We start from the raw sequence: 113,487 nt of genomic DNA, 5'->3' as shown, positions 1-113,487 counted from the left end.
CGGGCTTCTGCCTCGCGCAAAGCCGCTTCCGCCCGCTTGAATACAGACTCCTGTGAGCGCACCCGATCATCAAGGTCGACCGGCTCCATCTCGCCGAGCACCTGTCCGGCCTTGACCTGGTCGCCTACATGCACCTCCAGGCGTTTGACGCGCCCGGCAAACGTCGGCCCGATCTTGTAGGTGTAGCGCGCCTCCACCGTGCCGATGCCGAACAGCGCCGGTGTGATAGCCCGTGATTCCACGCTTGCCACCGTCACAGCGACCGGGGCGAGCGGCCCTGATCGCAGACCGACATAAATAAAAAGCACCAGCAAAGGAATGATGACGGCAAGCAGTGCCAGGGTGCGGCCTTGCAAGGGTAACTTTTTCATTGCGCACTCCTTATGCCACGCCGATAAATTGCAAAGACGCGCGGCGCATCGCGGTGCATACGTCCCACATCACCCGCCAACAGCGATTGCATGACCAAGCCCTGGATCGTGCCAATGAACAGCGTTGCCGCCGCCTCGTTGTCAAGCGAGGGAGACAACTCGCCGCTGGCCTTGCCTTTCTCGATGAGACGATGCAAACGTTCGCCGTAGCGCTGAATCAAGGTTTGCACCATGCGCTTGGCCGGTGTCGATTCGGCACGCTGAAGCTCACCAAACATCATTCTTGGCACGCCTGGGTGCTCAGCTACGAATTCGATATGACTCATGAACATCGCCTCCATGGCTGCCAAGGGCGACTCGATTCCTTGTGCGGATCGATCGATTCTGGCTAATAGGCGCTCTGCTACCCACTCCATGACCGCCTGCCAAATGGCTTCCTTGTTCGGGAAGTGCCGAAACAGCGCACCCTGGGTCAAGTTCATGTGTTTAGCGATAGCCGCAGTGGTTATCTCGCTTGGGTTTTGTGAACCGGCAAGCGCCACGACGGACTCGACAGTTACGGCACGACGTTCATCGGCCGGCAGATGCTTTGGATGGGTGTCCACGAGCACTCCTTGTAAGATAGTAATTGATTACCATCTTACCACAAGAGGCAACTCAAACAAGAGAAAACCCGACGTACTCGTCAATATCTAGAGTCTGCAATGGGCTTAACGTGCTTTATTTTCCGTTTTCTGAGACGTCCCCCCTATACGCCACAGAAAGAGTCCCCGAAGTTCTGATTACCGGCCTATCACCAAAAATCTTCCACCAAATCTCCGTACACGCCGCAATACGCATCTGCTTGCGGCATTTTTCTTGTCTACGCCCCTGCTTGCAATCTTGCCTTTTCTCCTTGGATTGTGCCGATAACGGTCTTTGACCGGCACTGATCCGACACCGAACCTCGCATATGCGGCACGTCTTCGTGCTTGCGATGTGCAGGAGAAATTCGGAGGTCAGGATGCAGGGAACCAGTGTGTTGTTTGGCCAGGTGTTGACGGTGTTCGGCATCGTCATTGCCGGCGTGTGGGGCGCCACGCAGTGGACGGCGGCTGCACTGGGCTATCAGCTACGCCTGGGCACGCCCTGGTTCGACTTCTTCGGTACGCCCGTCTACCACCCGTGGCGCCTATTCGAGTGGTGGTTCTTCTTCGATGCCTACGCGCCGAAGGTCTTCGACATCGGCGGCGCCATCGCGGGCGGCAGCGGCCTGGTGGCCGTGGTGGTCGCCATCGGTATGTCGATCTGGCGCTCACGGCAATCGAAGTTGGTCACAACCTATGGTTCCGCGCGCTGGGCCGATACCAAGGAAATCCACAAGGCCGGGTTGACCGGCCCGACTGGTGTCTTTCTCGGCCTGCACGACGGTCAGTACCTGCGCCATGAAGGCCCCGAACACGTCCTGACTTTCGCGCCCACGCGCTCGGGCAAGGGCGTGGGCCTGGTGGTGCCGACGCTGCTGTCATGGCCGGCCTCCGCCGTCATCCACGACATCAAGGGCGAGAACTGGGCCATCACCGCAGGCTGGCGCTCGCGCTTCTCGCACTGCCTGCTGTTCAACCCGACCGATCCGAAGTCAGCCGCATACAACCCTCTCCTAGAAGTCCGGCGCGGCGCGCATGAAGTGCGCGACGTGCAGAACATCGCCGACATCCTGGTCGATCCCGAAGGCGCGTTGGAGAAGCGCAACCACTGGGAGAAGACTTCGCACGCGCTGCTGGTCGGAGCCATCTTGCATGTGCTCTATGCGAGCGAAGACAAGACGCTGCGCGGCGTCGCCAATTTTCTTTCCGATCCGGCGTGCCCGTTCGAAGTGACGTTGCACCAGATGATGAGCACGCGGCATTTGGGTGATGCCACGCATCCTGTGGTCGCATCGGCCGCGCGCGAAGTGCTCAACAAGAGCGAAAACGAGCGCTCGGGCGTGCTGTCCACGGCCATGAGTTTTCTAGGCCTGTACCGCGACCCCACAGTGGCCGAAGTGACTTCGCGCTGCGACTGGCGCATTGCCGACCTGATTTCTTCTGAGCATCCGGTGTCGCTGTACCTGGTGGTGCCGCCTTCGGACATCAGCCGCACCAAGCCGCTGATTCGCCTGATATTGAACCAGATCGGGCGACGGCTTACCGAATCGCTGGACGGCAGCGATGGCGTGGAACGCAAACACAAGCTGCTGTTGATGCTCGACGAGTTCCCGGCGCTCGGGCGTCTCGACTTCTTCGAATCGGCTCTGGCCTTCATGGCCGGCTATGGCCTGCGTGCCTTCCTGATTTCGCAGTCGCTGAACCAGATCGACAAGGCCTACGGCCAGAACCATTCGATTCTGGACAACTGCCATGTGCGTGTGACCTTCGCCACCAATGACGAACGCACCGCCAAACGCATCTCCGAGACGCTGGGCACCGCCACCGAGCTGCGCGCACAGCGCAACTATGCCGGCCACCGGCTCGCGCCATGGCTGGGCCACCTGATGGTGTCGCGCCAGGAGACGGCAAGGCCTTTGCTGACGCCGGGCGAAGTGATGCAACTGCCCTCCGATGAGTCGGTGGTGATGGTGTCCGGGCATGCCCCGATCAAGGCCAAGAAGTTGCGCTACTACGCGGACGCCAATTTCAAGCGGCGGGTGTTGCCACCGCCCGTGCTCTCACTGGGCGGATACCCCGATGTCCCACCGGCACGCGCAGACGACTGGAGTGCATTGACTGTCCCTGCCATGCCGGCCGCTTCTGCGACAGCTGGTCTGGGTGGGGCGGCCGATGACGGTGGCCCGCGCCAACAGCCGGAGCTGTCCGAAGTCGCCACCTACAGCCCTGAAGCCGAACAGCCCAGCAGCGACCTGTCGCTGCTCGATGACGACGATTTTTCGCTTTCCCTCCCGAGCCAGCTTGATCCCACGCTACAGCGCAGGGCCCGGCTGGCATCCCTCGACCCTGACGACGGAATCGATCTATGAGCCCCAACCACTCCAGCTATCGCCTGAATCTCTTCATCCAACCCGACCACGCCAAGCGCCTGGACGAGCTGGCCGCCAAGAAAGGCGTGTCCAAGTCCTCCATCGTCGCGGCAGCACTGGCCTCCTGGCTGTCGCCGGACGCGGGTGACCAGCGCGAGGCAGCGATGGCCAAACGACTGGATCGGCTGTCGCGCCAGTTCGAGCGACTGGAGCGCGACCAGAACATCCAAATCGAAACACTGGCGCTGTTCGTTCGCTACTTCCTCACCGTGAGCACGCCGGTGCCGGAAGCCCATCAGGAAGCAGCCAAGGCCCAGGGCAAGGCACGCTTTGAGCAGTTCATCGAACAGCTCGGCCGCCATCTGCTGCGCGGGCGTAGCCTAGTGAGGGACGTGGTCGAGGAGATCCAACCTGATGCCGCACGGTTGGCGGAAGCCGCCCTTCAGGAGGACGGCTCATGAGCACAGTCCCGAAGTTGCCTCCGGAATCACCACCCGAACTGCCACGCTCGTCCGCTGCGACTTCTCTGGACCGGCGCATCCGCATGCTGCGCACCGCCATGGGACCGCTGATTGCCGCCGCGCTCGATGACCCGGACGTGGTGGAGATCATGCTCAACCCGGACGGTTGCCTATGGGTCGACCGACTTTCGTCGGGCCGATCGCCGATGGGTGTGTCACTGTCCGAGGCCGATGGCGAACGCATCATCCGCCTGGTCGCCGCCCACGTCGGCACAGAAGTCCATCGTGGCCAGCCGCTGCTGACCGCTGAGTTGCCCGAGACCGGCGAGCGCTTCGAGGGCATCCTGCCGCCCGCCGCACCGGGGCCAGCCTTCGCGCTACGCAAGCGCGCCGTGAGCATCATTGGCCTGGATCGCTATGTCGCCGATGGCATCCTGGCCGAGGAGCAGGCCGAGTTCCTGCGCCGCGCGGTGCGCGAGCGGCAGAACATCGTCATCGCCGGTGGTACCAGCACCGGCAAGACCACGCTGGCCAATGCGCTGCTGGCCGAGATCGCCGCCACGGGCGACCGCGTTCTGGTGCTTGAAGACACGGTAGAGCTTCAGTGCGCCGCCCGCGATCACGTATCGCTGCGCACGCGGTCTGGCGTGGTGTCGATGGCGGAGCTGGTGCGCGCCACGATGCGCCTGCGCCCGGATCGCGTGATCGTCGGCGAGGTGCGCGGCGGCGAAGCGCTGGACCTCATCAAGGTCTGGGGCACCGGGCACCCAGGTGGCATCGCCACCATCCACGCCAGTTCTGCCCATGGTGCCTTGCTACGCCTGGAACAACTGATTCTGGAAGTCGCCTTGACCCCGCCACGCGCCCTGATCGCCGAGGCGGTGAACGTCATCGTCTTTATCGCAGGGCGCGGCCGTGCCCGCCACGTCCAGACCATCGCCCGCGTCATCGGCTTCGACGGTCACGGTTACCAGCTCGACGACGCCCTGGCACAGCCAATCCCTCTGCGGCCACCGCTGCTTCCACCTCTTTCGCTTCTTTCCTCAACCTCCACTGGAGAACTGCCATGACGCACGCCGCTTTTTCAACTTTCCGTCTTTCTGTAAATCCGCATCTGCGGCCGGCGTTGCACGTTGCCGTGCTCGCCGCACTGATGCTGAGCCTGGCATTGCCGGCATATGCCGCCGGCTCCAGCATGCCCTGGGAAGGGCCGCTGACCTCCATCCTGGAATCGATCCAGGGGCCTGTGGCCCGGATCGTGGCGGTGATCATCATCATTTCCACCGGGCTGGCACTGGCCTTCGGTGACACGTCGGGTGGCTTTCGCAAGCTGATCCAGATCGTCTTCGGCCTGTCCATCGCGTTCGCCGCATCTTCATTCTTCCTGTCGTTCTTCAGCTTCGCCGGTGGGGCCGTCGTATGAGCGCGGGAACCGATGACCGCAGCGAGTTCGCACCGGGCTTCGAGGTGCCGCTGCATCGCTCGCTCACCGAACCGATTCTGCTGGGCGGCGCGCCGCGCACCGTGGCGATTGCCAACGGCACGCTGGCCGCGGCCGTCGGGCTGGGCCTGCAACTGTGGATTCCCGGCCTGGTGCTCTGGATCGTCGGCCACTCGCTGGCGGTCTGGGGCGCACGGCTCGATCCGCAGTTCATGGCCGTGTTCGCGCGGCACATCAAACACCGCGTACTGCTAGACGTGTAAGGACCTTGCCATGATGAATCTCGCGGAATACCGCAAACGGCCTGCGCTGCTGGCCGACTGGTTGCCCTGGGCTGGGTTGGTCGCGCCGGGCGTCGTACTGAACAAGGATGGATCGTTCCAGCGCACGGCACGCTTTCGGGGGCCGGACCTGGACAGCGCCACGCAGGGCGAACTGATCTCCACATCGGCACGGCTCAACAACGCATTACGCCGGTTGGGGTCGGGCTGGGCCTTGTTTGTTGAAGCTGAGCGGCGCGCCGCCGCTGGCTATCCCCAATCCAACTTCCCCGAGCCGCTGTCGTGGCTGGTGGACGAGGAACGGCGTGCGGCCTTTGAAGAGGACGCCAGCCACTTCGAGAGCAGTTATCACCTGACGCTGGTGTACCTGCCTGCCGAGGAATCCCGCGCCCGCGCCGCGAAGCTGCTGTATGAGAACACGCCACAGGGCGGCGTGGACTGGCGCGAGCGGCTGGAGACCTTCATGTCGGAGACGGATCGCTTCTTCGACCTGCTTGATGGCGTGATGCCCGAGATCGTATGGCTGGATGACAGCCAGACGCTCACCTACCTGCATGCGACCATTTCCACACGCCGCTATCGCGTTGGCGTGCCGGAGCATCCCTTCCATATCGACGCCTTGCTGGCGGACTCCGCGCTGGTGGGCGGCCTCGCGCCCATGCTGGGCGACCAGCACCTGCGCGTGGCATCGGTGCGGGGCTTTCCAACTTCGACCTGGCCGGGCTTGTTGGATGACTTGAACCGCCTGGGTTTCGCCTACCGATGGTCCACCCGCTTTCTGTGCATGGACAAGGCGGAATCTGAGAAGGAGCTGGGGCGCCTGCGCCGCCAATGGTTCGCCAAGCGCAAGAACGTCGTGGCCTTGCTGCGCGAAACCATCTTCCAGCAGGAAAGTCCACTGGTTGATACGGACGCCTCCAACAAATCGGCCGATGCCGATGCCGCCCTGCAGGAACTGGGCAGCGATCAGGTGGCCTTTGGCTATGTCACGGCGACCGTGACGGTGCTTGATCCTGATGCAGGCGCAGCCGACGAGAAGCTGCGCCGTGTGGAACGCGTCATCCAGGGCCGAGGGTTTGTCACCATCCCGGAAACCCTCAATGCCGTGGATGCGTGGCTGTCGTCGATCCCCGGCAACGCTTACGCCAACGTCCGGCAGCCCATCATCTCGACGCTGAATCTTGCGCACCTGATGCCGGTGTCGGCGGTGTGGGCCGGGCCGGAGAAGAACGCGCACCTTGATGGCCCGCCGCTGATCGTGACACGCACCGACGGCGCCACGCCATTCCGGCTGGTGACGCACATCGGCGACGTGGGCCATACCTTGGTAGTCGGCCCCACCGGAATGGGTAAGTCGGTCTTGCTTGCGATGCTGGCGATGCAGTTCCGCCGCTATGCAGGTTCGCGCATCTTCGTCTTCGACATGGGGCGCTCGATGCGCGCCACCATCCTGGGAATGGGTGGCGAACAGTATGACCTGGGGACCGATGGCGGCATTGCATTCCAGCCGCTGGCACGCATCGATCAGGAGCGCTACCGCGCCTGGGCGGCCGAATGGTTGGAAGGCCGCTTGCTGCATGAAGGTGTGACGGTCGGCCCCGACGAGAAGGCCGCGATCTGGTCAGCGCTGGGGAGTCTGGCCGGAGCGCCCGTAGAGGAGCGGACGTTGACCGGCTTGTCCGTGCTGTTGCAGAGCAACGCCCTGCGGCAGGCCTTTGCGCCCTATGTGCTGGGCGGCGCTCACGGCAAGTTGCTGGATGCCGATAGCGACCGCCTAGGTTCCGGATCTGCGCAGTGTTTCGAGATGGAAGAACTGATGCACAGCAAGGCTGCGGTATTGGCCGTTCTGGGCTACCTGTTCGCCCGCTTCGTCGAACGTTTCGACGGTGCGCCGACCTTGCTGATCCTTGACGAGGCCTGGCTGTTCCTCGATGACCCGGTGTTTGCCGCGCGCATCCGCCAGTGGCTCAAGACCCTGCGCAAGAAGAATGTCAGCGTGATCTTCGCCACGCAGTCGCTGGCCGACATCCAGAACTCGTCCATCGCCCCGGCCATCGTGGAAAGTTGCGCCAGCCGCATCTTCCTGCCGAATCCGCAGGCGACCGAACCGCAGATTCGCACGATCTACGAAGGCTTCGGCTTGAACCGCCGCCAGATCGACATCGTGGCCGAGGCGGTTCCCAAACGCGACTACTACTACCAGTCACGGCTGGGCAACCGCCTGTTCGACTTGGATCTGGGGCCGGTGGCGCTGGCCTTTGCCGGTGCCTCGTCGCCGCAGGACCAGCGTGACATTGACCGCGTGTTGCTTGATGCCGGCGTGCCCGGCTTTGCCGGGGCTTGGCTGCGCCATCGCGGCCTCGACTGGGCCGCCGATCTGCTGCCCGAAGTTCCCAGCCTCTCGCCTTTGGCTGGGTCCGTCCTTTTTCACCCCCCACAGGAGAACCAACCATGAAGATGCATGTGCTTTCCATATCACTGGCCACCGTGTTATCTGCATCGTTGTTGGCTGTGCAGCCCGCATCCGCGCTGACCGTGTTCGACCCATCCAACTTCGTGCAGAACACGCTGACCGCTGTTCGCACCCTGGAGCAGATCAACAACCAGATCAAGCAGCTTCAGAATCAGGCGCAATCCTTGATGAATCAGGCCAAGAACCTGACGGGCCTGGACTTCAGCGCGTTGAATGAACTGCGCGCGGCGTTGTCCGCCACGAACCAGCTGATCCAGCAGGCCCAAGGGTTGGCTTTCAACGTCTCGCAGATGGAAGCCGAATTCCAGCGGCTCTATCCCGATGCGTATACAGCCGCGATCTCTGGCACGCAGATGGCGACCGATGCACGTTCGCGCTGGCGCAATTCGCTGGAAGCGCTGCGCACGGCCACCAAGGTGCAGTCACAGGCGGTGCAGAACTTCACTGCCGACGAAAAGGCGCTCACCGATCTGGTGAACCGCAGCCAGTCTGCCGTGGGTGCCTTGCAGGCCACGCAGGCAACCAACCAACTGTTGGCGCTGCAGGCGCGGCAATCGATCCAGGCGCAGCAACTCCAGATCACGCAGGACCGCGCCAGCGCGCTCGAACAGGCGCGTGTCATTGCCGTGCAGGAGCGTGCCCGCGAAGTGCGGCGGCGCTTCATGGGCACCGGCACGCCGTACACGCCGCATGCCGTCGATTTCTACAGTCACTGAGGGAGACGCCATGAACGACGTCACGGTCATCGACCGCTTCCTCAACGTCTTCTCGACCTACATCGATTCCGGTTTTGGATTGCTGGGCAGTGAAGTCGCCTTCCTGACCGCCACGCTGGTGGTGATCGACATGACGCTGGCTGGCCTGTTCTGGGCCATGAACCATGCATCGGGTCAGGGCGACGACATCATGGGCAAGCTCATCAAGAAGGTGCTGTATGTCGGTGCCTTCGCCTACATCATTGGCAACTTCAATATGCTGGCGGGGATCGTGTTTCGGTCTTTCGCCGGATTGGGGCTGGTGGCGTCGGGCTCGACCATCACGCAAGCGGAGTTCCTGCAACCGGGCAGGTTGGCCAAGGTGGGCATCGATGCCGGCGCACCGATCCTGAAGCAGATCGGCGACATGGCCGGCTTCCCCGAGGTGTTCGTGAACCTCGACCCCATCGTGGTGATGTTCCTGGCGTGGCTGGTGGTGGTGATGAGCTTCTTCGTCCTGGCGATCCAGCTCTTCATCACGCTGATCGAGTTCAAGCTGACCACGCTCGCCGGCTTCGTGCTGGTGCCGTTCGCACTCTGGAACAAAACTTCGTTCCTGGCGGAGAAAGTCTTGGGCAACGTGGTGTCGTCGGGCATCAAGGTGCTGGTACTTGCGGTGATCGTTGGCATTGGCACCGGCTTGTTCGCCGAGTTCCAGGTAACGCCCGATGAACCGTCCATCGACCATGCTCTGGTGGTGATGCTGGCATCGCTCACGCTGTTGGCGCTGGGGATCTTCGGTCCGGGTGTTGCCACCGGGCTGGTATCCGGTGCGCCGCAGCTGGGGGCGGGTGCAGCCGCTGGCACGGCCTTGGCTGTGGCCGGAACCGCCGTTGCGGTGGGCGCAGCGGCTACCGGCGTTGGCAGTGCCGTCGCGGCCGGTGCGCGCATGGCGCCAGCCGCCGCCAAGATGGCTGCGAGCGGTGCCCGCGCCGCATCTTCCACGGCCAGCAGCGCGAAGTCGGCGTTCCAGGCCGGGTCCGCTAATGCAGGTGGCGGCATCAAAGGCGCGGCCGCTGGCCTGGGCAACGTCGCCAAGACGGGCGCGCAGTCAGTCGGGCAGAAGGTGGCCGCTGGCGCCCAGTCGATGAAGGCGCGGGCCGCCGCTGCGATCAAGCCTGACGCCCCAGCGCCAGGTGCTGGTCCCAGTTCTGGCGTGGGCGGCGCTGCCAGCGGTTCGACCCCACAAGGCGCTGCCAACGATGCACCGACTAACGCCGAACAACCTGGATGGGCCAAGCGTCTGCATCGCAAGCAGCAGATCAGCCAGGCCGCGTCGACCGTCGCCCACACGCTGCGCGGTGGAGACGGCGGTGGTTCCGGCTCTGCGCCCAGCCTGCGCGACCCCTCGAATTCCTAAGGAGAAGACTTCATGCGATTCAAACGACCCCAGGTGCGCTATGCGGACACGCCGCAGCCCGCCACACCGTACCAATCCGCCGAACAAGTCTGGGACGACCGTATCGGTTCGTCTCGCGTGCAAGCCAAGAACTGGCGACTGATGGCCTTCGGTTGCTTGGTGCTGGCCATCTTGATGGCTGGCGGCCTGGTCTGGCGCTCGGCGCAGTCCATCGTGACGCCTTTTGTGGTGGAGGTGGACAGTGGGGGACAGGTGCGCGCTGTCGGTGAAGCGACCGCGCCGTACAGGCCCAGCGATGCACAGACAGCGCACCACCTGGGACGCTTCGTCACCCTGGTGCGCTCGCTCTCCATTGACCCCGTCGTCGTGCGGCAGAACTGGCTCGATGCCTACGGCTACACCACCGACCGAGGCGCGGCCGTGCTCAACGACTACGCGCGGGTGAACGATCCCTTTGCCCGCATCGGCAAGGAATCGGTGACGGTGCAGATCACCAGCATCGTGCGCGCCAGCGATGCGTCGTTCAACGTGCGCTGGACGGAGCGCCGCTATGTCAACGGCGCCGCAGCGGGTCTGGAGCGATGGACGGCGGTGGTTTCCATCGTCCTGCAAGCACCACGCACCGAAGAAAAGCTGCGCCGTAACCCGCTGGGCATCTACGTCAATGGACTGTCGTGGAGCCGTGAACTCGAATCTTCCGAAGGAGCCAAGCCATGAAACCGTCTTTGCACATTTCCGTATGGGTGTCCCTGCTTGCTGCCCTCGCGGGCTGCGCCACGCAGGGCAAGCCACCACCGACCATCCCCCTGGACGAGCCGGTCGCGGCACAGGTGCTGCCCGAGTTACCCAAGCCCATCGAGTTGGTGGCCGTGCCCGAACCCTTGCCACTGCCCGAGCAGATGAAGCCGTTACCGATGCTGGCCGAAGAGAAGGCCGTTCCCGAATCACCCGATGAGAAGGTGCGCGTCTCACGCGCCAATCAAGAAGCCCGCATGGCGCCGACCCGCGAGGGCTACGTCAATGCGATTCAGGTCTGGCCGTTTACGGACGGCGCGCTGTACCAGGTCTATGCCAGTCCGGGACGTGTGACGGTCGTATCGCTGCAACCCGGCGAGGAACTGGTGACGGTAGCCGCAGGCGATACCGTGCGCTGGATCGTGGGCGACACGTCCAGCGGCACGGGTGCCGATCTGCGTGTGAGCGTGTTGGTCAAGCCCACACGCAGTAATCTCAAGACCAATCTGGTCATCACCACCAGTCGGCGCACCTATCTGATTGAACTGACCTCGACCGAGAAGACGTGGATGGCTTCCGTGTCCTGGGACTACCCAAAGGACCGCATGCTGGCCTTGCAGCGCCAGGCGCAGGCCGCGCAGACGGCGGCACCGGTCGATGCCGGGCTGTCGCTGGAGAAGATCCGCTTCCGATACGGCATCAGCGGCAGCAATCCACCGTGGAAGCCGTTGCGCGCCTTCGATGATGGCGAGAAGGTCTACATCCAGTTCCCCGGCGGCATTGCCCAAGGCGAGTTGCCGCCACTGTTCGTGATTGGTGCGCAGGGTGACGGCCAGCTCGTGAACTACCGCTTCCGATCGCCGTACTACATCGTGGACCGGCTGTTCGGTGCTGCCGAACTGCGCCTGGGGGCAGATAAGGGCGACGTGGTGCGCATCGAGCGCACCGATGGCCGGAGGAACTGATCATGCGCAAGGACACAACTGCCGATACACCGGCGCCGGATGTGCCGCCCAAAGTGGCCCCCGAGGACGTGGCGTTGCGTGCGCAGCCACGTGCGGTCACGCGATTGAACCGACGCATGCTGGCCGCACTCGTCGGCGGTCTGTCGGTTTCCGTGCTGGGTGCGCTAATGTGGTCGCTGCAACCGCAGCGGCGAAACGCGAGCGAATCCACCGAGCTGTATAACGTCGATCGCGTGTCGCGCTCCGAAGGGCTCGAACAATTGCCGAGCGACTATTCCAAGCTGCTGTCAGCGGTGCCACAGTTGGGTGCCCCACTGCCGGGCGACCTTGGAGGCCCGATCCACAAAGTCGAGCAGCAGGCACAGGGGTACGGCTACCAGCAGCCGGGGCATGACCCCGCCGAAGCCGAACGGCTGGCACGCTTGAAGGAAGCCGAGGAGGCGGCGGCTTCGTCGGTGTTCTTCCGCTCAGGTGGGGCGAAGGTGGCCGCAGCAGCATCGGCGCAGGCTGCGCCTGCTGCTAGTCTGGCTCCGAATGCGGCCTTCGATCCGATGGCCTCAGGCCCGGCCTCGACGGCCGCACAGCCTGCCGACCCTACGGCCGTGCAGAACCGGCAAGACCAGAAAGAGGCGTTTCTGTCCAAAGCCAGTTCTACACAAACGCGCAATTCCGGTTCCCTGCAATTGCCCGCTTCACCGTATCAGGTGATGGCCGGCACGGTGATCGCGGCCGCATTGGTCACAGGCATCAAATCCGATCTACCAGGCGATGTCATCGCCACCGTGACGGAGCCGATCTACGACACGGCCACTGGCAAGTTCCTGCTGATCCCGCAAGGTGCGCGCCTCATGGGTAAGTACAACAGCCAGGTCAGTTACGGCCAAAGCCGCACGCAGGTGGTGTGGAGCCGGGTGATCCTGCCGGACACATCCTCGTTCCAGCTCGACAACCTGGTGGGAGCAGACCCAGCCGGCTATGCCGGGCTGGAGGATGGGGTCGATTGGCATTGGGATCGCGTCCTTGCCGGCGCAGCGATGAGCACTTTGCTGGGTATCAGCGCTGAACTCGCTGCCCCGGAAAACCGTCAGGATGGGAATCGCGTGGTCATTACCGGGCGCGATGGCTTGCAGGATTCGGTGAATCAGATCGGGCAGGAGATGACCCGACGCAACATGAATCTCCAGCCGACGCTGACGAGTCGCCCCGGCCTGCCGGTGCGCGTCATCGTCAATCGGGATCTGGTGCTGCGGCCGTATCAGCCACTGTTCTTCGTCAAGGGGGCATCGCGATGAGCGCGAACAAGCTGCGTCTCGGGCCATTGCCGAAGACCGAGACTCTCAAACTGACCTTCGCCTGTTCGGCGAGCTTGAAGGTGGAACTCGACCGCTATGCCGCACTTCATGCGCAGACCTACGGCGAGGCGGTAGATGCTGTGGCGTTGGTTCCGCACATGCTGGAGGCGTTCATGGAACGGGATCGGGGGTTCAAGCGATTGCACAAAGCCCGATCCGTCGTCGCGCCGGCAGACTCTTCCGATCATCTTCGCCGCAGTACGCCCACGTGAGTTTTCAGCAAAGACCTTCTGAGGCAATCTGAGGACATGGTTACTTTCTCAGGATTCGCCATGTCACTCACGTCCCCCACCGGCCATCGCGACACGCTTCACATGCCTATGGCGTCTCCCGCATTTTTTCGTATGGTTGACGTGATACGCATCACGGCGTTGAGCCGCGCCACCTTGTATCGGCGAATCGCCGAAGGCAAGTTCCCGCCGCCCGTTCACCTCGGAGGACGCGCATGCGGCTGGGCGCCAGCCGCGCTGCAAGCCTGGATCGACGATCCCGAAGGTTATGTGGTTGCCGGACCGACCAGGCATCTCGGGTCGGCTCAGATGGGCGGCAGGCCCTGATACACCACCTTGCTATGGCTGGCGATCAATAATAACTTCGATTTGCACGATAACACCAACGATGTTATCGTGCGATCATTGAGTTATGATTCCCAATTGTCGTGCCCGCACTTGCCACCAGCGCTCTGAACTACCTGCATGAAACGCTCGGCATCTCCACGTCGAGACATGAGCCGTGGGCGGGCCTGGAGAGGCTGCCCTACTTTTTACGTGACGCCTTCGATTTCTGGCAATTGGACATCCTTGGCCACAATGTCTTGCTGGCCCTGGAGCGTAATCCAGACAAGCCGTCCATTGGCGATATCCGCAATCGCTTGGACAAGTTGAGGTCGGTAGCGGGACAGCCTGTAGTCTATGTGACGCAAGCACTCGCCTCATACGAGCGCAAACGCCTAATCGAGCAAAAAGTGCCGTTCGTTGTTCCTGGCAACCAACTCTATCTGCCCGATCTGGGGCTGGACCTGCGCGAATACTTCCGCCAGCGCCCCAGCTCGGCAGACACCCCGCTCAGCCCTTCGGCCCAGGCCATGTTGACCACCGCCTTGCTGCGCCCTCACTGGGCGGCCGAATGGCATCCTGCAGAGACCGCCACCACTCTGGGCTACACACCGATGACGCTCTCGCGCGCCGTGCGGGAACTGGTGGCGGCAGGACTCGCACAGGCCCACAAAGCCGGCCGGTCCCAGTACCTGGAGATGACCTACTCTGCACGCGAGACTTGGGAGCAAGCACTCCCCCTGCTGCGCAGTCCCGTGCAGCGCACCGTCTGGACATCCACGCAGACGCGGAAAGAGCTGCCGGTGCGCGTGGCTGGCCTGAGCGCTCTTGCGCGCATCTCGATGCTCACGGAACCCAGATCGCCTGTATTCGCCGTGAACCGCAGCGCATGGCAGGTACTGAAAGCAGATATCGTCGAACTGCCCGAAGCCATGCCAGGCGCATGCGAATGGCAATTGTGGAACTACGCCCCGACGCTACAGCCGGGCAGCGACATGGTGGACCCCCTCTCGCTCATGCTGAGCTTGCGAGGCAGCACCGATGAACGTGTCCAAAGCGCACTGGATGAACTGAAGGAGCAATTGCCATGGTGAAGGGACTTGATGTTTTTCGGGCATGGTTTGCCGACTACCCGGACCAATACATCCTGATCGGCGGCACTGCGGCCACCTTGGCAATGGAGGAGGCAGGGCTGGACTTCCGCGCCACCAAGGACCTTGACGTCGTGCTGCATGTGGAAGCGCTGACGCCTGCATTCGGTGCATCCTTCTGGAGGTTTATCGAAGCGGGCGGCTATGAGATCCGGCAGGCCAGCGACACAGGCAGGCCGGCCTTCTACCGTTTTCAGAAGCCGACCGACAACAGCTTTCCAGTCATGGTCGAACTGTTCTCCCGTGCGCCCGGCAGCCTGCGGCCCATCGAGAGCGGACAGCTCACGCCAATCCCTTTCGACGCAGCAGTTTCAAGCCTGTCGGCTATCTTGCTCGATGACGCCTACTACGCATTCATCGTGGGCGGCCGCCGCGAGATCGATGGCTTGCCCTGGGTTGGCGAAGATCGCCTGATCCCGTTGAAAGCCATTGCCTGGCTGGACCTGAGCGCACGCCGGGAACAAGGCGAACAGGTGGATGCCAGGAGCATCCGCAAGCATGCCAACGATGTCCTGCGACTTTCACAATTACTCGCCCCTGCAACGCGCATCCCACTCGAAGCGAAAATCGCCGATGACATGCGAAGATTTTTGGATGCTGCGGTAGCCGACGACTCTCTCGACCCCAAGGCCCTGGGGCTCGGCCGGGCACCCCTCGCCGATTTTCTGGACCGGATCGCACAGGCCTATGGACTCCAGGATGGAGAGGCTCCGTAATTCGGCTTGATGGTCGCCAGTGCAGATTGCCCGCGATTCATTACCCAAAGGGGTTTAAGAGATTTCATTTGGGGGCCTCTTTGGGGGCCTTAAAAGAATCCAAAAAATATTAATTCTTTAAAATCAAGAGGATAAATCACCAATGAAAATTGCCACCTGGAACGTAAACTCCCTTACTGCTCGCCTCCAACACGTTCTCGATTGGCTCACCGCCAACCCCGTCGATGTGCTTGCCCTGCAGGAATTGAAACTTACGGACGACAAATTCCCCTTTGATGCGTTGCGGGAGATCGGCTACGAAGCCGCCGCCTTCGGGCAAAAGACCTACAACGGCGTGGCCCTGCTCTCTCGCTCACCCGTGGCAGATGTGGTGCGCAACATTGAGGGCTTTGCGGATGAATCCGCTCGCGTCATTGCCGGCACCGTAGACACTCCTGGTGGCCCCTTGAGAGTGGTCAACGGATATTTTGTCAACGGGCAGGAGCCAGGCTCCGAGAAATTTGAATACAAACTCAACTGGCTGCGTGGTCTGCAAAACTGGTTGCGCACTGAGCTGGCTGCTCACCCACGCTTGGTGCTCCTGGGAGATTTCAACATCACTCCCGAGGACCGCGATAGCTATGACCCCGTGGGCTTGGCTGAAACCATACACCACACTACGGTGGAGCGAGATCATTTCAAGGCGCTGCTGGGCCTTGGATTGCACGATGCCTTCCGCATGTTCGATCAGCCTGAGAAGAGCTTTTCATGGTGGGATTACCGCATGCTCGGTTATCAGAAAAACCGGGGCTTGCGCATTGACCATATCCTCGTCAGTGCCCCCCTCATACCGCAAGTCAAATCTTGCAGTATCGACCGCGTTCCACGTAAGTGGCCCAAGCCGAGCGATCACGCTCCGGTGACTGTAGAACTAGCCTAAAACACTGAATTTTTCCGCTGCGGAGAACCTCATGCTCCGACGTCAGATAGAAAAACAACGACAACGAGGGGGAGTGATGCGATGGACGCGCAATTACTGCATCAGTTCAGTGGCACGGTAGAAGCTATTCACGCTGCGGCGCTTCGGCCCGATGCCTGGACTAACGCCATCCAGGCAATCGCATCGATTCAGAAGGCACGCCGCGCTATGGTGTTCACACCTTCGACGGCACCCCAAGACGGTGGCTTCGTGATGACGTATGAGATTCCTGAGCCTCTGATCGCCGAATGGGGCTTGCGTTATCTGGAGCACGACGTCTGGACCGCATCGGCATACAGGCGCAACCTGGTTGCAGATGGCTCTGTGCTGCAGGGATCAGATCTGGTGGCGACCGATGAATTCGCCCAATCCGTGTTCTACCGCGAATTTCTCTCGAAGCAAGACATTTGGCACATGTGTACGGGAGTGATCTTTGATGGCCAGACTCCACGCCTACCCACAACCGTTTGTGCGGTGTATCGCAGCCGACAGGACCCTGACTTCGATGCCACAGACCGCATGGTTCTAGGCCTGCTCACGCGCCATTTGTCGCAGGCGCTGGGCACCATGCTGAAACTGCGAGACGCTCAGTTTCGCCTATCTACAAGTTTACAAGCCCTGGACAGGCTGCAAACCGCTGTATTGCTGCTTGCAAGGCGTGGTCATGTGCTGTTTGCAAACAGAAATGCGCTGGACTTGCTCAAGCGCAACAGAGGCTTGTCATTGCGTGCGGGCAACTCTCTGCAAGATGGATTGGGCTGGCTGCAGGCCGATAACGCCAACACGCAGAACGATCTCAAAGAGTCTATTCAAGCTGCGCTCGCCAACGACCCGTTACAACCGGGACATTTCTCCAAGGGGCTGCGGGCTCCTTGTCCGGGTACGCAAGATGAGTTGATCGTGCAGATATCTCCAGTTGCGGAACCAGATCCACTTTGGGGGCAGATGCAACCAGGCGCGCTGGTGTTCATCACCGATCAGCAGGCAGATCCTTTGCTTGATGAAGCGCTCTTGCAACGCCTGTACAAGATCAGCACGGCGGAATGCCGAGTGGCACAGGAATTGCTACGCGGGCAGACCCTGCAGGAAACGGCCAGCAAACTCGAACTGACAGAAAACACTGTTAAAACGCACCTGCAGCGTTTGTTCGCCAAGACCAATACCCATCGTCAGCCGCAACTCATACGCTTGCTCCTGGGCATGACTCGTACCCACTGAAACGTTCTTGGAACGTATGCATTAACGAACACACGTTCTGTATCGCTCTACCGGGTGGGGCCCAACCAGTGAGGAGTTGCAAGTTTTCTGAACGCTCAGTATCCAGTGCTGTCACCAGCCTCCAAGGTGCGTACTTCCGGCCATACCCGCGCCGCCGCATCGAGGAACACACGGATGAGAGGATCGTTGCGGCGGCTAGCCAGATGCGCGGCGCAGAGCGAGTATTGAGATTTCACCGGAAGCGGAGAAACCGCCAGCCGACCGGCCGCCTCCCCTTCTACGGCATGTTCTCGTCGAACGAGCGTGACTCCGGCACCCCGCTCAACCAATGCGCGGGCAGAGGTGGCGTTGTCAAAGCCAATAACCGTGTTGAGCGTCAGCCCCTTCGCACCAAACAGTTCCTGCAGCACCGCCGAGTAGGCCATTCCGCTATCCGCCGGAGCGATCCAGGGCAGATCAGCCAGTGCCTCCCAACTAGCGGATTCGAGCTGTTCCTTCCAGCTCACTGGCCCTACGATACTGAAGTGCACACGCGTCAACTCATGGTAGACCAGCGCGGTATCAGTCGGGCGATCCAGCAATACGCCAATATCGAGCTCCCCGTTTTTGAGGCCCTGGCGCGTACTTGAAGAAGGACGCACCCGCAGGTCCACCTTCACCAACTGGTGCTGCGAGCGCAATTCAGACACCACTTCTCCCAACCTGTTGGCTGATAGATCGCTGCTGCTTCCCACCATCAAAGTGCCCTGAATCTTGCCTTTCAGCTCGCTTGCAAATGATGAGAACAGCACCGCCTCATTGAGCAGGAGCTTGGCTTTGCGCACCAGCGTTTCACCGGCCTGGGTAAGTTCCAGGCTTCTGTTGGTACGCACGAACAGCTGGGTATCCAGATGCTCCTCAATCGCGCGCACGTGGGAACTGGCAGCGGACAAGCTGATGTGCAGGCGCTCGGCAGCGCGGGTGAGATGCTGCTCCTCCGCCACGGCAACGAAGGTACGAAGCTGAACAAGATCAATCAACACGGTGTTGGCTCCATTATTTGCAGCACTTTCAACTCACAAAACTAAGCGACCCTGGGCGGCGCCCATTTTCGCCTCTAGCGGCCCTTGGCGTGGCCCTTATTTCCAAGGGTAAACCCATATGCGATCCGAGCCTTCACGAGACATGAAGACGGTGTCCTGAAAAACGCCATGGACACAACCCCGCTTCCATTCCTAGACTTGCGTCACTTATCCATTCAAGGCGCATTCCATGCACGCAGCGACGACAGAAGACTACGCGGTAACCCTAAGCCGGTTCGCCACTCAACTGTCGCTGGAATCTCTCCCCCCTGAGGCCGTGCTTGCCGCCAAGGCCAACGTTTTCGATACCTTGGCTTGTGCCGCTGCAGGGTCCAGCGCAGCTGGCATCTCGGAACTTCATGGCCTGGCTACCCAATGGGGTGGCGCGCCCCAAGCCAGCATTCTGGTCTTTGGAGACAAGGTACCCGCTCATCAGGCGGCCTGGGTTAATGGTGCCATGGCGCATGCGCGTGACTATGACGACACGCATGACGCGGCCGTACTGCACGCAGGCGTTTCGGTGGTGCCAGCCGCGCTGGCAGCCGCCGAACTGGCTGGCGGCGTGTCTGGTGCGGATTTCCTGGCCGGAGTGGCGGCCGGCCTTGAAACCATCTGCCGAATCGGCGTGGCTACCCAGATAGGCATCATCGAGAGTGGCTACATGTACACCTCGCTGTTCGGTCATTTCGGTGCCACGATTGCGGCCGGGCGGGTGCTCGGTCTGAACGAAACCCAAATGATCAATGCCCTGGGCATAGGTTACTCCCAGGTCGCAGGCAATCACCAGGTTACCCGGGACGCCGCCCTCACCAAACGTATGCAGCCGGGCTTTGCCGCCATGGCAGCGTTGATCTCGGTGCAGATGGCTCGAGTTGGCATTCGCGGCGCTCAAAGGACTTTTGAAGGAGAAGATGGCTTTCTGCGCGTCTACCTGCATGACCGCTGCGACCGCGCTGTGCTGAGGGAGGGCTTGGGCGAGCGTTTTGAGTTCACCCAGCTCAGCTATAAGCCCTTCCCCTGCTGCCGCTTCAACCATCCGGCTATCAGTGTCGCACTCAAGCTGCGCGAAACCATTGGCCAGCGGATCGATCGTATCCGCGCAATTCGCGTGGGGTTGAACCACCAGGCCTATCAAGCCGTTTGTACGCCGGTAGAGGTTCGCAAGGCACCAAAAACCATCGTGCAAGCACAGTTCAGCATTCCTTACACGATAGCCACAGCCCTCATAGACGGCCGTGTAGGTATGGATCATTTTGCAGACGCATCTCTGGTTCGAGAAGATTTGCTCGCACTTGCAGGAAAGGTTGAGGCGTCCGTCGATGGAGAAATCGAACGTCAGGCGGGCCGAAACATTTCGCCCGTGCAGGTAGAAATTGAAATGGACGACGGCACCATCCACCGCGAGCGAGTCGACGTGCCATTGGGCCATCCCGACGCCCCCATGTCAGAGGATGACTTCAACAACAAAGCCAGCGATTGCATGCGCGCTTCCATTCGGCCGCTGGGGGCCGATGCAGTCGCCCGGTTGCGTGCACTGACCAATCAACTTGAAAAGCAGACCGACGCTCGTGAGCTGCTAAAGGCTTTGAGCCCAGTCACATGACGGTTCACCAGCGCGAAATCTCGACCTAAATAACTATTTCCAGGAGACAAAATGAGCGATTTCAAGAACATCAGCCGCCGCACCATGCTCGCTGCAGGCGCAAGCGCTTTGCTTCCTCTCCAAGCCAATGCGCAAGCAGCCTGGCCAACCAGACCCATCAAGCTGGTGGTTCCTTTCACGCCAGGCGGCAGCAATGACATCCTGTCACGCGTGCTGGGGGCCAAGCTGAGTACCCGCCTGGGACACGCGGTGGTTATCGAGAACAAAGGAGGTGGCGGCGGCACCTTGGGCACGGACTTCGTGGCCAAGTCCGCAGCCGATGGCTACACCCTGTTGTTCGCATCCACGTCAGTCACTACCAATGCGGCGAGTGGGAAAAAGTTGCCGTATGACCTGTTCAAGGATCTGCAGCCCATTGGCCTTCTGGGTGCGACCCCATTCGTGATTGTGGTCGGCAACCAGGTCAAGGCGAATACGCTGGCTGAGTTCCTCGCCCTGGCGCGTGCAACGCCCAAAGCGGTGAACTACGGCACAGCCGGCATTGGCGGCATTAACCACCTGGGAACCGAGTTGTTCGCCTCCGCCGCGAAGATCGAGATGACCCACGTACCCTACAAAGGCATTGGACACGCATTTACCGATCTGATGGGTGGCTCCTTGCAGATGACCTTACCCACCTTGGCATCGGTGTTGCCGCACATTCGCGGCGGCAAGATGCGTGCTCTGGCCATTACCAGCGCAGCGCGCTCGCCGTTGGCCCCTGAGATTCCAACTGCAGCCGAAGCGGGTCTTGCTGATTTTCAACTCGAAGCGTGGTATGGCCTCCTGGGCCCGGCCAATATGCCGGCTGCCGTGGTCAGCAAGCTCAACACTGAGCTTAACTGGGCGTTGACGCAACCAGACATTAAAGAAGCCATGGCGCGGGAAGCTGCCACGACCACCCCTGGAACGCCCGAACAGTTCACCAGCCTCATGAAGTCCGAAGTGAACCGCTGGAGCAAGCTGATCACAGAAAAGAACATCCAGATCGACTGAAGGAACCATCCAGAGGGCTTGTCTCCGGACCGCCGGCCTGACCTCGGAACCATTGACTGAATACGCAATGAAGCAGATTTCTCTCACACAACTGCGGTTTTCCGAGATCCTGGCACCGGGCGATGTCATCGCCTGGCCTCAAGGTCCTGGCGAACCACTGGCGTTGACCGAGCGGTTGGTGGAACAACGCGCAGAACTGAACCGCCCAGTGCTTCAGTTTGGTCTGACCCAGTCATCCACATTGCGGCCTGAGCTTGCGGAGCACTTTGATTTTCGGGCACTCAACGGCGCAGGCACCAGCCGCAGAGTGACCGCGTTGGCGGACATCATTCCCTGCCAGATCAGCACGATGCCCGCTTTGCTTCGAAGCGGTCAACTCCGGGTGGATGTGGCCCTCATTCAGGTGCGCCCGCTCCCCAACGGTGGCTACACAACGGGGGTGATCGCTGATTTCACTCAGGCCATGATCGAGCGCGCCCGTGTGGTCATTGCACTGCTCAATCCCTCACTGCCCTTGATGGGTGGCGACGCTTGCGTAGATGAATCCGATATCGACTGGCTGGTAGATGGAGATACCCGCATCATCGATATGCCAGACCCTGCACCTTCGGCCGTGGAACTGGAGGTGGCCGCACGTGTCGCTGCGCTCATACCTGACCGTGCCACGATTCAGCTTGGCATAGGCACCCTGCCTGCGGCTGTGGCGAAGTACCTGATTCATCACCAGGCGCTTGGCGTGCATTCCGGAGTCGTCTCTGATGTGCTGGTCGACCTTGTTGAGCAAGGCATCGTGACCAATGCCTACAAGGGTATTGATGTGGGACGCACGGTAAGTGGCGGCCTCTTCGGCACGCAGCGCCTGCGTGACTTCGCTCAGCAAAGCAAACTTGTGGAGCTGTGCAACGCAGGCTACACACACCAAATCAGCACAGCCCAATCTCTCTCAGCATTTCACTCAATCAACTCGGTCATCGAGATGGATCTCTCGGGCCAAGCCAACGCGGAAATCGCCGGCGGCCGTTACCTGGGCGCCATAGGTGGATTGGTGGACTTCGTGCGCGCCGGGACGGTATCGCCTGGTGGGCATTCGATTCTTGCTTTTCCATCGACAACGCCAGACGGCAAGAACTCCCGCATCGTGGCATCGCTGGGCGACCGGCCGGTCACTGTGCCTCGTGTCGAAGTAGATGTCATCGTGACTGAACACGGCGTCGCTCATCTGCGTGGCTGCTCGCTTGCAGAGCGTGCCAAACGACTGCTGGCGATTTCGCACCCGGATCACCAGGAATCTTTGGAGCGATCTTTACGGACCTCCGCCAAAGCAACCAGCCCCGACTGAAAAACCCTCTTCTCTCGCCTTTTCAACCAAAGCCTCTTATGAACCCCGTCAAACTCAAGCTTTCCCCCGAGCAACGTGCCCTGGTTGGTGCCGTACGCGATCTGTCACTCTCCAAAGACTTTCGTGGCAATTCCATCAAGTACATGGATGGCACCTATCCCTGGGAAAACCTGGATGCTCTGGCAGAAATCGGCGTCCTCGGCATGTCTGTCCCCGAGGAATACGGCGGCTCCAACTTACCCGTGTTCGACACAGCCCTGGTTCTTGAGGAAGTAGCCAAAGGCTGCTATGTCACCGCCATGGCGCTGATGGGCATGCTTGGCGTTCAAGTTCGTGTGATTTCGACTTACGCACCTGAATCGATGAAACAGGACATTCTTCCCAAGGTGGCCTCTGGCAAGGTCCACCTTGCGGTGTGCATGACCGAACCGCATGCGGGCACGGATGTGCCCAACTACAAGACCAATACGGTTATCAAAGATACACACGCTGTAGTCAATGGGGTGAAGACCCTCATCAGCCGTGCCAATGAGGCGGAGTGGTTCGTAGTGTTCACGCGTATCAACGGCTCACCCGGCCGGCACGGCATTGGCTGCGTACTGGTCAACCGCAATACCCCCGGATTCGAAGTTACTGCGCGTTATCACACCATGGGTGGTGAGTACCTGGCAGAGATTCAGTTCAACAACCTCGAAGTTCCGCTTGAAAACGTGATCTTGCGTGAAGGCGGCATGAAGCAACTGATGAGCGCCTTCAATACTCAACGTTGCTTGAACCCCAGCATTTCTCTGGGCATGGCAGAGGCGGCCTTCGAAGAAGCAGTGAAGTATGTGCGCGAGCGCACCATCCGTGGGCAGGCGGTCGCCAACTTCCAGGGCATTCAATGGAAACTCGCAGAGATGTACAGGGACATTGAGGCTGGTCGTGCCCTGCTCTATCAGGCAGCTCTCTCCGCAAATCCGTTCCCCGATCCTTACCAAGCGGGCGTGGCCAAGATGTTCGTGAATGAAATGGCGATTCGCGTCACCAACGAAGCCCTGCAAGTACACGGCGGCTATGGCTTCACAAACGACTATCCCATTTCGCGTATCTACCGCGGTGTGCGCTACGGGACTTTGGGGGGCGGCGCCACCGAGGCTCTGAAAGACCTGGTAGGCAAGAAAATCGTCAACGACTTCGATCCCGTTGACGGTTTCCTCTCCATGGGCAATTTCTAAAAATGCGCTCGCTTCTCTTCGTTCCAGGGCACGACGAGCGCAAGCTCGTCAAGGGCTTAAGCTGCGGTGCGGATGCGCTGATCGTCGATCTGGAGGATGCCGTTCCAGAGGCAGAGAAGCCACGCGCACGGGGTATCACCTCGGAATTTGTGAAAAGCCACCACACAACACTCCCGCTCTTCATTCGCATTAACGCTTTCTCTACCGGATTGGCGCAGGATGATCTGGCCGCAGTGGTAGGGGCGCGACCTTACGGCATTGTTTTGCCCAAGTGTGCGTCGTCGCGAGACGTCAAGCTCTTGAGCATACATTTGAGTGCTCTGGAAGCGCGTGAAGGCCTCCCAGCTGGAAGCATTCGGATCTTGCCAATCGTGACCGAAACAGCCGCCTCCGTGTTGGCAACCGCGAGCTACGGAGAAAATCCTAACGACCGGCTGATCGGTCTGACCTGGGGCGGAGAGGATCTGGCCGCAGACATAGGCGCCACCGGCAATCGCGGGCCAGACGGGCGCTACGCCCCTTTGTACGAGCTCGCCAGATCACTCACCTTGCTAGGTGCCACCTCAGCTCAGGTGTCTGCCATTGACGCGGTCTACACCAACTTTCGCGACACACCCGGCTTGAAGCTCGAAGCCGAGCAGGCGCTGCGCGATGGGTTTACCGCCAAGATGGCTATTCACCCGGACCAGATCGGCCCCATCAATGAAGCCTTTACCCCGACTACCTCTGATGTGGAGTGGGCCCACCGGGTCATTGCTGCATTTCAAGCGGCACCTACCCGGGGAGCCATCCAGCTAGATGGAAAGATGCTGGACCGCCCGCACCTGCGGTCGGCTCAGCGTGTGGTTGCGCGTTCTGCCGCGGCAAACGCGAATTGATTTTTTCGGAGACAGAGATGTCAGACGTCCATAAATATCCGTTGTCGGGGATTACAGTTCTCGACCTGTCCCACGTCTACAACGGCCCATATGCCACCTTCCTCATGGCGATGGCCGGTGCTGAAGTGATCAAGATTGAGCCGTTCGAAGGCGAGCACTTGCGAAGCCGGGGCGACATGGGCGGGGCGGCATTGCCTTTCGCCATGCTCAACTCCAACAAGAAGCCGGTCACCCTGAACCTGAAAAAGGACAAGGGACGCGAGTTGCTCCTGGAGATGGTGAAACGCGCGGACATCCTCGTCGAGAACTTCGCACCCGGTGTGATGGACCGTCTCGGCCTTGGCGCGGACGTTCTGCACGAAGTCAATCCCCGCCTGATCTACGGATCCAGCTCCGGCTATGGAAAGGAAGGCCCTTACCGGGACTACCCGGCCATGGATCTGGTGATGCAGGCGATGTGCGGTGTGATCGAATGCACCGGTTACCCGGATCAACCGCCTGTCAAAGCCGGCGCCGCGCTGTGCGACTTCATGGCCGGCATCCATTTGTACGGAGCCATCATGACCGCGCTCTACGAGCGTGAACGTACCGGCAAGGGCCGCACAGTAGAGGTCTCCATGCAAGAAGCTACCTACGCCTCTCTTGCATCCAACCTGGGCATGTTCCACGCCCGGGGCCCCGCTGCGCCTTCGCGTACTGGCAATCGCCATGGTGGCCTGGGAATCTCGCCCTACAACGTCTATCCCACGACCGATGGCTACGTCGTACTCAACGCTCCTGGCGATCATCACTTCCGTTCCATTCTGGATGTGATGGGCAGGCCTGATCTCAAGGATGACCCACGCTTTGTCACCCGATCTTCGCGCGTAGCGAACTTCGCGGATGTAGATACTTTGCTCGAAAGCTGGACGACCACGCTCTCCAAGCAGGAAGTTGCTGATCTCATGTTGGCCGCGAAAGTGCCATGTGCACCCGTACGTGGCCTCTCTGAAGTCATGAACGATGAGAACATGCATGCGCGCGGCAGCCTGCAATGGATTGACCATCCAGACATCGGTCGAGTCGCCCTACCCCACTCACCGCTCGTCTTTGAAGACACCCCGCGGCTTCCCATAGAACCGAGTTTGCCATTGGGTGCCAAGAACGACGAGATCTTCGGCAACTGGCTGGGCCACTCGCCAGAGGAGTTGCAGGCCTTCAGATCGAGTGGAGTCATTTCCTGAGCTTTCTGGTGGCCCCAGTGTTCTGGACGCGGTGGTTGTGAGGATTCGTCTCGGCCGCGTTCTAGCTCTACACCGGTGTCCTGCTGCGTGAATGACTAGTCCGGCGGATTGTCAAGGCCGCTCTACTTGCTCAAAAATTCGTTCGCGCTGAGCTTGTCGAAGCGTTGCGCAAAGGCTTCGACAAGCTCAGCCCGAACGGTTGAAAGGATTGACCGAAACCATGGGACCTCAGGGAATCGGTTAATACGAAAGAAAACTGAATCATGACCAACATCATCTCCGCCTCCGTCGCGAACGCATATAGCGTCGACCTCCTCATCAACAACCAGGTTCTATCCGGCGAAGGCGAATCACTCAGTGTGATCAGCCCGACCACCGAAGCGGTGGTTGCAGAGTTTCGTGGTGCATCGCCTGCGCAGGTAGACGCTGCAGTGCAAGCAGCACGCACGGCATTCGACAGCGGTGTCTGGAACGATCCACTTCAACGCAGAGCGGTTTTGTTCAAGTTCGCCGATCTGATCGAGGCGCATCGCGACGAGCTCATGGAAGCGCTAATGAGCGAGGTGGGTTCGCCCGTCAATCTCAAGGCCAACCACATCGACACGCCTGCCAACTTCATCCGTTGGTTCGCCGAGGCTGGTACGCGTGAACGCACAGTCAACCTGGGCTACAACAATACGCATACGGCCGTCAGCTCCGTGGCCTATCGGCCCGTGGGCGTGGTGGCGGCCATCACGGCCTTCAACTACCCCATCTTGATTGGCGGCAGCAAGATTGGCGCAGCCTTGGCTGCAGGGTGCACGGCTGTGTTGCTTTCCTCACCGCAGGCACCTATTGCGGTGGCCTTGCTCGGCAAGCTGGTTTTGCAAGCGGGCTTTCCTCCTGGCGTGGTCAACATCATCTCTGGCGCTGCAGAAGCAGGCCGCGCACTGACTGAGCACCCAGGTGTGGACAAGGTGAGTTTTACCGGATCGGTCAACGTGGGACGAACCGTGATGCAGCAAGCTGCTGCGGGGCTGCGCAGCGTGGTGTTGGAGTTGGGCGGAAAATCCGCCGCCATCATGCTGCCGGGCGTGGACTACGATAAATACGTTTTCTGGCTGCATGCCCGATACGCGCGTAACGCAGGCCAGGGCTGCGGATCGCCCACTCGCATTCTGGTCGAGGAAAGCCGTTACGACGAATTCGTCGAGGCCAGCCGAAAAGTCTACGGTCAGATCAAAGTGGGTGACCCACGCGACCCAAGCACCATCGTTGGCCCCGTCATTTCCTCCGCACAGCGTGACCGCATTGAGGCCGGACTGGAGCGCGCGGTAGCCGCTGGGGCGCAGATCCTCGCTGGAGGTGGCAGGCCACCCATGGACAAGGGTTGGTTCACCAATCCAACACTTGTGGGCAATCTGGACAACCAGGCACCTTTGGCGCGCAATGAGATTTTTGGCCCCGTCTCAGTGGTTCTGACCTACCGCACCGTGGACGAAGCCATACAGATTGCCAATGACTCCGAACTTGGCCTCAAGGCCTACCTGTTCGGTGCCAAAGACCAATGCCTGAAGCTTGTGCCTCGCCTACGGGTAGGCACTGTCCAAATCAATGGAGGCAGCCCACTCCGCCCAGATGCTCCAATGACCGGATACAAACACAGCGGTGTAGGCGCCGAGTGGGGCGAAGACGGATTGCGCGAATTCATGTTGCCGCAGCACATAGACTGCGCGCTAAATTAGTGCCAATTTGCCTCAGAACACCACAACCCGTTCACGCTGAGCTTGGCCTGTCCTGAGCTTGTCGAAGGGTCGAAGCGCCGCGCGAGGCTTCGACAGGCTCAGCCCGAACGGGGTTCATCTCGTAAACGCAGTTCGGGATAAGCCAGATACAGCGAAAAAATATCCCCTCGCCAGCACCGCAAGGGGATATTTGCTTGGGGCTTACTGCGCCTCCATGCCAGCTTGTTTAACCCATTGCTGCCACGAGGCGATCTGCTCCTTGTTGAACTCAGCCAGGGCCTGAGGCGTGGAGGACTTGCCGATCATGCCCATGCGGCGGAAATTCGCTTGCGCATCAGGGCTGTCAATGGCTTTGACAAAGGCCGCATTAAGGGTGTCGATCACCTGCTTAGGGGTGCCACGCGGCGCGTAGATTGCCGTGAAAGATACATAGTCGTAGTTTTGGATGCCCGCTTCCACCATAGTCGGAAGCTCCGGCATGGATGGCAGGCGAACAGAAGAGCTCACCGCCAAAGCGCGTATCTTTTGCTGCTTGATAAAGGCATCCGCCACCGCAGGATCAACGAACATGAAGTCGAGCCGCCCGGCGACCAACTCCAGCATGGCCTGCGAAGTACCGGAGAACGCCACATCTTGTGCCTCTATACCGGCAGCCGACTTCAGCAGTTGCACAGCCACGCGTCCACCGGCATTGCCGATTCCGTAGTTCATCTGTCCAGGCCGTGCCTTGCCATACGCCACCAACTCAGCTACAGACTTGATAGGCAGGTCTGATCGCACCACGAGCACAAGCGGGTTGAGCGTGACCAGCGACACGGGCTCAAAATCCTTTAGTGGGTCGTAGGACAGGCTTTTGAGCAAGAACTTGTTTGCGGCCATGATGGTATTGCCCGCCAGCAAGATGGTGTAGCCATCAGGTGCTGCTCGGCGCACAAAGTCCGCGGCGATAACGCCCGTAGTGCTGGCCTTGCTGACAATCACAAAGGGCTGCTCCAGAGTTTTGGTGGCTTCATTCCCCACATACCGCATGATCACATCCGAAGCTGAGCCTGCTGCGGTGGAGATGATGGCTTGAATAGGCTTGGTGGGGAATTTATCGGCCTGCGCCGCGGCAAGATGTGAAGTCAATGCCAAGGCAACGGCAAGCGATGTCCGGTATAAATTGATCATGAAGTCTCCAGATATATTTCTTGAGGGATGAACGTGCTTGCGACCCTTCCCGGTTTCGGATAGATCGAAACACCTCTATCGACGCCGTCCAGCGCGAAAGGATTGGCATGCTGCCATCCGGCGCCCTTTTAATTTTGAAAGCGCGTCGGGTGATGAGTCCATGGCGATTTTTGAGATTCCGCCTACGGAAATTCCGCATACCGAGCCAAGCCACCGGGTATCTGGTTTCTCGAATCTGGGATACGGACTTTCGAAAAACCTCATGGACGCTCAAATGCACGGCCCATACACTGTTTTTTTGAACGCTTGGCAGCCGCGGCGTGTCAGTTTGGTCCATATAGGAAGAAACATCTCATGAATCCAGGCAACAGCACCTCCGAATCTCAATCCATTCGTATGTACATCGGCGGCCAGTGGCGCGACGCGGAACAGGTCGCGGAAGTTAAGAATCCTTATACGGGCGATGTGGTCGCCCACATGCCCGTATCTAGTGCCCGCGACCTGGACGATGCGCTGAATGCCGCCAGGGCTGCTAGAAAGGCCATGGCGGATATGCCTGGATATGAGCGTGCCGCCATGCTGCAACGTGCGGCAGACCAAGTCGCCAAACGAGCCGAAGATATTGCGCGTGCCATGTCACTCGAAACCGGTAAGGCGCTGCGCGATTCCCTGGTGGAAGTACAACGAACATCTGGCGTGCTGCGCTTGTGTGCAGAAGAAGCCGTGCGCATTCAAGGCGAGCACGTACCCATGGATGCCAGCGCCCTGGGCGCCGGAAAAATCGGCATGGTGATGCGCTTTCCGGTGGGGGTCGTCGCCGCTATCACACCATTCAATGCGCCTGTCAATCTGGCCGCGCACAAGCTGGGGCCTGCGCTCGCTGCGGGCAATAGCCTGGTGCTCAAGCCTTCACCTAAAGCACCCCTCAGCGTACATAAGTTCATTGAAGCGGTTTTGGAGGCCGGTGTCCCAACTGGTGCCATCAACACGCTATATGGTGATGCAGTGGCACCTCAGCTGATCTGCGATCCAAGGGTCGACTTCGTCAGCTTCACTGGCTCCATACCTGTCGGCAAGATCATTCGCGACCGAGTGGGTATGAAACGCGTCGCACTGGAACTGGGAGGCGTGGGCCCTACCTTTGTGCACCACGATGCGAACTGGAAAGCCGCTGCGATCGCCTGCGCGCGCAACGCCGTGGGCTTGGCTGGTCAGAGCTGCGTATCGGTGCAAAACGTCTTCGTTCACCAAGCGATCCTCGAAGGGTTTACCGAGGCGGTTTGCCGTGAAATGGACTCGATCCGTTTTGGCGACCCTATGAACATGGAAACAGAGGTGGGCACGCTGATTGACGAAGCGGCCGCCATCAGGGTAGAGGCCATGATCACAAGAGCACTGGAAGCTGGCGCCACCACGCTGCGAGGTGGCGCACGCGTCGGTGCTCAATTGCCTGGGACCATTCTCACCAATGTCAAATCCGACATGAGCATTGTGAGTGATGAAATATTTGGCCCGGCAATGAACATCCAGCCCTACGAACACGTGGAGCCACTATTTTCCGCCATCAGCGACAGCCCCTATGGTTTGCAGTGCGGCATCTATACCAACTCGCTGGATCTGGCGTTGTCTGCCATCAAAACGATTCGCACCGGGGGTGTGATTGTCAATGGCACTTCGCGCTGGCGCTCTGACCAGATGCCTTACGGCGGTGTGAAGGACAGTGGCATGGGACGTGAAGGCCCCAAGTACTCTATCCGCGATATGACCGAAGAACGGCTGTTTGTGTTGAACTGAATCAGGACTTGCGAGCGCAACTGATACACCGTTGAGGTCGTGCTTGGCCTAGGCTTGTCGAAGGGTCAAACCAGCACAAGGCTCGGACAGGCTTCCAATGATCAGCCTTTCTACTCTATATCCATCAGGAATCACAAAGATCCGTTCGCGCCTGTCGAAGCGTTGCGCAAATCTTCGACAGGCTCAGCCCGAACGGGAAGTGTGGTGCGACCCATATCCTGGGCAGGGCAAGTCCCTTACGTGCCTGGAGTCGACAAGCCTGGCTCAATCCAACCCATAAACACGCCGCGCAGTACCACTGAAGAGCTGTTCACGCTCACCCGAAGGCAGTGCTGCCGTCGCGCGCTTATAAGCGTTCCACAGCGCACGGTAGCTGCAGGACTGACTATCGACCGGGAAGTTGCTCTCAAACATGCAACGATCCGCCCCAAACCGCTCCACGCACTCCAGGATCAAAGGCTGCCACGCGGGTAGCAGCTCCTCGGAAGTGGCGGGACGTGCCCCGTGTTCAAACCCAAAGCCAAACACCGCCATCCCCAGCCCACCAATCTTCACGACCACATTGTCCAGAGCAGCCAGCGCCGCCAGGCCAGCACGCCACTCGGCCAACGCTTCTTCGCGACGATGGCGGAACTGCTCAACGCCGATCAGTCCGCCCGCATGGTTTAACACCACCGTGGTCTGAGGGAACGCTTTCGCAAGTTCGGCCAGATCGCGTAGCTGGTGATGAAACAACCAGCTCTCCAAATGCAGTCCACGCGGTGCAAGCTGGGCAACTCCACGGCGGAACTGGGGGTCGGCCATACGATCAGGCGGCGACTTGTGTTTGATAAAGCTACCGATGGCCCCTGGGTCATAGGCCAACTGATACCGAATCCCCCGCAATCTGCCCCGGGCGGCAGCGAGCTCTTCATCCAGCACGGCGCCCACTGCATCGCCCAGCATCAAATCAGCGTGCCCCACCATGGCCGCTGCAATCCGGCAAGGGCCGTAGGTGCCACTATCACCAATCGCGCCCAGGCCCGCTGCAAACTCAATCTCCCCTATTGGGCGCATCTCCTCCGGGCCACTCTGACGCCACATCGAATAGTAGGCCTCCACATACACCGTATGGGTGATGCGGTGCCCCTGCCCGATGTCTGCCAGCAGGTCATGAAGCATGTACCGGCTGCCCCTTGCCGGATCGTCATACAAGTGGTGGTGGGGGTCCACAATGGGGAGATCTGGCTCCAACACAGGTTCTGGCTCTGCCAGCTTGTGCCAGGCTTGCAACTCTGCGCTGGATTTGGGCTGGTTGCCCGCGAAAATGTTGTGTGAGACAGCCACCGTGGTTTACCTCATGGCGTTGATAATTTTCTGGCGGCCGTTCAGCCACCATCCATATTGCTCTGGCCAGTTCTGAAACGGTGCAGCGGGGTCATGGCGCCCCAAAGCAGCTTCAGCATGTAAAGGCCAGTTGGGATTCACCAGCGCTTGGCGGCCAATGGCGATCAGGTCTGCACGCCCATCAGCGATCGCTGAGTCGGCGAGCTCCGGCTCGGTGATCAAACCTACCGCCATGGATGCCACTCCCGTCTCACGCCGAATGCGCTCGGCATAAGGCAATTGGAATCCGTAACTGCGTGGCCCACCTCCGCCCGCTGTGGAAGCCGAGTGGCCCCCAATGCCGCCTGAGGAGCAATCGATCACATCGACACCCACACGCCCCAGTTCACGGGAGAACGCCAGCGTTTCATCGAAGCTTCGTCCGCCGTCCACTCCATCCAATGCCGACACACGGGCGAACAAAGGATGATCGGCTGGCCAAGCTTGGCGCACCGCCGCCACCACTTGCAACGGAAAGCGGTGGCGCTCCTGAAAATCGCCTCCAAAAGCATCCTCACGGTGGTTGGTAACTGGTGACATAAAGCTGTGCAGCAAGAACCCGTGCGCCACATGCAGTTCCACCACATCAAACCCGGCAGCGTTTGCACGCCCCGCCGCGTCGACAAACTGCTGCATCACGGCTGAGATATCCGTCTCTTCCAGCGCAGATGGCGTCTCGTAGTCAGCACCGAAAGGGATGGCACTGGGCGACACCAAAGGCCATCCGGATTCCCCACGTAGAGCAAGATCTTCGGCGCCTAACGGGCCGTTGCCATGCCACGGCCGCTGCCTGGCAGCTTTACGGCCCGCATGGCACAACTGAATCCCCACAGCGCCCCCCTGCGCCTTGACCAGGCTTGCGATGCGTGCCAATGGCTCGATCTGAGCGTCGTCCCAAAGACCAAGGTCTCCGTGGCTGATTCGACCCTCCGGCGCAGTCGCGGTGGCTTCCAGCATCACCAAGCCAGCGCCACCGAGCGCAAACCGCCCATAGTGCGCGAGATGGAAATCGTTGGCCACGCCGTCTGTGGCCGAATAGGTGCACATCGGGGAGATGGCGATTCGGTTTCTCAGCGTGAGCTCACGCAGGCGAAGTGGCGAAAACAAATGAGTCATGGTGTCTTTATCAAACACTGCCGTGTGGCAGCAGGATCTGACGCACAACTTCGCCACGGTCCAAAAGATCCAGGCTGACGTTCAGGCGGTCAAAATCAATGGCTTCGCTCTTGAGACGATCCACGGGCAAACGCCCTTGCCGGTACATCTCAATATAGGATGGGATGTCGCGCTCAGGCACGCAACTGCCCATGAAAGAGCCGCGGAAGGATTTTTCCTCTGTGACCAATCCGGCATGTGCGTATTGGAACTGAGCGTCTGTAGCGCCAAGTCCCACGCAGATGATTTCACCGCCACGCCGGGTAATGGCATTGGCCATGGTCATGGCAGGAAAGCTGCCCGACATCTCAAATGCAATGTCCACGCCACCATTGGTAATTTCACGCACGTGTTCTACCGCCTTGGGATCACGCGCATTAACCACATCGGTTGCGCCAAGCTCCCGCGCGAGTGCGAACTTTCCCTCATTGATGTCGATACCAATGATCTGGGACGCACCCGCCACCTTGGCTGCCATCAAGCCATTCAGGCCGATACCGCCAAGACCAAAGATCGCGACGCTCGCACCCGGCGCAACCTTGGCAGTGTTGAAAACAGAGCCTGCGCCCGTGACCACCGCACAGCCGAACATCGCGGCCACGTCCAATGGCACATCGTCTGGAATGCGCACCAGTGACTTCGGAGACGTGATGGCGTATTGTGCAAAAGCGGAAATGCCACTGTAGTGGTAGATCGGTTCGCCTCTCAGGCTGAGCCGGCAAGCACCATTGGCTAGCAAGCCTTGTGTACGCGGCAGGGTAACGCTCTGACAAAGCGCCGGGCGCAATGTGAAGCAGGTACGGCAATGACCACAGCCTGACACCACGGTCATGACGACATGGTCGCCTGGCTTCACATCTGTCACGCCGGCGCCCACTTCGCGCACGATGCCGGCACCTTCGTGCCCACCCACTACGGGCAGCTTGCGCTTGCGCAATCCGGCCACCTGAGACAGGTCTGAGTGGCACAGGCCGGCTGCGCGGACTTCCACCAGCACTTCGCCAGGGCCAGGTCCTTCCAGATCAACCTCTTCAATATGAAAAGGATGAGAGTCGGCATAGGGCGCGGGCAACCCTTGTTCGTACATTACCGCAGCCTTCATTCGCATATGGTTCCTTCTTGTGTCTGAAATGTTTTGGACCGTGCACCAGCGTGGTGACGATCGATCGGTCTGTTCAAGGAGCGTTGCCTTTACATGTCACGCATGGAATCACGTATTCAGGCAAGGATTTTTTCTTTGCGGTAGTGAGTCAACTGGTCGATGATCATTTCTTCCGTATCTACCATTCTGTGAAACCCAGCCTGGCGGATCTTCGTGGTGGAGGAGATGATGTCGAAGTCGCAGCCCAGCAGAAAATCGGCAAACCCCCAGGAGGCCACATCGTCAATGGAACGTGCCTGGAGACCTTCCGTCTTGACGATCTCATCCCAGACCGGGCCTTTGTCTGCCATCCATTGAACGAGCGGGAAGTACCTGACAGTACCCATCTTCATTCCGTAATGCTCAGCAATACGGGGCCAAATGCTTTCCCACCGGAACAGATCGCCGTTGACGACATTGAAGGCCTGGTTTTCCGCAGCCGGGGTATTGCACATCCAGAAGATGGACTCGGCCACCTGCTCCGCATCAGACAGCTCCATCAAGCTCTTGTAGGCCCCCGGTTTGCCCGGAAAATCCAGCGGCAAGCCGAGGTGTTTGCAGATAAGAGCGTATACCCCCAGGGTAGAAACGAGGTTCGGCCCGCTACCCACGTTCTTTCCATTGATGGCGGCAGGCCGGCTGGTTGACCAAGTCCATGGACCGCCGGATGATTCAAGGAACTTCTGCTGGTCAAAATAGAAATTGGGCGGCATGTGCCCAGGCGCGGATTCCTTTGCTGGCGTCGGATAGGGGCCCATATGAAACCCGTACCATTTGGAGCCCTGGATCACGTGCACATGGCGTAGCGACGAGCCTTCGCACGCAGCCACCACGTTGCGAAGCATCTCAATATTGGGCTCGACGTTCTCAACCCCCACCTTAGCGCCAGGTGCCATGGTGGTGTAGAGCTTGTGCTTGGCTCGTGCGGCGAAGACAAGGTGCGTCACCTCCACGCCCTTCAGCGCCCGCTTGCAGCCCTCTGCGTCCATCATGTCCGCAGCGATGTGCTGAACTGAAGGTGGCAAGCTTGCCGGCGGATTCCGTGACAGCCCTATGGCCTTCCAGTTCTTCGCCTTGCGAACAATCTCGATCAGGTTCTGAGCCGCAACTCCGGTCGCCCCTGCGACCAGCATGGTTCCGCCTTCTTTTGGCATCTCATCTCCGTTTTAGTAAATCAGTCAAGCCCACCTAGAGCACCTCAAGTTCCACACCTCAGCCACCGAGGTAAATCCGCTGCACGCCTTCATTCCCAAGCAACTCAGCGCTGCTCCCGCGAAGCGATACTTCGCCGTTTTCCAGCACCACGCCGTGGTCCGAAATACGCAACGCAAGCCGTGCGTTCTGCTCCACCAGCACCACCGCAATGCCTTCGGCATTGATCAGTTTCACCAGCCTGGCGACTTCATGGATCATCTTGGGAGCCAGGCCCAATGTAGGCTCATCGAGCAGCAGCAACTTGGGCTTGCTCATTAGCGCTCTGGCAATGGCCACCATCTGCTGCTCACCACCTGAGAGGCTGGACGCAGTCTGTTCCGTACGGTCCGCCAACTTGGGGAACATCTCATACATCTGCGCGAGACGCTGACGAAACGCCGCGCGGTCACGCGAGCTGTACGCTCCCATGCGGATGTTCTCCAACACAGTCATCTCAGGGAACAGGCGCCTACCCTCAGGGCATAAGGTGATACCCAACTCCAGGCAGCGCGGCGGGGACGAGCCACGCAGATCGGTACCGTTGAACCGCAACTGGCCACGCTGGGAAGGAACCAGACCCACAATGGCTTTGAGCAGTGTTGATTTACCGGCGCCGTTGGCACCCAACACGGTGACCACCTCGCCTTCGGAGACCGTGAGATCCACCCCGCGCAGTGCGGGCACACCGTCATAGGCGACATCCAACTCGCGTACTTCAAGCAAGCTCATGGTCGCCTCCAAGATAGGCTTCGATCACCGCCGGATCCGCCTGCACCGCTTCAGGGCTTCCCAGCGCGATCTTGCGCCCCTGGTTGATCACCAGAATGCGGTCGGACAGGCTCATCACCAAGCGCATGTCGTGCTCCACCAGCAAGATGTCGATGCCGCGTTCATCACGCAACCGGCGTATGAGCGTGCCCATAGCGAGCTTCTCTGTCGGGTTCAGGCCAGCCGCTGGTTCATCCATGAGTAGCAAGCTAGGCGAAGTCATCAGGGCCATGGCCACGCCCAGCATCTTCTGCTGGCCATAGGGTAATGCGCCTCCCGCCTGGTCCATCTGGCCCGTGATGCCCACAAAAGCCGCGACCTGGTGAGCTTTCTCTTCGTTCTCTCTCTCGCTGCGCCCCCGAGGCCCCCAGAAATGCACCCAAGGCGCATAGGAGCGTTGCAGTAGCGCCGCGCGGCGAAGATTCTCGCGAACGGTCTCCAGCTTGAAGGTATGGGCCGCCTGAAAGGTACGGCCAATGCCCCTGCGAGCGATCACATCGATGCCCTGCCCGGTCACGTCAATGCCGTCATGCAAGACCTCACCGCCAGTGGGCTTGTGCACGCCCGCAATCAGATTGAACAGCGTGGTCTTGCCAGCGCCGTTGGGGCCGATCAATCCAAAAATCTCACCCCGGTGCACCGCGAACGACATGTCTGAAACGGCCTGCAGCCCACCAAAGCGCTTGCTCAGGCTGCGCAGTTCAAGGCGTGGTGGCGTCGTCATGTGCCACCCCCTTCGCGAACTTGCACGGCGGCTTGCGTTTCGCCCGATTTTCTCGGCCCTTTGCGAGCACGGGGCGATGTCAGTTTTTCAATCATGCCCACCAGGCCATCGCGGAAGAACAGCAGGAACACAATCAGCACTACCCCGTAGCACAGCAGCTGGTACTCCTTGGCCCCTCTGAGCAGCTCGGGCAAAGGCACGATCAGCATAGCGCCCAGGAGCGGTCCCCACGCAGACGCTGCGCCACCAATGACGTTCATCACCACGAGATCGACCGACAGCCCAAAGCCAAACGGTGCCGGAGACAGAAATCCAATAATGTGGGCATACAGGCTTCCGGCTACACCGGCCATGGCTGCAGTCAACACAAACACAGCTATTCGCCATGACAAAGCGTCGATACCGAGGGAGCGGCTCAGGGGTTCATCAGCTTCAAGTGATTTCATCAGCGCGCCTATATCGGAGCGCAGCACAGCACGCACCAGCAGGAAAGAACCCACGGCAAAGAACAGTGCAACGCCGTAGATCAGCGCGGGGTCTGTCAGCCTGTAACCAAACGCCGAAAGCTTGGGAATACCATGCAATCCACCGTTGCCACCAAACAGGCTTGTCCACTCCTGAAAAACAAGGTTGACGATCTGACCGAAGGCGTAGGTCAGCAACACAAAGTGCACCCCTTTGATGCGCAGGAACACGGGCCCGAGCGCTGCAGCCAATAGAGCACAGAAAATCGCGCTGAGCGGTAAGGCCAACGCGGGAGACAAGCCCAATCGCATTGTCAAAAGCGCCGAAGCATAGGCTCCTATGCCCATGAATGCACCGTGGGCCATCGACAGCTGGCCGATTTGCAACATCAAGTTCATGCCCAGCGCCAGCATGGTCATGATCGCGATCATCGTGGACACGTGGAGCACATACCGCCCGCCAATGACCCAGGGCAGGACAGCCACCACCGCGAGCAGAATAAACGGCAACCGCTTCATCGCCCTGCCCTCGCCCAGAGCCCATTGGGTTTGACAATGATGATCCCGAGCACGATCACGAACGAGGCAATCAGTGCAAGTGTCGTATTGAACATCGTAGAAAACACAGATTCAGACAAGCCGATGAGCAAGCCGCCCAATACCGCACCAGGTACGCTCCCCAATCCACCAAGGATCACGACGACGAATGCTTTCAGCATAGGTAATTCGCCCATGGTGGGAGCCACCGTGTAGACCGGTGCCATCAATGCCCCGGCAAGCCCAGCTAACGCACTGGCGATCGCGAACGAACGCAAATACACTGAGCCAGCTTCGACGCCCATGAGACTGGCCGTTTCGCGGTCTTGCGAGACCGCCTGCATCGCCAGCCCCATCCTGGTGTGACGCAGAAATAGCTGGAAGATGACCAGGGCCACCACGGCGCAAATGGCAACCACTGCCCGGTCAAGAGGAATCACCGCTTCGTGCAGGCGCCAGATCCCCGTCACCGGGCGATCAACCGACAGATCGGCGGGGCCAAAGAAGATCAGCGCGAGCGCTTGCAGCGTGATGCCTACCGCCAGCGACATGATCATTCCGCCCAGTTCACGGCCAACGAATGGCCGATACAGCACGCGTTCTACTGCGGCACCGAACAGGGCGGTGATAACCGTTGCCAGGATCACCGCCGGAAAGTAGCCCAAGCCGAGTTGGCTATTGAGCGCCAGCACAGCAAAGGCTCCGATCATGTAGAACTCACCATGAGCGAAGTTGACCATGCGCATGATGCCAAACACTAGCGTAAAGCCCAGTGCCATCAGCGTATAGACCAACCCGGCCATCAGGCCGTTGATGGCCATCTGTTCGATCATCCCGATCATGTGGCTATCATGCAGCGCGGATTACTTGGTCTTACCCAGAACAACCGGCTCACCATTGCGGATGGTGCCGATGTAATTGATGCTCATCACCTGTGCGTCGACTCCATACACGGATTTTCCACCCAGGGTGAGCTGATCGCCCTGTATGGACTTCATGGGCAGCGCCTTGGGAAATGCGGCGACCACTTTGGCTGTGTCATCCACCGAGCCAGCCTTCTGTATAGCGCTCAGCAGCACGTTGGCACCGTCATAGAACGAGACAATAATCTCGTTCGCATCCTGACCACGGGCTTTCTTGTAGGCGGCAGCCAGGCGCTTATAACCCTCGTTGGCCGGATCAGCATAGAGCATGTTGATGGTGCCTTCAGCAGCCTTCGCCCCCGCACTGGCGACGATATCTTTTGGACCCGCACCACCGGTCTTGCTGAAGAGCTTGTCGTAGCCCAGTTCACGAGCCTGGCGAATGATGAGGCCGGCGGTGGCCGGAGATGTACCACCCAGCTCGATCACATCTGGCTTCATGGCAATGATTTTGGTCATCATCGGCTGAAAGTCCTTTTGCGCCCGCTCGAACAACTCGCTACCCAGAACCTCAAATCCGTTGGTCTTGAAGACGCGGGTGGCCACTTGGGTCTGATCCCAGCCTGTTTCATCATTAGGGTTGACGATAACGATACGTTTGCCCTTGACGTTGTCTTTCATCCACGCAATGAACGAGCCAATGTAGTCATCTGGTGGGCTGTACAGACGGAACATGTACTTGGAGTTCTTGTCCAGCGCCTTGCCTGTGTAGGAGGCAGTCAAGGTCACCACCTTGTCATCTTCGACTTGCTGCTTCAGCGCCATGGTGGCCGCTGAGCCCACGACAATGACGTACTTGATCTTGTCCTGGTTCACCAGACGGTTGTAGGCGGCCACGGCATCGGCGGCCTTGTACTGGTCGTCATAGGCGACGATCTCCACCTTGTGCTTCTTCCCGCCAACGTCTAGACCACCTTTATCGTTGATTTCCTGGGCCAGGATGCGCGGCCCTTCAGCGGCTGCCAGCCCCCATGGAGCACCGCCACCGGTTAGCGGTGCAATCACGCCGATCTTGACGGTCTGCGCCGAGGCCACGCTCAGGGTCATGGTGGTGGCCAGCATTACCAGCCCACGGGAAATATTCAGGCTCACGTGATGTCTCCTTCGTTTTAAGGGCTAACGCAAAAATACGTCTCGCCTGTGAAATCCAGGAGGCAATCTCAATCTCCGTGTTCGACAGCGCCCTGGAAGGAATTCAGTTTAGGACCGCGCAACACGCGGTGTCTATTCTGATTTCCGGGACACGGGGTCTTTGATTTGCGGAGAATGTATGCAAGCGTACGTAAGCGGTGGTGGTCCCACCTGCTCGCTCGAATACTGGTTTTCCCGAGGTCAACGCACTCTGCGAGTCACCTCTTTTGGTCGGCCATGGTGTCGTGTATGACCTGTCGCTCCGCCCTCGTTACCTTACGTCCGTCCCACCCGGATAGTCGCCCCCGCTCGGAGCACTTGATAACGCGACGAACAAGCTCCTAAACAATCCGATTCCGTAAAACACCCAAGCCCTGAACCTCGAGTTCAATCACATCACCTCGCTGAAGCCACCGATCCAGCTCCAGGCCGCATCCACCCGGAACCGTCCCTGACCCGAAAAACTCCCCAGGGTAAAGCGTCTCGTCTTGGGAGACGTGCGCGATCATGTCTTCAAAGCGATGGGCCATCTCACCTGAATGACCTCTAGACCATTCCTCGCCGTTCACGCGCGCCGTGAGCACCAGGTTGTAAGGGTCTGGGAGCTCGTCAGCCGTGACCAGCCACGGACCAATCACATTGCCGGTATCGAAGTCCTTGCCTTTACATGGACCAAGCTGACCGTCCGACTCCCGCGCTTGGGCATCTCGAGCGCTGATATCGTTGAATATGGAAAAGCCGAAGATGTGCTGACGAGCGTTCTCGCGGGAAATGTTTTTCCCACCCCGACCGATGAGTATCCCAAACTCCAGTTCGTAGTCGAGCAGATTCGAATAGTGGGGCCAGTGAACATCTTGTTCATGCCCTATGACGGACATACGGTTGCCCTTGTAGTAGATGGGCTGCTCATACCAGACAGGTGCGAGTTTCAATCCACCGGCTGCAACATAAGCCTCCCACTGCTGCTGGGCATCTGGCATTCCCTTTGTGCGATGTTTGAATCGAGTGGTTCGGCAGCCTTGTACATGGCGCTCGAAGCTCAAGAAATCTCGCATTTGTGTGGGCCGAGGAACTGGGGCAAGCAGCTTGAGGCTCGCTAGCGGGAGCCGCAGAAAACTGTTCTCGGCCCTGGTCCCATGTTCCAGCGCGGCCTTCGCGAGCGTGAGGCCAGCCTCGTCCGCTTCGATGAGCGCGAGCATGGAGGTGAGCGCATCAGAAGCGCGGCCAAGCGCCTTCGCGGAGTTCGCCAGGTCGACCACTTCGCTCAGATCAGCCGTCAAAGCGCCTATTCGTGCGGCGCTGGTCTCCGGATGAAGATAGGTGACAAGTTTCATGGTGGCTATGGCTTCCCGGTCAATGAAGATGCACTCGAATCCAGCCATGCACGCAAGGATTCCCCAAGGCTGCGTTCAACATGCACCTCATAGGTGTTGTCTGAACTTCGATGGATGAGTACCGCAAAGGGCCCCAACCGTGTCTGCGCAAACTGATTGACCGCAAACCGGGCAGGTCGCAAATCCAAGCCGCAGCCGGAAGCCAATAGCTGCCTGGCGCGATCGCCCTCCACTCGCAAGACAAGCTGTGCGCTGGATACATCGATGAAGAAAACATCCGGCCCAGCGGCCTCCTGAAAGCCCGTTGCATCAGAGCCTTCGGGTATAAAAAGCTGCTCGCCAGGAGCCAACGCAAAGCGTATTCCAGCATTTGACCGGACAGCGATGTGGCGGTCATCCGAGGGGCTTGGGACACTCTTCTCATCAAAACTACGCAAGAGGTATCTAGGATGCCAAGGCACCCACGAAATACTCGGCAAGCTGGAGGCCTTATCGCCAAGATGAGGATGTGAGTGGAGGTCAAGCATGAAGTCGCTCTCCGGCTGAGTCCACGAAACAGCTATCCGTTAGCTGAATCGCCACGGATTCATTAGCTACAGGTGAGACCGCGTAGAGCGTCTTCCCAATCTGGCTGCGTCCGGCTTGCACCATGGCCAAGCCTATGGATCGACCCAAGGTAGGGCTGAAGCATTGCGAGGTCAGATAACCCAGCGACTCCTGAACAGCCAGCTGATCGCTCGCCACAATGTGCGCGCCTGGTGGGAGCTTGGCATTGGGATCCACGCATTGCGCACCCACCAACTGCAGACGATCTGAATCCGTGTGCGCAGGAAGGGCCAATGAACGCATCCCGATGCAATCCTTGCTGCGATCCAGGAGCCCGCCAAGACCGAGGTCATCCAGCGTGGCCGTTCCGGTGGCCTCACGGCCCACCACGAAATGCCCTTTCTCGATACGCAGGACCCCCATCGCTTCAGTGCCATAGACAGCCAAGCCCAAAGGCGTGCCCGCATCGATCAAGGCAGTCCACAGGCGCATCGCGTCAGCAGCCGGCACACTGATTTCGTAGGACAGCTCTCCGCTGAAACTCATCCGGGTGATTCGTGTCTTGATATCCAACAACCGCCCGAGCCGAGTCGACATATGCGGCATCGCCTTGGCTGAGAAATCAATATCAGAGTCGAGTTTCTCGAGAACCGCGCGCGCGCTTTGGCCAGCGAGCGCAAAGGTAGCCCATTGCTCGCTTACCGGCGTCACGCACACTCGAAGGTGCGGCCACATGGTCTGCATGCAGTAGGCGATGTGTTCCGGCACGGTTTTGCTGTGCGCGGTACTGGTGCTCATGACATAGTGGAACTCACCGATGCGGGCCACCACGCTGTCATCCAAAACCATTCCGTCTTCCCGCAAAATCACACCAAACTTGGCCCGGCCCACAGCCAGTTTGTCCCAACGATTGGCATAAATCCGGTTTAAAAGCTCAATGACATCCGGGCCATGCAGTTCAACCTTACCCAGTGGGGAAACATCTATCAATCCAACTCCATTGCGTACGGCATTCACTTCTCTGTTCACTGCTTGCAGGTCAGTTTCTCCTGCCTGACGGTAAAACTGAGGTCGTAACCAGGGAGCTGATTGCGTGAAGAACGCGCCGTTCTGGACCTGCCAATCATGCGTGGCCAGGCGCCGAACCGGATGAGCCGGGTGGCTGAGTGTGGGCCCGGCCACCGTGGCCATGTCAATGGGCACATAAGGTGGGCGAAAAGTAGTGGTTCCGGTCTGGCCCGGGGTTTGTCCCAGCTGCCTAGCCAAGATCTCAAGACCGTTAAGGTTGCTGAGCTTTCCTTGATCGGTGCCCATGCCCAAGGTGGTGTAACGTTTAAGGTGCTCTACGGATTTGTACCCCTCGCGGGCTGCTTGCAGAACGTCATCTACCGTGACATCGTTTTGGAAGTCAACAAACGCCTTTTCGCGCCCCTTGAGTTGCTCAACACCTTCAATTCCAAGCCAGGTGTTCTGACCATCCGCCAGGCCTGTGAACTTCAAAGACGATCCAGCCATGAGCATCTTCTCAATCTCTGGCACGCATTCGTACCCAGATGCTCTGCTCGCTGCCAAACCAGCCTTTACGCCCTCACCTATGCATTCAGCCGTATCAAACTGGCCATTGCATGCCCCAGCGCTGTGATTCCGCCCTCCATGCACATTGGGAACGAAACCAGCCAGTTCCGGCGCATAACGCAGCGTGCCACGTGCTTGCGAGAAAAGATGAACCCGCGGCGTCCATCCACCAGATACAGCCAGTAGATCGCAAGCCGTTGTACCGGAATCTCCCCCCGCGCCTTCCCATTGGATGCCACTGATCGCCGTGCTTCCACGGGTACCTAAAATTCGCGCGCCCGCAACCACGCGCACTCCCTTAGACAACAGCGCCTGCCCGCACGGGCTAAGAGTCGCTCGAGCATCGACGATAAGGCGAATGCTTGCCCCAGCATCCTGCAATGCGGTGGCCAAGCCGTACGCGCTGTCGTTATTGGTGTAGAGAACAACCTCTCGGCCGCACAATACTCGGTACCTATGCAAGTAGCTGGCGACGGAAGCCACCAGCATGACCCCGGGGCGATCATTGCCTGGGAAAACAAGTGGGCGCTCTATGGATCCAGTGGCAAATACCACCTGCGAGGCGCGGACTTTCCAATACACCTGCGCTGCTTCCGAGGCGTTCTTGGCGTTCGTGCCAGCAGTGTCTGCTGCCTGAACCATTGTCAGGTATTCATGGTCGTAATACCCGGTGACCACGGTACGCGGCATCAGTTGAACATTTTTCAACTGCCCTAACTCATGAAGCGTCGTGGTGAGCCAGTTCGTGGTCGATCCCGCTGCGATGTTCATCGGCGTGTCGAGCAGGCTCCCGCCGAGGGAAAGACCATCGTCGGCAAGAATGACAGTGGCGCCTGTACGCCCCGCGGCAAGCGCCGCAGCTAGTCCGGCGGGCCCTCCGCCTGCGATAAGAACGTCAATATGCACGTTTTGCTGTGAGGCGGTGGCGTTCTCTTGCGATGTTGGAGGCGCGCCCAAGCCAGCGGCTTTCCTGAGTATGTGTTCGTAGCTGGGCCACCAACGGCGTGGCCACATAAAGGTCTTGTAGTAGAACCCTGCTCCTAGAAAACGCCCCAGCCAATTGTTGACCACGCCAACGTCAAACTCCAGGGTAGGCCAATGGTGCTGGCTTTGCACCTCAAGTCCTTCGTGAAGCTTCACCAAAGTGGCTCTGGCGCTGGGCTTGCCACCACCAGAGCGATCCATCAGGCGAACCAGCGCGTTGGGTTCTTCCGAACCGTGGGCCATGATTCCGCGTGGGCGGTGGTATTTGAAGCTTCGGCCTAACAGCCGAACGCCGTTGGCCAGCAAGCCGGAAGCCAAGGTGTCGCCTTCGAATCCTTGATAGGTGCGACCGTTGAACTTGAAGTTCAGAGGTGCCTGCCTATCAATGAGGCCCTCACCTTCCACGCGCCATAGCTGAGTCAAGGCGTCTCCTTCGGCGTAACGATCGGGGTTGAAGCTATCGTGTGATCCAGCGTATTGCGCTCAAGCTCGAGCCACTGACGGCAACCGTAGCGGTGATTCCAATGCTCTCTATGCAAACCGCGAGGGTTGTCTCTGAGGTAGAGATACGAAGTCCACTCTTCGTCACTCACAGCGCCTGGGTCCGGAGGTCTGAGGACAGTTGCATCGCCTTGGTATATGAATTCATTCTCGTTGCGGGGGCCGCACCACGGGCAAGGTATGAGCTGCATCTTGAGATCAATGCGCGTTAGATTGAGGGCCGGCGCCGCGCTCATTGAGCAAGCGCCCGGTCCTGAAGCGATCAAGCGAGTGCTCCACATTCAGCGGGTGTGGCTCGTCATTGGCGATCATGTGGGCAAAGCAATATCCGGAGGCTGGCGTTGCTTTGAAGCCGCCATAGCACCACCCCCCATTGAAGTAAAAGCCCGAGACAGGCGTTTTCGAGATGATCGGGCTACCGTCCATCGACATATCGACCGCACCAGCCCACGAGCGCATCAAGCGTGCGCCGGCCAGCTTGGGAAATAGCGCCACGGCACCACCAAGCACCTCCTCCAGTGCTGGCAGGCTTCCTCGTTGGGAATAGGAGTTGTAGCCATCAAGCCTGCCTCCCATCAAGATCTCGCCCTTATCTGTCTGGCTGACATAAACGCGCCAGGCGCCGGTCGACACCACCTGGTCGATCATGGGCTCCACTGGTTCCGTAACTGCGGCCTGAAGTAAATGGGTCTCTACGGGTAGACGAAGGCCGGCCATCGCAGCAACGCGGCTTGAGTGCCCCGCGACACAACAACCAAGTCTTGCTGTCTCTATATACCCCAGGGAGGTTTCTACTCCACGAACTTTGCCGCTTTCGATAGCGATGCCGAGTACCTCGCAGTTTTGAATGATGTCTACGCCTTCAGCATCGGCAGCCCGCGCATATCCCCAGGCAACGGCATCATGGCGCGCCGTGCCGCCGCGTGGCTGAACGACTGCTCCAACCACAGGGTAGCGGCCATCGCCCGCGAGGTCCAGGCCGGGAACGCGCTCTTTAAGGGCATCAGTGCCCAGAACTTCTGCGTCAATTCCCCGCAGCCTCATCGAGTTGTACCGCCTCACCCAGTTTTCGCGTTCGTTGGACGAGTGCACCAGATTGATCACGCCGCGTTGACTGAACATCACGTTGAAGTTCAGCTCTTCGCTGAGACGCTCCCACAGCTTTAGTGAGTGTTCATAGAAGTGGGCATTGGCTCGCAGGGCGTAATTGGAGCGGATGATGGTGGTGTTTCTGCCAGTGTTGCCACCACCTAACCACCCTTTTTCAAGCACGGCGATACGCTTGATCCCGTGGTTTTTTGCGAGATAGAACGCGGTGGCTAACCCATGCCCACCGCCCCCTATGATGACCACGTCGTAGCGACTATTCGGGGTAGGCTGGCGCCAGGCCGGTTGCCATTCAGGGCTGCGCTTCAGCCCCTGCGCGAGTAAAGAGAGCGCACTGTAACGCATGAGCCACCTTAGAACGTGTTCTTAAAGAACTTGCCTCAAAAACTCCTGCGTACGCGGGTCTTTCGGGTTGTTGAAGAACTCCTTCGGATGGCCTGACTCCACAATGCGACCGTGGTCGGTGAAATGAATCGAATCAGCCACTTCGCGAGCAAATCCCATTTCATGAGTGACCAGAATGCAGGTCATGCCTTCATCAGCGAGATCCCGTATCGTGACCAGCACCTCCTTGACCGTTTCAGGGTCCAAGGCAGCGGTGACTTCATCGAACATCATGACTTGGGGAGACATGGCCAGGCTTCGCGCAATAGCCACCCTTTGCTGCTGCCCTCCCGAGAGTTGGCCGGGATAGTGGTTTTCCTTGCCACTAAGTCGAACACGCTTTAGTAGCGCGAGCGCCACCGCCTCCACCTTGGCCTTATCCTGCTTCAGCACATGAATGGGCGCCATCATCACGTTCTCAAGTGCCGTCTTGTGTGGGAACAGGTTGTAGCTCTGGAAGACCATTCCCACGTTGCGGCGGAGCGCAAGTTCATCCAGCTTGGGATCATTCACCTCAATGCCCGCCACCTTGATAGTGCCGCTATCGATGGGAATCAATGCATTGATGCAGCGCAGGAGCGTGGATTTGCCAGAACCAGACGGGCCGATGATGCAAACAACCTCCGAATGGCGCACGGACAGTGAAATGTTCTTCAACACCGCGTTGCTGCCAAAGGACTTGCATACGTTGTCAACAATGACTTGGAGATCACCCAATTGCTTCGCCACGTTTACTCCTTAAATGCCCACTTGCGTTCAAGCCATAGCGTGAGCCGGCTGATCGGGAAGATGTAGATAAAAAACCAGACCAGGATGTATCCATACATTGGAAGCAAAAGATCCGAACGCCGCTCCGAAGCCAGGATTTCTCGGGTCATCGTCATGGCTTCAGAGACGCCCACCACGTTGGCGAGCACCGTAGCCATCGTGAGAATCGAATACAGGTTCATCCACGGCGGAAGCATGCGTTTGGCGCACTGAGGAAGCACGATCATCCAGAGCGTTTGCCGGCGGGTGAAGGCCAATGACCGGGCCGCCTCCCACTGCTGGACCGGAATCGATGAAATTCCCCCACGCACAATTTCTGAAACGTTGGCGATCACCGGCAGAGAAAAACCGAATGTGGCTTTCAGCCAATCGGGAATCTTTATGAGAACACCGCCTACGTGAACCTCGTAAGGAAGCATGTACATGGAATAGAAGATCGCTACCAGCCACGGCGCATTGCGCAGAATCTGAGTCAGCAGACTCGCAGAGCGTTTCACAGGCCCCAGCAGTGAGACCTGCGCGAGCCCTAGAAAAACGCCCACCACGGTGCCACCAATCATGGCCAGCGCACTCATGAGCAGGTTCAGTTGAAAACCCTCAAAGAGCATGGGCGTCCACTTCCACATGACGCTCAGCACGCTCTGGCGGTCGGGGTCTATGGCTTGAGGTTGTGTTTGCGCCCAAAGAGAACCGCTGAACAAAAGAAACGACACCGCGATCAGCACGGCGTAGCGCAGGTTTGTACCGGCACCGGGATTAGAGTGCATGCCTCTCATACAGAGTGCCCCGGTATGCGGAGCCAACGTTCCCACCGCTTGAAAAGCAACACGAAGAAACCGACCAGTGTGAGATAAGTAACTAGCACCACATTCATCATCTCCGTGACGTTCAAGTTGTCCGTCCAAATTTGATTGGCGACGTACAAAACCTCAGGGACCGCGATCGCATACGCAATGGAGGTGGTTTTGACCAGGTTCACGAGATTGTTTCCAAGCGATGGAAGGCAAATGCGCAAGGCCAGGGGGAAAATCACGTGACGATAGGCCGCAATCCGGCTGTAGCCGAGAGACTTGGTGGCCTCCACCGTAGAGTGAGGTACGGCTTCTATGCCAGATCTGAATATCTCCACATTGAACGCACCTGCGAACAAGGATAAGGAGATGATTGCCCAGTGAACGCCGTTGAGCATAGGCTCCGCTACGCCAGAAGCATTGGCGACCCTGGGCATTAGCGAACCTATTCCAAAGTAGAGGAAGTAGAGCTGCGCCAAAGGAGGCGTGTTGCGAAAAATCTGAACGTAGGCATAAACCACCGCCCGAACCGCTCGCCAACGCGACATCTGCATCCCAGCCCCGACGATGCCCAGCACGAGCGAAATCAGAATTGAGAGCGTGGCAAGCATCAGCGTGTAGCCAATGCCTTCCACATAACGAGCACCATCCCACGAGTCGTAGAAGATGGTCAGATTAACGCCGGTGGTCTCGTACAGGCGCAAGAACCACCGCTGAATTGGCGCAAGAAGTTCCATTCAGATTGACCGAGAAGGCTTAGCGAAACTTACTTCGCGTTCTTATACTTTTCCTGCATTTCCTTGACGAAGGCCGTGGGCTGCAGCTCCCACTTTTTCTCCAGGGCCATCAGGATGCCTTCCCGGTGCCAGGCCGTGATGGTGGAGGAAAGAAAGCCAGCGAACTCGTCATCGCCGTATTGAGTGGCAACACCCCAGGGCTCACGGTCCTGAACCGGCAGCTTGATCTCGAAATCACCCCACATGGCGGTGTCCAGCAGGCGGGAGGCTGCGAGGGCGTCGTCCGTCAGATTGCCAATGCAGCGACCGTCCTGCAAGGCTTGGCCCGCTTCAGCGATCCCTGCGAAAGCTTGCAAATCAAGATCGTAGCGGCGTTGATACTCTTTGTTCCAGAAGGCACCTTGGCTGACGCAAAGCTTTTTCCCCCGGATGTCGTCCCACGTCTTGATAGGAGTCGATTTCCGAGCAATTACTGTGATGCCTGATGAGTAATAGTTTGGCTGAACAATATTGATGACCTTTCTGCGGTCAGCGTTATCTGTCATGGTGCCAATAAGCACATCGCATTTGCCTTGCTGCACAAACTGAACGCGATTGGCCGCAATCACGGAGATTTTTTCAACGGAAATGGGTTTGTTGAACTTCTGTCCCAGCCGCTTTGCCAGATCCGCCACCAGATCATGCTCCAGTCCCACTTGATCGCCATTGGGTGCGCGATAGCCGAAAGGTCGGTAGTCGAGCTTGATGCACGCCGCAAGTTGGCCTCGCTCATTGATCTTGTCCATGACCTTGCCGGCCATTGCCGACGTGGAAGCCAAGACCGTCAGCGCTGCGAGAGATGCTGATGCAAAGAATCTGATCATGAAAGCTCCTTATATAAGTGTCTGTCGAACCAAGGGGATCTATCGGTAGTCATCCAGCGCGTGAAACCTGCTCGCACCTCCGGGAAACTGTTGGATTTGGCAATTGCCGGCTGCGAATAGCCGGCAGGCTCCTGGCTGTGCAGGAGATCGCAGGTAAGTTTGCGGAGCGCAGGCATGTTTGATACCGCTCGGCCACCACGGTGAACAAGGGTGCGACCGTCGGTGGCCGGGGTACTACACCAGCCGCTCAAGGTTCGCCAGGCATGCATACGGTGATTAACGCGTTTGCGGTTGCCTTGTTGCCCCACTTCAGACGCGCCTGGAGGTGACGCCGAGCGGCATGACCTTGTAGGTGCCTGCCTCTGTGTCGAAGGCAATCCGCTCGTCCAGAATCTCCAGGGCTTTTCCGTACATGTGCAGGTGACGAATGGCTTGTGTCCCCTGGATCTGAACGGCATGAATGTCATCGGGCATCAGCGCGATGCCCGTTCCAGGCTCAACAATCACCAATTCCCGTTGCTTGACTTCGCCTTTACCGAGCACAGTGTCATCATCAATTCGGTCGTATACATAGTTGTATTCGATGCCCTCAACGGAAGCGATGCAGGCCCATGTGGTGTGATTGTGCGGAACAATTTTCTTGCCCGGCAACATGACATTCAGGTAGAGGGCAAACCCTCTATCAGCATCCTCGCTGATCAGATATCTCGCTTGATTTTCCCCCGCCTCTGGTTCCGCGTAGCGGGGGTGGGTCCACCAGTCCTTGTGCGAAGCCAGTTCTACAACGCATGCCAGCACGTCTGCGAGGCTCTCACGGTTCAAGCCTTGCTTGCTCAAGTGTCCCTTCATAAGGCTGATGGATTGATGAACGCCAGACTCCTGCGTGTCACTTTGCAGCATGAAGCAAACTCCTCTGAACCCCGTGAATGTTGAGTCACTTTACTGTCAAAGAAAAGGTGCGACAAATTAGAAATGATGCAATACTCATTAGCAACGCTTAAGGATCCTCTGCAGAACCCATAGTGGATTCCGAGCGCTGGCTTCGGGATGGTATGCAAGGCGAGTTTTGCCGGGGGGCGTGAATGAGGCCTGTACGCCGTAGGCCTCGCCGTGCGTGAAAGGCGGCCGATAGTCCGCGAGCGCGGCACTTCTTAAATCGGAATTCCCGCCTGCGCACGGGGCCGGCCATCCGGGGATGACGGATGCAAGAGGCTGGAAACGACAAAGACGCCTGACACCGCGGATCAGACCACGTCGGAACCGCAAGGACGGAAGATCATTCGCAGAGCCCCGGAAGAGGCCTGCGCGATCGAAAGCGTGGGCGCCTTAAATGACGTCCAGCGGAAACACCGGGCGGCTCACATGATCAAACGTGAAGCGTGTGTAGTCAGACGTGGTCACGCCCGGGCTGTCACACTCAACCAAGCCTGCCGAGAGTGGCACAAACACTGGCCGGCAGTACATGCGCGATTTGAGCAAGAGGTAGCGGAACTGCGTGGGGTCCATTCCCACACAATGGAACACGCCAAGGTCCCACGGCTCATGCGTCTGCTCGGTCACGACAATCTGCGCAGCTCCAATATCAAAGCACACCGCACGCCCCATCTGGCATCGCTGGCCCGTGTAGATGGGGCCGGTCACGGTGTAGCCACCGTCGCTCACCGCACGGACAGTACCGCGCAAACGCAGCGGCTTCTTGTGCAATCCAATGTGTTCGAGCGACACCTTGTTGCCAAGCTCAATCTCCAGCTCTGCGCCAACGCCTGCCGCAGTGAGCAAAGCCACTGCTTGCGGGTCGCAAAGTGGCCCCATGGCCATGCCGGAAAGCCCCAACTCCAGCGCCGCCTGCAACACATCCATGGTGTCGCAGGTTCCGCCAGACATGCAGTTATCGCCATGGTCCAACAAGAGCACAGGCTTGGTAGCGTCTTTCGCAAGGGATTCCGCTCGCACCAGGGAATCAGGCAACGGCTCGCTTTGGTAGACGTAATCCTTGCGGTGCTCCCAAATTTGCGCAGCCAAGCCGTCAACCGCCTCTCTACCGGCGGCCACATCATGTTGGCGGCAGGTAGCCACTACGCTGACGCACGGCGCTTCAATATCGGCCAGCGAGAAACCACTGAATACCGAAACGGCGGAAACGCCGTTTCGCTCCAGCTCACGCGCAGTCTCTACCGCTTGGCGCATATGCCCACTCAATGTCGTGCTGCGAAGGGTGTGGCTCATCAACGGCAAGCGCTTCCACACCACCTGATAGGCCGCCGTGCCGCGCCACATCTCCAGCAGCAGCCGGCCAGCTTGCTCACCGGTTTCATACATATCAACGTGGGGGTAGGTCTTAAAGCCCACCATCACATCGGCATGGCTGATCATCTTAGGGGTGATGTTGCCGTGTAAATCCAGTGCCACACCAATAGGTACGCCAGGCGCGGCGGCACGCACGCGCTCCAGCAGATCGCCTTCACCGTCGCCGCTGTTTTCGGCCACCATGGCGCCGTGCAGATCCAGCAAGATCGCATCGCAACCGGGCGCGGCCTCCACAATACGACGCGTGAGCTCGTCGTAAGCAGCGGCATGCACCGGGCCGCTGGGGTTGGACATGGCAGACACCGGGGTAACCAACTCCGCGCCTTCTGCCTCAGCCAGTTCTATGAACGCCGCCATGGCCGTTCTCATGCCTTTGTTGGCTCGATAGGCATCCACCCCATAGTCCGGTGCAAACGCCTCAATAGGCGTGGGAACCGGCGAAAACGTGTTCGTCTCGTGGTTGAGGCGCGCGATGAGGAACTTCTTCTTGCTCATTGCGCTATTCCGGCGCTATCCAGCATGGCACGCAAAAGCACATTGCAACCCGCCTCAAGGTGCTCTGGCTCCGCGTCTTCAATCTCGTTGTGGCTGATGCCATCTGCACACGGTACAAAGATCATCGCCGCTGGCGCCACGCGCGCCACATAAACCGCATCGTGCCCAGCGCCACTCACGCAATCCATTGTGCTGTAGCCCAGATCGGTGGCATTGGTGCGTACAGCTTCTACCAATTTGGGGTTGAAAGGCTGCGGCGGAAAATACACTACCTGTTCGATTTCGATCTTCACCCCATTTTCTGCAGCTACGCGCTCACAAGCGGCCCGAATGGCGGCGTCCATCTCAGTCAGCTGCGCATCGCCCGGCGCGCGCAAATCAACACTGAACTTCACGCGCCCCGGAATGACATTGCGTGAGTTCGGGAACACTTCCATAAAACCCACGGTGCCGCGGGCATGCGGCTTGCGATCCACCGCAATGCGGTTCACTTCGGCAATCAGCGCGCTAGAGGCCAGTAAGGCGTCTTTACGCAACTCCATAGGCGTGGGGCCCGCATGGGCTTCCATTCCTTGCACGGTGACGTCATACCAGCGCTGGCCCAGGGCTGCTTGCACCACACCAATGACCTTTTCATGGTTTTCGAGTACGGGGCCTTGTTCAATATGCGCCTCAAAGTACGCGCCCACCGGGTGCGCCGCTTCCAACGGGCCTGCGTAGCCAATCTGCTTCAGGGCGTCACGCACGCTCACACCCTCGGTGTCTTGCTGTGCCAGTGCATGTTCGAGCGTGAAAGCGCCCACAAACACACCAGAGCCCATCATGACTGGAACGAAACGTGAGCCTTCCTCGTTGGTCCACACCACGACTTCAAGCGGAGCGAGGGTGCGCACACCGGCGTCATTCAGGGTACGCAGCACTTCAATGCCAGCCAGCACACCGTAGTTGCCATCAAACTTGCCGCCGGTGGGTTGGGTGTCTATGTGGCTGCCGGTCATCACGGGTGGGAGCGTATTGTCCGCCCCTGCCCTGCGAGCAAATATATTGCCGATGGCATCAACTCTGATCGTGCAGCCAGCCTCTCGCGCCCATTGGGAGAAAAGATCGCGCCCCTGACCATCGAGCTCGGTCAAGGCCAGACGGCAGACGCCGCCTTTTTCGGTACCGCCAATTTTCGCCAGATCCATAAGGGATTGCCAGAGCCGAGAACCACTGACGCGTAGCGCCCGAATGTCTTGGGTAGATGGAGCCAGGGTGCTGGTATTCATGTGAAAGCTTCAGTTCTAAACGGGTTGCCTGTCAGGCCATGCCAACACCGAGGTATTGGTCTTTGATCGCTACGTCCGCAAGGAAGTCGGCGTTGGAGCCCTCATACACAATGGCTCCTTGCTCGACGATGTAGTGGCGGTCAGCCAGTTGCGTGCAGACTTCAAGGTTCTGTTCCACGAGGATGATGGACACGCCCGCAGCTTTGATCACCTTGAGCTGCGCCACAATTTCTTCCACGATCACAGGTGCAAGCCCTTCAACGGGTTCATCCAGCATCAGCAAGCGCGGTGCATTCATCAGAGCCCGTCCAATCGCCAGCATCTGCTGTTCTCCACCTGAAAGCTGCCCTCCCCCATTGGAGCGGCGCTCCTTCAAGCGCGGAAAGATTTGATATACATCGCCAAGCTGCCATTTGGACTGCTTGCGTTGGCCAAGCATCAGGTTCTCTTCTACCGTCAGTAACTTGAACACGCCGCGATGCTCTGGTACCAGGCAGATTCCTCGCTGTGCTACCTGGTGCGTAGCCAGTTTGCTCACCACCTCGTTGGCAAAACGTACCTGGCCTTGCGTGGGTTTCATAACACCGGCAACAGTTTTGAGCGTAGTCGTCTTGCCGGCTCCATTGCGGCCCAGCAGTGTGACCAACTCACCGTCCGCAACGCGGAAATTGACTCCCTGCAATACGTGGCTTTTTCCGTAATGCGCGTGGACGTTCTCCACCTCAAGAAGTGTTTGGGCGGTTGCTGTATTCATGCCTTCCCCCCCGTGATCATGTTGCCAAGATACGCTTTACGCACGCGCTCGTCATTGCGGATCTGATCCGGCAAGCCTTCCGCCAACACGCACCCTTGTTGCATCACCGTAATGGTGTCTGAGATATCCATAACGATATTCATATTGTGTTCAATCAACACCACCGTCTGCTCATCCTTGAGGCTGCGAATCAACTGTTTCATCTCTTCCAGATCGTCAATCCCCATGCCTGAGGTGGGTTCGTCCAGAAAGATAGCTTTCGGCCGTGCGGCCAATGCCATGCCCACTTCCAACCGCCTCTGCTGACCATGAGAGAGGTTGCCAGCGGGGGTATTCGCGTAGGCTTCAAGACCCAGAGTGCCGAGCACCTTGTCCACGGTGTCCACGCAGGCCAAGGCGCCTGTCGGGGGTTTCCAGGGGTTAAGTGCCACCGCGGGTGCAACGCCCTGCGCAGCCAACCGCAAATTTTCCCGCACCGGAAGGGTGAGGAACAGGCTGGTCACCTGGAATGAACGAGCCATTCCGCGCCGAACACGCATGTAATCCGGTTCGCGCGTAACGTCATGGCCATCAAAAATGATCTTGCCACCACTCACTGCTTTGGTGCCGGTGAGCATATGGAACAAGGTGGTCTTGCCGGCGCCGTTAGGCCCAATCACCGAATGCACGGTGTTGGCACGCACTTTGAGGTCAACGCCGCCAAGCGCGACGAACTTGTCATAGCGCTTTTCTACGCCTTTCGCCTCAAGCAAGATGGGGCTTTGTGAAGATACGTTGTTCATGCGTGGCCTCCATCTACGCCCGGCGAAGTGCTGCTAGGTTTATTGGCTTTGCCTCCGCGCACCAGTTGTCCGAGCTTTTGGCAAAGTCCCCATAGCCCGCCTTGCATGCCTAGACTCACCACCATGAGCACTACGCCCAGAATCAACAACCAGCGCGGCCAGAGCGTGGAGAGCCAGTCGCCAAGCAGCACATAGAACGCAGCGCCAAGCAGTGATGCCAGCAGGTTCCCAGTGCCGCCGATCACCGTCATGACCAGGATCATTTCACTGGTGTGAAACTCCGCGTTAGACAGCGGCGCAATACCGGTCATGAGCGAATGCAACGCACCTGCCAATCCAGTCACGGCACCGGAGATCACGAAGGCTTGCAGCTTGAGCAAGCGAAGGTTGTAGCCCACCGCAGCAGCGCGCTCTTCGTTATCACGCACGGCCAAAAGCGTGCGGCCAAAGACTGATTCGCATACTCGCTGCAGCAAGAAGTACACCACCAAAAACACCGCAGCGACGAAGCCGTAGTACTGCCAGGGTGTTTTCAGGGGAACGATGGTTTGCCCCGCCAGGGTAAGCGAATGGCGAGGAATGTCCATCAGGCCGTTATCGCCGCCGGTCAGCCCGGTGGCGGTGTAAGCCAGAAAGTAAAACATCTGTGCGAAGGCCAGCGTCAGCATCACGAAATAGGTGCCGCGCTGACGGATCGCCACCCAACCCACGATGGCCGCGCCAGCCGCACCCATGATCACGGCGCCAGCCAAGGCGAGGGGAATCGGTATGGGCAACCTGGTGAGCACGATGCCCAGCGTGTAGCTGCCCAAGCCAAAGAAGATGCCCTGACCAAATGACAGCAAGCCGGTATAGCCAAGCAGCAAGTTACAACCCATGGCCGCGAGGCCAAAGATCAGAACTTCACTGGCCAGTGAGCCCGATTTCATGAACAGCGGCATGGCGACCACGATCACTACCGCAACGAGGAATTGAATATGCTTGTACATCGCCTTCTTCCTCAAACGGCACGGCCGAGCAAACCATTAGGACGCAGCAGCAAAACGGCTCCCATGGCTACATAAATCATCAGGCTCGCGCCTTCTGGCCAGATAGTGCTCATCAAGCTCTGAACGATGCCTATCAAAAGGCCACCCACCAGCGCTCCGCTGAAACTCCCCAAGCCACCCACGACCACGACCACAAACGCCACCGCGAGCGCCTCAACCCCCATGAAGGGACTGACCCCACGTATAGGCGCTGCCAGCACCCCTGCCAGTGCAGCCAGGCCCACGCCCAAACCAAACACCAGGCTGAAAATGCCAAATACATTGATACCGAGGAGCGACACCATTTCGGTAGATTCGCTACCGGCGCGCACCATGCCGCCTAGGCGCGTGCCTTCCAGAATCCACCAGATGATCACGGCAAGTACAGCGGTAAAGCCGATCACAAACAGCCGATACTTGGGATAGACAAAGCTGCCCCACATCACTACGCCGCTCAGTAAATCAGGCGTAGGCACACTGTCGCCGAGCGGGCCCCAGATAATGATCACCACTTCCTGCACCACCAGCGCGAAACCCACTGTCACCAGAATGTGAAACTCGTGCGCCTTGGCATAGACGTGGCGCAGCAACAGCTTTTCGGTTAGCCAACCCATGGCCCCCACGACAAACGGAACGATCAGCAGCGAAAGCCAGAAGCTCACACCCCACCGACCCAATTGATAACAAAGGTAGGCACCGACAAGGTAGAACGTGCCGTGGGCAAAGTTCACAAATCGCAGCAGACCGAATACGATCGATAAGCCAACTGCCAACAAGAAATACAGCATGCCGATGCCAATGCCGTTGATGATCTGCAGCAAATAGATGCTCATGGGAGGTCCGAGGCTTTAAACGGGGACAATGCGACTGGCGCCTCCCTTCAAGGAGGCGCCACGCGCACAACACTAAGGCGAGGTGAGCCTCTTCAACCCATCTTGCAACCGGCGTCTTCCGCCGAAAGGAACGACTTACCGGAGCTGACGATGTCAGCGTAGTCGTCCTTGTTCTTCATCTGCGCCTTGCCTTTACCTTTGAGCAGGTAATAGTTCTTGAGAACCTGGTGATCTGCCTTGCGTATCTCTTCATCCCCAGTGAGGCCGGCGTACTTCATGCCCTCCATGGCGGCAACCACAGCTTTGGGATCTGCAGAACCCGCTTTGATAATGCCGTCAATCATCAGCTTGGTGCAGATATAAGAGCCTGCAAGGCTGTAGTTAGGGTTGTACTTGAACTTGTCATTGCAACGCTTGACGAGATCTTTGTTCAGCGTTGAATCCACCGTATGCCAGTATTGCGCGCCAAAGTACAGGCCATCGCAGAGGTCAGCACCCAGAGATTCGAACTGCTCCAGGCCCGATGCCCAAGCCACCAAAATGATGCAGTTCTTGTTCAGGCCAAAGCTCACGGCTTGGCGGAGCGTATCGGAGCATTGCTGGCCAAAGTTCAGAATCAGCAGCACATCAGGCTTGGCTGCGACGGCGTTGGTCAGATAGCCGCTAAATTCTTTCTCTGTCAGCGAGTGGTAGCTATTACCCACATGCTCGACGCCTTTTTCCTTGAAGATGTTCTTGGCGGCTGTCAACAGGCCGTCTCCAAACACATACTGCGGCGTGATGGTGTACCAGCGCTTGGCTTTTGGATTGGCTTCAATCAGCGGCCGCACAGTTTGCTCGATGGCACCAAAGGTTGGCACCGACCAGCGGAAGGTCGCCTTGTTGCAATCCTTGCCCGTGATTTCATCTGCGCCCGCGGTGGTGATGAAAATACTGCCTGTTTTCTCCGCCTCCTTGCCCATGCCCAAGGCCTCGGACGACAAGATGCCGCCTGCAAAGAAACGAGCGCCCTGCTGCGATGCATCTTGCACCTTGCGAATGGCGGTAGCAGGCTTGCCTTCGGTATCAAGCAGCGTATAGGTGAGGGGACGGTTCAGCGCCTTGCCGTATTGTTCGATCGCCAGTTTCATACCCAAATCGGCAAATTTGCCATTGGCCGCAAACGCTCCAGACATGGGCACAGGGCAACCAAACTGAATAGCGTTGCTTGCTTGGGCGTACGCGTTGTGCGCGAGGCCCATGGATGCGGGAAGCGCGCTGAGCGCGGACATGTGCAGAAACTGACGACGTTGCATGGGATGACTCCTGGGTTAATCGAGGCCCGGCGGCCTTCTTTTTTCAGAGCACAATGCATGCCAGAGGAATCTGCAAGCCATCGAGCTCTTAAGTCATATTTATAGTGACAAATAGAATAAATATGATGCGGATAAACCCTAGGACGTGGGTCGCCTGCCCATGTGAGGTGCATACTGCACCAAAATTGCTATCCATCCAATAGAACAAATGGCAACACGGAAGTCCGTCTCGGCAACCATCAAGCAACTCAAACGCTCTGACCTCGTCGCCCGGGAGATCAAGCGATTGATCGCAGAAAAAAATCTCAGTCCTGGAGATCGACTGCCTCGTGAAGTTGAGCTGCAAAACCAGTTTCTGGTGAGTAAGGGCACCATTCGGGAAGCACTGAAGTCGCTGGAGGTGCAGGGGCTTATCACCATCTCCACCGGGCCCTCGGGAGGTGGCACCATCGTCGAGGTGCCTCTTGACCGCACGTTGCAGTTCATGCAGAACTACCTCTTCTTCCAGGAAGTGACGATCGACGATATCTATGCCGTGCGTCTGCAACTCGAGCCTGAATTGGCAGCGGGCGCAGTGCCACATTTGACGGATGCAGATTTCGAAGCGCTGGAGCACAGCATCAGCTGCTGCGACCCCACACAAAGCCAGGAGGACTTACTCAGCCAGCGGCGTGAAGACGTGAACTTTCACGATATCCTGGCGGCAGCCAACCCCAACCCCTTCCTGCGCTTTACCTGCGAGTTGATCAATGAGCTGATCCGCCAGCTGATTGTTTTTAGCAATCGCACATCGCAGGCGGAACACCGGAGATTCGGTGAAGTCAATGCGCAAATTCACCGCGAGATTTTGCTGGCCGCGCGTGCCCGTGATGTGGAGGCAGTGCGTGCACTGATGAAACGCCATATGCAAGACGCTGCGAGCAACGTCAAACGCATGAAAGGCCGTGTTCAAGGCCGCCTCATTCTTGATGCTGACTCGCTACGCACTCCACGCGCTCAAATGACATCGGGCGGCAGTCTCAAGCGGCAACCGGACAAATCCTAGACCGTTTTCATAGACCACCGACAGGGATTTATACGAGCTACATCGACGTTTGCAAGTTCGTTAACTCACCCTTTTGACCCGGTTCCGTTGAGAAGTCGGCTGGCATTCCGGTGACCTGCGCGGGCTGAAGACGCCTTCACCCATGGGTTAACGCCCCTGGTGGTGGGCCTGCTCACGACATCGCCAGCCCAATCGTCCTGTACCACAAATGGCGTAGCTTAAAACTGCAGATTCGTGGCTCCGAGCGAGGCCGACGCCACAGGCTCTCCCGCCCATCGACTCCCCTCTCCTTCAAAAAACGTATCTGCAGATCCGCGGCTGGGCACAAGGAATCGGTCGCTAACCGCACCGCCGTCTTTAGCGGGTTTCTACCCATATCGTTCATTTATTAGATTGTCGACAATATTTGAATACAGCAATAAAGCTGAATCAGTAGGAGACTGGCTATGCAAACGACGAAACTGGAAAGTCCTGATGTCTGGCGGAGCGAGCAGTTAGGTGGACCGGAAAACTGGGGCCAACACCTGACGACTGGTGAGCTACGGGAGATAACGGAAGCCGTTCGTCTGTGTGAGGCTAAAGGCGTTCCCCTGTTCGAAACTACAAAGGACGACTTCCGACTCACCGAGTTGGCCGAGCGGCTCCAGCGCCTTCAGCATGAACTCGAAGGCGGACGAGGCTTTGCAGTTCTTCGTGGGCTTGATCTCAGCCGTACCGATGCTGAGGCTTGTAAACGGATTATCTGGGGAATGAGTCTGTACCTGGGCACCCCGGAGCCGCAAGACCGGGCAGGCAGCCTGGTTCACAGCGTCACGAATACAGGCAAGACCATTGCGAACAGCGACACCACGCGCGGATATGAAACCGACGACGAGTTGAAGTTTCACAACGATGGCGGTGATGTCTTCATGCTGCTTTGCCAACGCATTGCCAAGGAAGGCGGGGTGAGCAAGCTGGTCAGCGCAAGTGCCTTGTTCAATGCCATTCTGGATGAGCGCCCAGATCTCGCGGCCGTGTTGCAGCAACCGTTCTACTTCGATTCACGTGCGCAGAACGTGAACGAGAGCAAAGTCCAGGTCGTTCCCATCTTCACTGAGTACATGGGCAGGCTGAATGTGCTGTACAAAAGGCGCTACATAGAAACCGCGCAACGATTTCCTGAAGTTCCACGCCTCACGCCTTTGCAAGTAGAGGCCCTGGATATCTTCGATCGCCTGTGCGCTGATCCCGCTTTGCAATTGTCGTTCAGCATGCAGCCGGGCGATATCCAGCTTGGAAACAATTACTCCATCCTGCACTCGCGCACCAAGTACCAGGATTACGACGCACCCGAGCAGCGCCGCCACCTGTTCCGCCTTTGGCTGACCTTGGACAATTGCCGCCCGCTTCCACCGGTTTTTGGGACCACACGGGAGTTCGGGCCCACGTATGTGCGGCGGCAAGGGCGTGGATTGGCGGCATAGATAACGCAGTAAATGGAGCAGTCAGCATGGGTCAAGTGCAGTTTCTTTCTCTTCCTGATCAGATCGTTAGCAGACTGACAGAAGACATCCTGAAGGGGGTGTACCAGCCGGGCCAACGCCTGAAAGAGCAGGAGTTGGCGCTCAAGATGGGCACAAGCCGGGCGCCTCTGAGAGAAGCCTTCCGCGTACTCGAGCGTGATGGCCTGATCGAGATTCTCCCTTGGCGTGGCGTGCGTATCGTTGAGCCCACGCATCAAGAGGTGAAGGAGCTGTTCGAAGCGCGGGCGGACATGTTTGGTCTGTGCGTCAGGTATGTGGCCCTGAATGGTGAGATCCCTCTACTGAAGAAAATTGAGGTTGACATCCTTGAGTTGATCGAGCGGACAGATGCTGGCTGCGACGAGCGCGAATACAAAGAGACGACCAACGCGATCAGTTCGCAGATGTACGCACTCATCCCGAATAGGTTCACCCGCGCGTTTATCGAGGGGCTGCGCCAGAAGATGCTTTGGCACTACTGCTATATGGGCATTTCTTCCTATGCGAGCCGCCAAGACGCCAACCGGCATTGGCAAGAGCTCGGCGCGGCTCTGCTGGAGCGGGATCCACAGGCCGCAGAGGCTGCGGCGCTTTCCATCATCAATGCGTCAAAAGACTTTGCGTTGCGCCTGCTGGAAGAAAAAGGGCCGGAAACGCGTGCCTCTGCAACCGATGAAGACTGATCCGCTTGCCGGTATTGCGTAGTACACGCATCGCATGAATCAGGCTAGCAAGAAGCCTGCGCCTCAAGTTGAAGGAGACAAGAAATGCTGAATATCAGACGGGTGTTTGTTGGCCTGGGTTTGGCCGCGCTTTGCTCTTTGCCGGGCTTGGCACAGGCTTGGCCGGAAAGACCGATCACGATTGTCAATTCATACCCAGCCGGGGGAGCGGGCGATATCGTCACCAGAGTGGTTTTGAATGAGTTGTCTAAGAGCCTGGGGCAGCCGATCGTTGCAGACTCCAAGCCGGGAGCGAACTCAAACATCGCCGCAGATTTCGTCGCCAGGGCCAAGCCTGACGGCTACACCTTGTTGGTGACCAGCCCATGGTTCGCTATCAACCAATTTGTGGAGACAGGAAGACGCTGGGAGCCCGATAGCCTGGTACCCATGGCGCGCTTCGCACTGACGGACAACGTACTGGCGATACCTGGAGATGCTCCTTTTCAGACGTTGACCGAATACGTGGAGTTTGCCCGCAAGCAGACCGCACCGCTGCACTATGGAAGCCCGGGAACGGGATCGACGCAGCGCATGGCCGCCGAGTTGTTCTTGCGGCAGGCGGGAATCAAGATGGAGTCAGTCCAGTACAAGGGAGCGCCACCCATCATCCCTGATCTGGTGAGCGGCCGAGTGTCCATGGCTGTTCTGGCTTCCGCCAACGTCACCGCGTTGATCAAATCAGGAAAGCTGAAGGGTTTGGCCACCTTCGGTGAAAAGCGTGACCCCGGCATGCCGAACATCCCCACGATGGCAGAACAAGGCTATCCCAGAGCCATCGTGACCTCATGGTTTGGTTTGCACGCACCTGCAGGCACTCCCCCGGAAATCATCAAGAGGGTTTCAGATTCCATCAAGGAAATCGTGTCAAGGACTGATGTCCAGGCCTCGCTGCGAAACGCAGATGCGCAAGCGGCGTTTCTGAATACGCGTGACTTTGCCGAATACATCCGAACAGAGCAGGTGCTGTGGAAAGAAGTTGCTGCAAATCTTGATGGAAAAAAATGAGTGAAGTTCATGTTGTTGTAGAGAGTGGAGACAAGTTGGGAGAGGTCCCTCTTTGGTCTCCACTGCACAAGCTGCTGTTCTGGATAGATGTTCGCAAGCCCGCGCTTTATGCCTACAAGCCTGGCCCCGGCGCGGTGCGCACCTATTCTCTGCCCGAACTGGTTGGGAGTTTTTGTGAAACCAGTCAGGGCCGAATACTGCTCGCACTCAAGTCCGGCCTGTATTTTCTTGATCTGACATCTGGCCAGTTGCAATCATGGTTCGATCCGGAGCCTTCGTTGCCGAACAACCGTTTGAACGACGGCAAATGCGATAGACAGGGAAGGTTCTGGGTCGGTAGCATGAACGACGGTGACCGCATTCCCACTGGCACGCTCTACTCCGTAACCACCGACGGAAAGGCAAGAGGCCATTTCTCAGGGATCACGGTTCCCAACTCTCTGGCATGGAGTCCTGACGGCAAGAAAATGTACTTTGCCGACACGCCGACAAAACGCATCGTCGTCTACGACTTTGACGTGGAGGATGGCGTGCTGCACAACGCCCGCACCTTTCTAGATATGGTCGGCCATATCGGCCGCCCGGATGGAGCCACCGTCGATGCCCAAGGGTGTCTTTGGAGCGCCGAGATCCACGCTGGCCGGGTGGCTCGCTACACCCCGGACGGACGCTTGGACAAGGCCGTTCAACTCCCGGTAACCAGTGTCACCTCATGCGCCTTTGGGGGCGATCGCCTCGACACGTTGTTCATCACGACGGCTACTCAGGGCATGAGCGACCAAGCCCGCCAGGAACAACCCTTGGCTGGAGCGCTTTTCGCGGTGAATGTGGGGGTCCAGGGGATAAGTGAAACGCCTTTCATCGACATATCTGAAGCTCGTCAGCAGACTGAAAAACAAGGAGATATATGAGTTCCATCACGGGTGGCCGCGTTATCGCGGAAATGCTTCAGGCGCACGGCGTTGAGCATGTGTTCTTCATGGATGCCATCCTGCGCCGCGGGCTGGTGGAAATGGAAGCACTGGGCATCAAGCGGATCTTGGCGCATTCTGAAATCGCCGCTGTATATATGGCAGATGGCTATTCGCGCGTGAAGGGCAAGCCAGGTGTATGCATGGCTCAGTCGGTGGGTGCCGCCAACCTGGCAGCGGGCTTGCAAGACCCCTTCTTCGCGCAAACGCCTCTCGTCGCGTTGACGGGAAGGCAGCCCGCGCCCATGCAGTATCGCAATGCATACCAAGAGCTGCCACATGAACCGCTGTTTCGTTCCACGACGAAGAACAGCATGCGCGTGGACACCATTGAGCAGTTGCCACACATCCTTCATCAAGCATTCCGTGAAGCCGTGACCGGTCGGTCCGGACCTGTTCACGTCGATATTGCCGGGCACACGGGAGACGCCATCGCTTCGGCCAAGCTGGACGAATACCAACCCGCCGCACGCCCTTTCTCCACCCTGCCCGGCTTTCGGCCGCCCGCTGAAGACAGACTGATCGAAGAAGCGGCCCAATTGATTTCACGCGCCGAACGGCCAGTCATCGTGGCGGATCAGGGCATTTGCCTTTCGCGTGCGGAAAAGGCATTGCGGCAGTTCGCAGAACACTCCTCTATTCCGGTGGTCACCTCGCTGGACGCGAAGGCGGTCTTGCCCGAAGGCCATCCTTTGAACGGCGGGGTGGCTGGCACGTATTCACGCGCTTGCGCGAACCAGATCGTGAGCGCGGCCGATCTGGTGATTTTTGCCGGCAGCATTGTCGGAGACCATATCAGCCACAACTGGACGCTGCCCAAGCAAGGTGTGCCTGTTATCCAAGTGGATATGGATCAAGCCCAACTGGGCCGGAACTATCCAGGCACCCTGGGCTTGCCGGGTGACGTTCGCACCATTCTTGAGCAACTGACCAAAGCCTGCCCATCAGTTGAGCGGCCAGAATGGAGGGCCCGGGTGCAGGAGTTTGTGCGGGCTTGGAATGCAGCCGCAGCACCGAGCCGAACAAGCGATGCCACTCCCATTCGCCCCGAGCGGCTTTGTGCTGAACTGAGCGAAGTCCTGCCACCTAATGCCATCCTGGTTTCCGATACGGGATATTCATCGCAATGGTCCGGAACCTATGTAGAGCTGCGCCATGAAGGACAGCGCTACCTGCGCGCAGCTGGCTCCTTGGGATGGGGTTTTCCGGCGTCGCTCGGCGCGAAGCTCGCGGCACCAGATGCCACGGTGGTCTGCTTTACCGGCGACGGAGGCTTCATGTACCACCTGCCCGAGTTGGAGACCGCGCTGCGCTGGGGGCTGAACACCATCACAGTGGTCAACAACAACCATTGTCTGGCCCAGGGCGCACGCTCGATCCTGAGTGCCTATGAAGGGGTCAATGGCAATCGTGAAGAAATCTATCACTACCGACCCATGAATTTTGCGGCTATTGCCCAGGCCATGGGCGCTGTTGGCATCAGGGTGAATCACCCATCGGAGTTCGCTGCCGCGTTTGCGCAGGCTCTTGCCAGCGACCTGCCGGTAGTTATCGACGTCGTGACCGATCCGGATGCCCTGGCCCCTCTGGCCTGGACACCTTGACCACGCCGGCGTAGCCACCTAACCGCGCCATTTTGCCGATCAAAAGGAGACCATCATGAGACTTAAGCTTCGCACATTGAATGTTGCCATTGGGGTGTTTTGTGTTGGTTTTTCTGCCCTGGCATCGGGCGCGGAGACGGACTATCCATCTCGACCCATCCGCTTGATCGTGCCCTACGCTCCCGGTGGCAGTACAGATCAGGTGGCCCGTCAGTATGCGGAGCTATTGCGGCGCGAATTGAAGCAGACCGTGCTGATAGAAAACAAGCCGGGCGCATCAACCAATATCGGCAACAAAATGGTGGCCGATGCCGAGGCAGATGGCTACACCCTGCTCTACGCCACAGGACAAGTGGTGCAGAGCTTTGTCTTCGGGCCATTCCCTGCCATTGACCCCAAGGCCGCCCTGGAGCCCGTCAGCCTCATACTGACTTCGCCTCAAATGATTGCTGCCGGCAAGGATCAAAAAATCTCTTCGCCAGAAGAGCTGATCGCAGCTGCCAAGGCCAACCCCAAAGGAGTGAGCATTGCGACGGCGGGCCTGCAGCTTTATGTGAGCGTACTGCAATCCGGCGCAGGCATCGAGCTGCTTCATGTTCCCTATAAGGGCGGCGCCCCAGCCGTGACAGACACCATTGGTGGCCGCACCAGCCTGGTGATGGGACAACCTCCGGTCTTGATGCCCTTCTTCAAGAAGGGTTTGCTCAAGCCCGTGGCCATGTTGTCCAAGGAGCCTTTTGCGGGACTCCCGGATGTTCGGACCTTTGCGCAGGCCGGTGTATCTAACGTGAACCTTGTGACCTGGAATGCTGTGTTCGCACCAAAAGGAACGCCCGCTTCAGTCATCAAACGCCTCTCTCAAGCCACACAAGTTGCCTTAGCTGACCCTGCTTTGCAGAAGCTTTCGAGCGAAGGATTGATGGTTCAAGCAAGCACCCCTGCCCAACTGGCTGAGCGAGTAGACAGCGAATTGGAATTATGGAAGGGGCAAGCGAAGCGCAGCCCGGAACTGATGCAGTCACGCTGATCAACCAAGCCTTAAGGGTGCAGAACCAGGGTGCAAAACTCAACTTGAAAGGAGTAGATGAAATGCAAGCAACTTCGGACCAAGCCGGTCGCGGCTACATCATGGTGACCGGTGGCAGCCGGGGAATTGGTGCCACGATCTGCGAAATGGCTGCGCGCGAGGGCTATGACGTGTGCATCAACTATCGCAGCGACGAAACGCAAGCGCAGGCAGTGGCGAAACAAGTGCGCGCCCATGGGCGCAAGGCATTGGTCGTTCAAGCAGACGTCGGCAACGCCGAACAGATCTCCACCCTGTTTCAGACAGCGGACGATAGCTTGGGTACCTTGGCCGCGCTCGTTAACAACGCCGGAATGAGCGGCTTCATTGGCCGGATCGATGCCATCTCTGCATCTGACCTGCAGGAAATTTTCGCGCTCAATGTCGTTGGCAGCTTTCTTTGCTGCGGAGAGGCCGTGCGCAGAATGTCGACGCTTCACGGAGGCCAAGGCGGAAGCATCGTGAACATGTCTTCAGCCGCAGCACGACTAGGGGCTGCCGGGCGAAACGTGCATTATGCGGCGAGCAAGCGCGCATTGGAGGCACTGACTTTCGGCCTTGCGCAAGAGGTGGCTGGAGAAGGCATACGAGTCAACACCGTGTCCCCGGGAGTGATCGACACAGAAATCCACTCACGTGAGCGTCTGGCGCAAATGGGACCGCAACTGCCCATGAAGAGGCCCGGCACCGCAACCGAGGTCGCCAATACCGTGATGTGGTTGCTATCGCCTGCGGCCAGCTATGTATCAGGAACAAACGTAGGTGTGTCGGGCGCGCGTTGAAAAAAATAGTCTGACGCCAATAGCCATGGGCGCGAGCAACGAAGCTCAGCTATTAAATCTTTTGCTCGCGCTCTCACATCGAGCCAAGAGCGCCTTTTGCTCCTCGGCTTGGGGTAGGGACGGCAGCCGGGTTTTGTACTCTTCTATTGCCTGATGGGCACGCTCACGTTTGCTCAGGTGCAGGGTAAGCAAAACGTGAAAAAAGTTCAAGTTGACATAGGAGTAGCTGTCAGCAGAGTTGGTTACTCCATACCAATCATCGTAGATGAAATCCAGCCCTCGCAGCGCAGCGCCAAAACGTTCGATCACCTTTTCGTTATCCGCAAAAGGCACTAACCGTTCCGCTCTCTTCAAGATGTCCGGGATATTGCTTCCTTGCACGGCAATGGCTTGGCGATACAAGGAATAGTCGTCGTATCCATGATTCACCCCGACTGCAGCGGCGTAGTCAAACCCGAACAGGCATAGCCCCTGTAGCCTGTGAATGCTGCTGCAATTTTGATACGGCTTTTTCACCATCCATGGCGTATGGAGGCGATAGGCTGCTTCCCAGTCGGGATAGTGCTCCTGGATGGGCTCTTCAAAGAGCAATCCGTTTCTTAACAACAAGGAATAGAACGCGCGGAGCTCATCCTGGCTGAGAAGCTGCGGCGCGGCGGCCACCACATCCTTCTTCAAACGGTGTCCATTCATTGCAAACCATTCTCCGCCGTCTTCGGAGGAGTCCAGTTCGTTCTCGATAAAAGCCTTTATCAGTTCAATTTTCTTCATGCTTCAGAGAAGGTCGGCGGCGTGAGCCTGCCAGACCGACTCCTGCCAGGGATAACGAGAGCAACATCATCGCCCATTGGCCCAGCGTGGGCACTGGCGTAGGAGGCACAGGAGTCACGACGGCTACATCATCATTTCGAACAATCACCTGCGCGGGCGAGCCTGCGACCGTGTAGGTATCGGCGATCGTGGGAATGGCTATTGACAGCTCTGCAGTCACATCACCATCGCCTGCGACCGTATTCGCCACTGCTGTGAGCGTGCAGGTTGCTGAGCTCGTGTTGGCCGCGATCAGTATGGGCGACGCGCAGGTCGTGCCGTAGCGAGCGCTCGCAGCAGGCAGGTTCAGGTTGACACTCATAGCTTCCGTGGGTGAGTAGCTCAGCGTCACGGTGCAGGTGCTGACTTGATCTGCGGAATCAGTCAGTTCAGAAGGCGTACAAGCTATGCTGGCCTCAGGCGGTATGAGCCGTGATTGCAGGTACCAAGTGTTCCCGACTTGGTTCAAGGTGTAGACAAATCCACCCACGGTCAGTGGCCCACCAGCAAGAACAAAAGCACCGGCATCCGCGACTCCGCTGGCGGTAGCCACGGCAATCCCATTGCCGGTTGTTGCGGCACCCAGCCCGTTCAAGTTTCGAATATCCAAGCTGGTCGTACCTGTTGCATCACCCTGCACCACGAACATATCGGTCGGTGAACTTGAGTCCCCAAGTGCGGTGTCCAGACGCACTGTGCCTCCGCCGCCTACATAGTTGCCGCTGACCGTGAGCGCGTCCCCCGTCTGGGGGCTGCTACCACTTAGGTCCACGAGGCCAGAAGTGTTGGTGATGCTGCCGCTCACCGTGCGAGTGGCATTGGGGGTAGACAAGGTGCCATTCCCCGTGAGAGTAAGCAGCGTCAGTGAAGCATCGGAAGTCAAATTCCAGGTTGCCGAATTAGCCAGGGAGATGCTCAGAGCGCTGCCAGGCTCTTTAACGCTGGTGCCTGTATAGGTGCCGCCATTAGCCTGAAAATTGGGCTGCGCATTTGCAGTGGATTGCCACAGCGTGGCCGCATTGACGGTGGCGTCAGTCAACTGTGTGGTTGGAGTGATGGCGCCAGCATAGAGAAAGCCCGTTGAGGCCGTGACGCTTAAACCCGCACCCGCTACCAGCGGCTCGGCATTGGCACTACCAATCCGCACTGCCACACCGCCAGTGTTGTCTAGCAAAGACCCCGCACCCACGGTCAACTTCGCAGCGCCCTGAATGGAGGCAGCAGAGTCCGCTCCCACATCCCCATGCACTTTGAGCCAGCCGTCAATGGTGGACTCTGCTGACGCGTTGGTCAGAAAACCCACAGAGCCAGCGCCCTCTACCCACAGTTCCGTATTGCCTGTGCCATGCAGCCTGGCCGTGCCTGTTAATACTCGTATGCCTGTGGACCCTACATCACCTCGGAAATCAACACTGGCGCCTGCGTAATTTATGCTTCCCCCGCCTTCCGCACTAAGGCCTCGGTGGGATGTGCCGCCAGTTTGCGTCACGGTGATGGGCCCCTCAATAGTGACCACACTTCCTACACCATTGGCCATAACCGCCCGACGCGTAGTGCCGCCGGCCGCCATGGTCACGGTGACAGCGCCACGAATGTCTACGGTACCGGCCCCAGCCGGATTGACGGGCCCTGCCGAGACCGCATAAGAGTTGAGAGCACCAGCCTGAATGACCGTGACACTGCCTTGACCAACCAGGTGTCCACCAGCCCCTGCAGAGACCACGCCCGTGCCACCATTGGACCCGTAGCCAGTCGGGTTGACACTGACGTTGCTTGAAATAGTCAGCGTGCTGTTGGCTCCACTCGCCAGCAAGGTGTGAGCCGCATTGGAAGCTCCGGTGTAGGTGGTGCCTGTGGCAGGACAGGTATCGCCAGCTGTGGCCTGCGCTCTCGAGGCTGTATCGATACAGACAGCGTGGGCAGTGGGTACACCTGCGGCAAAGATGAGGGCAAGCTGCCAAGGCCGCAGCAAGGAGTGGGTAGGGATACGCATATCCTCCGTTTTTCGCCCAGAGTGACCTCCATGGCAATAGCAGCGACCCCAAAGTTCTAGATTCAGATCCCCCTTTAAGGAAAAAATTCACAAAGTGACTGAGTCCTTATGGTGTGTTTCAGGCTGAGGAAGACGGCATAGGCAACTGAACCCCGAGTGTTCCCCTGAGGGGATCGGTTAGATGCAGCTGGACGTTTGAGAGCGGGTATCAGCCAGCGTTTGGTTTCCAGAAGCTCTGGTTGTAGGGTCTGACGGCTCCAGTTTCCAAATCAAACGCCACTCGCTCGGTCAATGTCTCCAGGGCTCGCCCATAAAGATGGAAATGCAAGGTCGGCTGATTGCCCTGCACATGAATGCTGTGAATGTCGTCGCCAAGGTAGGCGACTGATGTTCCGACCTCTACCAGGACTTCCCGCTCAAGCTCCAACTTGGCGTACTGAGGGTCCGCGCCATCGTCAGTTCGGCGGTAGATACGGTTGATCTCCTGGCCTTGTACTGCGGTGATCACCGCCCAGGTCTTGTGGTCGTGTGGAACACTATTTTTGCCCGGATGTTGCACGTTCAGGTAAAGCGCATAGCTCTGATCGGGTTGCGTGTAAAGCTCGAACCTGTGGGATCCCTCGCCAGATGCCGGGGGCGGATAAAGCTCCAGCGAAAAGAGCGCCTTGTTTTCTGCCAGCTCCTCCAGAATTTTCGCCGTACTGGCAAGAGACTCTCGCGTAATGCCATCGTCACGATGGATCTGCCGTATGCGCTCAATGGTTGATTGAACAAGTGAATCTCTGCTCTGGGACAAGGTATTGCCTTCAGCGTTCGGGGTGGAGGCGGGGGTGGGGGTGCCCTGCGATGTCATCTGAGTCCTCTCATGAAGTGAACGTTCTACAAATCAGCGCATGAACCGGGCAAGCCCGAACACGCGTTCGACGAGGAGCACAGCCGCTACGGACAACAACACCATGGTGATCGAGACGGCGGCAATCACCGGGTCACTGTTGTAGGAGGCATAGCTGAACAGCTCTACCGGCAGCGTGCTAAACGATGGCCCTGTGAGAAAAAGCGAGAGGCCTACGTTGTCAAAAGACACGATGAAGGCAAACAGCCCCGCCGCGAACAAACCGGGCCCTAGCTGCGGAAGCGTGACGTAGAGCAAGGTTCGGAATTGACCCGCCCCCAGGTTCTGAGCCGCGAGCTCCTGCCGCCTGTCGAAGGACTGCAAGCTGGCGGAGATGGTGCGCAGCGCATAGGGAAGTGTGAGCGCCGTATGAGCAACCCAGAGCCGGCTGGCTTGATGGGTCCAGCCCATCTGCGTGTAGGCAATGAGGATCGCAAGCCCACTGAGGATCATTGGCACAAAAAGGGGTGACATCAGGCCGTTGAGCAATCCTTTTGCAAATCGCCCTGGACTGCGATCCAGGCCGAGGGCAGCGAGCAGCCCAAGCGCCACTGCCGCCGCAGACGAACCCAGTGCCAGGACCAGACTATTCCATGCAGACTGCACGAACGCAGGACGCTCCAGCATGCGCGCATACCACCGCAGAGAAATCTCACCGCTTGGCCAACTGAGAACATCCTTTGGAGTCAGTGACACTGCCAGGATAAGAACCAGCGGGCCCAAGACAAACAAGACCACGCCCACCGTCCAACTGCGCAGTAACCAGCCAGCACGGTGGTGTTCATTTCGGGTTCGACCGAGGCTCATGCTCTGCCCTCCCCTGCACTTCTCGTTTCGCCGAAGCGTGACAACAGCGCCACCGTAACCCAGACACCGGCAAACAATACGCACGCAATCACGGCAGCTTCGCGCCACTCCAGGTACTGAATTGCCTGATCGTAGATTTCGGTCGCCATCACTTTGGTTTTGGACCCTCCCAGCAATGCGGGGGTCACATACGCGCTCGCGCTCATGGTGAAAACCAGAACCGAGCCGGTGACAATGCCCGGCTTGGATAGAGGGAGCACTACCTGGCGCAAAGTCTGCCAGTGGCTCGCGCCCAGGTTTTGCGCAGCCAACAGAAGTCGGTCGTCGATCTTGAGCACGGACGCCATGATCGAGAGCAGCATGTAGCCAAAGTAGACATGGGTCAAACCGATGATGACGCCGACATCGGTGTACATCACGGCTATCGGCCCCAGACCCAAGGATGCCAACGCATTGTTGAGCAATCCTTTCGGACCCAGCAACACCACCCAGGCCAGCGTTCGCACCACTACGCTGGTAAGCAATGGCGATAACAGGACGATAGCCAGCAAGGTCCGCTGCCGAGGCGGCAGCGAGCGCATGAACAGCGCCACTGGAAAAGCCAGAACCAAAGAAGCCGCCACTGTGGCCAAGCTGATGTAGAAGGTCCGCGCCAAAAGCTGCCAGTTGTAGCTATCGGCAAAGAAGGTTCTGTAGAGATCCAAAGACCATGCCCATCGCCCTGCGCTGGTATCCAGGACACTCGTCAGCAGCAGGTAAAAAACGGGTGCAAGAAATAGCAATCCAATAAAAACCACTGCTGGCAGACTGAGCCACAACGGCGCACGCACAGCAGCTGTAGCCAGCGGTGTAGGTGGAGCCGTGCTCATACGTTTGGCAATTCGATAAGGTGATCCGTGGCCCAACTCACATCCACGGCAGCACCAACTTCCAAGCCGTCAAAAAGAGCATCTGCAGTCTGTTCCCCCTGAAGCACCAAACCTTGCCAATCTACGCTGTAGCTGATCGCTGACCCCATGAAAGCCAGGGATTTCACCCTCGCGCCGAAGCGGCTCCGCCCAGCGTGACGTTGAATTGAAGATTCATTGGATGGGGCCACAATATGCAGCTGGCGGGCAGGCAAGGCATACCGAATCAGTTCCGTGGCGACGAGATCGGGCCGCGGTGATGGCGCCTCCACCAGCGTGCCGGAGATATCCACGCGCGCCGTGCCCTCCGTTGAAATGCGGCGGCCTTCCAACACATTTTCGTGACCAAGAAAGTCCGCCACAAATCGAGTCTTGGGCCTCGTGTAGATCGCCCTTGGAGTGTCGAACTGGTCGAGAACCCCCTGGTTCAAGACGGCAATTCGGTCTGAGACTGCGAATGCTTCTTCCAGATCGTGCGTTACCAAAACCGTGGTCATGCCAGTCAGTCGGTGAATGTCGACCAACTCCTGCCTCAGCGCGCGCCTCAGGCTGGGATCCAGATTGCTCAGTGGTTCGTCAAGCAACAAAAGAGATGGTTTGAGAACCAAAGCCCGAGCAAGCGCCACGCGTTGTTGTTGCCCTCCGGATAGTTCACGAGGATAGCGGTTTTCCAGACCTCCGAGCCTGACAAGCTCAACGGCATCGCCCACCCTGCGTCGGCGCTCAGCCCCAGATACACCCGCCATCTTCAAGCCAAATTCCACATTGCCATGCACGGTCATGTGCGGAAACAGCGCGTAGTTCTGAAACACCATGGCTGCGCCACGGCGATGTCCGGGCACGTTGCGCAGCGAACAGCCGTCCAGAACGATATCGCCCTCATCGGGGGTATGGAAGCCGGCGATCATGTGCAGCGTAGTAGTCTTGCCGCAGCCTGAAGGGCCGAGCAAGGACACCAGCTCACCGCGTGCAACGCTGAGATTCAAATCGGAAACAGCATTCCGCTCGCCATAGACCTTGGTTAGCCCCTGAAGCTGAAGATAGTCAGGTGCTGGATAGGAGTGGGATTTCGACACAATGGAGATGGGCAATCAAAAACCGGTAACTCAGTTGTCCAGGGCGCGCTCAAGCTTGCGCGTCCAGTCCCTACGCTCTTTCATGACGACGTCATCATCAATCGCAGGCAGCCGGGCGTAGACATCCTGCGGTGGCACACCCAGCTTCACCAGCTCAGGAGAGAGCGTGACTTTGGAATTGACGGGGGTGTAGAAAAGCTCCTTCGCCAGGGTCCCCTGTGCTTGTGGACTCAGAAACCAGTTGACGAAGGCTTGCGCGCCAGCGGGATTGGGAGCACCTTTGACTGGGGCCACCATGGTCGCGCTACCCACCGCACCCTCTTTTGGCGTCACGAACACGAGTCCAGGAATACGCTGAGTCAGTGGTAGCGCGCGAATCGTGGAATTCACACCCACTAGGTATTCGCCCAACAAGACCTTCTCTTCATGCTTGGCCGCCGCTGGCTCCAGCACCTTGGCGCACTTGCCGAGTTCAGCGAACCGCTGAATGCCTTGATCAATGGTTTCAGTTTTTCCGCCGGCCAACATCAGGACTGCATTGAGTGTGTAGACCTGGGTTGCTTTCTCCAGCCCAAGGTGTCCGCAAAACTCTTTCCGGAACAGATCGTTCCAACTGGTGGGAGCGGCCCATTTGCGCTTGGCAAACTCGTCTTGCCGGTAATAGAGACCCGTCACGAACAAGCCAATGGCTGCGCCGTCACCTCCTTTGGCTCTGGCCTTGGGAATCAGATCCCTGTAATTGGGCACGGCGTTTTCGTCGATAGCCGCAAGAAGACCTTGGGTGGACGCAACACGCTGCGTGATGTTCTCGAAAAGGATGACGTCATACTCGGGCGCGCTCTTGGTGGCCGCGAGTTTTGCCACGTTGCCCGGTGCGGTTCCGGGAACCCACTGAATGGTGACACCGTGCTTTTCTTCGAAGGGTTTGAAGATCTTCTTGTAGGTGTCGTCCAGTTGCCCGCCAAAAGACGCCACAACAATTTTCTGACGGCGAGCATCGTCTTGAGCTTGCGCTGCAGGGATCAACTGTGCCGTTGATGCCATCAGCAATGCGGCGATTTTCAGAAGTCGAGAGGGTTGGAAATTCTGGTTCATCGTAGATAGGTTTCTAGAAAACTGCGCTGGGCCTCAGCGCGCGGTCCGGCTATCCAGCCACGTATAAGTGCGTGTCAGGGCTAGCTCGGCAGAAGGTGCATGGAAAGGCGGGTGCCCGAAGCGACCGAACCCATGGTCGGCATCCGGGTACACGTACAGCTCGCTGGTAGCCGGTAGCACGCTCGACAAGGAAGTGACCATGTCAGGCGGTGTCCGGTAATCTTTCTCACCTATGTGAATCAGAGACGGCGCTGCGATACGTGCTACGGCCTCCAGGTGGTGCTCCATACGGGTGGGGTAGTAAGCAACAGCAGAGTCCAGCACGGGAGCGCGTTCCCTGGGAGATTCAGCAGCCGCAAGCAAGGCCAACTCTCCTCCCAAGCAGAACCCAACAGCCCCCACGGCTACTGCCCCTTGCTGTCGAAGCCACTCCACGGACGCCAGCACGTCAACCACCGCGTCTTCGCGTGACAAACCCGCCCCAAGTGCTCGGCCGCGTTGCTGCCCTTCTGGGGTATAGGGCAACGCAGCGGCTGCTTCCTGCCGCCAAAACAGATCGGGAACCAGCGTCAGGTATCCATGCGCAGCGTATTGGTCCGCCACGGCTTTGATCCAATCATTGAGGTTGTAAATTTCCGGCAACAGCAAAACTGCAGGCCTGCTCGAAGCTTCAGCGGCAGGCTTTGCCAGATAGCCAGCAAATGCTCCGGCAGCCGTGTTGATCGTGACGTTCCTGGATTGAGTCATGGTGTGCCCCTGGAGAAGCGTTCAATGAGATGCTGAAATAGCGGAAATAGCAGCAAGAGCAAAAGCGGAAGGAAAATCCGCTTCATCGCGCTGCACCTGCGCCAGAAGCTGATGCTCCCAAGCGAGGTACATGCGCATGGCCGCCTGGTCTCCGTGGCGGCGCTCACGCGCCCAGTACAGGGTGTCGATGCGCTCCTGCCGGTGCAGCTCGGACGGGTCACGCGCCAAGACAGAAAGCCCTTCGGCTTTCCAGCGCAGCAAACCACCCTGCACTACGTGAATCGATGAGCCAGGCGCTTCACGGAGCAAATCCAGGCCCACGAGGCGCGCAGCCAAACCATCGGAAGAAAAGATGATCAGCGGTTGGCCTTGCGCGGCAGCCTCTATCCACCGCCCCAGGCTAGCACGGGTAACCCAATGGCTTCGCCATGCAGGCCCACAAGCGCTGCCATCAAGAAATTCCTGACTTAATCCGGCGTCAAGCGCAACACTGCCACTGGCAAGTGCCTCAGCCGCTTCTTCCGGAGAGAAGTCGGGAATATCACCAACCACTTCGGTCAGTGGGGTCGACACACGTGCAGCTGCATCAGCTGCCTTGGAACCACTGGGCAGAGAAACCGCAGCGCCGTCCCCGTGGTGGCTTACCGCGCCTGCCTCCCAGGTCAGCACGTGGGTCTCCCACCCCATGCGCTGTAAATGCACCGCTACCGAGGTTGCACGCACTCCATCTGTATCCACCAGCACGATGCGAGCGCCACGCACCGCCACCCAGCGATCAGTAGCTTGAACCAACTGCCCTCCTGGCGCATGCATCGCACCCGACAAATGCGCGGCGTCATATTCCTCCCGCGTGCGCACATCGAAGGTGTACGTGGTTCTGGTCTCGTCCTGCCGCCAGCTAGCAAGCGCGGTTTCATCAATCACTTGAATACCGCTGCGACTTCTCAGTGCTTTCGCGCGCTCGAAGGCCTTGTCATTCGCATGCGGCCCAGTGAAAGAGAACGAACTCCGCAAACCTTCTTCCAGCGGATAGCCTGCCAACTGCCAACCGTGGTTGCCATCGGCCAGAGCCATGACGGGATTGGGCACGCCAGCATCCAACAGGGTTTGCGCGCCAACTAATCCCCTGGTGCGCCCACCACAGGCGACCACCACCGTTGTTTGGGCATCAGGCACCAATTCATCAAAACGCAGTGCCAACTCAGCGCCTGGGCAAGCGATGGCGCCCGGAACATGGCGAGCAGCGTGCTCAGGCACCGTACGCGGGTCCAGGATCACGACACCGTCGCCGCTCCCATGCTTAGCTCCTTCGCCGTCACCTTCCTCGCGCGCTGGACTGCGTGCTGTGAGCACTTGCAGGTCGTGCGCAGAGATTTCGGGTGTGCGAAGCCCATGCCCGAGCCATTCTCCGTAAGCCTTGCTCGGAACGAACACCCCCTTGAAGACCTCGAAACCAGCGGCCGCCCAGGCAGGAACTCCACCTTCCAGAACGGCGATGTTCGTATAGCCAATATCGGTCAGTCTGGCTGCTGCGCGGGCGGAAACGTCCTCGCCATGGTCTGCCAGTACGACAAGGCAGGTCTTGCGCGGGACCAAGGTGGGTGCAATGCTCTCAAGCAGACTGTAGGGAGCGTTGGCAGCACGCAGCAAGTGCGCTTCGCCATACTGCCCCTCCTCTCCCACGTCCAGGATGGCGAGTTCCTGGGCATCGAAAACAAGGTGCTTGAGCTGCTGAGAAGAGATTCTTCGAAGGGACATGCGTTTAAGGATCTGCTTGGATCCGACGACGCCTGCAACTGCCTCGCGATACGCCGAATCACGGGCTGATCCTCTCAGATGCTGTTATTTGTTTTCTGCTTTTGCTTATGCAGAGTGCTAACAAGCGATGAGAATTTAAGAATCTTTCCTTTTAATTTCAATAACTTAACAATCAACCCCAAAATCAACGCTCAAGCAATCACACCAAAACACATCATATTTTCTGATTGATTTATTGAATTTCCTCGTACATTCAGCGTGCCAAAAGGCATTCCACACGCACAATTCAGCGAGGACGCGCAGAAACCCGGGCTCGTTTTGCATAGCCCTCAGCACGGGCTCACGACAAGAGCACGCTCAACATCCAAGGCGCGCCCGGCCCTGCTTTGCGTGCGAACTTAGTCCCTGCTCTTCGCCTGCACCAGGAAGCGCTGACTTTCCTTCAAGAGCGCGAATGCCTGGCGCACATGCGGATTAATTGACTGGGGTCGCATCCAGAGCGAGTAGTCAATCTCAGGGAGCGTGGGAAACCCATCCTGCTCGTCCAGAACACGGACCTCAGGGCTCACCATCTCCATGCTTCGTACCGTGACACCCAGCCCGGCGCGCAAAGCAGCCTTCACCCCCAGCGGACTGCTCGACCTATAGATCTGCCTCCAAGGTATCTGATGACGCTCCAGTGCATCCAACGCAAAGCGCCGAAAAATACTGAACTCATCTCCCAGGATCAATGGGATAGGTTGATGGGGTGCAATGGAGAAGTGTGTAGCGCACATCCACACAATCGGAGTCCGCCGCAATACAAAGCCTTCCAGGCTAGGCGCCTCACGTGTAGAAATCGCAAGATCCAGCTCCCCGGCTTGCAGCGCCGTCATCAGCGCAGGACTACGTCCAATGCGTGTCTCAAAAGACAAACCAGGCATCAGCCGCGCCAACCGGCTCAACACCTGAGGCAGTATGGTGTCAGCCACATCATGCGGAGACCCAATTCGCAACCACCCGGCATCCGTCTGCATTCGCAGCGTCGCCAATGCATCATCATTGAGCGCCAGCATTTCTCGCGCGTAGCGCAAGAGCTGATGGCCATTGTCTGTGAGCAGCTTGTTGCGCCCGTCCTTGCGAAACAGCGGCGCTCCCGCGATGGCCTCCAGCCGCTGCATCTGCTGCGAAACGCCCGACTGGCTTCGATGCACTTGCGAGCCTGCACCCGCAAACGTTCCGCTGCTGGCAACCTGCACGAAGGTGCGCAGCAGATCCAGATCCAATGTGGACGGCGTGAGATCCGAGACTGAGGGAACTGGGGCGCTAGAGGACATGTGATCTTGGCGGAGAGGAGTTTCCAATCATCTCAGGATACTCAGATCTCACAGGCAATCAGATCAACGAACCTTTGGTGCCGGACACAAACCTACAAATGAAAATCGCCTGCGGCTTCCGGCTGATAAAGCACTTTCCCAATCCGAATATGGCATGTCCGATCCGGAATCCGCCAGTTGAACTCGTCGCCCTCCTTGTACCCCAGGATAGCTGTGCCGACGCCTGAGCACACTGACAACTTGCCGGCGCTGTCATCCGCATCCTGTGGGTAGACCAGCGCCACTTCCAATTCCTTATCGTCCAGATGCAGCAAGGCGCGGGAGTTCATCGTGACCACATTCGGCGCCACTTGCCGTGAATCGACAACGATGGCTCGCTCGATCTCGTGCTCCAACTCGACAACAGCTGAGCCCTGCTCCAACTCAAGCAAACTCTTCAAGCGGGCTTTATCGATCGCCGTGATGTAGATACCGGCGGTGTCATCTGCAGGGATTTCGCGCAAGAGCTGGAGGTAGCGCTCTGAACTCATGCGGAAAGACTTCAACGTTGGAGTTTCGCTTTCAAGCAGGAAGCCGGAGCGCAGGAAGGCCTTCTCCGAGCGCACGTTTTCAGCGTGGATCTTGGCAATGAGCTTATCGGCCCGCATGTCGAAGAACGCGAGCTTCATACCTTCGCGAATCACACTGGCGCCGAGCTTACGGCCCCAGTTGTCTCGGTTGCCAATGACCAGGACCATCTCGCAGTCCCGCCCCGTTTTGACAAGACGGACAAATCCCACCGGAATGTCATGACGGTCATAGGCCATGAAAAACCGGCCGCCCTGGTTGAATAGATGAGTGAGGATCGGCAATTGGACTCTGCCGACAACTTGCTCAATGAACCGGGAGACATGACGCGAATCGCTCAAGTAGCGAGTGACGTCCTCGTCTTCCAACCAGTCCATCAGAGTCAGCGCATGTGACCGAGTGATCTCGGGACACAATGAAATGAAAGGCTTGTTCATCTTGACCACCTTTGGTTGCAAGGATGAAAGCCCTTCATGGCCGCAGCCATGACGGTTCTTTCGATAGAGCGCTGATTTTAAGACAGCGCGCAAGCAGGCTATTCGCCAAAAGAAAAACCCCGCTACCTTTTGAGTAGCAGGGCTTCCTTATATTTTGGCTCCTCGACCTGGGCTCGAACCAGGGACCTACGGATTAACAGTCCGTGGTGAATTTCGTTTACCAGTGTTGATTTTTGTTTCTATAATTAGCAAAATCAACCACTTGTCGTTTAAGTTCAACTGGCAACTGTTGATTTCCACATATCTTTGTTTTCAAAATTACCTTACATCCGCCCTTACATCATTCGGATGTGACTGCCAGAAAGGTTGCCATGGCTAAAGTAGCGTTCACTGCAGCACGGGTCGCTGGGTTCAAATGCCCCGCGGAGAAGAAGCAGGCCTTCCTCTGGGATGCGACTGCCCCAGGCCTAGGTCTGAGGACCACACCGGCAGGCAGGCCAGCCTATGTCTTCCAAGCGGTTTACCAGGCCAAGGACGTTCGGCTGACGATCGGAAGTCCAGATGCATGGACAATCCCTCAAGCACAGACCAAAGCCAGAGAACTACAGCGTCTTATCGATGAAGGTGTTGATCCTCGAACGCTAAAACGCGAAGCCTTGGCAAGAGCCGCCAAAGAACTGGCGCAGACGGCATCGCGAGTAGCAGCAAACGAGCATGCGGCAGTGACCGTTGGCCAAGCCTGGGGAGAGTATTTGGAATACAGAAAGTCCCGGTGGGGTGATCGCACTTACCGTGATCATGTAGCCCTCTCGAAAGCTGGCGGGAAATCTATAGGCCGCGGTACCAAAAGGAACGGGATGACAATTCCTGGCCCCATTTATCCCCTACTCGCTCAACGCCTGGGCGAACTAAGCCAGGAAGTGATTGAATCGTGGGCTCTAAAGGAGGGAAAGGATCGCCCTACCTCGGGGCGTTTGGCCTGGCGTTACCTCAAAGCCTTTCTTAATTGGTGTACGGAGGAACCAGCCTATAAGGCATTGGTGCCCAACAATCCTGCTAGAGGGAAGAGAACGCGGGAGGCCTTCGGAACTGCAGGCGTTAAAACCGACGCACTACTGAAGGAACAATTGCCGATCTGGTTCCAAGCGGTCCGTGATCTATCCAACCCATGCGTTACAGCCTATCTACAAACTGTCTTGCTAACAGGCGCGAGACCAGGAGAGATTCTCGATATGCATTGGGAAGATCTGAATACCAAGTGGAAGGGCCTGACGATACGAGACAAAGTCGAGGGGGAGCGCGTTATTCCGCTTACACCGTATGTCAGTCAGCTATTAGCAACTCTGCCCCGCCGTAACAAATGGGTTTTTTCGAGCGCTACCGCCAAGGATGGGAAATTGTCTATTCCGCGCAACCATCACCAACGCGCGCTCCAAGTGGCAGGAATCGACCCTGTGACGCTGCATGGCCTGCGTCGTTCTTTTAAGAGCCTCACCGAGTGGTTGGAAATTCCTGCCGGCGTCGTAGCACAGATCATGGGACACAAGCCTAGCGCGACTGCTGAGAAGCACTACACGGTGCGGCCGCTAGACCTTCTGCGAGTACACCATGAGCGCATCGAGGCTTGGATTGTTTCAGAAGCAGGTGTGCCATTAGGCACTTCAACAGACCAGCCCAAACTACGTTCTGTCGCTTAAGTAGTCTGCTCCAGCTAGGTAGGGCCGCAATCCTCCCGAATCGCCAGTGCCTCCCGCTGGTCTGCTGGAGCGCAAATTGAGGGAGCAGCATTCGGGAGGGATGCGATGCAAAATCTGAGCTATCGCTATGCGAGGGGCCTCCAGCTTGACCTAGAGTTGGTCACGATTGATACCCCACGTCAACTTCAACTATTGACATCGCTCGCAGTGGAAACCGAACGCACGCGCGCGGCCCTACATGACCACCCTCTGTGGGGAAGACAAGTTGATCTGCCGCCTCGCGGTTTCGTGCCTTTAGCTGACCGAAAACCCACAATACCGTTGGCTGACCTGTTGCCATGGCCTGCGCTGCTCACCATGGGTGATTGCGCCAGCAACGCAGCGAAGCAAGCGGGTTGCACCGAACATGATGTTTTGCTTTTTGCCTGCTCCATTTGCCCGTATGAGCAACTAGCAACACTTGCGAACCACATAAGCAACTCCGAAGGTATCGCGGACGCCTCAAGACTATTGGGCCCGGTTATTCAAGGCCTGAAAGCGAAAGAAACGCGCATCAAACAGGGTGGCAGTGTTGGTGGTAAAAAGTCAGCGCGTACGAGACAGTCGAACTCCAAAATTCCCGAGTTGCTTGATCTAGTACACGAGCGAAAGAGACTACTTGAGTCGGGAAAGCAAGCCAAAGACGTCGCCAGCATACTTGCTCACCGATATGGAGTCCACGCTAATAGCATCCGTAGGGTTCTCAACAAGGCGTAAACGAACGGTGAACCCATGTGACCGAAAGCGGTCACTCAACGGTCCAACTCCACATGCGCCTCTTACGACTTGAATCGGTGAGAGGTTGGGTCGAGGTGATGGTTAGAACTGAGTAATACAGACTGCTGAGGGGAATGTACGAGAAACCCACGTCGCATTAGCAGACTCCACCATAAACATAACCTCCGATGCACGACTGGCGCGCGAGACAGTTAATCTGTGTCTGCCATCTGCGACCAACCATTTTTCAAGAACTTCATGCTTTAGAAGAAAAATAGGCGACAGCGCTTTCCCTTTAGACCACGCCTCAATGACGCCTGCAATTTTTCTGGGGTCATGAAGCTTCCCCCAGAGGGTGCCTGCTTCAAATATGGCGGGATCATTCAACCCAGCCCATAGTTCATCAATCTTGCAACTATAAATTCTGACACCTGATGACGTGATGCTCGTGCATATGTCAGTGAATGAGATTGATTCCGGGGTTGTATCCCATATAGGGGCTATGTCCGGCATATTTTTTTTGTATTCTTTGACAAGTCTTTCCGAACGCGCAAATTCCTTCCGCGTTCGTTCTCGTTCTGCCAAAAAACTTTCGAGATCGGTCATTGTTGCGCTCAACGTAGTCTGGATGTTGCACGGCTTGCTTATTCATTCCAGTGAAAGGTGCACTTTAGGCACTATAGCTTGAGCCCAATGCCACCTTGAATGGCGACCTTCGACATGAAAAAACCGTTAAAGGTGCTCAACAGGTTTTCTAGGGCCGTGCGCTTAAGCTCTTTCAGCAACCAGCGGTGCGCCATTGACTCAAGGCCACAGTTGCTACCAGTGCGACTCGAGGGCTCGTTTGCTCCTACACAGCTTCCGTGAGCTGTAAATGAAGTCGCGCCGGCGCGTGCTCGCTATCGACCCTCGCCGCACAATTTTCTATTGTCGTGACGATTCGCGATGATGGGGTTCACCGCGGGCTTGCAACTAAGCAGACGAGCCTTCAGGAAAACAAGCATCGCAAAAAGGCGTGCACGAAGAGGGTTCGCGTACGTCACACAGGTAAAAGTCGGGCCATCGCAACAGACCCAAACACACCCAAACAGGGACAAACGATGGCAATTAGAGACGAAGCTTACCCACCGATCGAAAGCATCACAAAGCCTACGGTACCTACGCCCCAGGCTGCCTACTATCTAAACCGCTCAAAACAAACGATGCGAATTTGGGCGATGCGCGAACATCCGATTCGGCCCATCCGCGTGCACGGCCGACTTGCGTGGGCTGTGGCAGATATCAAGCGACTGCTTGGCGTTGAGATGGAGACAACGCGATGAGCAGCGCAAATGATTCACACAAAATCACGCAAACCCCGCGCCCACTTCTCGATAAACCCTTCGCAGAGGCGCAGGCACGCGCAGCCCTTCTTGGCATTCAACTACGCTGGATCAGCGATGAACATGGAGCTAAAACATTCGTCGCCGGAAGTGGGCCAAACACCAAATACTTCCACGATATCGCACGAGTTTTGGAGTGGATAGCCGACTCTGAAGCCGGCCACACACGCGAGCTGAGTAGCTTGCAAGCCCGATTGGACGCATTCTCCTCAGGCATTGCGCGAACAATTGGGACAGATGCCGACGTCTTGTCACAGCACTACGCCGCGCACCTGCTCACTGTCGCAGCACGCCTTATCGATCTAGACGTGAGCCCCGGCTTGGGAACACCGACGGAGCGCTAATGAGCATTACTGTCATGGCTAGGGTTTGGGCGAAAACCCAGCACAGCGGCGCCCATTTGCTGATGATGCTGGCCATCGCAGATTTTGCAGATGAACAAGGCATAGCTTATCCCAGCGTAGCCACTCTGGCCCGAAAGTGCAGGGTTCAGTCACGCGCCGCGAACTATACGATTTCTGTCCTGAAAAGCAGTGGGGAATTGGATGTGAGACTCGGCGCGGGCCCACGGGGAACAAACCTGTATCGAATCATGCTGGGGCAAGGCGTTCCTTTGGAGACTTCCTTACACCCCGCTGCAGGTGGGCTGCAATGCACTGCACCCCTGCAATCAGTTTCAGCCCTGCATCCCAATTCACCCCTGCAATTTGGTGCACACACCCCTGCAACCGATTGCCTCTTGCCCCTGCAGCCGATTGCAGACAAACCATCAATGAACCATCATGAACCTAAAGAAGCTACAGCTTCTTCGATGATTCCACCCTGCCCTTACGACCGCTTAATTGACATTTATCACGAGATCTGCCCCACACTTCCTCGAGTTCGAAAAACGCTATTCAAGACTGGGCAACGATCTAGTGCCATGCGTTCCCGATGGGCTTGGGTCATGACGGCCACAGCGGAAGTGGGAGAGAAGACAGGTCAACGCATAGCCGAGACCACAGAAGAGGGAATTGCATGGTTCCGGAAGTTCTTTGAGCATGTAGCCAAGTCGGCCTTTCTGCTCGGACAAGCCAGCACCCGAAAGTGGTCGGCTGACCTAGGCTGGCTGATGAGGCGTGAGAACTTCGAGAAAGTACTAGAAGGAAATTACCACCGGGAGGTGAGCCATGCGTAGCGAAAACTCTCTGCTGCGCTCGGAGCCGCCCTACAGCGAAACTTCGGAAGCGGCTGTGATCGGCGGGCTCTTGCTGAGCAACGAAGGTCTCCAGCACGTAGCCGGACTGGAAGCAGACGCGTTCTACGTTCCCGCATACCGGGAAGTCTGGAAAGTGATTCAGGAGCAGGCCAGCGCCGGTATGCCGTTCGACACGGTGACAGTGCGGGCTGAACTTGAAAGCCGAGGAATAGCACTGGATCTCGGATTTTTGCGCGATATGTCCGGGTTCGTACCCAGTGCCAAGAACTTCCGGTCCTACGTCTCGTTCATCAAGGATCAGCATCTGCTGCGCCAACTGATGGCGGCCGGAACCGAAATCTACGACTTGGGCATGACCATGGGTGAAACGGGTGTGCAGCAGGTCGACAAGGCCCAGATGCTGCTCGCGAAGCTTGCGACCTTTAAGGGGCAGCGAGATCCGAAGCACGTCAGCCAATCCATGGTTGAGTACCTGGACCTCCTGCAAGACATGAGTGAGGGCAAGAACCCGGCGATTCAAACCGGTATCGGTGGGCTCGACAAGCTTCTCAACGGTGGGCTACGCAGAGGCGAAGTGATGGTGATCGGGGCACGGCCCAAGCACGGAAAGACCGCCCTCGCTCTGGCGATTGCCCGCAACATTGCGCGCCACCACAACGTGCTGTACCTGAGCCAGGAAATGCCAACTTCCCAACTTATGCACCGGCATACAGCGGCTGCGGGATCTTTCGACATAGGGCGGATTCTTGCGGCAGACCCGGATGACCACGACATGTGGACGACAGTTACCGATGCAGCCAGGCGCGTGTCTGTTCTCAAGTTGAGTCACGACGATCAATCGGGGTTGAACCTTATGGATATCCGACGCAAAGCCATGAAGGTGCGACGGGAGCACGGCCTTGATGTGATCTTTGTTGACTTCCTGCAATTGATGTCCGGAGCCGGGGAAGAGAGCCGCAATCGAGAGCTTGATGTGATCGTGAACGGAATCAAGGTTATGGCAATGGATCTCGGCATTGCTGCCGTAGTTCTGAGCCAGATGAGCCGCAAAGCCGACGAGCACTACAGCCGCCCGCTGATGGGTCACCTGCGCGATTCCGGGGCAATCGAGGCTGCTGCTGATCAGGTGGCCCTGCTCTTCACCGATTGGGCTCACCCCATGAGCAAGCGCACAGAGGCATTTGAGGGGTACAGCGAATTGGAAATCGTCGCGCACCGGAACGGGCCTCAGGGAGTCGTGCCCCTGCAGTTCATAGGCAAGTATCAGCAAATGGGTGACTGGATGGGGCCTATGCCACTTCATAAGGCCGCGCCTGCGTCATTAAGAAGCCGCAGTGCCGACTTTTAGTCCACCTTCGTCGGCTTATGCACTCACGTGCTTCAGGCGTTTGATAGCGTGGACTGCCACCTGGAATTCAACAGGCTGACTTTTCAGCTGGTCGCGAAAACGGAATTACCCAGCATCAGTAAGAAGCAAGGACTGCGTCCTATGCTTCCGCAGGTAGGAGGGTGAGGATCTAACCCTACGGGGGGATGCTATTCAACGAATTCGAAGTCGTCGAGATCTTGATCTGGCCTTACCGTCCTGGCGAGGAACAATCCTAAAACCGTCACTTCCGGGAAGTAGGCCTTCAGAAAATCATGTGCTCCGACAAAATGCGCCCCAGTCGTGAGGACATCATCCACCAAAAAAATGGAGCGAATCCGGGGTGAGCGACTAGCGAGCACCTTGTCAATTTGCAATGCTCGTTGTATATCAGAAGGTGAGGACCGAGCCACGTTGTCATGACTTGGGGGCAAACGACCATCAAGTTGAAGCATGTCTCTGATATCTAGCTCATTGGGAACTAGGGTGCTCGCGTACTGCAAGACTTGCAACATGCGATCATCGTAAAGCGGATCTATCAACTTTTTTGACGGTGGCATTGGCACAAAGGTCGCAGCCTTGACAATTGGGTTGTCCCATTTAAACGCCTTTGATAGGCGCTTTCCCGCAACTTTTATGGCAGTCTCTTTGTAATGCCAATCACTGAGTCCTTTGCGTGTGAGATCTTTTTTAAGATTTAGGATGTGCGAATTGGTCTCTGAAAATCGCGCGCCTTGACCGTTGGTAAATTTTTGCGGCGTGTATTCTCCAAAGAAGAGGCACCAATGCGCAGCATTAAGGTAGTAATGCTGTCTTCTTTCCAGCTCTCCAACTTTCTGCAGGCGCATAGATCTAGTGCAAATTCATAAGCACATCATCAAAATCACGCACGCGTACCGCTCCTAGTTTCTCAAACTTTGCAGGCCACGTGATGTCGGGATTGTGAAAATTGCTCTCCAGAATGAAAAGCCGTCTTTTCTGCTTGATGGCAGCCTGTGCCTGAATCAACGTTCCGGACGTCTCACTAGCTTCAACAATGATGGTGGCATTAGTCAACGCTGACATTGTTTTATTCCGCTCTGGGAAGAAAAATCTGTTCATCCTATGGTCCTGCTGCATGTACTTGAGCACTGGGACCTGGCTAATTAACAGATGTTCCGTTGCAATTTTGCGCTGAAGTTCCTCGTTTTCGCGTGGATAGAACTCGCTCAAAGGCGTGCCGATGACAGCAATTGTTCGACCGCCCGACGCAATCGCGGTAGTGTGAGCGACAGTGTCAACGCCCTTTGCTAGGCCAGACACAATCGTGTAGTCGTGCTGAACCAGGGCTCGAACCAACTTCCGCGTCCGCGCAGCACCTTCAGGGGAAACTTTACGAGTCCCGACAACCGCAACGCGCTTGGGTGACTCGACAAGATCCCAGTCGCCTTGGTAGTAGAGCATTTCTACTGGCTCGACAGCATCGCGAAGGCTTTCCGGATACTCGTCGGCCCCATTCACACGGACGCCGAAGTGATCAAGTCCTTTGGACATGAAAAGCTGCAACACTCGCTTAGCGGTTTCAGTTGCCACGCCCATGTCAACTAGATCAGACGGGAGGGCCTCTGGGTTTAAGCTAAACAGCTCTGCTAAACGCTTAACCGTGGAACGCTCTTGTAGCCACAGATGTTCGTAGGCGCCAAGTTCCAGATGAGCATCGACTGGCTTGCGGTTGAATAACAGATGCCAATCATGGAGAGCGGCATCGGGAGCCGCCTGTGGCGACTGTACTGGATGCATATCCATCATGGTAGGTTCTCCACTGTATGAATTAACAGTATCTCACAATCCCCCATATCATGCCAGAGTCTTTGTTATCAAATTAGGAGCAACGTCTGGAGCAAGGACCTAACAGAGCGCAGAATGACAACATGTGCAATCGATACGTAACTCCAGAAGAACGCGAGATCGAAGACTTGTGGCATATCGGCGGGCGCAATCAGCCGGCCTGGGATCGCAACGTGTTCCCGCGCGGCAAAGGCGTGTTCCTCCGCCGATCTCGCGACGATGCTGGCTATAGCCGAGAGCTCGCGGTCGGCCAATGGGGTCTGATCCCTTGGTTCGCCGAAGAGCCCAAACTCAAATATTCGACCAACAACGCTAGGTCGGAAGAACTGGATCAGAAGTCGAGCTACAAGGATGCCTGGAAGCGTGGCCAGCGCTGCATCATTCCAGCAAGAAACTTCGACGAACCGAACTGGGAAACTGGGAAGAACGTTTGGTGGACGTTCGCGCGCAAAGATGGGCTGCCCTGGGGCCTAGCTGGAATCTTTCACCCGTGGCTCAACAAGGCAACTGGCGAATATGTTGAAAGCTACAGCATGCTCACAGTGAACGCTGATGCTCACCCCCTGATGAGTCGCATGCACAAGCCAGATCCAAAGCTGGCGCCTGATAAGCAGGACAAGCGCAGCGTGATTTCTATCGAACTGGAAGACGTCGACCTGTGGCTATGCGGCACCATTGCGCAGGTGAAGCCCCTGCTCCGGCCGCCCACGATGGAAGTGCTCGAAGGCGTGCCGGCTCAATCAAGCGTTTGAATGCGCTGCTCCATCAGCGTCATGAGTCCCTGAATCTCAGCAGATGCTTTGGTGTCCAACGTCTCACGGTGGTGGAGCAGGATGTCACGCTCGGCACGAAGCGACCTTACCTGCACGTTGCAAGGGTTTGGCTTCATCCACTCTGCGGTAATCCGTGCGTTTATCTCACCGCGTAACCGGGTGATCAGTTTTTGAGTCTCTTCGCGCGCTGCAGCTTCATCGATTGAGTTCATTGCGTCTTCCGTAAAAAAGTAATCATATAGCATTACTTTTTATGCAAACCTAGAACTTACCCGACCGGATCAGCGCGCTCGTTTTCGTAGGGCTGCTTCTGTAGCTTGGCCAGTGCAACGGCACCGCTGTCCATCGCCACTTGGAAACTGCCCTCATCATCCTGTTGAGCTGAGTGCTCCGAGAAGACGAGCGAGCCAGCGGGCGCCACAAGGATGACCCACCGCCAATCGCCGTCGCCGCCGTCAACGACCTGAAGTGCGTAATGTTTCATGGCGCGATGTTAAGCCCGCTTGTAACAGTTGCCAGGTAGGACTTGACCGTTTCATCGCCGAATTTATACTGTACATATTCACAGTGTTTAGGAGAAATGACGATGATCGAACACATCTATGTAGACGGGCCAGGCTCGGAAGAATTCGGGGTCACAGGTGCCATTGGCGACCTCTACGCCGAGTTGATCAAACACTTTGGCTCGTCGGAGGCACTGAACGCCGCTTACTACGATGCGCTCAGCGAACTCGAGGCTGAAGAAGAAAACTTGTCTTACCCCGGGTTGGCCCGGACTGATCGACCACCAACTCCGTTCGAAGCGGCTTTTAAAGAGCTATCGCAGAAGATCCACGCGAGGGAGCGGTACGACGCAGACACTCAGTTCGAGTTCGCACTTCCGTTCTGAACGACAAAATCATGCCAAATGCCGCCCTCAATCCCGCTGCCTTAAGTCACTCAACCCAGCGTGAACCAGAAGCAAGGCCCTTCCACCGCTACCTAATGGGCAGCGAGGAAGATGGAAAATCACTTCTGCCAGCAGCGAGCCATAAGACCTTGAATGCAAGACGGGACGTGGAATTTGATCACCCGCGCTATGGACGTGTCAAAGCAACGTACCTTTGTTATTCGTACAAGCATGGAAAGGAGCGGTTCTATCGCTGGGAAATAGAGTCCGCCGAGCAACTCGATCCTGAGGCTCCGCGTCCAATACCCGGCCAAAGTGGCAATCCCAATATCCACTTTTATGCCTACGGGGAGCAGCCGAAGAGCGGGCCAAGCAGGTCTGATTGACCTCCTGCTAGGCCTTGCACCTTCTGCGCGGGCGCGTATGCAGCTTTGCCTTGAACATTAGGAACGCGGGATCACTCAAAGAGACATCGACCTTCTTGGCCTCTGCTTCCGCCGCGACGATCTGCGCCCACAATTCCGAGCCCAATCGCTTGATGGCTTGAAGCCGCTCCGATGTGAACAACTGCTGATGCCCTTCAACCACGCCCACCTGCGCCCGTGCACAGGACTTCATCACTTCGCATACTTGCGAGAGTGTCAACCTTGCTGTATCTTCCATCGCGTGAACTCTTTTTCGTAAGATTCGACTCACATGAAAGCCCCGTTGGTTGCACCCTTCGGGGTTTTCGCCTTTCTGGGTATTCATGCTGGTTGCATCGTGGCCTCAGGAAAAAGCTCCCCGAGGTTGATTGCGAAGGTGGCCAACCAAGCTCCAGCCGGCCACGCTTGAACTTCGCCGTAGGTCTGATCCGGAACGGCAATAGAACTTTTCCCGTTCGCTGTGCACCAAGCCTTCAGCTTGCGCCAATTGCGACCGTAATCGATGCCTGTGGCTGACTTGACCGCCTTAATAGTGGCGTGGTGGGCATTGAACCCAAGCGCATCTTTCAGGCGAGTGGCTTCCCGGGTAGCGGCAGAAGCTTTCGCCATCGCTGACGCCTCGCGCTTGCTACCTATGAGAGCTTTGGTTCGGATAGCTTCGTCGCGTTCGGCCTCGATGCGATGCGCTTCCTCCACCTGATCGGCCAGAACACGTAAGGCTTCGGCATAGGTTCCCGGCAACGCAGGCCCCTGCTTTGCCTTGAGCTTCGCCTGCACCGACCGGCGCACGCCTTTGGACTCTCGCATCGATACGAGCATGCATTGGTCGAGGTTTAGCTCGAGCACTTCACTTGTTGTGCCGTTCGGGTTGGTCACTACAAAATTTTTGTAGTGCTCTCCCTCCAGTTCATCATTGCAACGCTCCACAAACTGGTTATGACGGACTTCTGACTCTCCAAACAATTTCCGCTCCTCATTGATTAGATCCAGCAATTCCTTGCTGGTCATCGTGTCGGCTGCGTCTGCGCCGCGCAGGTTCATCAGGTTGCTCACAGATTTCCTTTGATGCTCGGTGTCTGGTTATTGAAGCGTAAGTTTTTAAGAATTCAAGGGGGGTCCAATTCCGCCCAGCTTGTCATGCTAGGTACGGATCTGTCCATGCGAATTCACCGGCTCATCAACCTCTATTTCCACGGGGACTGTGAACTTGGATGCCTTTGCGCCAGTGAAGCCCATCGCCAAGAAAATGAAACCGTTCTTGGTCATGAGCACTGTACGGCGAGGCTTCCCTTGCACGTCCAGATCTTTCGCCGCCACAAAATTGTGTTGGCGAAATTCCTCGCTGCATGAAAGTTTGTCGAACGAGCGGAGTACGCTGTCGTGACGCTTGCCAAAATGCTTGGCAACTTTGCGAGAGTCGGTTGTCAATGTGCCAGATGTGGGCGCCACGAACTCAGACAAATCATTCATGCCTGCACTCCTTGCTGTTGAGAAGTGCCCAGCGTGCCATGCTTGGCACGGGATTGACAATCCTGCGCCTGCTCAGCTTCGCGACTGCGCTCAAGCCGCACCAAGACTTCGCTATTGAACGAGCGGCGGTTGTCGATCGCCCTGCACTTCAACCATCGTCGGCTGAAATTTCAGCCCACGAACTTCTTCACTGCATTCCATGCGGTCATAAGACTGAAGTAGGCGCCTTCCATCTCCTCGAATACATCCCATGCCTTTTCCGTGGTCAGCATTTGGCGTGCCGTGCTGCACCCAGTTCTGTCCAGAGGATCAGGCGTGAAGTGAACTTCATAGGATCCCGGAAATCCTCCGGGACCCCCGCCTGAACCGCCCGCAATGCATTCTCTTTGAGCTTTAGAAAATGCTTATCCTCCTCAACGCGGTCTGAAAGAAGCGGCATCAGTTACCTCAGAAAACCTCATGTTCGAGCCGGCAGCAAAGTGACCAATCGCAATTGGTGCACAAACACTGACCTAAAACTGTTGCCGAATGCTCATCCGACGGCGCGGACGGATCCTTTGCAGAACTGAGTCGCGGGACCAATACGCGCGCGCGAGAAGCTCACTGGCCTGAAAAATGAGGTGAGTTGAACTGGACATCTTCAAGTAGCTTTACCCCGTCTAGGGTTTGGTCCTACGTGGACAAATAGCGACTATGGAGGCATGGAAAAAGAACTGCTACGTCCTGCCTCCGCCGCGGCCCGGTATGACATGAGCCGTCGCACTTTGACGCGGCTCTTGCATAGCGATCCCTCATTCCCGCGTCCCATACACAAAAGCCGGCGCATGGTGCTGTTCCGGCGTGCGGAGCTGGATGCTTACTTCAGCGCCAATCGCGCACCTGCAGCCAATGGAGATCTCAATGTTTGAAGAAAGAATATCTACTATCGAACGACTTCATATGCTCGACGCTGAGCGCCGAGCGCGAGGAGGAGCGGTTCCTCTAGCAGTGCCCCCACGTCCTCGACCCAGCATGGAGCAAATCAACCAGGCGGCCCGCAAGGCGGCGGCCCGCGCGTTAATTGACACTCCATTCCTAGCTGACCCGGAAGTGGTGCGGCTGAAGGCGCAATATGAAGCTCTAAGGGGGGTTCAGGCGTATCAGCCGGTGATACGTAGATTTCTACAGGCTGAACAGCTAAAGCAAACCGCCCGAGTTGACAGTGCTCAGAATGCGCTGAAGTGGGAGGCTTTGTTTGATGCAGCGGCCAACGACCTGAACTTTTCACGTGCCAGAGTGGCCATGTCTGAGTTGATCGCGGAACGCGAATTGCAAGATGCCATTCTCAAAGCTATTTCAGTCGTGGATTGCTCGCCAGATTCAGCGCACGAACTCCATGATGCGGTCGAAAATTCGCGTACCGCATTGAATGAGCGATTGTTTGAGTTGAAGTTAGCGCAGGTCGATTCTGAACATTCACACTCCCAGGAGACACCATGATGCGTGGCTTCAATCCATCTACCGCCGCTGCGGTCCGCGCTAAATCCCAACGGTCCTCACGAGGAGGCATGGTAATTGGCCCTGGTACCGGAATCTCCGACGACATCAGCAAAATAGTTGAATCCGGGACCTTCATAATGCCGAGCGATTCCGTTCAGCAGATCGGCCCCGATGCGCTGGCTTCTATGGGAACTAGCAGTCGCGGATTCGCGCCCCGCGGACTCGGAAAGAAAGTCCCCGTACAGCTGAGCAACGGTGAGTATCAGATGCCCCCAGAGCAAGTACATGCCGTCGGAGTCCAAGCACTGAACTCAATGAAAGAACAAACGCATGTTCCAGTTTCAGCTCGGGGCTTTGCGCCTGGAGGTCGGGAACCAGAACCGCCAATGTTCTTTGCCGATGGCGGAGAGGTACGGGCGCGCGGATTCCAACCCGCGAGGAAAAATCCAATCGTTGAGCCGGCACCGGTTCGTGGCTTCCAACCCGTTCCGCAGCGGCTATCAGAGGGTGGAACTGTGGGCGACGAGCCATTACGTCAAACGCGGTTTGGTGACCGCGCCGCCTCAAGCGGTGCATCTTCACAAGTCGGTTCGATCGGCGAATCTGCGCAAGGGCTAGTTCCTCATGCACCAAACTACGGTGCTGCTGGCTACAACCCGAGATCGCTGCAGTCGTCCCCTGCGCAAGCCTCACGGGTTGACAGTAGTGCGCAACCAACCAGCCCATCCCATGTGGGCTCACCAGCTCTGGTTGAGTCTTCCCGCGGTTTCAGTCCAGGCCGACAATCAAAACCAGTTCAAGACAACGCTCCGATGCCGGCCAACGATTTCAGCGCTCGAGGCCTCGGATTTAGCGAGACATCAGCCCCCTCCCCTGCGACCGCGCCGGTGCAAATATCAAGGACCTCATCTAGCAATGTCACCAAAACCACGGGCCCAGATGGCGGGGTTTCCTACACCGGGGCGCCAGGGATCTCTGGTGACATCACGGTAAACGGGAAAGCCCCTGGGGGAACAAATACCGTGTTGCCTTCTGCTCGGGGTTTCCAGCCTGGTGCCATGGCCGCACCGGTGACGGCGCCTCCTGTCGTGTCGGAAGGCTTGGTGCCTGGCAGTGGAATGTCCGTCCTGGGCTCAGCCCCCGGGAATTTGATGGAGCGCACGGATGCCCAGCAGTTGCGTGACGCTCAAGTTGCCTCGCGTTCCTTGTTGAACGGCCCACGGGTGTTCAACCGTCGCGGGTTCTCCGGTGCACCTCCCAACATCGCGGCAGAAGAAGCATCTGCACTTATGAGGAATCAGGCTGCCGCAGAGGGCGGCGCACAGGCCAGCCGGTCAAATGGGGAAATTGAAGTCCTTCGCCAAAAGGGCGCGTTGAATCAAACAATGATGCAACAAGCAGGAGAGAACCAAAGATCTTTGGCGAAAACAATTCTGCAACAACAGACCGCAAATAGAACCGAAAGGCATCTACAGGAGCAGGAAGAAATTGCTCGACAGCGCTTGACTTTGGATTCCGTACGAGCGGCAAACGCAGGACTTCCTGCAGGTTACAGACGCACTTCAGATGGGAAGAGCTTAGAGGCAATCCCCGGGGGGCCTGCTGATTCGGCCGTTAAAGATGGGAAACTGAACGACGTTCAAGCAAAAGCGTTGCAGTTCGGTGCTCGAATGCGGCAGGCCGGCGAAACTCTGGATACGCTTGCCAGCAATGGCATCAGCCAGCCAAGCTTTGCCAAACGGGCAGCTGATGCGGTCGGATTGGGTGTAGTCGCGAATTGGACGCAAAGCCCTCAGCAACAGCAAGTGGAGCAAAGCCAACGCGATTTCGTCAACGCAGTACTTCGTCGCGAATCGGGCGCGGCTATCAGCAACGCAGAGTTTGACAATGCCCGCCAGCAATACTTTCCTCAAATGGGCGACAGCCCTCAGGTCATTGAGCAAAAGCGCCGGAATAGGGATCTAGCAACCCGAGGAATTCTGGCAGAGGTGCCAAATCAAGAGGCACGCTTACAGCAACTTCAGGGAAACGAACCATTGCAACGCACCCTCGTTCGTTCAGGTACGTTCAACGGTCGCCGGGTGACGCAGTTTAGCGACGGGAGCATCAGCTATGCAGATTGACGAAAGCCTAGTTAAATGGGATAGGACTGCGCCCCATCCTGCTGGAAGCGGAATTCCATCTGACAAGGTCGTATGGGAAAGCCCTGGGCTCACCCCTACCCCACGGGCCACTATTTCAGTCGACAACACTTCACCCTCAGTGACGGAAGTCAACGCATCAACGGGACAGCCAGATCACGCCGCTAGTTTGGGACAACGCATCGCGCGCCGCTCGAAGGACGTAGGTCGCCAGGCTGGCCTCACAGCCAGATACGGTATTGAAGGTCTAGGCCAGGCCGCAGAGTTGGTAACGGAACCGATCCGCCAAATGGTGACCAACCCCGCTGCACGTGCGCTCGATATTCCTGAGGGTAAGCCTCTGGGCCAGGCGATGTCCAGTTTTGCGGACAACATCGGACTACCGAAGCCCATGAATGACACCGAGCGCGTTGTAGGCGATGCCACTCGGCTTATGGCAGGTGGGGGTGGTATGGCCGGAGCAGCAGGCAAGGTGGCCCAGGCAACGGCAGGTCCAATACAGACAGCAGCTAAGCTCTTGAGCTCAAATCCAGGGGCTCAAATAATCGGCGCTGCCGGCACCGGTGCTGGCGCCGGCGCATCCCGGGCAAGCGGTGGCAACGAATTCGCACAGTTAGCGTCTGGAGTAGCGGGGGGCCTCACGGCGGGGGGGATGGTTCAAGCCGCACGGGCAGGCTTGCAATCAGCAAGTGTACTTGTGCCCTTGCGAGCCCAACGGGTAGAACAGCAGATTGATCAAGCGTTGAGTGGTGCGGGTGTAAATTGGAAAGATGTGCCTGAGGCCATAAAGCAATCTATGCGCAAAGATGCGGAAGCCGCATTGCGCTCCGGCAAATCGCTTGATTCAACCTCGTTGTCGCGTCTCTTGGATTTCCAGCGGGTGGGGGCTTTGCCGACTCGCGGCACCCTCACACTTGACCCCATCCAAATTACTCGAGAACAGAATCTCTCCAAGATCGGAGCAAATTCGAACGATAGTGGCCTCCACGGTTTGGCCAAAGTTCAGAATGAAAACAACAACGCTCTGATCGGCACCATCAACCGCCTAGGAGCTGGACGCTCTGATGATGCTCATTCGGTGGGCGAACGAGCTATCAGCGCACTTCAAGGCGGAATCAAGCGCGAGAAACAAAGCATCGATCACCTATACGAGCAGGCGCGAGACAGCGCAGGCCGCTCATTTCCGCTGAATGGCAATGAATTCACATCCAAAGCCAACCGTCTGTTGGACGATGCATTGCTGGGCGGTGCGCTCCCCTCATCTGTCAGTCAACATCTAAATCGCATTGCGCTAGGAGAAGTTCCTTTCGACATCGCCTATGCGGAACAGCTTAAAACGGCGATAGGAAAGCTTCAGCGGGCCAGCGGAGACGGTCAAGCTCGAATGGCGCTTGGCCTGGTACGCCAAGCGCTAGATGACACGCCGATTATGGAATTGGGAAAATCTGGACTAGCAGGTGGACCCACGACCGCTAGTGCCAATCCACTCTATGCAGGAGGCACTCAAATTGGCGAGCAAGCTCTGGACGCATTCAATCGCGCCCGCCTTGCTAACAGAACCATGATGGAGCGCGTAGATCGAATTCCAGGTCTGAAGGCGGTCTATGAAGGAACAGCAACGCCAGACGATTTTGTACAGAGGTATGTCATCAATCGCAGTGCCAAGACCGTCGACACAGGAAATTTAGCGGAAGAGTTGCGTCGCAATGATCCGGATACCCTGGAAGCAGTGCGCGCTAGCCTTGCAGCACATCTCAAGTCGGCAGCCATCGGCAACGCATCGGACGAGACCGCACGATTCAGTGCGGCAGGCTTTAATCGCGCAATGTTGGCTTTAGGTCAACGCAAACTACAACAATTCTTCAGTTCTGAAGAAATCGCGCAACTCAAGGCTGCCGGCAAGGTGTCGCAGTACACCAGTGCTCAACCTGTCGGATCTGCGGTCAATAACAGCAACTCCGGTGCACTACTCATGGGCAGAGGACTAGACCTAATTGATCGGTTGGCTGCAAAAGTGCCATTGCTTGGGTTGGGGCCAACGATATCGGGAGTAACGCGCAACATGCAACAACATAGCGCCCAAAGCATTGGCCCAGCCCTTCTGCAAAGGACCAAACAAAAAGCCAGCCGCCTACCAGGCGTAACGTTTGGAACCTTAATAGCGGCAGAAGAACAGCAATGACGCCGTCTCAAAAATCAATCCGAGGCTATTGCCGGTCGCCGCTCTCAAACCTGCCATACAGATAACGAGTGTCAACCTAAAAAAACCTGAAATCCAGCTCGCCCTGGTGAAGGCCAGGACGCATCTGCAGAAGCGAGCTCAGATCACGGCGAAAGAACTTTGAAGCCATGACCTCATGGTTACCTGATCGCCGCGGCAGGACAGTGCCGCACGCACCTATACGGACTTAAAGAGGAAAGGAAGCCAGATGTCAGAACCTCGTAAATCAACCCTAGTGACTATTCTTGAGGCGGTGCAGGACCTGCATGCCCAGGAGCAGATTGTCACCCGCGAAACCCTTGCCGACGTCACGGGCCTGAAACTCACGACGATTGACGATCGCTTGGGCGTACTCGTGGACGAAGGCGACATTCTGCGGGTTCAACGCGGCGTATTCGTGCCGGCTGTCCGCCACCCGCCAGCTAGACCCATGTCAAAGACCGCAATGTCAGACGGCACAGTGAAGGTAGAAGTTGGAGATGAAGTACTGACTCTCACTCCGCGTGAAGACCGCATGCTGGCGAATCTGATGACCGGCTCGGCCATGCAATTTTCGACCATTGAGCTAGGCCACCATACCGCAATACTGGCCTCCGATATAGCCGGTCGAGTGCGAAAAATAGAGCGCCTAATGAACGGTCTGGAATCTTAGTCATCAAACTGATTAGGAGGTACGCCTGTCGGCCTCATGCCATATGCCATGAACGAGCTTCAATGTGCAGCAGGCAACAGTACATCGATTCGACCATTCGAGATGAGAGTTTTGGAACGGCTGTCGCTTTCGGATAGCAAGTCCGCAATCTACTACTTTGACGCTCTGAGGCGACCCGGAAGCCCGCCCTACTTCGTGGAAGCTATGTAGGCCAAGACGGACGTCACGAGAGATATCAATGAAATACCGATAGCCACATACGCCGCGGCTACCTGTCGTTCAGCTGCTCGCGCCTGTCGCTCGGCGATACCCTGGGGGGTGGAACGTTTCTCAAACTGGATCTGGCGCTCCAGATTTCGAATCTTCCGTCGAGCTCCAGCCCTCTCACCAAACCTCGAGAAGTCGCCACGAGCCAACGAATTCTTTAATGCAGCAACGTGTCCCTCGTGATCGTCGCCATAGAAGCCAGAGTGAAATGCAAGTTTTTCGTTGGACATAGTTGATTCATCGAGGACTGGGCCTATCCCGTGCTCCTAACAAGAAAACTCACAAGTGTTTACGTTCGCACAGAGCGTAAGACATTCGTGTAGGGATGTCGATCTGGTTTGGCGACGCATCTCATTCATTCAAATGCGATCTACAGACAGCTAAGAATGACCCGCCAGACACGTTACCAGAGCAACCGGCTAGTCCCGAGACTGATGCGTCCATCCAATGCAAGCCAACGTAACCGTACGCGGCACAGGTATCTCGCCTGCAAGGTAGCTTTTCAGAGCGCGTGAAGACACTCCCAAGGTCTTAGCAGCCTGATGCTGGGTTAGGTTATGGCAAGACATCCATTCGGAGAGAGCTTCACTCGAACTAACGGAGCACTCAGCCACGCATTCGCGAAGGCTCTCTGCATAGGATTCAACTTCCGTATCTACCTGGGGCCGGCTTCTGAGCCAATCTTGAAGTTCATCCACTGGCCAAGCAACAGATCTATTGGCGATCAATCTCGGTTTGGGAAAACTGCCCTCCCGACGGAGGTTGTCTATCGTGGATTTGCTTAGTCCGATTGCCACGGGAAGGTCTTTCTTTCTGATCGAAAGAACCGGTATCGCATTCATGTGAATCTCCACAAAGACTTGAATCATGCCAAGTGCGAAGTTGGGCATGAAAGTGCTTGCAAAGCTCGCCGTGTCTCACGATCGCTCGGTGAGTCGCCCCAACTCCTTTCGTTCACCAGTTCTACGCATGTCCAGATACTCAGCCTAGTCTTCCACGTGAACGCCCTTCGCCCATTTCTTGCTGCAATCTATTCGCACCAAACCAATTCAAGCAGAAAAGGAAGCTTAGAGCTTGCCTACCGAGGAAGGAAAGAAACCAGTCACGACCCAACGAAAAATAAGCCAGGCGGCTGACAGTACGACGAATCCGATCACCATCGCTAGTACCGCTTCCCTGAGACGTTGAGAGACGGTTAGACAGTTTGCCTGGGCATCCCAGACCACTTCGTTTGGTTCGATGGTTTTGAAACTTGGCGTCGGCAACGAAGCAACCTGCCCAATGGGTGTATCGCATGACAGGGGTGGAGTGGTATCGGTCCAGACGATCCCCGATATCACCACCAAGATGAGCATTGAAATGAGGAGATAGAGACGTCTAAAGCCTGTGATCATGTTCATACGGCGGAATTTACCAGCTTGCACACTTTCCCGCGCTACATCACAATGACATCAGGTGCTTGAAAACACCTTTGGTTCAGCGGTTGCTACCTCCACCGTCAAGCGAGGTTTTGTCATGCTCGGTTTCTGGCGCAGGTGCGTTTGCTCTTGCCCAAAAGATTTTTGGGCGGGATGGGCTTGCCCGTAAGGATGGCCGCACGGCTGAACCCGTGTTTTCAACATCCCGCCCACCCGCTACGCTTGAAAAAGCAAACGGTGGATTTTCAGCCTCGTTCAGGAGCTGAATTCATGTCCGCTATCAATCTGGCACGCCAAGACGCGCCAATCACTCCGGCCAAAGCGGCCGGCACTCCCACTCCCAACCTGCAATCTGATCTTGCTGCTTTCAATGCGAGCAACGGAGCATCCAGCTACATCGAGCGTGTGAACTTCGCCGCCATCCATCCGGGCGAGTCGAGGATGTCGCCCATTTCAATTTCGCTCATGACACCATTTTCGCCGGGGTGTTGACACGTCCCACCAACTTCGGTGAAACTCGGCTCGCCTCTGCACTTCAGAGGTCGGGTTTTGCAGCCCGAAGCACCGCTGTAGCGAAAGCCGCAGCCAACCGTAGAGGTTCTGCGGCTTTTTCGTTCGCGCCCCTTTTAGGCGGCTCGATGGGAGGGCGCAAGCCCTGCCGGTTCGCGCAAGCGGTGCCCGGTCTGCAAACCCGTCGAGCCGCCGCCACGGATTTGCAGCCAAGGCGACGGTTTCTCAAAACCGCACCGCTTGGAGGCCAATCATGGCTGCTTCTACCGCACCGGCACCGGCGCACCTGCGCCTCGTTCCCGCACTCCCCCTCTCCGAAATTCAGCCCGACCAGCCCGACCAGCCCGCCACAGCGGCTGACCTGCTGGTCTGCATCGAGCCCACCTACTGGGCTCGCTACAAGGGCACCCGTGCCCAACTCGAAGCCGAGGGCGTCATTCCCAAGGACACCAAGTGGCCCGAGAGCGGCGCCAAGGTGTGCTGGGAAGACGGCAACCTCGAGTTCACCCTGAACCGCACCCGCCCGGACGGCATGAAGGGTCCGATGAAGCTCTGGCTCGCGGGCGACTACTGGTGCCTTGACATCGACGTCAAGGGCCGTGACTGGCAGTGGCGCGCGCGCCAGAACATCGAAGAGAAGGCCAAGGAATTGGCTGCGGAAATTCGCCGCCACACCCCGCAGGCCATTCGCGAAGACCGCCTGCGGTGGGACCGCTACTGGAAGGCTCACCGCGACACCGCATTCCAGGCCTTCAAGGCCAAGTTCGTCCCGGAGCGCAAGAAGCCCGGCCGCAAACCCAAGGCGGCTGTGCCCGCCATCTCTGACGGAGTCCAAGCATGAGCGCCCTCATCACCAACGGCGGCGCGACCGCCACCATGACCAGCCAGGAAATTGCTGACCTGGTTGAAAAGCGCCACGACAACGTCAAGCGCACCATCGAAATGCTGGCCGCGCGCGGCGCCATCGAATCTCCTCAATCTGAGGAAATCCCCACGGCCAACCGGTGCGAGCTTCACGAGACCGAGGCCGAGTTCACCGCCGACGTGGAGGCGCTGAAGCGCTTCCGGGTCTCGATTGGCCTGCCAGCCCGTCGGGGTGACCAGTGAGCGACTTTCCACATGAACTTCCGTTTCGAGCAGGTGCAGCGACATGCAGCCTTCCACACCAACTTCCGAAGAGCCGTTGTTTCACAAGAGGGTTAATCTTCACAGGTTGTGACCCGAGAGATCTCTGTAAGGCGTTCCAGCTAGCGCCCTAAAAGATTTGAAATCCGAGAGGGACGAAAACGGTGTGTGGGCATTTGCATTTGAGCGTGCCGAGGGGATGCTTGGTAAAGACTCTCAACCGTCGGACCGCAATTAGATCTGGTGTAGCAAAAAATTGACTTACACCCGCCCTTACATCAAACCAGAAAAGAAAAACCCTGCTACCTTTTGAGTAGCAGGGTTTCCTTGTCTATTTTGGCTCCTCGACCTGGGCTCGAACCAGGGACCTACGGATTAACAGTCCGGCGCTCTACCGACTGAGCTATCGAGGAACAAGCCTTGTATTATAGCTTGAAATTCGGTACTTTCTTGGCGGTGCAGCTTGATTTGAAAATTTTCCAAACCTACCAACATCGCCTCTGGCGGGGATATCCCTCACCAGCGAAGCCCGCTATCTTAGCATAATTTATCCGCGTTTTCGAAAAGCTGCCGACCTTCGGTTGATGGGCGGGTCCCGACGCATGTGAAGCGTTTTTGCCAAATATTCCCGTTACCAAGGTTGGGCGTCGCTGACTCCCCTCTAAACTAGAGATCACTTATGAGTGGTCTCATATTCGTAATGACAAAGGGCATCTAGCAATGCAAAGAAACGGCGTTTTTGCCCTGGTGCGACGACTGTGGCTCCGTGGGATTCTGGGTCTGTCCGTAGCCTTAAGCTGCTTGGCCGTTCAGGCGCAGCCATCCCCTGAGTTCACCGAGAACTTTGGTACATGCACAGCTTCTACGCTCAGGGCCCCCAACGTGGGCACCGCGCGAGGCTCTTCGCCCTGGATCTTCCTGACCCTTTATCAACCCCTTCCCACTTGCACCACCGGCTGGACTTTTCAAGGCAATGCCTTTCTGGCAGAGAGCAACTCAGGGGGAGCGCCTTTTCCAGGCGGAGCAACCAAAGCCATGTGGCTGAACGAGCCAGGCGAAGGTCGGCCCCGTGGATCCATGACGCGCACAGTGTCCAATCTGGTGATCGGGCAAAGGTATGAAGTTTCAGCACAGGCATGGACCGACGACGTGGATGCGCCTACGGCCCTGGGAGTGAAGTTCGGAGACATCGAAGCCTCCTTGAGCATGGCAGCTGGAAGCGGCGTGCAGTCGATCAAGGTTTCCTTGTGCGCCCTGCAAGATACGCTCCCTCTGGAGCTGCACGAGAATGGAGCGACTGCATCCTCCCCTATCGTCACCAACGTAGTACTCCGAGATCTGCAAGAACCCTGCCAGTTCACCGTGACGTTTGTTTCGAACGGAGGCACCGCAGTCGCCCCTCAGACTGTGGCTTACAACGATCAAGCCACGACGGGCACCACCACCAACGGTTCACAGGCGTTTGCAGGCTGGTATACCGACCCAAGCTTCGCCCAAGGAACGCTATACAACTTCGCAACGCCGGTCACGCAAGACGTCACGCTGTATGCCCAATGGGTTCCGGGCTTTTCCGTAGGAGGAGAAGTGATCGGCCTGAATGCGGGCAGCACACTGCAATTGATGAACAGCAATGGTGATCTGCTCTCCATGACAGCGGCTGGAAATTTCGTGTTTCCCTCGCAGCTTGCAGACAACGCGGCTTATTCCGTGAGCGTGAGCAGCCAGCCCCCTGGCCAGCGCTGTGAGGTCACTCGTGGCAACGGCAATATTCCAGGAGACAACGTCACCAACGTACTCGTGACATGCAGATCCATCTACACAGTCAGCGGCACCCTGACGGGGTTGGCCGCAAACGCTTCAGTGATGCTGCAGAACAATGCTGGTGACAACCTGACAATGAATGCCGACGGCGGTTTCATTTTTTCAGAGCCCCTGCTCGACGGTGCCAGCTATGTGGTCACTGTCGGTACGCAGCCGCAAGGCCAGAGGTGTGAAGTAACGCGTGGCACGGGCTCGATCAACGCTGCTAACGTGACCAACGTACTCGTCACCTGCGCGTCCACAGCGGTTGTGGCCATCATCGCGCCTGTCCCATCGCTGTCTGCATGGGGCCTGATTATGCTTTCCGCGGTATTGGCGTTTGTGACCATCGTTCGCTCAAGTCGAACGCGCATGAACTAACGGAATGGAGCGAAAACCTTGAAAAGGCTTTGACCGCTCTCCAAGTTTGAGCAATCACACTGAATTTTTTTAAACTTTCTGGAGAGCCCCATAGCTCCAGCTATAATTCAGAGTTCGGCACTGCGGAGAGGTGGCAGAGTGGTCGAATGTACCTGACTCGAAATCAGGCGTAGGGGCGACCCTACCGAGGGTTCGAATCCCTCCCTCTCCGCCAAAAGCAAAAAACCCTTGTAATTCAATGAGTTACAAGGGTTTTCTTGTTTTGGGTGGTAGCAAAACTGGTAGCAATCCATGTCTTTGCCCCTCCCCATCTACCTCTTGGGTTCCAGCTACTACCTACACACCCGCATAGGTGGTAAGCAGGTCAAGCGCTCCTTGCGCACGAGCTACAAGCGCGTAGCTATCATCAGAGCCATCAATCTATTGAACGGCCTGACAATGCACAAGAAGCCCGACCTGAGCAACCTCAGCACCTACGAACTGGACTTGTCTCGGGGCATCCTGAAAGCCGATGGCGACGAAGACCACGCCCGGCTAATGCAAGCCCTGCAAGCCATGCAGCAGATGCAACAGGCCCAGCCCCAAGCACCCGCGCCAATTGCTACACAAGCACCAGCAGACGACCCTACGGCCCTAAAACTTGCGGAATTGCTAGAAAAATTCTTGTCGCTTAAACAGGTGAAGCAGGCCACGGCAATCGCGTACAAAAATTGCATCGACGAATTAGCCAAATTTTTAAAAAATCCCCCAATTACTCGCATCACCGCTAGCGACATAACGCGGTATCAAGAATTTCTAGCGAAAAAAGAAAATGGAGTCAAAAAAGGCAACAGCATCCGCACAATTGACAATAAAATTTCAATTATTAGAGCCATTTTTAATTTCGCTATGAAACAAAGCTATACACGCAACGGCAACCCAGCCGAAAACCGCGCACTACTGACAAAAAAGCAACGCCTTAGCGGAGGCTATGCGATTTTTGAAAAAGAAGAAATTGAGCAGTTTTTCAAAAGTGAATTCTTTAAAGAACAAGAAGCAAAAGACCCGGACTATACAACCGCTGTTCTCTTCGGGTTATTTACGGGTTGTCGGATTGGTGAAATTACAAGTCTCAAAAAGGATAATTTCAAAAAAAGCTCAGCCGGGGTAAGTTATCTTGTTATCCGTGATAGCAAAACACAGGCCGGAATTCGTGAGATTCCATTGCACCCTTGCCTAATTGAGAAGGTGTCCGATTTTTTAGAGAAAAAGACGGACAAAATTTTCAAATATGTGGAAAAAGAAGGCAAGGGCACCGGCAACGCAGTAGGTAAGAAATTCGCCCGAAATTTAGAAAGTGCAAAAATTGAGCGAGAGAAGCTAGTTTTTCACAGCCTAAGAAAATTCGTGAATAACGAATTGATGAAAAGTGGGGTTAGTTTAGAAAATCGCTGTCAATTCATAGGGCATGAAATAGAGAATGTGAATGTCTCGATATACACAAATAAAATTAACATTGAAGCACTCGCCGCCGCAATTTTTCCGACCTTGGAAAAATTCCGCGACCTGATAGAAACAAAAAAAGCCCCGTGGGAGGGTTTGGTTACGGATTTTTCGGAGCTTGTTGACCCGATGTAAGTTCTTTAAATAGCACTTTATCGCGCTCTCCGAGCGTGTTCAAAAGGCCTACAACGTAATTTTGTAGGCCTTTATTTTTTTCTAATTCTTTTAGAATGAGTGCGCCTAGGATAATTTTTCTTCTGGTGTCCTCATTCTTTTTCTTCTTGTTCATGAGTGCTTCAAGATTCCGTTGACGTTTGTCTAGCTGATTTTTCTCAACTTTTAGCTTTTCTATCCTGTTTTTTATATCGTCTGCCTTCATTTTAATTGCCCCTAATAAAATTAGGGTAGCATAAAATTAATTCAAATTCTAATTAAATTCGCATATCGTGATTTTTTCTGCTATTCTGAAATTAGAGGCGAAGATATATGTTAGCGGATAAATTAAAAGGTCATCATCTATTAGCCCCCTGCAAGGGCTCACTTATGCAAACTCCCCACAAGGGGGAGTTAGCCGTTCGCCCTGCCGGGGGCGTTGCTTCGCAACCGGGAGATTTAGCCTATGTCTAAATCTCTTGCAACTTGGTTTACCCCGTCCCTTCAAACCATATCGCGTAGCGCTGGGCGTAGCGCCGTAGCCGCCGCCGCCTATCGTGCGTGTGTAAAGCTCATAGACCAAACCACGGGGCTAATTCACGACTACACCCGCAAAAAAGGCCACATTGAAACGTTGCTCATTGGTGCAGATGACATTTCAGAATTATGGAATAAAGCCGAAGCCGCAGAGAATCGTAAGAATTCGACGGTTGCCCGTGAACTGATGCTCCCCCTTCCCGATGAGTGGACAAATGACGAGCGGCGCGAATGCGTCCGCGACATTGCGCAGCACCTGCGCAATACTTACGGCGTAGCCGTCTCTGGCTCAATTCACGCCCCCAATAAACATCATCGAAACAACCACGTGCACATGATGTTCACCACGAGAGCCGTGGACGAATTAGGACAATTTGGCAAAAAGACCCGAATTCTTGATGATATGAAGACCGGCGAAGTTTCTAAACTTCGGGAAGCAATTTGCAAAATCGTCAACGCCCACGCCGAAAAGCTTGGCTCAGATTTCTATGTTTATTCGGGAAAATTTGTTGACATTGACCCCACACACATTCCAACAAAACATATCCCCATTCAAGCCGGAAAAGAATACCGAGCCGCTATCACAGCACAAAACACTCAGGTAAAAATACATCGCGCCAATGTAGCCACGTATGAAAAAAAAGCGGAGCTGTTGAAAGCGGAGCTTTCTAACGCTTCAATTTTGGCAACCCCAGAAAGCACACCCGCGCCAGATACCCCTAAAAGCGTCGATGTAGAAAGGATTGAGGCTATCCCCTTCGAGGATATAGAAAGCCCCTTTAAACGCAAATTAATGCCCGAAGCATGCGAAAAAGCTTATTTTCGCCATCAAGAGACACTAAAAAAACAGCGAGAATTGAAAATCATTGAAGAAAAATGGCAGGCTAAACATGCTGAACTTTTGGCAACTAAGCCCAGCAGTACACAACGCTTATTTTCAAAAATCGGGCTAGGTACGGCAAAAATTGAGCGCTATGACGCTGAGCTATCTAAAACAGAAATTCATTTAACAAAAATAGAACACAACAAGACGTTGTTCAAAAAAATACTTAGCGACAAAAACGCATTAAATTTAATTGCACAATATAACGCCATCATTGACCACAATGCCTCAATCTCGGACTTAGAGGCGCAAGCCTTTAAAGCGCACTCAGAGAAATTAGAACGCGAACGCGAATTAGCCGAGGAGCAAGCGCGGCAGTTGTCTGAGCCTCTGCAAGATTGGACGGTAGGTTGTGACCCTACAAAAAATCAATCTAGACAAAAAGCTATTTATTGCCCCCAATCAATTAGCATTGATTATTAAAATATGCAATATGGGGGCATGACTAATACACCAACCCCCAACCCTCTCCCAGAAGTTCTTTCACAAGACCACGTTTTTTTAGCCGTTGAATCGACAGATTTAAACGGACGAATTATAAAAATTCAAATTGCTGACAACAACGGGAATTTGATTTTAGATACCCTTATTCATCCAAGATGGAAAATTAAAAAGGGTAACGCACAATTAAAGCATCACATCACCGATGAAATGGCGTCCAGTGCCCCACGCTGGAAAGACTTACTACCCACCATAGCAAATTTGACACAGGGTAAAAAAGTCATTGTTTACAATGCAAAGTTTATGAATGCGGTTTTTTACACCACATCTCTAAAATATCATACCCCCTATTTGAATTTAGATTTATTTTGTCTCATGGAGGCAACAGCCCAAATTATCGGGGTTTGGAGTGAATATAGACAGGCTTACATTCCTGTAAAACTTTTTGATGCGTGTTTTGACAATAACATTAAATACAATGACCATAAAAAAGCCTTGATGCTCTACGAATTGGCAAATGTCTTAAAGACAAAATGATGATTGCAAAGCAACGAAAAAGCGGCTCTTAGGCCGCTTTTCTGCTTTGTGGGGTAATGCTCCCCCGCGCTAGGGCGTGGGGGCTGGGGGGCGTCCTGCATCTAGTCATTCATACGAACGAGCTTTAATTATCTCTTTTTCTTGCAAATCAAAAGAACAGCCCCAAGTCTTGGCACCAGTGTATCCACCATAGCTATTCTTTGCATTGATTGTGACCGCATAAGTAATGCTAGGAAACCAGCCTAAATTAGTTTGATAGTCAGGCGCCGGTCCAGCAGAACGAGTTATTTCGCCAATTCGTGCGGACTCTGGGTCTTTTAGCATTGCTGTAATGCGAGCAATACAACGCTTCTTGTTCGCCTCTATAACTTCTGCGCTGGGTGGCAAAGTTGGCGGCATTGAATCAATTTGCTTCTGCACTTTCGCGCGAGCAGCATCAATGTCTTTGATTATATTGCTCGAACTACTTTTCCCCCTACACGCCTCTGTTCCAATGTGTTGATAATTTGAGCAATCAACAGCAGTCGAAGGTTTCACTTCAATTTTTTGTGCGTCCGCTGCACAAGGAGTCTGACTAAAAGTATTTCCGCATTTGTACATTGTTTGTGCAAATACTGGCGCACTAACCAAAGAAATCAAGACTACCGATATACGTAATAGCATGCTGTTTTCCATTGTTGGTGGATTCGTGCATCATAACACTTTGCAATATTTGGTGCAATGCTGTTCATGTTGGTGTAGCCATTGCGGGGGGCCCCGGCCAGAGGCTGGGGGGCGCAGCGCCTAGGGAATAATTGTATTAGTCATACACACATCCGAGTAAACCTAATAAGCATGCGGATTTCAGCGATTTAATTTGTCCGTAACTTCATTTACTTTTGATATCACACTACGAGCCAAGAATTGAAGGTTGCGACAGTCAGAAAAGAAAAAAACCGGATGTATTTCTACACCCGGTCTATTCTTGATTTTAATACCATGTTATGGTAATTTAATTGGAACAAATCAGAGAACCAATCTGATTTGTTCAAGACTGACGGTAAACACACTACGCATCAATCTCTTTCATATATATTTTATACCACCAAGGTTGATTGTCAAGTATAAGTGAGGAGTAATTCATAGAGTTTTATTTCAGTTTTGCGCAACTGAAATGGAACACACCTATGAAATTTAACATCACTGCAATTAGACAACACGAAGCCTCAAAGCTTCTAACCCGTGATTTTCTCGAAACGGGTAAAAACATTCTTGGTGATGGCTTGAAGCTTTGCCAGCGAGCCAAAGCCCACAACAGCGACAACCCCGATACCGCCTTTATCGTTGTTGAAAAAAAAGCCATCAAAGAAAAAATTAACGGCAAATACATTACGCAAATCGTAAACGTTGCCCGCATGCACGATGCCGCCCAATGTGGCAACGCACATCTATGCCCGCATTGCGCAAGCTATAAGGCTGCCACCCTGCGTGATTGGTCTGATAACGCATTTGTACCCGCCGCCAAAGCAAAAAATTTGTGTATTGGCTTATTGACGCTAACGGCAAAACATCGCCGCGATTGTGATTGGGCATTGCACGTAGCTAATTTCTATTCAGCCTTGGCTGTTTTTAACGTTGCTATGCGTCGCAGCTTTTTAAAAATTGGTAGCCTTGGCCGCGTACAATGTATGGAATCCCCCGTAGGCTCCAATGGGATTCATGTTCATATTCATGATTTCTTTACATACGCCCCCAGCTCAGACCTAGAAGAATTTCAAAAAATAGTCTTGAAGCACTGGAAGGCAGCATTGAAAAAATTTGGTTTAAGTTGCAATAGTCATGGGGTTGACATTAAACCAGAGGGCAAGTTTGATATGGGCTATATCGCAAAAGAACTGGCCGCTTATGACACAAAAGACAAAAGCAAAAGCGACTTAAAAAATCTCTTTCAACTACTGGACGCAAGTGCAAAAGGCGACAAGCAAGCCGGGTATGACTGGATACGAGCCGCCAAAGCAATTCAAGGTCGTGACCGCTGGAACGTCGGGCAACTAGCGCAAAAGCTCGGAATTCCATGCCCCAGCGACTGGAAAAAACCGGAAGGCATCGCAAAAGTAGACCCTCAGCGCCTTCTAATTTCTTACCCACAGCCTCAACACATGGTAGCCACCAGTCCCGCAAATCCTCGCGCCGGATTGGCGTTTATTCTTCGCGCTGCACGCAACGAAGCCGCCCGAGCCGGTACAACGCAAAGAATGGTTTTACGCATGTGCGATGAAACAATTAAAGCCGAAGTTGAACAAATTAAATTCAAGCACGCTAAGACGCTTGGAAAGCTAATTAAATCAAGCTTTACCACCGACGAAAAAGAAAAACTCTACGCCAAAATTTACAGTTATTGCACTTTTGCAATTGCTGAATACCGCGCAACCACTTACAGCTATATGCACCCGGCGCCGAAGCCTACGCCACTAGTACAAGAGGACTATTCAGACCTAATTCCAGGCCTAGAATTAGACTTTTCATGATTGTTAACGTGTGTTACAGTGCTCTCTATCACATAGGAGGACACCATGACTGACACAAGCGAAGCTCAATTGGCAAAGTTGGAAGCGGAGCACAAGAAGCGCATGGATGCGCTCAAAGAGGTTGAGGCTCAACTGGCGGCAATCCGTGCCGCAAATCGCGACGCCAAATTAGTAGAACTCAAAAAGCAAATTGCAGACTATGGCTTTACCGCCATTGATTTGTTTGGAACCACGTCCACAAAATCTAAATCCGCAAAACCTACGAAGGCGAAAACTGATTTAATCGTTAAGTATCGTGATGAAAATGGAAACACTTGGCACGGAGGCAAGGGGCCTAACCCAAAGTGGGTAAAAGCAATTAAAGATGCTGGCGGCGATATTGAGAAGTATCGCGTAAGCAACTAATTTACAATACGGGGAGCAATGCAATGAAGTGCCCTAAATGTCAGTATGAGCGAAAGCCTTCTGATGAAGCACCGGAATATGAATGCCCCTCTTGTGGCATTATTTACGCAAAATACAATCCAATTTCGCATAAAGCACCTATCAAACCTTTGCCGACTGTCAAATCCGACGGACTTTTACAAAAATTCGTTGCGTCAAAATTTGGCAAATTTCTCCTTTGGTCATTTGCTGGTATTGCATTTCTTACCTTGATTGCACAACTACTAGGCGGCGAATATGCGTTGCTCGGGGGCTTTGCCATAGTTGGTCTTTGGGCGGTTTCCAAAGCAATTGAGGGAAGTCAAAAGCAGGCAGAGCAGCGTCAAGCAGAAATGGAAAAACAGCCCTATTTGCATTGCATGACATGCGGCCATGACTTTAAGACCTATAAGTCAGCTTTGCGAGGCAGCAATACAATGGAAATTGCGTTGTGGGTTCTTCTGATGTGGCCAATTGCACTGGTATACAGTATTTGGCGACGTTTGGGCGCAGGCAAGGCGAAAATTTCTTGCATCGTCTGCGCGTCCAATCAAGTAGTTCCCGAAACATCACCGGCAGCCATTGCCCATAAAAAAGCGCTCGGTATTAAAGATTGACATAGCTTGATAAGAAGGCTTTATTATGGGGCAATCGCTTAGCGCTCACGTCGGAGATAAAGAAGTTACCGTTGCAACATTGCGCGTCGATGGCAAAAAGATGACGTTGCAGTTTTTTAAGCAAATCCCTAAGATTTCTTATTTTACCGACAACGATGAACCCGACCCCTCCCTAGCTCCTTGGGGAAGAATAAACTATTCAATAGCAAAAGAGGGAAAAGAATGGTTATTAGTCGAAAAGGAAAATTCGCTTTTTAAGTGCTGCATAGATTTGCCAAGCGTGAGCGATTGGGAGATTGAGCATCACGCGAAATGGGCAGCGGACGCTAAACAGAAAATTTCCGAATACGCAGGGAAAAAGTTTTATGAAAACATGCTAAAAACCCAGGAAGAAAATTTTTCGCGTCACTCAAAAGGCATAGAAATGGCCAAGAAAAAACTGCTTGTGGCGCAAAAGAAATTTGCTTTATTACAGAAATTACAAGAGCTGCCTCAGCTTTATTTAGCTTAGTTGGCCAGTTTAAGGGCCATTGCGCTATACTAGGCGGAGCTATTGGTAGCAACACTGGTAGCAAAATTTTTGACCCCGCTACCGCCTAAGTAGCTGATTTATAAGGGTTTTGGCGGTTGGGCACATTTGTTACGCCCTTCACGCAGAGAGTTCTCACGAGCCGCCCGCACATGCGTTCAAGGGGCGCTAAAATAGAGCGGTCTGCGGTGCACGCCGGGCTCTATATTTCCTTGAACCTATGCTCTCTGAGCAGGGGCTTGGAACATTGTCTGGTCAGCGTGATCGTCTCGCGTCAGATGAACCCAAGACCAGTCTGACCTCGCCCACCTGAACCCTGCGTTCAGGATGAGGGCTCGGTGGCATTCGCAGACACCTTATTCCACACACTCACCGCCCTCTGCTCCCCTTTTTCACCAAAAGCAGAATGCCCTTGATTGACGGCACACGGCGGCGTCTGGCCCACATCTGATCACTTGGCCGTTGCCATGCCCATAGAACCGCTCCTGATATTTGAACTTGCGCTCCTGGGTATCGCCACAGGCTTTCTTGCTGGTCTGCTGGGCATCGGCGGTGGCATGATCATGGTGCCTTTTATTTCTGCCATCCTTGGAGCGCGCGGGGTGGCACCAGGCCTGGCTGTGAAGATGGCCATTGCCACCTCCATGGCAACCATCATCTTCACCTCCATAAGCAGCGTTCGCGCCCATCACAAAAGGGGTGCAGTGCGCTGGGACATCGTCAAGAGTCTTGCCCCCGGCATTGTGTTAGGTGCCATGGTGGCCAGCCTTGGAATATTTGCACTGCTCAAAGGCTCTATCCTGGCGTTGGTATTCGCGGCGTTCGTGGGATTCTCTGCAACCCAGATGTTTCTCGACAAGAAGCCCGCACCAACGCGGCAAATCCCGGGCACGGCGGGTTTGTTAGGTGCAGGTGGTGTGATCGGCCTGCTCTCAGGCCTGGTGGGTGCTGGTGGAGGTTTCGTCAGTGTTCCATTCATGACCTGGTGCAACGTGGCCATACACAACGCGGTAGCCACCAGTGCAGCGCTTGGATTTCCTATTGCCGTCGCCAACGTGCTTGGCTATGTGATCGCTGGGCAAAATATCGAAGGGCTGCCGCCCTATTCGTTTGGCTATCTGTGGCTACCGGGGCTTGTGGTCATCGCTTGTTGTAGCGTGTTGACGGCGCCTCTGGGTGCGCGTGCGGCCCATGCTTTGCCGGTGAAGAAATTGAAGCGGGCTTTTGCGACTATTTTGTATTTGCTGGCTGCTTACATGCTGTACAAAGGGCTTTCGGCGCTGTAGTCGGGTTGGAACAGAGGGGGTTTAACCTCCTCTCCCCTGGAAGGTATTGATACTGACGCGCATGCCGACTCGAGCCCGAGACAGCGAGCTGGTTTTACTCCTTCCCCCGCTGGGGGAAGGCGGGGATGGGGGCAAGCGGCGGTTGAATGAGGCACTGCGGTTGCAAATAACCTTCTGCTCTTTTCTTTAGGTCGGAGGCCGGGAATTGCGCCCGGCAGCGCAGTCACTTTCGTTCGCTCCGCCGCCGGATGGCCGGCCCAAAGAAAGTAACCAAAGAAAGGGCGGCCCCGCCGGACGCGTCCCTGCGCTGCGCTTCGGGCAACTTGCGATGCTCAGTCAAGGGGCGGTGCAGCCGAACTCACTGCGTTCACTTCGTTCTCTACGTTCAAACAGCGGCTGCAAGCTAGATCACGAAGCAAGAGCATCTTTCAGTGCTCTTGCCCGCCCCTCCCCGTGCGCTTCTCAGCGCGGCCAGAGGGGTGGGATACCCACTCGGGCCATCGCTACGCTGGGCCCTGAAACTGCTAGTCGCTCACGCTGGAGTAATACACCAGGGCGCTTGATCGTGCACTAGGCCCATCCAGAGCGCCCAACCTGAGGCCAGCAAAAGCGCCAGGCCGGCGGC

At 56.8% G+C, this 113,487-nt stretch carries 113 protein-coding genes, 2 tRNA genes and 1 pseudogene (1 of these 116 only partly in view); 61 read left to right on the top strand and 55 right to left on the bottom strand.

Features of this window, described 5'->3' with window-relative positions:
- Both G518_RS0100885 and G518_RS0100880 read right to left on the bottom strand, forming a co-directional pair.
- Positions 1-371 carry the beginning of an efflux RND transporter periplasmic adaptor subunit gene (locus tag G518_RS0100885; RefSeq protein ID WP_016236501.1) on the bottom strand. It extends 781 nt beyond the left edge of the window, so the window shows 371 of its 1,152 coding nt (coding positions 1-371); it begins with the start codon at positions 369-371; its stop codon lies beyond the left edge, outside the window.
- Positions 368-976, bottom strand: a complete 609-nt coding sequence (locus tag G518_RS0100880) for a TetR/AcrR family transcriptional regulator (RefSeq protein WP_004393990.1) — start codon at positions 974-976, stop codon at positions 368-370. The genes G518_RS0100885 and G518_RS0100880 overlap by 4 nt, the downstream gene beginning before the upstream one ends.
- A 398-nt stretch (positions 977-1,374) precedes the next feature.
- Here G518_RS0100880 and G518_RS0100875 point away from each other — a divergent pair, with 398 nt between their 5' ends.
- The 17 genes from G518_RS0100875 to G518_RS0100795 all read left to right on the top strand — a co-directional run bounded on the left by G518_RS0100875 (position 1,375) and on the right by G518_RS0100795 (position 17,786).
- Positions 1,375-3,366 carry a conjugal transfer protein TraG gene (locus tag G518_RS0100875; protein WP_028600913.1) on the top strand — a complete coding sequence of 664 codons (1,992 nt, stop codon included), beginning with the start codon at positions 1,375-1,377 and terminating at the stop codon, positions 3,364-3,366.
- Entirely contained in the window at positions 3,363-3,827 is a 465-nt protein-coding gene (locus tag G518_RS0100870) for a ribbon-helix-helix protein, CopG family (RefSeq protein WP_028600912.1), read from the top strand. Before G518_RS0100875 ends, G518_RS0100870 begins: the two co-directional genes overlap by 4 nt.
- A complete protein-coding gene (gene trbB, locus G518_RS0100865) occupies positions 3,824-4,897 on the top strand; it encodes a P-type conjugative transfer ATPase TrbB (protein ID WP_028600911.1) in 1,074 nt (357 codons plus the stop codon). The genes G518_RS0100870 and trbB overlap by 4 nt, the downstream gene beginning before the upstream one ends.
- Positions 4,894-5,250, top strand: coding sequence for a TrbC/VirB2 family type IV secretion system protein (locus G518_RS0100860; RefSeq protein WP_028600910.1), 357 nt, complete (start codon positions 4,894-4,896; stop codon positions 5,248-5,250). Before trbB ends, G518_RS0100860 begins: the two co-directional genes overlap by 4 nt.
- Positions 5,247-5,531, top strand: coding sequence for a VirB3 family type IV secretion system protein (locus G518_RS0100855; protein ID WP_028600909.1), 285 nt, complete (start codon positions 5,247-5,249; stop codon positions 5,529-5,531). Before G518_RS0100860 ends, G518_RS0100855 begins: the two co-directional genes overlap by 4 nt.
- 10 nt (positions 5,532-5,541) lie before the next feature.
- Complete coding sequence (gene trbE, locus G518_RS0100850; protein ID WP_028600908.1) at positions 5,542-8,004, top strand: conjugal transfer protein TrbE; 2,463 nt, start codon at positions 5,542-5,544, stop codon at positions 8,002-8,004.
- Positions 8,001-8,738 carry a P-type conjugative transfer protein TrbJ gene (gene trbJ / locus G518_RS0100845; RefSeq protein WP_028600907.1) on the top strand — a complete coding sequence of 246 codons (738 nt, stop codon included), beginning with the start codon at positions 8,001-8,003 and terminating at the stop codon, positions 8,736-8,738. The genes trbE and trbJ overlap by 4 nt, the downstream gene beginning before the upstream one ends.
- Before the next feature lie 10 nt (positions 8,739-8,748).
- A complete protein-coding gene (gene trbL, locus G518_RS0100840; protein WP_028600906.1) occupies positions 8,749-10,137 on the top strand; it encodes a P-type conjugative transfer protein TrbL in 1,389 nt (462 codons plus the stop codon).
- A 12-nt stretch (positions 10,138-10,149) separates the two neighbouring features.
- Positions 10,150-10,854: a conjugal transfer protein TrbF gene (gene trbF, locus G518_RS0100835; RefSeq protein ID WP_028600905.1), complete on the top strand. Its 705-nt coding sequence runs from the start codon at positions 10,150-10,152 to the stop codon at positions 10,852-10,854.
- Entirely contained in the window at positions 10,851-11,837 is a 987-nt protein-coding gene (trbG, locus tag G518_RS0100830; protein WP_028600904.1) for a P-type conjugative transfer protein TrbG, read from the top strand. Before trbF ends, trbG begins: the two co-directional genes overlap by 4 nt.
- 2 nt (positions 11,838-11,839) lie before the next feature.
- Complete coding sequence (locus tag G518_RS0100825) at positions 11,840-13,129, top strand: TraB/TrbI/VirB10 family type IV secretion system protein (RefSeq protein ID WP_028600903.1); 1,290 nt, start codon at positions 11,840-11,842, stop codon at positions 13,127-13,129.
- Entirely contained in the window at positions 13,126-13,401 is a 276-nt protein-coding gene (locus G518_RS33325) for a DUF2274 domain-containing protein (RefSeq protein ID WP_051235774.1), read from the top strand. The genes G518_RS0100825 and G518_RS33325 overlap by 4 nt, the downstream gene beginning before the upstream one ends.
- 60 nt (positions 13,402-13,461) lie before the next feature.
- Positions 13,462-13,746: a helix-turn-helix transcriptional regulator gene (locus G518_RS33320; protein WP_084651413.1), complete on the top strand. Its 285-nt coding sequence runs from the start codon at positions 13,462-13,464 to the stop codon at positions 13,744-13,746.
- A 101-nt stretch (positions 13,747-13,847) separates the two neighbouring features.
- On the top strand, positions 13,848-14,837 hold the full coding sequence (locus tag G518_RS0100810) for a hypothetical protein (RefSeq protein WP_028600902.1): 990 nt from the start codon (positions 13,848-13,850) through the stop codon (positions 14,835-14,837).
- Entirely contained in the window at positions 14,831-15,610 is a 780-nt protein-coding gene (locus G518_RS0100805; RefSeq protein WP_028600901.1) for a hypothetical protein, read from the top strand. Before G518_RS0100810 ends, G518_RS0100805 begins: the two co-directional genes overlap by 7 nt.
- Before the next feature lie 142 nt (positions 15,611-15,752).
- Entirely contained in the window at positions 15,753-16,529 is a 777-nt protein-coding gene (gene xth, locus G518_RS0100800) for an exodeoxyribonuclease III (protein ID WP_028600900.1), read from the top strand.
- A gap of 81 nt (positions 16,530-16,610) precedes the next feature.
- Positions 16,611-17,786, top strand: coding sequence for a helix-turn-helix transcriptional regulator (locus G518_RS0100795; protein WP_028600899.1), 1,176 nt, complete (start codon positions 16,611-16,613; stop codon positions 17,784-17,786).
- Positions 17,787-17,881: 95 nt separating this feature from the next.
- Here G518_RS0100795 and G518_RS0100790 read toward each other — a convergent pair whose 3' ends face one another.
- Complete coding sequence (locus tag G518_RS0100790) at positions 17,882-18,808, bottom strand: LysR family transcriptional regulator (protein ID WP_028600898.1); 927 nt, start codon at positions 18,806-18,808, stop codon at positions 17,882-17,884.
- Positions 18,809-19,037: 229 nt separating this feature from the next.
- Here G518_RS0100790 and G518_RS33315 point away from each other — a divergent pair, with 229 nt between their 5' ends.
- The 7 genes from G518_RS33315 (at position 19,038) to G518_RS0100755 (ending at position 27,866) form a co-directional block, all read left to right on the top strand.
- Complete coding sequence (locus G518_RS33315; protein ID WP_051235773.1) at positions 19,038-20,450, top strand: MmgE/PrpD family protein; 1,413 nt, start codon at positions 19,038-19,040, stop codon at positions 20,448-20,450.
- Positions 20,451-20,501: 51 nt separating this feature from the next.
- Entirely contained in the window at positions 20,502-21,485 is a 984-nt protein-coding gene (locus G518_RS0100780) for a tripartite tricarboxylate transporter substrate binding protein (protein ID WP_028600897.1), read from the top strand.
- Positions 21,486-21,552: 67 nt separating this feature from the next.
- Positions 21,553-22,824 carry an acetyl-CoA hydrolase/transferase family protein gene (locus G518_RS33310; protein ID WP_036593126.1) on the top strand — a complete coding sequence of 424 codons (1,272 nt, stop codon included), beginning with the start codon at positions 21,553-21,555 and terminating at the stop codon, positions 22,822-22,824.
- Between the two features lie 38 nt (positions 22,825-22,862).
- On the top strand, positions 22,863-24,041 hold the full coding sequence (locus G518_RS0100770) for an acyl-CoA dehydrogenase family protein (RefSeq protein ID WP_028600896.1): 1,179 nt from the start codon (positions 22,863-22,865) through the stop codon (positions 24,039-24,041).
- A 2-nt stretch (positions 24,042-24,043) separates the two neighbouring features.
- A complete protein-coding gene (locus tag G518_RS0100765) occupies positions 24,044-24,919 on the top strand; it encodes an HpcH/HpaI aldolase/citrate lyase family protein (RefSeq protein ID WP_028600895.1) in 876 nt (291 codons plus the stop codon).
- A gap of 17 nt (positions 24,920-24,936) precedes the next feature.
- On the top strand, positions 24,937-26,142 hold the full coding sequence (locus G518_RS0100760) for a CaiB/BaiF CoA transferase family protein (protein WP_028600894.1): 1,206 nt from the start codon (positions 24,937-24,939) through the stop codon (positions 26,140-26,142).
- A 263-nt stretch (positions 26,143-26,405) separates the two neighbouring features.
- The gene (locus G518_RS0100755) at positions 26,406-27,866 is read left to right on the top strand and encodes an aldehyde dehydrogenase family protein (protein WP_036593124.1); all 1,461 of its coding nucleotides are present in this window, start codon (positions 26,406-26,408) and stop codon (positions 27,864-27,866) included.
- A 201-nt stretch (positions 27,867-28,067) separates the two neighbouring features.
- Here the strand turns inward: G518_RS0100755 and G518_RS0100750 are convergent, their stop codons facing one another.
- Positions 28,068-29,036 carry a Bug family tripartite tricarboxylate transporter substrate binding protein gene (locus G518_RS0100750; protein ID WP_028600892.1) on the bottom strand — a complete coding sequence of 323 codons (969 nt, stop codon included), beginning with the start codon at positions 29,034-29,036 and terminating at the stop codon, positions 28,068-28,070.
- 354 nt (positions 29,037-29,390) lie between these two features.
- On the opposite strand from G518_RS0100750, the gene G518_RS0100745 reads away from it, so the two are divergent.
- Complete coding sequence (locus tag G518_RS0100745) at positions 29,391-30,830, top strand: aldehyde dehydrogenase family protein (RefSeq protein WP_051235772.1); 1,440 nt, start codon at positions 29,391-29,393, stop codon at positions 30,828-30,830.
- Between the two features lie 264 nt (positions 30,831-31,094).
- Here the strand turns inward: G518_RS0100745 and G518_RS0100740 are convergent, their stop codons facing one another.
- From G518_RS0100740 to G518_RS0100615, 26 genes are all read right to left on the bottom strand, one after another.
- Positions 31,095-32,156 carry an amidohydrolase family protein gene (locus G518_RS0100740; RefSeq protein ID WP_342663742.1) on the bottom strand — a complete coding sequence of 354 codons (1,062 nt, stop codon included), beginning with the start codon at positions 32,154-32,156 and terminating at the stop codon, positions 31,095-31,097.
- 6 nt (positions 32,157-32,162) lie between these two features.
- Positions 32,163-33,311 carry an NADH:flavin oxidoreductase/NADH oxidase gene (locus G518_RS0100735; RefSeq protein WP_028600889.1) on the bottom strand — a complete coding sequence of 383 codons (1,149 nt, stop codon included), beginning with the start codon at positions 33,309-33,311 and terminating at the stop codon, positions 32,163-32,165.
- Positions 33,312-33,321: 10 nt separating this feature from the next.
- Positions 33,322-34,458, bottom strand: coding sequence for a zinc-binding dehydrogenase (locus tag G518_RS0100730; protein ID WP_028600888.1), 1,137 nt, complete (start codon positions 34,456-34,458; stop codon positions 33,322-33,324).
- Positions 34,459-34,568: 110 nt separating this feature from the next.
- Positions 34,569-35,645, bottom strand: coding sequence for an SDR family oxidoreductase (locus G518_RS0100725; protein WP_028600887.1), 1,077 nt, complete (start codon positions 35,643-35,645; stop codon positions 34,569-34,571).
- Between the two features lie 58 nt (positions 35,646-35,703).
- Positions 35,704-36,414, bottom strand: a complete 711-nt coding sequence (locus tag G518_RS0100720) for an ABC transporter ATP-binding protein (RefSeq protein ID WP_211231651.1) — start codon at positions 36,412-36,414, stop codon at positions 35,704-35,706.
- Positions 36,401-37,177, bottom strand: coding sequence for an ABC transporter ATP-binding protein (locus G518_RS0100715; RefSeq protein WP_028600885.1), 777 nt, complete (start codon positions 37,175-37,177; stop codon positions 36,401-36,403). Before G518_RS0100715 ends, G518_RS0100720 begins: the two co-directional genes overlap by 14 nt.
- Positions 37,174-38,160 carry a branched-chain amino acid ABC transporter permease gene (locus G518_RS33305; protein ID WP_051235771.1) on the bottom strand — a complete coding sequence of 329 codons (987 nt, stop codon included), beginning with the start codon at positions 38,158-38,160 and terminating at the stop codon, positions 37,174-37,176. The genes G518_RS0100715 and G518_RS33305 overlap by 4 nt, the downstream gene beginning before the upstream one ends.
- On the bottom strand, positions 38,157-39,020 hold the full coding sequence (locus G518_RS0100705; protein WP_028600884.1) for a branched-chain amino acid ABC transporter permease: 864 nt from the start codon (positions 39,018-39,020) through the stop codon (positions 38,157-38,159). Before G518_RS0100705 ends, G518_RS33305 begins: the two co-directional genes overlap by 4 nt.
- A 21-nt stretch (positions 39,021-39,041) precedes the next feature.
- Entirely contained in the window at positions 39,042-40,193 is a 1,152-nt protein-coding gene (locus G518_RS0100700; RefSeq protein WP_051235770.1) for an ABC transporter substrate-binding protein, read from the bottom strand.
- A 380-nt stretch (positions 40,194-40,573) separates the two neighbouring features.
- Positions 40,574-41,566: a fumarylacetoacetate hydrolase family protein gene (locus tag G518_RS0100695; RefSeq protein WP_028600882.1), complete on the bottom strand. Its 993-nt coding sequence runs from the start codon at positions 41,564-41,566 to the stop codon at positions 40,574-40,576.
- A gap of 5 nt (positions 41,567-41,571) precedes the next feature.
- A complete protein-coding gene (locus G518_RS33300) occupies positions 41,572-42,093 on the bottom strand; it encodes a sarcosine oxidase subunit gamma family protein (RefSeq protein ID WP_084651289.1) in 522 nt (173 codons plus the stop codon).
- Complete coding sequence (locus G518_RS0100685; protein WP_028600881.1) at positions 42,086-45,094, bottom strand: 2Fe-2S iron-sulfur cluster-binding protein; 3,009 nt, start codon at positions 45,092-45,094, stop codon at positions 42,086-42,088. The genes G518_RS33300 and G518_RS0100685 overlap by 8 nt, the downstream gene beginning before the upstream one ends.
- On the bottom strand, positions 45,091-45,363 hold the full coding sequence (locus G518_RS39030; RefSeq protein ID WP_084651409.1) for a sarcosine oxidase subunit delta: 273 nt from the start codon (positions 45,361-45,363) through the stop codon (positions 45,091-45,093). The genes G518_RS0100685 and G518_RS39030 overlap by 4 nt, the downstream gene beginning before the upstream one ends.
- Positions 45,364-45,370: 7 nt before the next feature.
- The gene (locus G518_RS0100675) at positions 45,371-46,624 is read right to left on the bottom strand and encodes a sarcosine oxidase subunit beta family protein (RefSeq protein ID WP_028600879.1); all 1,254 of its coding nucleotides are present in this window, start codon (positions 46,622-46,624) and stop codon (positions 45,371-45,373) included.
- 21 nt (positions 46,625-46,645) lie between these two features.
- Entirely contained in the window at positions 46,646-47,392 is a 747-nt protein-coding gene (locus G518_RS0100670; protein ID WP_028600878.1) for an amino acid ABC transporter ATP-binding protein, read from the bottom strand.
- A gap of 2 nt (positions 47,393-47,394) precedes the next feature.
- Positions 47,395-48,198, bottom strand: coding sequence for an amino acid ABC transporter permease (locus G518_RS0100665; RefSeq protein WP_051235768.1), 804 nt, complete (start codon positions 48,196-48,198; stop codon positions 47,395-47,397).
- Between the two features lie 5 nt (positions 48,199-48,203).
- Positions 48,204-48,959, bottom strand: a complete 756-nt coding sequence (locus G518_RS0100660) for an amino acid ABC transporter permease (protein ID WP_028600876.1) — start codon at positions 48,957-48,959, stop codon at positions 48,204-48,206.
- Positions 48,960-48,988: 29 nt separating this feature from the next.
- On the bottom strand, positions 48,989-49,822 hold the full coding sequence (locus G518_RS0100655) for a transporter substrate-binding domain-containing protein (protein ID WP_028600875.1): 834 nt from the start codon (positions 49,820-49,822) through the stop codon (positions 48,989-48,991).
- 309 nt (positions 49,823-50,131) lie between these two features.
- A complete protein-coding gene (locus tag G518_RS0100650) occupies positions 50,132-50,671 on the bottom strand; it encodes a cysteine dioxygenase family protein (RefSeq protein WP_425414273.1) in 540 nt (179 codons plus the stop codon).
- Positions 50,672-51,148: 477 nt separating this feature from the next.
- On the bottom strand, positions 51,149-52,624 hold the full coding sequence (locus G518_RS0100645; RefSeq protein WP_028600873.1) for a M81 family metallopeptidase: 1,476 nt from the start codon (positions 52,622-52,624) through the stop codon (positions 51,149-51,151).
- Entirely contained in the window at positions 52,621-53,892 is a 1,272-nt protein-coding gene (locus tag G518_RS0100640) for a Zn-dependent hydrolase (RefSeq protein WP_028600872.1), read from the bottom strand. The genes G518_RS0100645 and G518_RS0100640 overlap by 4 nt, the downstream gene beginning before the upstream one ends.
- Positions 53,893-53,923: 31 nt before the next feature.
- Positions 53,924-54,646, bottom strand: coding sequence for an ABC transporter ATP-binding protein (locus G518_RS0100635; protein ID WP_036593121.1), 723 nt, complete (start codon positions 54,644-54,646; stop codon positions 53,924-53,926).
- Positions 54,643-55,428: an ABC transporter ATP-binding protein gene (locus G518_RS0100630; protein WP_028600870.1), complete on the bottom strand. Its 786-nt coding sequence runs from the start codon at positions 55,426-55,428 to the stop codon at positions 54,643-54,645. Before G518_RS0100630 ends, G518_RS0100635 begins: the two co-directional genes overlap by 4 nt.
- Positions 55,425-56,417: a branched-chain amino acid ABC transporter permease gene (locus G518_RS0100625; protein ID WP_028600869.1), complete on the bottom strand. Its 993-nt coding sequence runs from the start codon at positions 56,415-56,417 to the stop codon at positions 55,425-55,427. The genes G518_RS0100630 and G518_RS0100625 overlap by 4 nt, the downstream gene beginning before the upstream one ends.
- An 11-nt stretch (positions 56,418-56,428) precedes the next feature.
- Positions 56,429-57,289: a branched-chain amino acid ABC transporter permease gene (locus G518_RS0100620; protein ID WP_028600868.1), complete on the bottom strand. Its 861-nt coding sequence runs from the start codon at positions 57,287-57,289 to the stop codon at positions 56,429-56,431.
- 92 nt (positions 57,290-57,381) lie between these two features.
- Positions 57,382-58,584: an ABC transporter substrate-binding protein gene (locus tag G518_RS0100615; protein ID WP_028600867.1), complete on the bottom strand. Its 1,203-nt coding sequence runs from the start codon at positions 58,582-58,584 to the stop codon at positions 57,382-57,384.
- A 208-nt stretch (positions 58,585-58,792) separates the two neighbouring features.
- On the opposite strand from G518_RS0100615, the gene G518_RS0100610 reads away from it, so the two are divergent.
- The 8 genes from G518_RS0100610 (at position 58,793) to G518_RS0100575 (ending at position 67,284) form a co-directional block, all read left to right on the top strand.
- Positions 58,793-59,629, top strand: coding sequence for a FadR/GntR family transcriptional regulator (locus tag G518_RS0100610; RefSeq protein WP_028600866.1), 837 nt, complete (start codon positions 58,793-58,795; stop codon positions 59,627-59,629).
- A gap of 446 nt (positions 59,630-60,075) precedes the next feature.
- Complete coding sequence (locus G518_RS0100605; protein ID WP_028600865.1) at positions 60,076-61,092, top strand: TauD/TfdA family dioxygenase; 1,017 nt, start codon at positions 60,076-60,078, stop codon at positions 61,090-61,092.
- A gap of 26 nt (positions 61,093-61,118) precedes the next feature.
- Positions 61,119-61,814, top strand: a complete 696-nt coding sequence (locus G518_RS33295) for a GntR family transcriptional regulator (RefSeq protein ID WP_051235767.1) — start codon at positions 61,119-61,121, stop codon at positions 61,812-61,814.
- A gap of 84 nt (positions 61,815-61,898) precedes the next feature.
- The gene (locus tag G518_RS0100595; RefSeq protein ID WP_245597861.1) at positions 61,899-62,861 is read left to right on the top strand and encodes a Bug family tripartite tricarboxylate transporter substrate binding protein; all 963 of its coding nucleotides are present in this window, start codon (positions 61,899-61,901) and stop codon (positions 62,859-62,861) included.
- On the top strand, positions 62,858-63,772 hold the full coding sequence (locus G518_RS0100590) for an SMP-30/gluconolactonase/LRE family protein (RefSeq protein ID WP_028600863.1): 915 nt from the start codon (positions 62,858-62,860) through the stop codon (positions 63,770-63,772). Before G518_RS0100595 ends, G518_RS0100590 begins: the two co-directional genes overlap by 4 nt.
- Positions 63,769-65,436 (top strand): thiamine pyrophosphate-binding protein, encoded by a 1,668-nt coding sequence (locus tag G518_RS0100585; protein WP_084651287.1) that lies wholly within the window; start codon positions 63,769-63,771, stop codon positions 65,434-65,436. The genes G518_RS0100590 and G518_RS0100585 overlap by 4 nt, the downstream gene beginning before the upstream one ends.
- Before the next feature lie 55 nt (positions 65,437-65,491).
- The gene (locus G518_RS0100580) at positions 65,492-66,463 is read left to right on the top strand and encodes a Bug family tripartite tricarboxylate transporter substrate binding protein (RefSeq protein WP_245597860.1); all 972 of its coding nucleotides are present in this window, start codon (positions 65,492-65,494) and stop codon (positions 66,461-66,463) included.
- A gap of 62 nt (positions 66,464-66,525) precedes the next feature.
- Positions 66,526-67,284 carry an SDR family oxidoreductase gene (locus tag G518_RS0100575; RefSeq protein ID WP_051235952.1) on the top strand — a complete coding sequence of 253 codons (759 nt, stop codon included), beginning with the start codon at positions 66,526-66,528 and terminating at the stop codon, positions 67,282-67,284.
- Between the two features lie 45 nt (positions 67,285-67,329).
- On the opposite strand, the gene G518_RS0100570 is transcribed toward G518_RS0100575, so the two are convergent.
- The 11 genes from G518_RS0100570 to G518_RS0100520 all read right to left on the bottom strand — a co-directional run bounded on the left by G518_RS0100570 (position 67,330) and on the right by G518_RS0100520 (position 79,690).
- Positions 67,330-68,055, bottom strand: a complete 726-nt coding sequence (locus G518_RS0100570; protein WP_028600859.1) for a hypothetical protein — start codon at positions 68,053-68,055, stop codon at positions 67,330-67,332.
- Entirely contained in the window at positions 68,042-70,087 is a 2,046-nt protein-coding gene (locus G518_RS0100565) for an IPTL-CTERM sorting domain-containing protein (RefSeq protein WP_028600858.1), read from the bottom strand. Before G518_RS0100565 ends, G518_RS0100570 begins: the two co-directional genes overlap by 14 nt.
- A 208-nt stretch (positions 70,088-70,295) precedes the next feature.
- A complete protein-coding gene (locus G518_RS0100560) occupies positions 70,296-70,940 on the bottom strand; it encodes a cysteine dioxygenase family protein (protein WP_211231650.1) in 645 nt (214 codons plus the stop codon).
- A 33-nt stretch (positions 70,941-70,973) separates the two neighbouring features.
- Entirely contained in the window at positions 70,974-71,786 is an 813-nt protein-coding gene (locus G518_RS0100555; RefSeq protein ID WP_036593118.1) for an ABC transporter permease, read from the bottom strand.
- On the bottom strand, positions 71,783-72,655 hold the full coding sequence (locus G518_RS0100550) for an ABC transporter permease (RefSeq protein WP_051235766.1): 873 nt from the start codon (positions 72,653-72,655) through the stop codon (positions 71,783-71,785). Before G518_RS0100550 ends, G518_RS0100555 begins: the two co-directional genes overlap by 4 nt.
- Positions 72,652-73,785: an ABC transporter ATP-binding protein gene (locus G518_RS33290; protein WP_051235765.1), complete on the bottom strand. Its 1,134-nt coding sequence runs from the start codon at positions 73,783-73,785 to the stop codon at positions 72,652-72,654. Before G518_RS33290 ends, G518_RS0100550 begins: the two co-directional genes overlap by 4 nt.
- A 15-nt stretch (positions 73,786-73,800) precedes the next feature.
- Positions 73,801-74,865 (bottom strand): extracellular solute-binding protein, encoded by a 1,065-nt coding sequence (locus G518_RS0100540; protein WP_028600854.1) that lies wholly within the window; start codon positions 74,863-74,865, stop codon positions 73,801-73,803.
- A 33-nt stretch (positions 74,866-74,898) separates the two neighbouring features.
- Entirely contained in the window at positions 74,899-75,612 is a 714-nt protein-coding gene (locus tag G518_RS0100535; protein ID WP_028600853.1) for a dienelactone hydrolase family protein, read from the bottom strand.
- 21 nt (positions 75,613-75,633) lie between these two features.
- On the bottom strand, positions 75,634-77,370 hold the full coding sequence (locus G518_RS33285; RefSeq protein WP_051235764.1) for a rhodanese-like domain-containing protein: 1,737 nt from the start codon (positions 77,368-77,370) through the stop codon (positions 75,634-75,636).
- Between the two features lie 398 nt (positions 77,371-77,768).
- Positions 77,769-78,686 carry a LysR substrate-binding domain-containing protein gene (locus tag G518_RS0100525; protein WP_036593116.1) on the bottom strand — a complete coding sequence of 306 codons (918 nt, stop codon included), beginning with the start codon at positions 78,684-78,686 and terminating at the stop codon, positions 77,769-77,771.
- Positions 78,687-78,778: 92 nt separating this feature from the next.
- Positions 78,779-79,690: a bifunctional GNAT family N-acetyltransferase/nucleoside diphosphate kinase regulator gene (locus G518_RS0100520; RefSeq protein WP_028600851.1), complete on the bottom strand. Its 912-nt coding sequence runs from the start codon at positions 79,688-79,690 to the stop codon at positions 78,779-78,781.
- 371 nt (positions 79,691-80,061) lie between these two features.
- On the opposite strand from G518_RS0100520, the pseudogene G518_RS41440 reads away from it, so the two are divergent.
- The 3 genes and pseudogenes from G518_RS41440 to G518_RS0100510 form a co-directional block, all read left to right on the top strand.
- A pseudogene (locus G518_RS41440) lies at positions 80,062-80,334 on the top strand (Arm DNA-binding domain-containing protein); the annotation flags it as partial.
- Positions 80,335-80,547: 213 nt separating this feature from the next.
- Positions 80,548-81,387 (top strand): tyrosine-type recombinase/integrase, encoded by an 840-nt coding sequence (locus G518_RS41435; protein ID WP_342663750.1) that lies wholly within the window; start codon positions 80,548-80,550, stop codon positions 81,385-81,387.
- Between the two features lie 105 nt (positions 81,388-81,492).
- Positions 81,493-82,143, top strand: a complete 651-nt coding sequence (locus G518_RS0100510; protein WP_028600849.1) for a hypothetical protein — start codon at positions 81,493-81,495, stop codon at positions 82,141-82,143.
- A gap of 102 nt (positions 82,144-82,245) precedes the next feature.
- Here G518_RS0100510 and G518_RS0100505 read toward each other — a convergent pair whose 3' ends face one another.
- Positions 82,246-82,749 carry a hypothetical protein gene (locus tag G518_RS0100505; protein WP_028600848.1) on the bottom strand — a complete coding sequence of 168 codons (504 nt, stop codon included), beginning with the start codon at positions 82,747-82,749 and terminating at the stop codon, positions 82,246-82,248.
- A 712-nt stretch (positions 82,750-83,461) separates the two neighbouring features.
- On the opposite strand from G518_RS0100505, the gene G518_RS0100495 reads away from it, so the two are divergent.
- From G518_RS0100495 to G518_RS0100485, 3 genes are all read left to right on the top strand, one after another.
- Positions 83,462-83,869, top strand: coding sequence for a hypothetical protein (locus tag G518_RS0100495; protein ID WP_028600847.1), 408 nt, complete (start codon positions 83,462-83,464; stop codon positions 83,867-83,869).
- A 578-nt stretch (positions 83,870-84,447) separates the two neighbouring features.
- Positions 84,448-84,702, top strand: coding sequence for a hypothetical protein (locus tag G518_RS39760; protein WP_156909225.1), 255 nt, complete (start codon positions 84,448-84,450; stop codon positions 84,700-84,702).
- Positions 84,695-86,071, top strand: coding sequence for a replicative DNA helicase (locus G518_RS0100485; RefSeq protein WP_156909224.1), 1,377 nt, complete (start codon positions 84,695-84,697; stop codon positions 86,069-86,071). Before G518_RS39760 ends, G518_RS0100485 begins: the two co-directional genes overlap by 8 nt.
- 188 nt (positions 86,072-86,259) lie before the next feature.
- On the opposite strand, the gene G518_RS0100480 is transcribed toward G518_RS0100485, so the two are convergent.
- Together G518_RS0100480 and G518_RS0100475 are read right to left on the bottom strand one after the other, a co-directional pair.
- Positions 86,260-86,937, bottom strand: coding sequence for a hypothetical protein (locus tag G518_RS0100480; RefSeq protein ID WP_028600844.1), 678 nt, complete (start codon positions 86,935-86,937; stop codon positions 86,260-86,262).
- 4 nt (positions 86,938-86,941) lie between these two features.
- Positions 86,942-87,877, bottom strand: coding sequence for a DNA-processing protein DprA (locus tag G518_RS0100475; RefSeq protein WP_245597859.1), 936 nt, complete (start codon positions 87,875-87,877; stop codon positions 86,942-86,944).
- 122 nt (positions 87,878-87,999) lie between these two features.
- Here G518_RS0100475 and G518_RS0100470 point away from each other — a divergent pair, with 122 nt between their 5' ends.
- Positions 88,000-88,668 (top strand): SOS response-associated peptidase, encoded by a 669-nt coding sequence (locus G518_RS0100470; protein WP_028600842.1) that lies wholly within the window; start codon positions 88,000-88,002, stop codon positions 88,666-88,668.
- On the opposite strand, the gene G518_RS0100465 is transcribed toward G518_RS0100470, so the two are convergent.
- Entirely contained in the window at positions 88,653-88,901 is a 249-nt protein-coding gene (locus G518_RS0100465; protein ID WP_156909223.1) for a hypothetical protein, read from the bottom strand. The genes G518_RS0100470 and G518_RS0100465 overlap by 16 nt on opposite strands.
- A gap of 56 nt (positions 88,902-88,957) precedes the next feature.
- The gene (locus G518_RS0100460) at positions 88,958-89,173 is read right to left on the bottom strand and encodes a hypothetical protein (protein ID WP_028600840.1); all 216 of its coding nucleotides are present in this window, start codon (positions 89,171-89,173) and stop codon (positions 88,958-88,960) included.
- Between the two features lie 96 nt (positions 89,174-89,269).
- Between G518_RS0100460 and G518_RS0100455 the strand changes: the two genes are divergently transcribed.
- Together G518_RS0100455 and G518_RS39755 are read left to right on the top strand one after the other, a co-directional pair.
- The gene (locus tag G518_RS0100455; RefSeq protein ID WP_156909222.1) at positions 89,270-89,578 is read left to right on the top strand and encodes a hypothetical protein; all 309 of its coding nucleotides are present in this window, start codon (positions 89,270-89,272) and stop codon (positions 89,576-89,578) included.
- An 11-nt stretch (positions 89,579-89,589) separates the two neighbouring features.
- On the top strand, positions 89,590-89,964 hold the full coding sequence (locus tag G518_RS39755; RefSeq protein WP_156909221.1) for a hypothetical protein: 375 nt from the start codon (positions 89,590-89,592) through the stop codon (positions 89,962-89,964).
- Positions 89,965-89,971: 7 nt separating this feature from the next.
- On the opposite strand, the gene G518_RS0100450 is transcribed toward G518_RS39755, so the two are convergent.
- The 3 genes from G518_RS0100450 to G518_RS33265 all read right to left on the bottom strand — a co-directional run bounded on the left by G518_RS0100450 (position 89,972) and on the right by G518_RS33265 (position 91,473).
- On the bottom strand, positions 89,972-90,241 hold the full coding sequence (locus tag G518_RS0100450; protein WP_156909220.1) for a hypothetical protein: 270 nt from the start codon (positions 90,239-90,241) through the stop codon (positions 89,972-89,974).
- Positions 90,242-90,324: 83 nt separating this feature from the next.
- Positions 90,325-91,056: a hypothetical protein gene (locus tag G518_RS38170; RefSeq protein ID WP_156909219.1), complete on the bottom strand. Its 732-nt coding sequence runs from the start codon at positions 91,054-91,056 to the stop codon at positions 90,325-90,327.
- 87 nt (positions 91,057-91,143) lie between these two features.
- Positions 91,144-91,473 (bottom strand): Rha family transcriptional regulator, encoded by a 330-nt coding sequence (locus G518_RS33265; RefSeq protein WP_051235762.1) that lies wholly within the window; start codon positions 91,471-91,473, stop codon positions 91,144-91,146.
- 701 nt (positions 91,474-92,174) lie between these two features.
- Between G518_RS33265 and G518_RS33260 the strand changes: the two genes are divergently transcribed.
- The 3 genes from G518_RS33260 to G518_RS0100405 all read left to right on the top strand — a co-directional run bounded on the left by G518_RS33260 (position 92,175) and on the right by G518_RS0100405 (position 93,570).
- Positions 92,175-92,381, top strand: a complete 207-nt coding sequence (locus G518_RS33260; protein WP_036593113.1) for a helix-turn-helix transcriptional regulator — start codon at positions 92,175-92,177, stop codon at positions 92,379-92,381.
- Positions 92,382-92,484: 103 nt separating this feature from the next.
- Positions 92,485-92,952 (top strand): hypothetical protein, encoded by a 468-nt coding sequence (locus G518_RS0100415; RefSeq protein WP_028600837.1) that lies wholly within the window; start codon positions 92,485-92,487, stop codon positions 92,950-92,952.
- Positions 92,953-93,282: 330 nt separating this feature from the next.
- Positions 93,283-93,570 carry a hypothetical protein gene (locus G518_RS0100405; protein WP_028600835.1) on the top strand — a complete coding sequence of 96 codons (288 nt, stop codon included), beginning with the start codon at positions 93,283-93,285 and terminating at the stop codon, positions 93,568-93,570.
- 334 nt (positions 93,571-93,904) lie between these two features.
- Here G518_RS0100405 and G518_RS39745 read toward each other — a convergent pair whose 3' ends face one another.
- Positions 93,905-94,114 carry a hypothetical protein gene (locus tag G518_RS39745; RefSeq protein ID WP_156909218.1) on the bottom strand — a complete coding sequence of 70 codons (210 nt, stop codon included), beginning with the start codon at positions 94,112-94,114 and terminating at the stop codon, positions 93,905-93,907.
- On the opposite strand from G518_RS39745, the gene G518_RS0100400 reads away from it, so the two are divergent.
- From G518_RS0100400 to G518_RS0100385, 3 genes are all read left to right on the top strand, one after another.
- A complete protein-coding gene (locus G518_RS0100400) occupies positions 94,104-95,075 on the top strand; it encodes a hypothetical protein (protein ID WP_156909217.1) in 972 nt (323 codons plus the stop codon). The two genes, G518_RS39745 and G518_RS0100400, sit on opposite strands and share 11 nt — an antisense overlap.
- Positions 95,076-95,745: 670 nt before the next feature.
- Positions 95,746-97,275, top strand: coding sequence for a hypothetical protein (locus G518_RS0100395; RefSeq protein WP_156909216.1), 1,530 nt, complete (start codon positions 95,746-95,748; stop codon positions 97,273-97,275).
- 247 nt (positions 97,276-97,522) lie between these two features.
- A complete protein-coding gene (locus tag G518_RS0100385) occupies positions 97,523-97,966 on the top strand; it encodes a hypothetical protein (RefSeq protein WP_028600832.1) in 444 nt (147 codons plus the stop codon).
- Positions 97,967-98,652: 686 nt separating this feature from the next.
- Here the strand turns inward: G518_RS0100385 and G518_RS41485 are convergent.
- Positions 98,653-99,075 (bottom strand): helix-turn-helix transcriptional regulator, encoded by a 423-nt coding sequence (locus G518_RS41485; RefSeq protein WP_425414272.1) that lies wholly within the window; start codon positions 99,073-99,075, stop codon positions 98,653-98,655.
- 225 nt (positions 99,076-99,300) lie between these two features.
- The gene (locus tag G518_RS0100375) at positions 99,301-99,633 is read right to left on the bottom strand and encodes a hypothetical protein (RefSeq protein ID WP_028600830.1); all 333 of its coding nucleotides are present in this window, start codon (positions 99,631-99,633) and stop codon (positions 99,301-99,303) included.
- A 288-nt stretch (positions 99,634-99,921) separates the two neighbouring features.
- Between G518_RS0100375 and G518_RS0100370 the strand changes: the two genes are divergently transcribed.
- From G518_RS0100370 to G518_RS40320, 3 genes are all read left to right on the top strand, one after another.
- Positions 99,922-100,143 (top strand): hypothetical protein, encoded by a 222-nt coding sequence (locus tag G518_RS0100370; protein ID WP_156909215.1) that lies wholly within the window; start codon positions 99,922-99,924, stop codon positions 100,141-100,143.
- Between the two features lie 271 nt (positions 100,144-100,414).
- Positions 100,415-101,002, top strand: a complete 588-nt coding sequence (locus G518_RS0100365) for a hypothetical protein (RefSeq protein WP_028600828.1) — start codon at positions 100,415-100,417, stop codon at positions 101,000-101,002.
- Positions 100,999-101,268 (top strand): hypothetical protein, encoded by a 270-nt coding sequence (locus G518_RS40320; RefSeq protein ID WP_028600827.1) that lies wholly within the window; start codon positions 100,999-101,001, stop codon positions 101,266-101,268. Before G518_RS0100365 ends, G518_RS40320 begins: the two co-directional genes overlap by 4 nt.
- A 355-nt stretch (positions 101,269-101,623) precedes the next feature.
- Here G518_RS40320 and G518_RS0100355 read toward each other — a convergent pair.
- Positions 101,624-101,699: transfer RNA gene (locus G518_RS0100355), tRNA-Asn, on the bottom strand.
- A 307-nt stretch (positions 101,700-102,006) separates the two neighbouring features.
- Between G518_RS0100355 and G518_RS38160 the strand changes: the two genes are divergently transcribed.
- The 3 genes from G518_RS38160 (at position 102,007) to G518_RS0100340 (ending at position 105,084) form a co-directional block, all read left to right on the top strand.
- Positions 102,007-103,467 carry an IPTL-CTERM sorting domain-containing protein gene (locus G518_RS38160; RefSeq protein WP_051235760.1) on the top strand — a complete coding sequence of 487 codons (1,461 nt, stop codon included), beginning with the start codon at positions 102,007-102,009 and terminating at the stop codon, positions 103,465-103,467.
- A gap of 124 nt (positions 103,468-103,591) precedes the next feature.
- Positions 103,592-103,681, top strand: a tRNA-Ser gene (locus G518_RS0100345).
- Between the two features lie 77 nt (positions 103,682-103,758).
- Positions 103,759-105,084 (top strand): phage integrase SAM-like domain-containing protein, encoded by a 1,326-nt coding sequence (locus G518_RS0100340; RefSeq protein ID WP_028600826.1) that lies wholly within the window; start codon positions 103,759-103,761, stop codon positions 105,082-105,084.
- Here the strand turns inward: G518_RS0100340 and G518_RS39015 are convergent.
- On the bottom strand, positions 105,050-105,328 hold the full coding sequence (locus G518_RS39015; RefSeq protein WP_084651283.1) for a hypothetical protein: 279 nt from the start codon (positions 105,326-105,328) through the stop codon (positions 105,050-105,052). The two genes, G518_RS0100340 and G518_RS39015, sit on opposite strands and share 35 nt — an antisense overlap.
- 240 nt (positions 105,329-105,568) lie before the next feature.
- Here G518_RS39015 and G518_RS38155 point away from each other — a divergent pair, with 240 nt between their 5' ends.
- Both G518_RS38155 and G518_RS0100330 read left to right on the top strand, forming a co-directional pair.
- Positions 105,569-106,945 (top strand): MobA/MobL family protein, encoded by a 1,377-nt coding sequence (locus G518_RS38155; RefSeq protein WP_051235759.1) that lies wholly within the window; start codon positions 105,569-105,571, stop codon positions 106,943-106,945.
- A gap of 18 nt (positions 106,946-106,963) precedes the next feature.
- Positions 106,964-107,500 carry a 3'-5' exonuclease gene (locus G518_RS0100330; RefSeq protein ID WP_156909214.1) on the top strand — a complete coding sequence of 179 codons (537 nt, stop codon included), beginning with the start codon at positions 106,964-106,966 and terminating at the stop codon, positions 107,498-107,500.
- A gap of 105 nt (positions 107,501-107,605) precedes the next feature.
- On the opposite strand, the gene G518_RS39740 is transcribed toward G518_RS0100330, so the two are convergent.
- Entirely contained in the window at positions 107,606-108,175 is a 570-nt protein-coding gene (locus tag G518_RS39740) for a DUF4124 domain-containing protein (protein ID WP_169457879.1), read from the bottom strand.
- Between the two features lie 491 nt (positions 108,176-108,666).
- Between G518_RS39740 and G518_RS39735 the strand changes: the two genes are divergently transcribed.
- From G518_RS39735 to G518_RS0100300, 5 genes are all read left to right on the top strand, one after another.
- A complete protein-coding gene (locus G518_RS39735; RefSeq protein WP_156909212.1) occupies positions 108,667-110,007 on the top strand; it encodes a hypothetical protein in 1,341 nt (446 codons plus the stop codon).
- Between the two features lie 45 nt (positions 110,008-110,052).
- A complete protein-coding gene (locus G518_RS33235; protein ID WP_036593110.1) occupies positions 110,053-110,412 on the top strand; it encodes an H-NS histone family protein in 360 nt (119 codons plus the stop codon).
- Positions 110,413-110,435: 23 nt separating this feature from the next.
- Entirely contained in the window at positions 110,436-111,047 is a 612-nt protein-coding gene (locus G518_RS0100310; RefSeq protein WP_156909211.1) for a hypothetical protein, read from the top strand.
- A 25-nt stretch (positions 111,048-111,072) separates the two neighbouring features.
- Positions 111,073-111,558: a hypothetical protein gene (locus G518_RS0100305; protein WP_028600821.1), complete on the top strand. Its 486-nt coding sequence runs from the start codon at positions 111,073-111,075 to the stop codon at positions 111,556-111,558.
- A 485-nt stretch (positions 111,559-112,043) separates the two neighbouring features.
- Positions 112,044-112,862 (top strand): sulfite exporter TauE/SafE family protein, encoded by an 819-nt coding sequence (locus G518_RS0100300; protein ID WP_028600820.1) that lies wholly within the window; start codon positions 112,044-112,046, stop codon positions 112,860-112,862.
- Positions 112,863-113,487 lie beyond the last annotated feature (625 nt).

The sequence above is a fragment of the Ottowia thiooxydans DSM 14619 genome, from assembly GCF_000422885.1.
Taxonomy (GTDB): Bacteria; Pseudomonadota; Gammaproteobacteria; order Burkholderiales; family Burkholderiaceae_C; genus Ottowia; species Ottowia thiooxydans.
The sequence above is the reverse complement of the archived record's forward strand: the minus strand, read 5'-3'. Positions and strand labels throughout refer to the sequence as shown.

Bases quoted from the DNA above. Each gene is read 5' to 3' on its own strand.
- G518_RS0100875 (WP_028600913.1), top strand. From the start codon at position 1,375: ATGCAGGGAACCAGTGTGTTGTTTGGCCAGGTGTTGACGGTGTTCGGC.
- G518_RS0100870 (WP_028600912.1), top strand. From the start codon at position 3,363: ATGAGCCCCAACCACTCCAGCTATCGCCTGAATCTCTTCATCCAACCC.
- trbB (WP_028600911.1), top strand. From the start codon at position 3,824: ATGAGCACAGTCCCGAAGTTGCCTCCGGAATCACCACCCGAACTGCCA.
- G518_RS0100860 (WP_028600910.1), top strand. From the start codon at position 4,894: ATGACGCACGCCGCTTTTTCAACTTTCCGTCTTTCTGTAAATCCGCAT.
- G518_RS0100855 (WP_028600909.1), top strand. From the start codon at position 5,247: ATGAGCGCGGGAACCGATGACCGCAGCGAGTTCGCACCGGGCTTCGAG.
- trbE (WP_028600908.1), top strand. From the start codon at position 5,542: ATGATGAATCTCGCGGAATACCGCAAACGGCCTGCGCTGCTGGCCGAC.
- trbJ (WP_028600907.1), top strand. From the start codon at position 8,001: ATGAAGATGCATGTGCTTTCCATATCACTGGCCACCGTGTTATCTGCA.
- trbL (WP_028600906.1), top strand. From the start codon at position 8,749: ATGAACGACGTCACGGTCATCGACCGCTTCCTCAACGTCTTCTCGACC.
- trbF (WP_028600905.1), top strand. From the start codon at position 10,150: ATGCGATTCAAACGACCCCAGGTGCGCTATGCGGACACGCCGCAGCCC.
- trbG (WP_028600904.1), top strand. From the start codon at position 10,851: ATGAAACCGTCTTTGCACATTTCCGTATGGGTGTCCCTGCTTGCTGCC.
- G518_RS0100825 (WP_028600903.1), top strand. From the start codon at position 11,840: ATGCGCAAGGACACAACTGCCGATACACCGGCGCCGGATGTGCCGCCC.
- G518_RS33325 (WP_051235774.1), top strand. From the start codon at position 13,126: ATGAGCGCGAACAAGCTGCGTCTCGGGCCATTGCCGAAGACCGAGACT.
- G518_RS33320 (WP_084651413.1), top strand. From the start codon at position 13,462: ATGTCACTCACGTCCCCCACCGGCCATCGCGACACGCTTCACATGCCT.
- G518_RS0100805 (WP_028600901.1), top strand. From the start codon at position 14,831: ATGGTGAAGGGACTTGATGTTTTTCGGGCATGGTTTGCCGACTACCCG.
- xth (WP_028600900.1), top strand. From the start codon at position 15,753: ATGAAAATTGCCACCTGGAACGTAAACTCCCTTACTGCTCGCCTCCAA.
- G518_RS0100795 (WP_028600899.1), top strand. From the start codon at position 16,611: ATGGACGCGCAATTACTGCATCAGTTCAGTGGCACGGTAGAAGCTATT.
- G518_RS33315 (WP_051235773.1), top strand. From the start codon at position 19,038: ATGCACGCAGCGACGACAGAAGACTACGCGGTAACCCTAAGCCGGTTC.
- G518_RS0100780 (WP_028600897.1), top strand. From the start codon at position 20,502: ATGAGCGATTTCAAGAACATCAGCCGCCGCACCATGCTCGCTGCAGGC.
- G518_RS33310 (WP_036593126.1), top strand. From the start codon at position 21,553: ATGAAGCAGATTTCTCTCACACAACTGCGGTTTTCCGAGATCCTGGCA.
- G518_RS0100770 (WP_028600896.1), top strand. From the start codon at position 22,863: ATGAACCCCGTCAAACTCAAGCTTTCCCCCGAGCAACGTGCCCTGGTT.
- G518_RS0100765 (WP_028600895.1), top strand. From the start codon at position 24,044: ATGCGCTCGCTTCTCTTCGTTCCAGGGCACGACGAGCGCAAGCTCGTC.
- G518_RS0100760 (WP_028600894.1), top strand. From the start codon at position 24,937: ATGTCAGACGTCCATAAATATCCGTTGTCGGGGATTACAGTTCTCGAC.
- G518_RS0100755 (WP_036593124.1), top strand. From the start codon at position 26,406: ATGACCAACATCATCTCCGCCTCCGTCGCGAACGCATATAGCGTCGAC.
- G518_RS0100750 (WP_028600892.1), bottom strand. From the start codon at position 29,036: ATGATCAATTTATACCGGACATCGCTTGCCGTTGCCTTGGCATTGACT.
- G518_RS0100745 (WP_051235772.1), top strand. From the start codon at position 29,391: ATGAATCCAGGCAACAGCACCTCCGAATCTCAATCCATTCGTATGTAC.
- G518_RS0100735 (WP_028600889.1), bottom strand. From the start codon at position 33,311: ATGACTCATTTGTTTTCGCCACTTCGCCTGCGTGAGCTCACGCTGAGA.
- G518_RS0100730 (WP_028600888.1), bottom strand. From the start codon at position 34,458: ATGCGAATGAAGGCTGCGGTAATGTACGAACAAGGGTTGCCCGCGCCC.
- G518_RS0100725 (WP_028600887.1), bottom strand. From the start codon at position 35,645: ATGCCAAAAGAAGGCGGAACCATGCTGGTCGCAGGGGCGACCGGAGTT.
- G518_RS0100720 (WP_211231651.1), bottom strand. From the start codon at position 36,414: ATGAGCTTGCTTGAAGTACGCGAGTTGGATGTCGCCTATGACGGTGTG.
- G518_RS0100715 (WP_028600885.1), bottom strand. From the start codon at position 37,177: ATGACGACGCCACCACGCCTTGAACTGCGCAGCCTGAGCAAGCGCTTT.
- G518_RS33305 (WP_051235771.1), bottom strand. From the start codon at position 38,160: ATGAAGCGGTTGCCGTTTATTCTGCTCGCGGTGGTGGCTGTCCTGCCC.
- G518_RS0100705 (WP_028600884.1), bottom strand. From the start codon at position 39,020: ATGATCGGGATGATCGAACAGATGGCCATCAACGGCCTGATGGCCGGG.
- G518_RS0100695 (WP_028600882.1), bottom strand. From the start codon at position 41,566: ATGAAACTTGTCACCTATCTTCATCCGGAGACCAGCGCCGCACGAATA.
- G518_RS33300 (WP_084651289.1), bottom strand. From the start codon at position 42,093: ATGCTTGACCTCCACTCACATCCTCATCTTGGCGATAAGGCCTCCAGC.
- G518_RS39030 (WP_084651409.1), bottom strand. From the start codon at position 45,363: ATGCAGCTCATACCTTGCCCGTGGTGCGGCCCCCGCAACGAGAATGAA.
- G518_RS0100675 (WP_028600879.1), bottom strand. From the start codon at position 46,624: ATGCGTTACAGTGCGCTCTCTTTACTCGCGCAGGGGCTGAAGCGCAGC.
- G518_RS0100665 (WP_051235768.1), bottom strand. From the start codon at position 48,198: ATGCACTCTAATCCCGGTGCCGGTACAAACCTGCGCTACGCCGTGCTG.
- G518_RS0100660 (WP_028600876.1), bottom strand. From the start codon at position 48,959: ATGGAACTTCTTGCGCCAATTCAGCGGTGGTTCTTGCGCCTGTACGAG.
- G518_RS0100655 (WP_028600875.1), bottom strand. From the start codon at position 49,822: ATGATCAGATTCTTTGCATCAGCATCTCTCGCAGCGCTGACGGTCTTG.
- G518_RS0100650 (WP_425414273.1), bottom strand. From the start codon at position 50,671: ATGAAGGGACACTTGAGCAAGCAAGGCTTGAACCGTGAGAGCCTCGCA.
- G518_RS0100645 (WP_028600873.1), bottom strand. From the start codon at position 52,624: ATGAGCAAGAAGAAGTTCCTCATCGCGCGCCTCAACCACGAGACGAAC.
- G518_RS0100640 (WP_028600872.1), bottom strand. From the start codon at position 53,892: ATGAATACCAGCACCCTGGCTCCATCTACCCAAGACATTCGGGCGCTA.
- G518_RS0100635 (WP_036593121.1), bottom strand. From the start codon at position 54,646: ATGAATACAGCAACCGCCCAAACACTTCTTGAGGTGGAGAACGTCCAC.
- G518_RS0100630 (WP_028600870.1), bottom strand. From the start codon at position 55,428: ATGAACAACGTATCTTCACAAAGCCCCATCTTGCTTGAGGCGAAAGGC.
- G518_RS0100625 (WP_028600869.1), bottom strand. From the start codon at position 56,417: ATGTACAAGCATATTCAATTCCTCGTTGCGGTAGTGATCGTGGTCGCC.
- G518_RS0100620 (WP_028600868.1), bottom strand. From the start codon at position 57,289: ATGAGCATCTATTTGCTGCAGATCATCAACGGCATTGGCATCGGCATG.
- G518_RS0100615 (WP_028600867.1), bottom strand. From the start codon at position 58,584: ATGCAACGTCGTCAGTTTCTGCACATGTCCGCGCTCAGCGCGCTTCCC.
- G518_RS0100610 (WP_028600866.1), top strand. From the start codon at position 58,793: ATGGCAACACGGAAGTCCGTCTCGGCAACCATCAAGCAACTCAAACGC.
- G518_RS0100605 (WP_028600865.1), top strand. From the start codon at position 60,076: ATGCAAACGACGAAACTGGAAAGTCCTGATGTCTGGCGGAGCGAGCAG.
- G518_RS33295 (WP_051235767.1), top strand. From the start codon at position 61,119: ATGGGTCAAGTGCAGTTTCTTTCTCTTCCTGATCAGATCGTTAGCAGA.
- G518_RS0100595 (WP_245597861.1), top strand. From the start codon at position 61,899: ATGCTGAATATCAGACGGGTGTTTGTTGGCCTGGGTTTGGCCGCGCTT.
- G518_RS0100590 (WP_028600863.1), top strand. From the start codon at position 62,858: ATGAGTGAAGTTCATGTTGTTGTAGAGAGTGGAGACAAGTTGGGAGAG.
- G518_RS0100585 (WP_084651287.1), top strand. From the start codon at position 63,769: ATGAGTTCCATCACGGGTGGCCGCGTTATCGCGGAAATGCTTCAGGCG.
- G518_RS0100580 (WP_245597860.1), top strand. From the start codon at position 65,492: ATGAGACTTAAGCTTCGCACATTGAATGTTGCCATTGGGGTGTTTTGT.
- G518_RS0100575 (WP_051235952.1), top strand. From the start codon at position 66,526: ATGCAAGCAACTTCGGACCAAGCCGGTCGCGGCTACATCATGGTGACC.
- G518_RS0100570 (WP_028600859.1), bottom strand. From the start codon at position 68,055: ATGAAGAAAATTGAACTGATAAAGGCTTTTATCGAGAACGAACTGGAC.
- G518_RS0100565 (WP_028600858.1), bottom strand. From the start codon at position 70,087: ATGCGTATCCCTACCCACTCCTTGCTGCGGCCTTGGCAGCTTGCCCTC.
- G518_RS0100560 (WP_211231650.1), bottom strand. From the start codon at position 70,940: ATGACATCGCAGGGCACCCCCACCCCCGCCTCCACCCCGAACGCTGAA.
- G518_RS0100555 (WP_036593118.1), bottom strand. From the start codon at position 71,786: ATGAGCCTCGGTCGAACCCGAAATGAACACCACCGTGCTGGCTGGTTA.
- G518_RS0100550 (WP_051235766.1), bottom strand. From the start codon at position 72,655: ATGAGCACGGCTCCACCTACACCGCTGGCTACAGCTGCTGTGCGTGCG.
- G518_RS0100540 (WP_028600854.1), bottom strand. From the start codon at position 74,865: ATGAACCAGAATTTCCAACCCTCTCGACTTCTGAAAATCGCCGCATTG.
- G518_RS0100535 (WP_028600853.1), bottom strand. From the start codon at position 75,612: ATGACTCAATCCAGGAACGTCACGATCAACACGGCTGCCGGAGCATTT.
- G518_RS33285 (WP_051235764.1), bottom strand. From the start codon at position 77,370: ATGTCCCTTCGAAGAATCTCTTCTCAGCAGCTCAAGCACCTTGTTTTC.
- G518_RS0100525 (WP_036593116.1), bottom strand. From the start codon at position 78,686: ATGTCCTCTAGCGCCCCAGTTCCCTCAGTCTCGGATCTCACGCCGTCC.
- G518_RS0100520 (WP_028600851.1), bottom strand. From the start codon at position 79,690: ATGAACAAGCCTTTCATTTCATTGTGTCCCGAGATCACTCGGTCACAT.
- G518_RS41435 (WP_342663750.1), top strand. From the start codon at position 80,548: ATGACAATTCCTGGCCCCATTTATCCCCTACTCGCTCAACGCCTGGGC.
- G518_RS0100510 (WP_028600849.1), top strand. From the start codon at position 81,493: ATGCAAAATCTGAGCTATCGCTATGCGAGGGGCCTCCAGCTTGACCTA.
- G518_RS0100505 (WP_028600848.1), bottom strand. From the start codon at position 82,749: ATGACCGATCTCGAAAGTTTTTTGGCAGAACGAGAACGAACGCGGAAG.
- G518_RS0100495 (WP_028600847.1), top strand. From the start codon at position 83,462: ATGAGCAGCGCAAATGATTCACACAAAATCACGCAAACCCCGCGCCCA.
- G518_RS39760 (WP_156909225.1), top strand. From the start codon at position 84,448: ATGCGTTCCCGATGGGCTTGGGTCATGACGGCCACAGCGGAAGTGGGA.
- G518_RS0100485 (WP_156909224.1), top strand. From the start codon at position 84,695: ATGCGTAGCGAAAACTCTCTGCTGCGCTCGGAGCCGCCCTACAGCGAA.
- G518_RS0100480 (WP_028600844.1), bottom strand. From the start codon at position 86,937: ATGCGCCTGCAGAAAGTTGGAGAGCTGGAAAGAAGACAGCATTACTAC.
- G518_RS0100475 (WP_245597859.1), bottom strand. From the start codon at position 87,877: ATGATGGATATGCATCCAGTACAGTCGCCACAGGCGGCTCCCGATGCC.
- G518_RS0100470 (WP_028600842.1), top strand. From the start codon at position 88,000: ATGTGCAATCGATACGTAACTCCAGAAGAACGCGAGATCGAAGACTTG.
- G518_RS0100465 (WP_156909223.1), bottom strand. From the start codon at position 88,901: ATGAACTCAATCGATGAAGCTGCAGCGCGCGAAGAGACTCAAAAACTG.
- G518_RS0100460 (WP_028600840.1), bottom strand. From the start codon at position 89,173: ATGAAACATTACGCACTTCAGGTCGTTGACGGCGGCGACGGCGATTGG.
- G518_RS0100455 (WP_156909222.1), top strand. From the start codon at position 89,270: ATGACGATGATCGAACACATCTATGTAGACGGGCCAGGCTCGGAAGAA.
- G518_RS39755 (WP_156909221.1), top strand. From the start codon at position 89,590: ATGCCAAATGCCGCCCTCAATCCCGCTGCCTTAAGTCACTCAACCCAG.
- G518_RS0100450 (WP_156909220.1), bottom strand. From the start codon at position 90,241: ATGGAAGATACAGCAAGGTTGACACTCTCGCAAGTATGCGAAGTGATG.
- G518_RS33265 (WP_051235762.1), bottom strand. From the start codon at position 91,473: ATGAATGATTTGTCTGAGTTCGTGGCGCCCACATCTGGCACATTGACA.
- G518_RS33260 (WP_036593113.1), top strand. From the start codon at position 92,175: ATGGAAAAAGAACTGCTACGTCCTGCCTCCGCCGCGGCCCGGTATGAC.
- G518_RS0100415 (WP_028600837.1), top strand. From the start codon at position 92,485: ATGGAGCAAATCAACCAGGCGGCCCGCAAGGCGGCGGCCCGCGCGTTA.
- G518_RS0100405 (WP_028600835.1), top strand. From the start codon at position 93,283: ATGTTCCAGTTTCAGCTCGGGGCTTTGCGCCTGGAGGTCGGGAACCAG.
- G518_RS0100400 (WP_156909217.1), top strand. From the start codon at position 94,104: ATGGAGCGCACGGATGCCCAGCAGTTGCGTGACGCTCAAGTTGCCTCG.
- G518_RS0100395 (WP_156909216.1), top strand. From the start codon at position 95,746: ATGGTTCAAGCCGCACGGGCAGGCTTGCAATCAGCAAGTGTACTTGTG.
- G518_RS0100385 (WP_028600832.1), top strand. From the start codon at position 97,523: ATGTCAGAACCTCGTAAATCAACCCTAGTGACTATTCTTGAGGCGGTG.
- G518_RS41485 (WP_425414272.1), bottom strand. From the start codon at position 99,075: ATGAATGCGATACCGGTTCTTTCGATCAGAAAGAAAGACCTTCCCGTG.
- G518_RS0100375 (WP_028600830.1), bottom strand. From the start codon at position 99,633: ATGAACATGATCACAGGCTTTAGACGTCTCTATCTCCTCATTTCAATG.
- G518_RS0100370 (WP_156909215.1), top strand. From the start codon at position 99,922: ATGTCCGCTATCAATCTGGCACGCCAAGACGCGCCAATCACTCCGGCC.
- G518_RS0100365 (WP_028600828.1), top strand. From the start codon at position 100,415: ATGGCTGCTTCTACCGCACCGGCACCGGCGCACCTGCGCCTCGTTCCC.
- G518_RS40320 (WP_028600827.1), top strand. From the start codon at position 100,999: ATGAGCGCCCTCATCACCAACGGCGGCGCGACCGCCACCATGACCAGC.
- G518_RS38160 (WP_051235760.1), top strand. From the start codon at position 102,007: ATGCAAAGAAACGGCGTTTTTGCCCTGGTGCGACGACTGTGGCTCCGT.
- G518_RS0100340 (WP_028600826.1), top strand. From the start codon at position 103,759: ATGTCTTTGCCCCTCCCCATCTACCTCTTGGGTTCCAGCTACTACCTA.
- G518_RS39015 (WP_084651283.1), bottom strand. From the start codon at position 105,328: ATGAAGGCAGACGATATAAAAAACAGGATAGAAAAGCTAAAAGTTGAG.
- G518_RS38155 (WP_051235759.1), top strand. From the start codon at position 105,569: ATGTCTAAATCTCTTGCAACTTGGTTTACCCCGTCCCTTCAAACCATA.
- G518_RS0100330 (WP_156909214.1), top strand. From the start codon at position 106,964: ATGACTAATACACCAACCCCCAACCCTCTCCCAGAAGTTCTTTCACAA.
- G518_RS39740 (WP_169457879.1), bottom strand. From the start codon at position 108,175: ATGGAAAACAGCATGCTATTACGTATATCGGTAGTCTTGATTTCTTTG.
- G518_RS39735 (WP_156909212.1), top strand. From the start codon at position 108,667: ATGAAATTTAACATCACTGCAATTAGACAACACGAAGCCTCAAAGCTT.
- G518_RS33235 (WP_036593110.1), top strand. From the start codon at position 110,053: ATGACTGACACAAGCGAAGCTCAATTGGCAAAGTTGGAAGCGGAGCAC.
- G518_RS0100310 (WP_156909211.1), top strand. From the start codon at position 110,436: ATGAAGTGCCCTAAATGTCAGTATGAGCGAAAGCCTTCTGATGAAGCA.
- G518_RS0100305 (WP_028600821.1), top strand. From the start codon at position 111,073: ATGGGGCAATCGCTTAGCGCTCACGTCGGAGATAAAGAAGTTACCGTT.
- G518_RS0100300 (WP_028600820.1), top strand. From the start codon at position 112,044: ATGCCCATAGAACCGCTCCTGATATTTGAACTTGCGCTCCTGGGTATC.